Here is a 115,343-nt window from a genome sequence, read left to right on the forward strand (position 1 = left end):
GCACGTATGCGCACGATGATCCCGCTACACTGGACGAAGTGCGCCGCGATGGCGATTGCTACGTCATCGGCGGCACGGTCGAGGCAATCGAACTCGATTAGCCGGCAAATACGGCCGTTTTATCTTCCAGGCGCGCATGGTAGACGGCGATGGCCGGATAGTCGGGACGCTGCATGGGCGCCATCAGCCAGCGCTTGACGGACAGGCCCAGCACGATATCGGCCAGGGTGAATGCTTCGCCGCAGACGAAGGCGCCCGTGCGCTGCAGCTGCTGTTCCAGCACGCCCATCATCTTGTTCCATCCGGAAATACCGGTCGCCAGTTGCGCCGCATCCTGGTGGGCCGGGCTGTGGCGCACCAGCGACATGAAGGCGTAGCGCCAGCTGTTGTTCAAATCACCCATTTGCCAGTCCATCCATTTTTCCACTTCCGCGCGGGCACGCGGATTACTCGGCAGCAAGTCGTCGCGGCCCGCCTGGGCGCACAGGTAGCGGCAAATCGTGTTTGATTCCCACAGCACCAGGTCGCCATCGAGCAGCACGGGCACCATGGCGTTCGGGTTCAAGGCCAGAAAGGCCGGGTCGTCCGTGCTGCGAAAGCCGCTGCCCCAGTCTTCGCGTTCATACGGCAGGTCGAGTTCCTCGCACGTCCACAGGACTTTGCGGACATTGATCGAAGCGGCTTTTCCAAGAATTTTCAGCATGCGGGACTCCATAGGCAGGTGGGCGATCCAGAACTGTAGCCGAATTGGCCGCGCCGCGCATGTGAAAGTGCCTTGCATAGTTGGGGTTTTCTTGGCATCGTAGCCACCCATGAAACCTATGCGCCACCACATGTCCAAAATCCTCGCGTTCAGCCGCTTTTCCGTGCGCGACTTCCTCGCCACCGCCGGTCCCACCTTGCTGCTGGTCGGCGCGTTTTGCGCGCTCGCTTATTGGCTGGTCGACCCCGCGCCGCCACGCCAGGTGAGCCTGTCGACGGGGCAGGACAATAGCGCCTACGAAGAGTTCGGCAAGAAATATGCGGCCACCCTGGCCAAGCACGGCATCAAGGTGACCTTGCAACCGTCGCTGGGTTCGCAGGAAAACCTGCAGCGTTTGAACGCGGGCAAGACCGATATCGCCTTCGTGCAAAGTGGCTCGACGGAACACGACGATGCCGAGCGCCACGGCCTCATTTCCCTGGGCAGCCTGTTTACGGAACCCGTCTGGCTGTTCTTGCGCGAAGACAAGGCCGTGACGGAGCTGACGCAACTGAAGGGCATGAAGATCAACCTGGGGCCGGAAGGCACGGGCGTGCCCGGCCTGTTCCGGCAATTGCTGTCCGTAAATGGCGTCGAAGCCAAGGACTTGACGGTGAGCGACTTGCAGAACACGCCTGCCACGGTGGAGCTGCTGGAAGGGCGCATCGACGGTCTCGTATTCAGTTCGGCGCCGGAAGCGCCGCTGATCCAGATGCTGCTGCAAACGCCGGGCATCAAGCTGTTTGACTTTTCACAGGCGGAAGCGTACACGCGGCGCCTGCCTTTCCTCACGCACGTCGTCTTGCCGCGCGGCATCGTCGACCTGGGGCAGAACATTCCCGCGCAGGATTATCACCTGATTGCGCCGACCGCCACTTTGGTCGCGCGCGAAGACTTGCATCCTGCCCTGGTCGACCTGTTCGTGCAGGCGGCGGCCGGCATCCATGGCGGCACGGGCTGGTTCCAGCAGCAGGGGCAGTTCCCATCCGCGCGCTACACGGAGATTCCCGTCGCGCCGGAAGCGCTGAAATTCTACAAGGATGGCGCGCCTGTGCTGCAGCGCTACATGAGTTTCTGGCTGGCCAATTTCTTTGACCGCATGTGGGTGCTGGTGGTGGCGCTGGGCGCCTTGATCCTGCCCCTGTCGCGCGTGGTGCCGCCCCTGTACGTGTGGCGCATACGCTCGCGTGTGTACCGCTGGTACGGCCAGCTGCGCACGGTCGAGCAGGCGCTGGAAGACGTGCCGGAAGCGCAGCGCGCACAAGTCTATGCGGCGCAATTGCAACGGCTGGACCAGATCGAGGAAATGGTCAACCAGATATCGATACCGCTGTCGTTTGCGGACGGCCTGTATGGCTTGCGCAGCCACATCAATTTCGTGCGCAAGCGCATCTTGACCCTGATGGGCGAGCATCCTGCCGCGGAGGCGGGCGAGCCGGCCTGAAGCATCAAGCCAGGGCGGGACTTGCCTCCGGACGACGCGTGGCCGTCATCGGCAGCGGTTCCTTTACTCCTGCTTTCAAGCGCCCAGCCACGGTAACCCCGCCTTGCACCAGCCGCCGATCTGCTTGCGGTGGCCATCGGCGTCCTTGTCACCCTCAAAACCTTCGAGGATGTCGAAGCAGTTCATGTAGCCGTGTTCCGTCGCCAGCTTGGCGGCATGGCGCGAACGCACGCCGGAGCGGCACAGGAACAGCAGCACCTCATCCTTGCCGGCCTGGGCGGCCAGTTGCGCAAGGAAATCGGGATTCGGCACGCCACCCGGGTAGGTGGCCCACTGCACCGCACCATGCTGGGTATCGGCGATGTCGACCCGGCCGACCCAGTCGCGCTCGGCATTCGTGCGCACATCGATGAGCTTGGCGGCAGCGTCGAGTTGCAATAGGTCGTACGCTTCCTGCGGCGTGACGGCGCCGGCATACGGCGTACCTTCATTGGCCCGGCTGCGGGCGTTGGTCAGGATGTCGGCGGCGGTAGTCATGGCGTCCTCGATGAAAGTGGGCAGGTGTGTACGATTATAGTGCGCCGTTCGCGCCCCGCAAACGGGAAACCATGGTGCACAGTCTTTGCACCACAACGAGGCATTTTCCAGAAATTCATACAAAATGCACGATAATGGTGCGTTATTCGTTTTTTGCACTTGCATAGTGCATTCTTGATTTGACGCAAACGCAGCAGGAAAATCGCGGGCATGAAACTTTCACTGGGATGGCAGTAATTTTGTTGCCGGCACCAGGGGGCTCCTGGAGCTGGCATGGAATCTGCTATGATCCTTATGAGTTTTGGTGGCACGCAATGTTTGCTTCGCTTCATCAGCCCAGACGCACTAAGGTCGGCTCACCCCACATTCATTTAGGAGATACGCATGGCAATGACAGCCGCAGAAGTCTTGAAGATGGTAGAAGAAAACGAAGTCAAATTCGTTGATTTCCGCTTTGCTGATACCCGTGGTAAAGAGCAGCACGTGACGGTTCCCGTGTCGCACTTCGACATGGACAAATTCGAGTCGGGCCACGCCTTTGACGGTTCTTCGATCGCTGGCTGGAAAGGCATTGAAGCGTCCGACATGATCTTGCTGCCGGATCCAAACACGGCCAATATCGACCCGTTCATGGAAGAAACGACCCTGTTCATGCAGTGCGACGTGATCGAACCGTCGGACGGCAAGGGCTATGACCGCGACCCGCGCTCGATCGCGAAACGCGCCGAAGCCTACCTGAAATCGTCGGGCATGGGCGACACCGCCTACTTCGGCCCTGAGCCGGAATTCTTCATCTTCGACAGCGTGCGCTGGAAGATCGACATGTCGGGCTGCTTCGTCAAGATCGGTTCGGACGAAGGTTCGTGGTCGACCGGCAAGGACATCGAAGGCGGCAACAGCGGCCACCGTCCTACCGTCAAGGGCGGCTACTTCCCCGTGCCACCAGTGGACAGCTTCCAGGACATGCGTTCGGAAATGTGCCTGATCCTGGAATCGCTGGGCATCCCGGTTGAGGTACATCATCACGAAGTGGCCGGCGCCGGCCAGAATGAAATCGGCACCAAGTTCTCGACCCTGGTCGAGCGCGCCGACTGGACGCAAAACCTGAAATACGTGGTGTGGAACGTGGCGCACAGCTATGGCAAGACCGCCACCTTCATGCCGAAACCTATCGTTGGCGACAACGGTTCGGGCATGCACGTGCATCAATCCGTATGGAAAGATGGCAAAAACCTGTTCGCTGGCGACGGCTATGCCGGCCTGTCCGATTTCGCCCTGTACTACATCGGCGGCATCATCAAGCACGCCAAGGCACTGAACGCGATCACCAATCCGGGCACCAACTCGTACAAGCGCCTGGTACCAGGCTACGAAGCCCCAGTGAAACTGGCGTACTCGGCGAAAAACCGTTCCGCCTCGATCCGCATCCCGCACGTGGCCAATCCAAAAGGCCGCCGCGTCGAAGCGCGCTTCCCGGACCCACTGGCGAACCCGTACCTGTGCTTCGCCGCACTGCTGATGGCTGGCCTGGACGGCGTTGCCAACAAGATCCATCCAGGCGAAGCCGCCTCGAAAGATCTGTACCATCTGCCGCCGGAAGAAGACGCACTGATCCCGACCGTGTGCGCTTCGCTGGAAGAAGCTTTGGACGCACTGGACAAGGACCGCGAGTTCCTGACCCGTGGCGGCGTGTTCAGCGATTCGATGATCGACGCTTACCTGGAACTGAAAATGCAGGACGTACAGCGCATGCGCATGACCACGCATCCTGCCGAGTTCGACATGTACTACTCGCTGTAATGGCGCCATGCCGGCAATGTGCCGGTAGTGAATAAAAAACGCGGGTGAGGCGATGGTCTTGCCCGCGTTTTTTTATGCAGTACGCCAAGGCGGTGATCGTGCGGTGTTGTATAGTCGGCCCAGGAACGATGCGGCATGTGCCGACAGGAGTGAAGATTGACCAAGCATTACAGAATGGCGCTGATGGCAGGATTGCTGGGCGCGGCGGCACAGGCGCACGGGCAGCTGTATGTGTGCGCCGATGCGCAAGGACACAAGACGTACACGGACAAGCGGGCTGGCGCGCATTGCCAGCTGCTCGATTTACCGGGCGCCATGACGGAGCCGCCACGCAAGACGGTGCCGCTGGCCGGCGCGCCTGCCCGGCCCGCCATGCAGGCGGCGGCCACCGCGGCGCCTGCCGCCGGCGCGTTTCCCAAGGTCGATGGCGCCGAGCAGCGCGCGCGCGACCTGGACCGGCGCCAGATCCTGCAGGATGAATTGCGCAGCGAAGAGCAGAAACTGGCGGCACAGCGCCTGGAGTTCAACGCCGGCCAGCCCGAGCGCCAGGGCAATGAGCGCAACTATGCGAAATACCAGGAACGGGTGGCGCAATTGAAGGACAACATTAGCCGAACACAGCAGAACGTCGAGGCCCTGAAACGCGAGATCGCGAATATTCGGTAAAGCACATGACACCAGACAACCATTCCAGCCGTCCCGCCCACCTGGCCGGCCTTGATTTGCTCGCTTCAGCCGTGATCCTGATCGATGGCGACGGCCGCATCAGCTATGCCAACGCGGCGGCGGAAAACCTGCTGGAAAGCTCATTGAAAGCCCTGTCGCGGCAAAAGCTGACGGCGCTGTTCCTCAATCCCGACGAGCTGTCCGGTATTTGCACGCAGGCGCTCGAACATAAATTTTCCGACTTGCGGCAGGACCTGAGCCTGGAACGCCTGGGGCGCGAACCGCTGCGCGTGCACAGCATCATCAGCGCGCTCGACGCGCCGCGCGACGGCGTGCTGATCGAGCTGCGCGAAAACGTGCAGCAGCTAAAGCTCGACCGCGAGGAGCGCATCCTCGACCAGAGCCAGGTCAACAAGGAGTTGATCCGCAACCTGGCGCATGAAATCAAGAACCCGCTGGGCGGCATCCGCGGCGCGGCCCAGTTGCTGGAGCTGGAATTGCCGGCTCTGCACCTGAGCGAGCTGCGCGAATACACGCAAGTCATTATCAAGGAAGCGGACCGCCTGCAAACCCTGGTCGACCGCCTGCTGGCGCCGCACCGCCGCCCGCATATCGTGGGCGACGTGAATATCCACGAAGTGTGCGAGCGCGTGCGCAGCCTGATCCTGGCCGAATTTCCCAGTGGCTTGACTATTTCGCGCGATTACGATGCCTCGATCCCCGAGTTTCGCGGCGACAAGGAACAATTGATACAAACCGTGCTCAACATCGCGCACAACGCGGCGCAAGCCCTGGCCGAGCGCATCGAGGCGGGCGATGCGGAGCTGATTTTCAAGACGCGCGTGGCGCGCCAGGTGACCTTGGCCAAGGTCCGTTACGGCCTGGCATTAGACTTGCATATCATTGACAATGGACCGGGCATCGCACCCCAGATCCGCGACCGGATTTTCTACCCGCTGGTGTCGGGCAGGGAAGGCGGCAGCGGGTTGGGACTGACCTTGGCGCAAACCTTCGTGCAACAGCACCTGGGCGTGATCGAGTGCGAAAGCCGGCCTGGATACACCGATTTCAGGATCGTTCTACCCTTGCCATAAGCGAGGAGGTATCCCACCCATGAAATCCATTGCGGGACGCACACACTAATGAAGCCAATCTGGATAGTTGACGACGACGAATCAATCCGCTGGGTGCTGGAAAAAGCCCTGGCGCGGGAAAATCTCGCCACCAAGAGTTTTGCCAATGCGCGCGACGCCATCGCCGCACTGGAATTTGACACGCCGCAAGTGCTCGTGTCCGATATCCGCATGCCGGGCGCATCCGGCCTGGAATTGCTGCAGACGGTCAAGTCGCGTTTTCCCGGCTTGCCGGTCATCATCATCACGGCCTTCTCCGACCTCGATTCGGCCGTCGCAGCCTTCCAGGGCGGCGCCTTCGAATACCTGGCGAAACCCTTCGATATCGACAAGGCCGTCGAGCTGATCCGCCGCGCGCTGGAAGAAAGCCTGCGCGAGACCAGCGTCGAATCGGGCCCGTCGGAAACGCCGGAAATCCTCGGCCAGGCGCCGGCCATGCAGGAAGTCTTCCGCGCCATCGGCCGCCTGTCGCAATCGAATGTGACCGTGCTGATCACGGGCGAATCCGGTTCCGGCAAGGAACTCGTGGCGCGCGCGCTGCACAAGCACAGCCCGCGCGCGGCGCAGCCTTTCATTGCCCTGAACACGGCGGCGATCCCGAAGGATTTGCTGGAGTCCGAACTGTTTGGCCACGAACGCGGTGCATTTACGGGCGCGCAAACGACGCGCCGGGGCCGCTTCGAGCAAGCCGAGAACGGCACTTTGTTCCTCGATGAAATCGGCGACATGCCGTTCGACCTGCAGACGCGCTTGCTGCGCGTGCTGTCCGACGGCCATTTCTACCGCGTCGGCGGCCATCAGCCCATGAAGGCGAACGTGCGCGTCATTACCGCCACGCACCAGAATCTCGAGCAGCGCGTGCGCGACGGCCTGTTCCGCGAAGACTTGTATCACCGCCTGAACGTGATCCGCCTGCGCCTGCCCAGTTTGAGGGAGCGGCGCGAGGATATCCCCATCCTGGTGCGCCACTTCCTGGTGCAAAGCGCGCGCCAGCTGGGCGTGGAAGCCAAGCGCATGAGCGAGCCGACGATGCAGTTCCTCAGCAGCCTCGATTTGCCCGGCAATGTGCGCCAGCTGGAAAACCTGTGCAACTGGATCACCGTCATGGCGCCGGGCCAGACGGTGGAAATCAAGGACTTGCCGCTGGAATTGACGCAGGGGCAGGGCGATGGCGCGGCCACCGCGGCGGCGGGCGAAGCTGCGCCGGCGGCCGTGGCTCATCCGCATGGCGGCCAGGTCTTCGAGGCGGCCGCACCCGCCAACGGCGCGCCGCCGGGCTGGATCGGTTTACTGGAATTGCAGGCGGCCGGCATGCTGGGGGCAGGGCAGCAGGAAGTCATGGCCGTGCTGGGACGCCAGTTCGAGTCGGCCCTGATCAAGACGGCGCTCAAGCATACGCACGGGCGCAAGAACGATGCCGCCGTGCGCCTGGGCATCGGCCGCAACACCATCACCCGCAAGATATCCGAATTGGGTATCGACGGCGCCAAGGACGATTGACGTCTTGCCGGACGGGGGCTCCCCCGTCCGCTTTTTCTTGCGGTGTTCCTTGCACGCTACAACACCCACAGCAGGCGATAAGGTAAGCTGGCGCCTGCCGGACTGTTTCGTCCGGTGTTAACTTGAACTGTGGAATAGCATGCTCATAAACTGCGTGGCCTACCAGGATGGCAAAAAACTGGCCGACTTGCCGATCGACGACATCAGCGACTACGTCGAGCGCCCCGATTGCTTCGTCTGGGTAGCCCTGCTCGACGCTACGCCGGACGAGCTGAAACAGATGCAGCACGAGTTTTGCCTGCACGAACTGGCGGTGGAAGACGCGCAACGGGGTCACCAGCGCCCGAAGATCGAGGAATATGGCGATTCCCTGTTTGCCGTCGTGAAAACCGTAGAAATGGTCGAGAACGAACTGGTGTTGGGCGAAGTCGACATTTTCGTGGGCGCCAATTACGTGCTTTCGTCGCGCAGCAACAGCTCGCAAGGGTTCCTTGGCGTCCGTGCGCGCGCCGAGCGTGAACCGCACTTGCTGCGTCAGGGCTCCGCCTTTGTGCTGTATGCGCTGATGGACGCCGTCGTCGACCGTTACTTTCCCGTGCTCGACGCGCTGGAATCGGAACTGGAACTGATCGAGGACCGCATCTTCGACCGTGGCACCGAGCGCGACAATATCGAACGCCTGTATCAATTGAAGCGCAAGGTCATGGTCTTGCGCCACGTGGTGGCGCCCCTGATGGAAGCCGTGGGCAAGCTGCATGGCGGCCGCGTGCCGCCCCTGTGCCACGATACCCAGGAGTATTTCCGTGACGTGCATGACCATCTGGCACGCATCAACGGCACGCTCGACACCATCCGCGACACGATCAGCACGGCGATCCAGGTGAATCTGTCGATGGTGGCCATCGACGAGAGCGAAGTGAACAAGCAATTGGCGGCCTGGGCCGCTATTTTCGCCGTGTTCACGGCGTTTGCCGGCATCTGGGGCATGAACTTCAAGTTCATGCCGGAGCTGGACTGGCATTATGGCTACCCGGCCGCCGTGGCAGTGATGAGCTGTGTCTGCGGTTATATGTATTACTTGTTCAAGCGTTCCGGCTGGCTATAAAAAATTCCTGTGTATCTGTATTATTAAACAATAGCCAGGGGTACAATCGCGGCAGGTCCGCTGGGGCGGGCCATGGCTGAGAGTCGCCGCGCCGGCAAGTGTGCCTGCGCTTCCGGTGCTGCGCAGGAGCATTCATGAGTATTCCGTTGTTTGATGTGAATTCGCAAGAACCCCTGTTCGATGCCGAGCAGCGGCGCACCCTGGCGGAAGCGGCGCTGCGCTCGATTACCGCCTCGACGGCGCATGCCCGTGGCGACGACTTCCTGCGCATCCTCGTCAAGGACCTGGCCGAAGCGCTCGACGTGCACTATGTGATCGCCGGGCGGCTGGTGCGCCTGGACGACGGCAGCGAAGGCATCCGCACCCTCGCCCTGTGGGGCGGCGACGGCTACCAGCCGAATATCGAATACAGCCTGCAGCACACGCCTTGCCAGGACGTGACTTGCCAGAGCATGTGTTTTCATGGCAGCGACATCCAGCGTCGCTTTCCATACGATAGCCTCCTCGTCGACATGCGGGCGGAAAGCTATGTCGGCATGCCGCTGATCGATACCGATGGCAAGACCCTGGGCATCCTGTCGGCCATCGACACGCGGCCCATCGATGAAAACAAGCGCTTGCTGGCGCTGCTGCTGCTGTCGATCTTCTCGGCGCGCGGCGCGGCCGAGCTGCAGCACCAGGAGCGCACCCAGCAGCTGGAAGAAATCGTGCGCGTGCGCACCGAGTCGCTGCTGGCGGCGCAAGCGAACCTGATCGAGCAGGAACAGATGGCGGCGCTCGGTTCGCTGGTGGCCGGTGTCTCGCATGAAGTCAACACGCCCATCGGCGTGGCGCTGACGGCGGCGTCGAGCATGGGCAGCTATGCCGACCAGCTGGTGCAGCTGCTGGGCGGCGCCAAGGTCAGCCGCGCCGAACTGATCGACATTGCCGAATCCTTGAAAGGCGCGGCCGCCCTCGTCGAGCGCAACCTGGCGCGCGCTGCCGACCTGATCGGCAATTTCAAGCAGCTGGCGGTGGACCAGGTCAGCGAATACGTGGCCGACCTGGCCCTGCACGACTATGTGCACGGCCTGGTATCGGCGCACAGTCCGGAATTGCGCAAGGCGGCGCTCGGCGTGGAACTCGATATCGCCCCCGATTGCCAGGTGCGCCTGGCGGCCGGCAAGCTGTCGCAAATCCTCTCGAACCTGCTGATGAACAGCGCCCGCCATGGCTATCCGCAGGGCGGGCCGGGGCGCATCACGATACGCGCGCGCATCGAGGCGGATGACACTGACGCGGCTGCGCGCTGGCTGCTGCTGGATTTTTCCGACGACGGCATCGGCCTGGCGCCTGCCGTGCGCGAGCATATGTTTGAACCGTTTTTTACCACCAAGCGGGGCCAGGGCGGCTCCGGCCTGGGCATGCACATCGTCTACACCATCGTGCAGCAACTGGGCGGCCAGGTGTGCGCCATCGACAGCAGTCCCGGCTGTCATATACAGATCAGGCTGCCGCTGGCCGGCTGACGCCGCGCGGCTTCCCGGGCTCCCGGGAAAGGCCGCCCTATCCCTTTTCATCCCTGCTTTTCACATGTTGTATGTACGCCATACGCATGCTGAGTTCTGTTGACACTCATATTGTTGCTGTGATTCTATGTAGTTGTCTAGTTGACTTTTAGTCGTCTGGAGTCGCTCTGTACAACTGTCCCAGCGAAATTCGCGGCACCCGATCGCAGTGCCGTGCGAGGCGTTTCCTTTAGATGAACGAGTGCAATCCGGGTCGCAAATCCGGAGTCATATATAACCGTACAAATGAAAAAGGGTTCACCATGCTTAAAGAAACCGTCATCTCTCGTGCCGTTCGCATCGTCTGCGCCGGCGGTGTAGCTGCCGCCATGTCCGTTGTTTCGCAGTCCGCGATTGCACAAGATGCACAGGCTGCCGATACGCAGATCCAGCGCGTGGAAGTCACGGGCTCGTCGATCAAGCGCATCGCCGCCGAAGGCGCCTTGCCAGTCACCGTCCTGACCGCTGAAGCCATCCGCACCTCGGGCGCCACCTCGGTCACCGATCTGGTCAAGAAACTCTCTTCCGCCCAGGGCGCCACCAGCGAAAGTTCCTCGGTGGGCGGCAGCACCTTTGGTTTCTCCGGTATTTCCGTGCATAACGTGGGTGAGACGCGTACCCTCGTCTTGCTGAACGGCAAGCGCCTGGCCCAGTTCGGCGGCCAGACGCTGACCGGTTTTGCCGCCGGTTTCGATTTGAATTCGATTCCCATTTCAGCCATTCAGCGCGTCGAACTGCTGACCGACGGCGCCTCCGCGCTGTACGGCGCCGACGCCATTGCCGGCGTGGTCAACTTCATTACCAAGCACGACACGACTGAAGGCGATGTGTCCATCGGCTACTCCGCACCAAAAAACGGTGCGCGCGAGAAACGCATCAGCGCCACCAAGGGCTTTGGCAACCTGGAAGACGATGGCTACAACGTGGTGCTGACTTTTGGCCACGACGAGCGCGACAAGCTCGCTTCCGTCGACCGCAAGTTCGCCAGCACGGGCAAGGTGCAATTTTCGGCCAACGGCAAGCGCTATCAGAAGCAGCAATTCTCGGCCAGCCCGATTCCGGCCAACGCCACCGATGACAATGGCCAGTTGATCAGTCCTTTCCAGAAGAGCAACGGATCCTGTCCCGAGAAGACGTTCCGCGTGATCGAACCGTATAACGATGGCAGCGGCCTGGTCGATGACTACTGCGGCTACGATTTCACGAAGGATCTGGAAATCTATCCGGAGCGCAAGCGTGACAACTTCATGGCCTCGGGCACGTTCAAGATTGCCGGCCACGAAGTGTTTGCGGACGTGCTGCTGTCGCGCACCAAGCAAACCTCGCGTATCGCGCCCGTCCCTGGCGCCATCGCCGTGGATGCCGGCACGCCCCTGCATGACAAGTATTTATTGCCAATCGGTATTACCGGCGACAGCACGGCTTTTTACCGGCTGTTCGACATGGGCCAGCGTACCTCGAAGGATACGGCTGACTTCGCCAGCGTGGTGGTCGGTACGCGCGGCGTCGCTGCCGGCTGGGATTACAACGCCTCGTACAACTTCTCGGAAAGCCGCGTAAAAGGAAGTATTTCCGGCTATCCTGGCGCCATCGCCGTCAATAATCTCACGTCAAGCGGCTTGCTCGATCCCTTCGTCGGCCCGGGCAAGCAGTCCACTGCGGCGCAGGAAGCCATCAAAAGCGCCACCTTCTCCGGTTACTGGGATGGCGGCACCTCGCGCCTGCAAACCATCAATTTGAATGGATCGACGGAAGTGCGGCGTCTGGCTGGCGGCGCCATGATGTTGGGCGTGGGCGCCAACATCAACCGCGAGGAATTCTCGGCCAAGCCGAGCCCGTTTGCGCAAGGCATCCTGGCCGATCCCGTAAAAGGCACCTTGTGCGGCGGCACGACGGGCCTGGAATGCGACCAGCGTTTCGGCGACGCGGCCAGCAGCCAGCCATACAGCGCCAGCCGCACCTCGAAGGGCATCTTTGGCGAAGTTATCGCACCTGTGCTGAAAGAACTGGAACTGGGCGCGGCCTTGCGTTTCGATGACTTCTCGGACTTCGGCGGCGCCACCACGGCCAAGGCCAGCTTCAAGTGGACGCCGGCGCCCACCTTGCTGATCCGCGGTTCGGTCGGTAATGGCTTCCATGCGCCGACCGTGCCGCAAGTGAATGCCTTGCAGCGCGGCTATGGTGTCACCAGCGAAAAGTACACGTGCTCGCCAGCCTTGCAAGCCATCGCCACGCGTCTGAATGCACAATGCCAGCCAGGCAATCGCCAGTACGACCAGCTGGCCGGCGGCAACCGCGACTTGCAGCCCGAGAAATCGAAGCAGGCGACCATCGGTTTCCGTTACGAGCCGATCAGCGCCATCACCCTGGGCGCCGACCTGTGGCATGTGCAGATCCGCGATTCCTTCGGCCAGCTGACGGAACAGCTGGTATTCGCCAATCCGGCCAACTTCCCGAAATCCTGGGGCGTCAACAAGGACGTGGGCACGGGGACGACCTACCTGGCCTTCCTGGCGGATAACCAGAACCTCGGTAAATCGTTTGCCACCGGCGTCGATATCGACGTCAGCGCCCGTTACCGCTCCGGCATCGGCCTGTTCACGTCGCAGCTGAACGCGACGCAGATGCTGCGCGAGGATGTGCAGCTGGAACGCGATGGCCAATATTATTCGGCGCTGGGCAACTTTGCCGATCTGGGTACGGTGACTTTCCGCACGCGCGGCCAGTGGACGAATACCCTGAAAACGGGCAACTGGGCCAATTCGCTGACGGTCAATTTCCTGTCCGGCTACAAGGACCAGGAAACGTCGGTCGACGTGCTTGACGCTTCGGGCGCAGTGACGGGCCAGGAAAAGATCCGCATGAAAGTGGGCTTCTATTCGACGCTCGACTGGCAAACGGTATGGACGCCCAGCAAGAGCTGGGTCCTCACCGCAGGCGTGCTGAACTTGACCGACAAGAGCCCGCCATTCGTGCCATCGACGTCCGGCGCGAACCGCGGCCAGCAATTCGGCTATGACGACCGCTACTACGATCCGCGCGGCCGCACTGGCTACCTGAATGCCTCGTACAAGTTTTAAGCAGCGCGCAGGCGTAAAAAAACCGGCACATGGTGCCGGTTTTTTTTCGTCACGCTGCAGGGCGGGGACAGCGTGCTTAGCCGCGCGCCGCCATCGACAGCGCCACCGCTTCAGCCACCTTGATGCCGTCGACGGCCGCCGACAGGATGCCGCCCGCATAGCCGGCGCCTTCGCCCGCGGGGAACAGTCCCCGTGTATTCAGGCTTTGCAGGTCGTCGTCGCGGCGCTTGATGCGGATCGGCGAAGAGGTGCGCGTTTCCACGCCCGTCAGCACGGCGTCGGCCTTGTAATAGCCCTTGATCTGCTTGTTGAACGCCGGAAACGCTTCGCGCAAGGCCGTGATCGCGTATTCGGGCAGCGATGGGGCCAGGTCCGTCAAGTGTACGGCCGGCTTGTACGATGGCACCACGCTGCCAAATTCGGTCGAGGCGCGGCCTGCGACGAAGTCGCCGACCAATTGCCCTGGCGCATCGTAGTTGCCGCCTCCCAGGGCAAACGCGCGCTCTTCCAGTTCGCGTTGCAGGGCGATGCCGGCCAGCGGGTCGCCCGGGTAGTCGGCCGGCGTGATGCCGACCACGATGGCGCTGTTGGCGTTGCGTTCGTTGCGCGAATACTGGCTCATGCCGTTCGTCACCAGGCGCCCCGGTTCCGACGCGGCCGCCACCACCGTGCCGCCCGGGCACATGCAGAAGCTGTAGACGGAACGGCCATTGCTGGCGTGGTGCACCAGCTTGTAGTCGGCCGCGCCCAGGATCGGGTGGCCCGCGCTGGGGCCGAAGCGGCAGCTGTCGATCAGGGATTGCGGGTGTTCCACGCGGAAGCCGATCGAAAACGGTTTCGCTTCGATGTACACGCCGCGGCGGTGCAGCATCTCGAAGGTGTCGCGCGCGCTGTGACCGATGGCCAGCACGACGTGGTTGCTGGCGATGGTTTCGCCATTGTCCAGCACCACGCCACGCACCTGGCCGCCATCGCTGCCTGGCACGATGTCGAGATCGACCACTTTGCTGCTGAAGCGGTATTCGCCGCCCAGCCGTTCGATATTGGCGCGCATTTCTTCCACCATCTTGACCAGGCGGAAGGTGCCGATGTGCGGTTTGCTCACGTACATGATTTCTTCAGGCGCGCCCGCCTTCACGAATTCCGTCAAGACCTTGCGGCCGTAGTGCTTGGGGTCCTTGATCTGGCTGTACAGCTTGCCGTCCGAGAAGGTGCCGGCGCCGCCTTCGCCGAACTGCACGTTCGATTCCGGGTTCAGTTCGCGCTTGCGCCAGAAGCCGAAGGTGTCGACCGTGCGTTCGCGCACCTGCTTGCCCCGCTCCAGGATGAGGGGGCGCAAGCCCATCTGCGCCAGGATCAGCGCCACGAACAGGCCGCACGGGCCCGTGCCGATGACGATGGGGCGCGGTTCATTGGTGTGGCCGGCCAGCTGTTCGCCGCCGGCGACGAATTTGTAGTCGGTGTCGGGCGCGGGCATCAGGTGCACGTCGTGCTGCAGGCGCGCCAGCACGGCGGCTTCGTTCCTGACTTCGACGTGCAGCGAGTAAATCAACACCACGGCGCTGCGCTTGCGCGCGTCATAGCTGCGTTTGAAGACGGTAAAGCCGAGCAAATCGGCGGCGGCTATGCCCAGGCGCGCCAGGATGGCGGCGGGCAGGGCCGCTTCGTCGTGTTCAAGGGGGAGTTTTACTTCGTTGAGTCGCAGCATGGTGAATATCCGAAAAATGCAGGGCTCCGTATCTAGCGGAGAGTGTGTGGTGCCGCGTGAGGGCATCCGGGCGCTATTTTACCTCCACAGCGCTCACTGCTTCGTTTACAGGAGCTTTTTTTGGGGTGCAAAGGCACGTGTGCCGTCTGTGCGCATTGTCGCCACAATGCCATGGCGGGACCTGGAGCTGTTTTCTGGCTGCTACAAACTGGTGCAAATCGGTGCGTTGCTGGTGCGTCCGCTGCTCCTTGTTGGGGCGCGCAAATCCGAGCCTTATTTTTCAGGTAAATTTGTGTTGCTTTTTTGTTGTGGCAAGCTGATTTTGTTGACGCCTTGCCATTGCGTGTGATTTGATAGTGTTTTGTTTCTTGTCGGCGCAATTCTGTATCTTTGTTTCGCCCTCATTCCAGGAAGTGAGCAGCGTTGTCTTTTGCCGCTGCGGTTTCCTCAATTGGGGCGGGATTCTATTTTGAGACTATGACAAGGAATTTATTCTATATAGATCCATTCCTGAGAAAATATGTTTGTTTATTGCGAGGTGGATATGCAATATATTCTGCCTCATCTCGTAAAATGATTTCGTCTTGCGCCTCATCTATTTTGCGGGCTCTTTGTATTCATCTTTTTTAAAGCGAGCTCTTCCAGAGGTTTTCTAATTCCATTGGCGCAAAGCCACTGTTTGCAGTCATTCCAAGTAAGTTTGATTATCGTCCGCGAATGTTTTCATTCAGCCAGGGCGCTTTTTCCGTGTCTATTTATTGGGTAAATTGAAGTGTTGCGTCAATATAACAGTTTCTCTAATTTTATTGACCAGTTCGATTCAATATGTTCCGATGTGCCATTCTGTTTTATTTTGCGTATGCAAAGTGGAGACCGAGAGGATGTCTTGTGTGGCGGGATGGCAAGGCGATGAGAGTAGAAAGCGTTTAAAAACGCATAAGCGTGAGTGAAAAACTCCTTTACCAAAGCAGTATTACTGCGCTCATATAAATAATAGGGAATGACATGTTGAGAAAAACTGTAATAGCACGTGCATTAACGATCGCTTTCAGCGCATCGGTATTGAGCGTTGCGATTGTTCCAGCGGTAATGGCACAGTCGAATGCCACGGGCAATATCATCGGCAAGATCGCGCCGGATGCCAGCGCGTCGGTGCAGATCGTCGGTTCTGACAATGGTTTCAAACGGACCATTTCGCCCGATGCAAGTGGTACTTTCCGCATCACCTCCCTGCCAGTTGGCAACTACAAGGTGACCTTGCTGAAAGGCTCTTCCGTCGTCAGCACGCAGGATGTGGAAGTGCGCATCGGCCAGGAAAGCGAAGTGGCGCTGCAGCAGGTGCAAACCGTGAACGTGACGAGCCGCCGTCGTTCGATCGATGTCACCAGTTCCAACTCCGGCTCCTCCTTCAATTCGCGCGAACTGGCTACCCTGCCACTGGCGCCTACGGTTGCCAACATCGTGCAACTGGCAGGCGGCACCACGCGCGCCGACTCGCGCTACGGCAACAACGCCGCCAGCTTCGGCGGTTCGAGCGCGTCGGAAAATGCGGCATACATCAACGGTTTCCCTGTCACCAACAGCCTGTATCAGGTTGGCTACTCTTCCCTGCCTTTCGGCTCGATTGCTGAAGCACAAATCATTACCGGCGGCTACGGCGCCGAATTCGGTCGTTCGACAGGTGGCGTGGTCAATATCACCACCAAGAGCGGCACGAATAACTGGGAATTCGGTGCCGGCTTTACCTACGCGCCGGATTCGCTGCGCGGCAAGGCCAAGAACATCATGTTCCCGAATACGGGCGCCAATCCCAAGACGGATGGCAAGATCTACAACTACCGCGAAGGCGACAAGCTGACCGAGAAGGTCTACAACGCCTATGTCAGCGGCCCGCTGATCAAGGACAAGCTGTTCATCTATCTGGGTGGTGAATTTACCAAGATGGACCGCGAAACGGCGCGTCTGGCATCGACCAGCACGGTGAATAACCAGACTGGCTGGCTGGTACAGAAATCCGACGTACCGCGCTATATCGCCAAGATCGACTGGAATATCACCGACAACAACCGTCTCGAATACACGCATATTTCGGACGAGTCGAATGTCAACGATCAATACTACGGCTTCAACTACGACACCAAGCAGCGCGGCTATGTGCAGAACGGCGGCGCCAGATTCAAGAACTATTCGGCAGGTGTGCTGTTCCTCAACGCCACCGGCGCCGCGCTGGCGGCAGCCCAGGGTTCCAATATCGACATCCTCAAGCTGACCAGCTATGTGACCGACGATTTTACCGTGCAGGCCCTGATCGGCCAGGCCAAGACGCAACGCGAGCAAAATCCGTTCGGCTACATTCCAGGCTTGCGTCCTGTCGTTGCCTCCCCGGACAACCAGGTGCCAGGCGTGAATTACCAGCCTAGCCAGGTGCAGGGTTTCAGCTCGGCCCTGTTGCGCGACGGTGCGCAAGACACCAACCGCGGTTATCGCCTGGACCTGGAATACAAACTGGCCAAGCAGCATACGATACGCGGCGGTCTTGACCACAACAAGATCAATGCCCTGAACGGTACGGAAGCGGCCGGCGGCGGTACCTGGACTTACCTGAAAACCAATCCGAACACGGTATTGTCTGGCCACAATATGTCGCCGGCAGCTGGTGGCGGTTATGGCGCTCAAGGTTACTATGTGCGTGAAAACCTGCAGCGCGGCGGCTCCACCCCGACCGTCGAGCAGTCGGCGCAATACATCGAGGACCGCTATCAAGCCACCGAAAACCTGGTCGTGACCCTGGGCTTGCGCAATGAGTCGTTCAAGAATATGAACGGTATCGGTGAAACCTTCGTGGAACAGAAAAACATGCTGGCGCCGCGCTTGAATGCGGCCTGGAATGTGTATGGCGACGGTTCCCTGAAAGTCTTCGGTACGGCTGGCCGCTACTTCATGCAATTGCCGGCCAACATGGCCGTACGTTTTGCAGGCGCTTCGCTGAACACCGACCGCTTCTACACCTATACCGGCGTCAATCCAACCACCGGTGCACCGCTGGGCTTGAACCCGATCAGCAATGTCGTGTCGGCTAACAATGAATTTGGCCAGGAAAAACGCGCCAATGAATTGGCTGCAACCAACTTGAAGGCCCACTTCCAGGACGAGATCAACCTGGGCTTCGAGAAGGCGCTGACGCCTGATTTCAACGGCGGCATCAAGTTTACCTATCGTAAGCTGAAAAACACGATCGATGACTACTCGGATCCGCGCGCCATTTCGGCCAAGCTGACGGGTGCTGAGAAAGAGTACTTCGACGACCATGGCTGGAACGGCGCCCTGTTCAATCCAGGCAAGGACAACACCTTCATGATCCCGGTGGGACCAAACGGTGCGCAACGCGCGGTGACGATTACGGCTGCCGATGCAGGCTTCCCGGAAAAAGCCAAGCGTACCTACACGGCGCTGGAATTCATGCTGGAACATCCGATGCGCAATGGCTGGTATGGCAAGATGAACTACACGTGGTCGCGCAGCGAAGGCAATCAGGAAGGCCAGACCAAATCGGATAACGGCCAGGCCGACGTGGGCTTCAGCTCGGGATGGGACTTCCCGGAAACGATGGTCAACGGCAGCGGCTTGTTGCCGAACAACCGTACGCACCAGTTGAAAACCTACGGCTACTATGAGTTCACGAGCCAGTTCGGCGTCGGTGGCAACTTGCTGGTGGCAACGGGCCGTCCAATGTCGCGTACTTGCAATATCCCTGCGTCCATGGATCAACAAGGCTTGGGCTTGTCGCAATACGGCTCGATCTTCTTCCTGTGCCCAACGGGTCCGAACGGCCGTGGCGCATACGGCACACTGCCAACGGAAATGCGCCTGGACTTGAACTTCATCTACAAGCCAGAGCAAATCAAAGGCATCGTGTTAAAAGTCGACGTGCTGAACGCAACCAACCGTCAAGTGGCGCAATCCATTGACGAGGCCTACAACACCAGCGCCGCCGGCACTGCCGTCAGCCCTACGGCTGGCATGGTCAACGCGTATTCGAACCCGCGCACCGTGCGTTTGTCGGCTCAGTACAGCCACAAGTTCTGATGTGACTTCGCCTTCGCCGCTTGACAGTTGTCAACTGGTGGAGGCTGGTGTACACAGGCGGATATGGTAAAACATAGCAGGCTATGCCAGTCTGGCGCCCCGCAAGCTGAGAAGCTTGCGGGGCGTTTTCTTTGGCGGCGCGCTTTTGTAGGGCGTCGTGACGGTGTCTTACATCCCGCCCCACAATGCGCCCAAGGTGGCCAATGCCGTCAGGCCCGCCGTTTCCGTGCGCAGGATGCGCGGGCCCATGGCCAGGCCGATGGCGCCGGCGGCCAGGGCCGCCTTTTCTTCCGCTTCCGAAAACCCGCCTTCCGGTCCTACCATCACGGTGATGGCTTGCGGCGGCTGGTGGCGGGCCCAGTCGGCCAGCGACTGCTCCGCGCGCGGCGTCAAAATGATGCGTTTATGTAAATCTTGCTGGCTGCTCCAGCTATTGAAATCCTGCAGCGGTGCCAGCTGCGCCAGGCGGTTGCGCCCGCATTGTTCCGAAGCGGAAACGATAATGCCTTGCCAATGCGCGAGTTTTTTCTCGGCCCGTTCGCTTGACAGGCGCACGACGCAGCGCTGGGCCGACAGCGGCACGATGCCGGCCGCGCCCAGTTCGATGGCTTTTTCGATGATCCAGTCCATTTTGGATGCTTCCGGCAGCGCCTGCGCCAGGGTCACGGCATACGGCAGCTCCGCTTCACGCGCTATGTGCGTCTGGATTTCAGCCGTCACGCTGCGCTTGGCAACCGTCACCAGGCTCGCTTGCACTTCGCCGCCTTCGCCATTGAACAGTGTGATGACATCGCCCGGCGCCAGGCGCACGACTTGGATATGGTGGGCGACAGCCTCCGGCAGGGCGATGGTGGTGCCGGCAACGAGCGGCTGGGGGCAGAAAAAACGCGGCATGCAAATCCTCAACGGGGGTATATGTGGGGTGGAAAGACGTCAAAGTATAGCCATTTGGCTGGCCAGTACGCCGCAATTCTAATTTGCGGCCCCCCAGTCTGGTAAAATACTTGACCACAGAAAGCAGCCGGCTTCCCTGTCCGTGCTGTTGCAAACGAATCCCAAACTCGCGACTGACCCACACCATCATGACAACTACGCTCCCAACTACCAAAATGGCCAATGCGATCCGCGCACTGGCAATGGACGCTGTACAAAAGGCCAACTCCGGCCATCCAGGCATGCCAATGGGCATGGCCGAGATCGCAGTTGCTCTGTGGAGTGGTCACTATCGCCACAATCCCGCGAATCCAAAATGGCAGAACCGCGACCGTTTCCTGTTGTCGAACGGCCACGGCTCGATGCTGCATTACGCGCTGCTGCACCTGACCGGTTACGACCTGTCGATGGATGACATCAAGGCTTTCCGCCAGATGCATTCGAAAACCCCGGGCCACCCGGAAGTCGATATCACGCCAGGCATCGAGACGACTACCGGCCCGCTGGGCCAGGGCATCGCCAACGCCGTCGGCATGGCCCTGTCGGAGCAATTGCTGGCTGCTGAATTCAACAAGCCTGGCTACGATATCGTCAACCACTACACTTATGCTTTCGTTGGCGACGGTTGCCTGATGGAAGGTATTTCGCACGAAGTGTGCGCGCTGGCCGGCACCCTGGGCTTGAACAAACTGATCGCCCTGTACGATGACAACGGCATTTCCATCGACGGCAAAGTCGAAGGCTGGTTCACGGACGACACCCCGGCCCGCTTCGAAGCGTACGGCTGGAACGTCATCCGCGCCGTCGATGGCCACGATGTTGCCGCCGTGGCTGCCGCCATCGCCGCCGCCAAGACCGCATCGAAGCCAACCCTGATCTGCTGCAAGACCATCATCGGCAAGGGTTCGCCGAACCTGCAAGGCGGCGACAAGGTCCACGGCGCCGCGCTGGGCGACAAGGAAATCGCTGCCGTACGCGAATACATCGGCTGGGATGCCGCGCCATTTGAGATGCCGGCCGACGTGTACGCGGCCTGGGATGCCAAGAAACAAGGTGCCTTGCTGGAAGCGGACTGGAACGAGCGCTTTGCCGCCTACAGCCGTGAATTCCCGCAGCAAGCCGCAGAATTGTCGCGTCGCATGCAGGGCGAGTTGCCAGCCGCGTTTGAAACGGCGCTGTCGGCCGCCATCGCTTCCTGCGTCGAGAAAAAAGAAAACATCGCCACCCGCAAGGCCAGCCAGAACGCCATCCAGGCCCTGGCTTCGTCCCTGCCGGAATTCCTCGGCGGTTCGGCTGACCTGACCGGTTCGAACCTGACCAACTGGAAAGAGTGCGTAGCCGTGCGTTCGGGCCAGCCGGGCAACCATATCAACTACGGCGTGCGCGAATTCGGCATGAGCGCCATCATGAACGGCATCACCTTGCACGGCGGCTACATTCCGTTCGGCGCCACGTTCCTGACGTTCTCCGACTATAGCCGCAATGCCCTGCGCATGGCCGCGCTGATGAAACTGCGTTCGATCTTCGTGTTCACCCACGATTCGATCGGCCTGGGCGAAGACGGCCCGACGCACCAATCGGTCGAGCACGTTTCGTCGATGCGTTTGATCCCGAACCTGGACAACTGGCGTCCATGCGACACCGTCGAGTCGGCCGCTGCCTGGGGCGCCGCCGTGCGCCGCAAGGATGGCCCGTCGACCCTGATCTTCTCGCGCCAGAACCTGCCGTACCAGGAGCGTAGCGCCGAACAGATCGAGAACATCTACCGCGGCGGCTATGTGCTGAACGACGTGGCCGATGCCAAGGCGATCCTGATCGCCACCGGTTCCGAAGTGGAACTGGCTGTCGCCGCCGCCAGCGCGCTGGCCGCCGAAGGCATCAACGTGCGCGTGGTGTCGATGCCGTCGACCGACGTGTATGACCGCCAGGACGCCGCCTACAAGGCCAGCGTGCTGACGAAAGGCGTGCCGCGCGTGGCTATCGAAGCGGGTGTGACCAGTTTCTGGTACAAATACGTGGGCCTGGAAGGCGCCGTGGTTGGTATCGACACGTTTGGCGAATCGGCTCCGGCTGGCGTGCTGTTCAAGCACTTCGGCTTCACGGTCGAGAACGTCGTGGCCAAGGTCAAAGCCGTTATCGCTGGCTAATATTGATTTCTAACGGCCCTGGCGATGCATTTGCCAGGGCCGTGCATGTACCTTCTTTTTTAATCAGGAGCAGAGTATGACGATCAAAGTTGCAATCAATGGCTACGGCCGCATCGGCCGTAATGTGTTGCGCGCTTTCTACGAAGGCGGCAAGAAACAGGATATCCAGATCGTTGCCATCAACGACCTGGGCGATGCCAAATCGAACGCCCACCTGACCCGCTATGACACCGCGCACGGCAAGTTCCCGGGCACGGTCACCGTCGAAGGCGACAACATGATCGTCAATGGCGATCCGATCCGCGTATTCGCACAGCGCAATCCGGCTGAAATCCCATGGGGCGAGCTGGGCGTGGACGTCGTGCTGGAATGCACGGGCTTCTTCACCACCAAAGAGAAAGCTTCGGCTCACTTGAAGGGCGGCGCGAAAAAAGTCATCATTTCGGCACCAGGCGGCAAGGATGTCGACGCAACCGTCGTGTTCGGCGTCAACCACTCGGTACTGAAATCGACCGACACCGTCATCTCGAACGCTTCGTGCACCACCAACTGCCTGGCACCGCTGGTCAAGCCGCTCAACGACGCCATCGGCATCGAAACGGGCCTGATGACCACCGTGCACGCCTACACCAACGACCAGGTGCTGTCCGACGTGATGCATGAAGACCTGCGCCGCGCCCGTTCGGCCACCATGAGCATGATCCCGACCAAGACGGGCGCCGCTGCCGCCGTGGGCCTGGTCTTGCCTGAGCTGAATGGCAAACTGGACGGCTTCGCCATCCGCGTGCCGACCATCAACGTGTCGCTGGTCGACCTGTCCTTCATCGCCAAGCGCGACACCACCGTGGAAGAAGTCAACGCCCTGATGAAGGCCGCTTCGGAAGGCGCGCTGGAAGGCATCCTGACGTACCAGACCGAACCGCTGGTCTCGATCGACTTCAACCACAACCCGGCTTCGTCGAACTTCGATTCGACCCTGACCAAAGTGTCGGGCCGTCTGGTGAAAGTATCGTCGTGGTACGACAACGAGTGGGGTTTCTCGAACCGCATGCTCGACACCACCGTCGCACTGATGTCGGCCAAGTAATTCCTGGCTAGCATACAAAAAACGCCCTTCGGGGCGTTTTTTTCGTCTGTTGCCAGCTTATTCCTTGGGTTCGCACTGGTTGCGCCACTGCTCGCACGACGCCTCGACGCCCTGGTAGCACATGTTGAGGATGTAGTCGCAGTTTTCCGACGGAATCCACGCGCGCACGGCGGCCGTGCTGGAGAACGAAGCTGCGGCGCCGACGGCGATGGCAAAGATAAACAGGGCTTTTTTAATGGAAATCATTTTTCTCGCTTTCACAATTGGACAACGGTAGGGTGTCAAATCAAAAGGCCGCCACGGCAGGCATGGTGAACCGGCCAGACGCAGAAAAATATTAGCATTAAAATCAGTAATTTATTGCTATAAAGAAAAATATTCCTGCTAACTAACGCCATGCGTGCAGGCGGCGCCGGTAAAAGCGCCACAGCAGGCGCAAGTCGCGCAGCACGGGCACGCCGGAGAGCAGGGTCAGCACGCCGGCGAGCAGGATGGTGGCGGCTGGAAAACCGATGTGCTTGAAGGCCAGGGCGCCGCTGACGCCGCCGATGAAGAAGCAGGCGATCAGCAGGCTGTGCGTTCTCAGCTTGCCGCGGTTGACCTTCACCATCCGGTCCGGCAGGTGGCGCCGGTTGTAATATGCCATCTTGCCCAGTTCGATGCCGATATCGGTGGACAGGCCCGTCACGTGCGTGGTGCGGATGACGGCGCCCGAAATCTTGGTGATGATGGCGTTTTGCAATCCCATCACAAAGCACAGCAGCAAGATGGTGACGGGGCCCAGCACGTCGGGCATGGCGGCTAGGTAATTACCCGTCAAGCCGAACAGCAACAGCAAGGCTGCTTCCAGCAGCAGGCTGGCGGCAAACTGGCTGTGCAGCCGGCGCCGCTTGCCCCAGTTCACCATGATGGCCGTGACGGCCGCACCGCTGACAAAGGCCAGCCATGCGCCCAGCGCTGCCAGGGCCACGGTGATATTGCCCAGCGCCAGGTCATCCGCCATGCCCGAGACGATGCCCGTCATGTGCGAGGTATAGCCGCCGATGGCGAGAAAACCGCCCGCATTCACGGCGCCCGCCACCAGCGCCAGCACGCAGCCCAGCTGCAGGTTGGCTTGCGTATCGCGCGCCGAGCCGCTCAGGCGCGACAGGTAATGGAGCGGCATGCCCGGGCCGGCCTCAGGCTGCGGCGCCGAAGATGGCTTGCCACAGGCGCACGACGTTATCCGCATGCACGCGCACGCGCTCCGGTTCCACGCGGGCCAGGTCCTGCCCCTGCAGGCGCAACTGGTGCTGCAGCTTGCGCAGCGCGCGGTAGGCGTCGGCGACCAGGGCGGCCAGCTGGGCGTCGATCAGTCCCAGTTCGCCGCACAGGCGCAGCAGGGCGATATTGCCCGAGTTGGCCGTCAGTTGCGGATACTGCGCCGCATGCTGGAGCACCAGGTACTGCACCATGAACTCGATGTCGATCATGCCGCCCGGATCCTGCTTCAAGTCAAAGCTGCCCGGACGGGGCGGATGCGCATCCAGCATCTTCTTGCGCATGGCCACCACTTCGCCCTTGAGCGGACCGTTTTCCGGGCGCTCCTTGCGCAAGATCGTGTCGCGGATGCGCTCAAAATGCTTGCCGATGGTGGTATCTCCGGCGCAAAAGCGCGCGCGCGTGAGCGCCTGGTGTTCCCACACCCAGGCCGCGCTGCTCTGGTAGCGCTCGAATGCCTGCACGCTGGAAACCAGCATGCCCGAGGCGCCGTCGGGACGCAGGGCGATGTCGATATCGAACAGAATGCCGGCCGACGTGTGCGAGGTCATCCAGGTAATGAAACGTTGCGCCAGCTTGGCGTACAGGCCGGGCGCTTCCTGGTCGTCGTCGTCGAAGAGGAAAATGACATCCAGGTCGGACACATAGCCCAGTTCCTTGCCGCCCAGCTTGCCGTACGCGATGACGGCGAATTTCGGCACGTCGCGGTGGCGCGTCGGCAAGGTTTGCCAGACGGCTTGCACGGTGGCGGCGACGATGATGTCGGCCAGCTGCGACAGGTAGTCGGCCAGTTTTTCCACGCTGAGGTCGCCCGCCAGGTCTTGCGCCAGGCACTGGAACAGCTGCGCGTGGTGCATTTCGCGCAGGATATCCATCTGCCGCTCCGTGTCGCCGGGCGCGTCGTCGAGCTGGCGCTGCAGGTCGAGCGCCAGGGCGGCCGGGTCCGGCACCGTGTTGCGGATGCGCTCATCGAGCAACTCGTCGAGCAGGATCGGGTGCTGCGTGAGGAAGGTGGCGGCCCAGCCGCTGGCGCACACCATGCGCACGACGCGCTCGAGCGTATGCGGGTATTCCGTCAGCAGCGACAGATAGGCCGAGCGGCGCGCAATCGCTTCCAGGAAATCGAGCAGCCGGCCCAGGGTGGCCAGCTGGCTGGCATTGCCGTTGGAAACGGAGCAATCTGTGATCAGGGGCAGGGCGGAATTGACGAGGGCGACGAGGCGCGTGCGGCTCGCCTCGGGCAACGATTGCAAACGGGGCGCCTGCCACGTGGCCAGCAGGCGGCGCGCGCAGGCGGCGGGCTCATGGAAACCCAGGGCGGCAAAGCGCGCTTCGATGGCTTCCTGCTGGTCGGATGCGGCGCAGTCGTTCGAGGTTTGCGGGTCGATGCCCGTGTCGGCCGGCGGCGTGCCGCTGCTCTTGTCGCTGAACATCTCGTCGAACTGGCCGGCGACAAATACGCGGTGTGCTTCCAGCTGGGCCAGCAGGGTGGGCGTGTCGGGCAAGCCCATCATCTGCGCCACGGTCAGGCGGTCGGCGTCATTCGCGGGCAGGGTGTGGGTTTGCGCATCGTCCAGGTATTGCAGCCGGTGTTCGAGGTTGCGCAGGAAGGTGTAGGAACCCAGCAACTGTTCCACGATGGCCGGCTCCAGCAAGCCCTTGTCTGCCACCGTGCGCAGGGTGGCGCGCGTGGAACGTTCGCGCAGCTCGGCGTCGCGCCCGCCCCGTATCAACTGAAACACTTGCGCGAGGAATTCGATTTCGCGGATGCCGCCACGGCCCAGCTTGACGTTGTTGCTGCGGTCCGGGTGCAGCCGTTCCTGGCGGTTGACCTCGGCGCGGATCTGGCCGTGCATGGTGCGGATGGCATCGATGACGCCGAAATCGAGGTAGCGGCGGAAGACAAACGGGCGCACGATGGCGTCGAGCGAGGCGATATCCTCGGCCTTGCCCGTTACGGCGCGCGCCTTGACCCAGGCGTAGCGCTCCCATTCGCGCCCTTGCACGATCAGGTACTGTTCCACCATGCTGAGGCTGGCGGCCAGCGGACCCGAGTTGCCGTTCGGACGCAAGGCCATGTCCACGCGGAAAGTAAAACCATCTTGCGTGATCTCGGCCAGGGCGGCGATCAGTTTCTTGCCCATGCGAATGAAAAACTCGTGGTTGGACAGACTGCGCTGGCCCGCCATGGTGACTTGCGTGTCGCCATCTTCCGGGTAGACAAAGATCAGGTCGATATCCGACGAGACATTCAGTTCGCCGCCGCCTTGCTTGCCCATCGCCAATACCATCAAGGCCTGCTCCTCGCCCGACTCCTCGCCGACAGGCATGCCGTGCAGGGCCACCATTTCGGCCATGATGGCGTCCACATGCGTGCGGATGGCGAAATCGGCAAAGCCCGTCATGGCCGTGACGACTTCGTTCAAGTCGGCCTGGCCGCCAAGATCGCGCGCGATCAGGCCGCAGACGAGCAGGTTGCGCAGGCGGCGCATGGCCCGCTCGGGCGGCAGCGGCGGCGTGGCGGCGTTCGCCTGGGCGGCCAACTCGGCGGCAAAGTCGAGCCCGTCCAGCGGCGCGCGCACCAGTTGCGCCACCTGCGCGGCGCGCTCGGGGGCGGCGTCCAGCCAGCGCTGGTAGAAACGGGAGGCGGAGATCAAAGGCTGTGTGCTCATGGTATCGGTAAGTGTCTCGTGGATGCTGCGTGCATGTTCTTGCTTAACTTGGCTGCGAACGGCGGGGGATGCGGTAAAATTGTGCCGCCGGCCCAATACCGCCGGCAGTGCGTGCTCTTCCGGACGATGGTAAGGGAGGCTTTGCTCAGACGCAAGCGCAAGGATGCAGGCGCGCACCACGAATGCAGACGATTTTTGCCATTATTTGACGCCGGGCCAGTTTATTAGCTTATTGATGCAAAAACCGCCAGAAGCAAGCGTGACAGAACATGTGCCATTGGCCCTGCGCTGGCAGCGGCTGCGTGCCGCCTATCGCATGGCCAACCTGGCCACCCACCATGTGTTGGGTTTTACCATCAAACTGGTATTGCTGGCGTACTTCGCCTTCGCCGTGCTGTTTTTATTCCTGCGCTACGCGATCTTGCCGAATATCGATTACTACAAAGGCGATATCGAGCGGGCGGCCAGCCGCGCGCTGGGCAACCCTGTCAGCATTGCGCGCATTTATGCCTCCTGGCATGGCGTACGTCCGAATCTTTTCCTTGGCGACGTGACCCTGCGCGACCAGGCGGGCCGCCAGGCGTTGAGCCTGCCGAGCATATCGGCCACCGTGTCGTGGTGGAGCGTGCTTGGCTCCGTGCGCTTTACTACCCTGGAAATCACGCGGCCCGACCTGGACGTGCGGCGCAGCAAGGATGGCAAGCTGTACGTAGCCGGGGTATTGATCGACAGCACGCAAGGCAGCGATGGCAAGGGCGCCGACTGGCTGCTGTCGCAGCATGACATCATCATTCGCGACGGCAAGGTGCGCTGGACGGATGAAGCGCGCGGCACACCCGAGCTGGCTTTATCGCAGGTCAATGTGCTGTTGCGCAACCGCTGGCGCAGCCACCGGCTGGGCTTGCAGGCCACGCCGCCCCCTAGCCTGGCCGCGCCCATCGATGTGCGCGCCCACTTCACGCATCCGCCTTTCAGCACGCGCATCTCGGATGTGTCGATGTGGAAGGGGGAACTGTACGCCGACCTGAAAAATGCCGACCTGGCCGCCTGGCGCCGCTATCTCGACTATCCGTTTGAATTGAGCCAGGGCAAGGGCGCCCTGCGCGCCTGGTTGAGCCTGGATCACGCGCGCCTGGCCGGCTTCACGGCCGACGTGGGCTTGACGGATGTGCAGGCGCAGCTGGGCGAACATATCGCGCCGCTCGACTTGCTGTCGGTCAGCGGGCGCATTTCGGCAAAGGAAGAGTTGTCGGCGCAGGTGCCGGACGGCAAGCCCACCTTTGGCGCGAATGGGCACCAGGTCGAGTTGACGAATTTTGCGGTGGAAACCCGCGATGGCCTCAGCCTGCCGCCCACGACCCTGTCCGAACGCTTTGTTGCCGCCACGAAGCGCAAGCCGGCGCGTACGGAAATCACGGCCAAGTCGCTCGATTTGCAGACCCTGGCCGCATTGGCCGACAAGCTGCCGCTGGGCGAACAGCAGCGCCAGCGCCTCGACGCCCTGGCGCCGCGCGGGCGTTTGCAGGATTTTTCTGCGCAATGGGAAGGCGAGATGGCGACGCCGGCCAGCTACCGCTTGCGTGGCAAGCTCATCGATCTGGGCCTGAATGCGCAGCCGGCGCGCCTGGCCGTGGCGAAGACGGCGACCAGCCTTGCGCAGGCGGCCGCACCGGCTATCCCCGGTTTCGATCATTTGACGGGCAGTATCGACGCCAGCGACAAGGGCGGCAAGATCGATATCGATGCACAGGGATTGGTATTGCAACTGGCCTCCTACTTGAGTGAGCCGGCCTTGCCGTTCGAACAATTCGAAATGGAGGCGCGCTGGGCTTTCCAAGCAGACAATATGCTGCAAGTTGACCTGGACAGGCTTGATTTTAATCAACAAGGCATGCGGGTCGCCTTGCATGGTTCGCAGCGTTTGCCGCTCGACGGCAGCAAATTGGGTCAGGTGGATGTGACGGGTACGATCGACAACTTCCAGATCAACACCATCGGCCGCTATCTGCCGCTGCAAACGCCCGAACACCTGCGCCACTGGCTGACGGGCGCATTGGAGGGCGGCGTGGCGCGCGATGTCAGCCTGCGCCTGCGCGGCGAACTCGAACATTTCCCTTTCAAGGCCGACACCCCGGCCCAGCGCAATCGCGGTGACTTCCGCGTGGCCGGCAAGATCGAGAATGGCACGCTGAACTACGCGCCCGGCGAATTTGCGGAAAGCGGCCCCCTGGCCGGCAAGGCACCGCTGTGGCCGCAGGCGGAAAAGATCAAGGGCAGTTTCGTGTTCGAGCGGGCACGCATGGAAATCCGCGGCGACACGGCCACCACGGGCGGCGTGGCCTTGACGAATGTCAAAGCCGTGATCCCCGACCTGACTGTCTTCGACACCTTGCTCGATATCGAGGGCAATGCGGCCGGCCCGATGCAGGAATTCCTCAAGTACGTGACGGCCAGCCCCGTGCTCGGCTGGATCGAGCATTTCACGGATGAAACGACGGCAACGGGCAATGCCAAGCTGGCCCTCAAATTGCACTTGCCGACGGAGCGCATGCTCGAGTCGACCGTGCAGGGCAGCTTGCAGCTGGCGGGCAACGACGTGGTGCTGTTCCACGACATGCCGCCCGTGCTTGGCACGCAGGGCAAGATCGAATTCAACGAAAAAGGCGTCAACCTGAATGGCTTGAATGGCAGCCTGCTGGGCGGGCCGCTGGCCATTTCGGGCGGCACGCAGCCGGACAGTTCCATCCAGGTGAAACTGGCCGGCAACATGACGATCGACGGCTTGCGCAAGACCTATCCGGCGCCCGTGCTGCAGCGCCTGGCGAAACATTTGAATGGCGGCGCCCGTTACAGCGGCCTGATCACTGCGCGCGACCACCAGGTGGTGGTCAATGTCGAGTCGCCGCTGACGGGCCTGGGTCTGGATTTCCCCGCCCCCCTGAAAAAGCCGGCCGGCGACAGCCTGCCCGTGAAATTCACCCTGACGGGCAATGCGGCCAACGGCGCGGGCTTGCGCACGGACGATATCCGCATCGCGCTGGGTTCCGGCATCGCTGCCCGCTACCAGCGCCAGAAGCAGGGCAAGGATGCCTGGCGCCTGGTGCGCGGCGGCATCGGCGTGAATGTGCCGGCGCCGGAACCGGACAGCGGCATGATGTTCAACGTCAACATGAAAACCCTGGACGTGGACAGCTGGATTGCCGCCGGCAGTGAAATCGCCGGCAGCGGCACGGCCCCCGCCGACAGCGGCGCCGCCGACGATGCGCCCGATATTGCGCAATACGTGGTGCCTGACATGATGGCGGCCCGTGCCAGCGAACTGATGCTGGGCGAGCGCAAGCTGGAAAACGTGGTCGTGGGCGCCACCCATCAAAAGGATGTGTGGCAAGCCAATATTGACGCGAAGCAGGTGTCCGGCTATGTAACGTGGCTGGAAACGCCGTCCGGCCTGGGCAAGATGACGGCGCGCCTGTCGTCGCTGATTATTCCCGAGTCGGCCGCCAACGACGTGAAGAATCTGTTGGAAGGAAAAAGTGGCGCCCAGTCGATCCCTTCGCTCGATATCGTCGCCGAGCAGTTTGAACTGTTCAACAAGAAGATCGGCCGGCTGGAGTTGCAAGCCTATAACACCATGGCGGCGGGCGGGAGAGAGTGGCGCGTGGGCAAGCTGCAGCTGTCGAACCCCGATGGCGCGCTGAGCGGCAATGGCAAATGGGTCATCAAGGATGGGCAAAGCACGACCAGCCTGCGTTTTGGCCTCGATATCGTCGATGCGGGCAAGTTGCTCGACCGCTTCGGCTTTGCCGATACGGTGCGTCGCGGCAAGGGCCGCCTGAGCGGTGACATCGCCTGGAATGGCTTGCCGTATTCGCTCGACATTCCCACCTTGTCGGGGCAGATCGAGATGAACGTGGAATCGGGCCAGTTCCTCAAGCAGGATCCGGGCGCGGCCAAGCTGTTGGGCGTGCTGAGCCTGCAAGCCTTGCCCCGCTTGCTGAAACTCGATTTCCACGACGTGTTTTCCGAAGGCCTGGCCTTCGACGGCATCACGGCCAACGTCAGCATCAAGCGCGGCGTCGTGACCACGGACAACCTCAAGATGCATGGCGTGGCGGCCACCGTGCTGATGGATGGCACGGCCGATATCGCCAATGAAACGACGAATTTGCACGTGGTGGTGATCCCCGAATTTAACCTGGGCACGGGGCCGCTCGTGTACGCGCTGGCCGTCAACCCCGTCATCGGCCTGGGCAGTTTCCTGGCGCAATTGTTCTTGCGCGCTCCCGTGATGAAGGCGCTCACTTACCACATGCAGATCGCCGGCCCGTGGAAATCGCCCGTCGTGACCAAGCTCGATGGTGGTAAATTGGAACCTGTCGCCGTGCCTGCCGCTGCAGCCGTGGAGGCCGTGGCGAAATAGGCGAGGCGTTCGAATGGATAAGAGGTGGCAATGATGCATACAGTCGCAGCAGTACAAATGATTTCCTCGCCCTCCGTGGAAGACAACCTGGCCACGGCGCGCCGGCTCGTGGCGCAGGCCGCCGCCGGTGGCGCGCAGCTGGTGGTGCTGCCCGAATACTGGGCCATCATGGGCAAGCAGGAAACGGACAAGCTGGCCCATGCGGAACAGCCCGGCAGCGGACCGATCCAGGATGGCATGGCGCAGATGGCGCGCCAGCACGGCATCTGGCTGATCGGCGGCACCTTGCCCCTGATTTCCGGTGAGGAGGGCAAGGTACTCAATACGACGCTGGTGTACGACCCGCAAGGCGCGCCGGCCGGGCGCTACGACAAGATCCACCTGTTCGGCTTTACGCGCGGCACCGAGTCGTACAATGAATCGCGCACCATCGTGCCGGGCGCGCAGGTGCGCTCGATCGAGACGCCGTTCGGCCGGGTCGGCCTGTCCATCTGCTATGACCTGCGCTTTCCCGAGCTGTACCGCGCCATGGGCGATTGCGCGCTGATCGTCGTGCCGGCCGCGTTTACCCATACGACGGGCAGCGCCCACTGGGAAGTGCTGCTGCGCGCGCGCGCCATCGAAAACCAGTGCTATGTGCTGGCCTCGGCGCAAGGCGGCTTGCATCCGAACGGCCGCCGCACGTGGGGCCACAGCATGCTGATCGACCCGTGGGGCGAAGTGAAAGCCGTGCTGCCCGAAGGCGAGGGCGTGGTCAGCGGCGAGATCGACCTGGTGTTCCTGGCCGGCGTGCGCGAGTCGCTGCCTGCCCTGGCGCACCGCACTATGTGAGGATACCTGACATAAGCTACTGCGCGTCGCGCTTTGCGGCCTGCGATGCTCACCGTGCTCAAGCACGGCTGCGCTTCTCGGCCACAAATCACTGCCGCTCGCTACGCTTCTGTCAGGTACTGAGAATGAGTTGAATATAATTAGCGAGTGCAAAGCTATGAATCCATTTGAACCCAATCTGTCCAGCCTGGCCGTGGCGCGCGATATCCTGCTCACGCCGTTCGGCCTGGATGAAGACAAGCTGTTGAAAGCCCTGGGCACGATGTTTACGCACAAGGTCGACTATGCCGACCTGTACTTCCAGTCGACCAAGAGCGAAGGCTGGAGCCTGGAAGAGGGCATCGTCAAGACGGGCAGTTTTTCCATCGACCAGGGTGTGGGCGTGCGTGCCGTGTCTGGCGACAAGACGGCCTTTGCGTACTCCGACGATATTTCCGAGCGGGCCCTGCTGGAAGCGGCGGCGGCCACGCGTACCATCGCGCGCGCAGGTAGCGGCAAAATCAGGATCGCGGGCCAGATGCTTGCGCAGGGCGGCCGTTCCTTGTACCTGCCCAACGATCCGCTCGCCTCGCTAGATGCCACGGCCAAGGTGCAATTGCTGGAACGCGTGGAAAAGATGGCGCGGGCGAAAGATCCCAGAGTGGTGCAAGTGATGGCGGGCCTGGCCGGCGAATACGACGTGGTGCTGGTGCTGCGCAGCGATGGCGTGCTGGCGGCCGACATCCGCCCGCTGGTGCGCGTCTCGCTGACGGTGATCGCGGAACAGAATGGCCGCCGCGAAACGGGCTCGGCCGGCGGCGGCGGGCGTTTCAGCTATGACTATTTCAGCGATGCCGTGCTGGAACAATACGCAACGGACGCCGTCAATTCGGCCCTGGTGAACCTGGAAGCGCGCCCGGCGCCCGCCGGTCCCATGACCATCGTGCTGGGACCGGGCTGGCCCGGCATCCTGCTGCACGAAGCGATCGGCCACGGCCTGGAAGGCGATTTCAACCGCAAGGGTTCGTCCGCGTTTTCGGGCCGCATCGGCGAACGCGTGGCCGCCAAGGGCGTCACCGTGGTCGATGACGGCACCCTGGCGGGGCGGCGCGGCTCGCTGAATATCGATGACGAGGGCAACCCGACGCAGTGCACGACCCTGATCGAGGACGGCATCCTGAAGGGTTACATCCAGGACACCATGAATGCGCGCCTGATGAAGATGCCCGTGACGGGCAATGCGCGCCGCGAATCGTTCGCCCACCTGCCCATGCCGCGCATGACGAATACATATATGCTGGGCGGCGACAAGGACCCGGGCGAAATCCTCGCGTCCGTCAAGAACGGTTTGTACGCCGTCAACTTCGGCGGCGGCCAGGTCGACATCACGAACGGCAAGTTCGTCTTCTCGGCCAGCGAAGCGTACATGATTGAAAACGGCAAGCTCAGCTACCCGGTGAAGGGCGCCACCCTGATCGGCAACGGCCCGGACGTGCTCAACCGCGTTTCCATGATCGGCAACGACATGCGCCTCGATTCGGGCGTGGGCGTGTGCGGCAAGGAGGGGCAAAGCGTGCCCGTGGGCGTGGGGCAGCCGACCTTGCGCCTGGATGGCATCACGGTCGGCGGGACGGCTTAGATCGCCATTTCAGGAACCTACTGCGCAGCCCACTCTTGAGTTTGCGTTGCTCGCTGTACCTGAAGTACAGCTGCGCTACTCAACCCAATATTGTGCTTGCTCGCTACGGTTCCTGAAACGCCTGATACGTTGAAAATATGACGAAATTCAGAACTTGTACTTCACCCCCGCGCTGATGAAGCGTCCTGCCGCGCCCGCGTAGTCGAGCGGGTTGTAGCCCGTGGCGCCATATGTGAGCGGATCGAGCGGGGCGATCTTGTCGAACAGGTTTTGCACCGTTGCAAACACTTCCAGCTTGGGCGTGGCCAGCCAGCGGGCCGTCAGGTCCACCGTGGTGAACGAGGCGATGCGGCAGCCGCGAGGGGCATCCGTGCCGTCGGCGAAATGCGTGGCGCAGCCGTCCGGGTCATTCTTGAACAGCACGTTGTCGAGCGGCGCGCGGTAGTTGACGTTGGCCGTGACCCGCCAGTCCTGGCGCTCCCAGGTGGCACCCAGGTTGATGCGGTCGTCCGGCGTGCCCATGCAGTTGGACACATCGCAATTGCCATGCGTGCCGGCAAAATCGCGCTGCGTGCCATCCTGCTCCGTGCGCAGCCATTTGTACAGATGCGTCCATTTCAGGTCGAATACCAGGCTGCCATAGTCGCTGCCCAGGCTGAAGCGCTGGCGCGCGTCGATATCGATGCCGCGCACCGTCGTTTGCGCCGAATTCACATAATTGGCCAGCACGGCCGTGATGGCACCCGGATCGCCGGCGATGCCCGTGGCCGTCGACGGGTCGCGCGCCACATGGCCTTCGGCGATGGCGGTGTCCGTTTGCTCCTGATTGATTTCATTCTTGCGGCGGATTTGCCACAGATCCACGGAAATACTGGTGCGCGGCAGCGGGTCCCACACGGCGCCCACGGAATAGCTGCGCGAACGTTCGGGCGACAGCTTGGGATTGGGCGACGTGATGACGGCGATGGAGGCTGGATCGCAAGCCGCTTCCACGCCGAGCCCGCAGCGCAGCGGATCGCTGGCGGTGGAGAACGCGGCCAGGCCGCCGATGCCGTTTTCCGCCGCGCTGGGGGCGCGGAAACCCTTGGCGAAGGTGCCGCGCAGGGCCAGTTCGCGCAGGGGCGTCCATTTCACGCCCGCTTTCGGGGTATAGGAATTGCCCACGTCGGTGAAATGGTCGGCGCGCAGGGCGCCCGACAGTTCCACGGTTTTCAGCACGGGCGCCAGCACCTCGGCATAGATGGCCGAAGCATTGCGGCTGCCCTTGTATGCGGAATAGCCGAGGCCAATGATATTGCCCCGCTCCGTGCCCGTGGTGGGCTTCAGTTCCGTCGATTCGTGGCGGAATTCGGCACCCACGGCCACGCCCAGGCCGCCGCCGTCCAGCTTGGCCACCTCGCGGCTGGCCTTGAAGTCGATCTGCGCGATATGCGTCTTGGCATCGTTGGAAATGCGTGGCGACAGGGCCGCGTACAGCTCGGCTGAATTGAGGCCCGCGTTTTCCGCGATGCGCCACAGGCTGCCGGCCGGCAGGGCCGCATACGCGGGGTTCAGGCTGGCCGCCGCCACATTCGCGGTAGTCGGGTTGAGCAGGGCGAAGGCGACGTCGCGCTGCAGGTAGCCGTTCAAGTCGTTCGACACCTTGTTCTGCGAGTACAGCAAGGCGCTGTCGATATCCCAGCCCGCCACCGCGCCCTTGATGCCGGCGACGAAGCGCGTGAAGGTGGAATTGACTTCCGACAGGCGCGGCCCCACGTCGGCCGCCAGGTAGCGCAGCCGCGCCGCCGTGCCGAAATACGGATTGTCCGGGTGGGCGGCACCCAGCGACACGCCCGCATTGCTGACAGGGCCGCCCGGGTAGCCGACCGAGCCGCTGACCGTGGATAGCGTGGTGGCCGAGTGCGATTCGCTGTGATATACGTTCAATTCGGTATACGTCTGCAACGCTGGCGTCAGTTGCCAGGCGGCGCGGCCAAAGAAATTGATGTTCTTCTGTTTCGGCTGGATCTGGCCGTATTGTTGCGCAGCATCGGTCAGGCAGCCGCCGCCCGGGTCGCCTTGCGGATGCGTGGTGAAGTTGCCGCAGGCGGCGCCGGGGAAGGCGCGCGTAAAACCCGCGCCGGCGAGATTGCCGCGGTTGTAGTAGTCGAGCGTGTCGGGATTGCGCACATTGCCGTTGACGGCGCTGCCGGCCGCATTGTTGGTGGTGATGGCACCCGCGCCGCTGAGCGACTCCTGCGCGCTGAAGCCCAGGTCGCGCAAGTCGCTGCGGCCGACGGCTCCCCGCCCGGCCCGGTCGCGGTTCCAGATGGCGGCCTTTTCGCTGTATTCGAGATTCAGCAGCACGTTGTAGCGGTCGCTGTCGATGTCGCCGAAGCCGTGCGTGATGGCGGCGCGCGCGTCGCGCCCGTCCCATTCCTTGGTCTTGCCGTAATTGCCCTTGATGGCCGTGCCCTGGTAGTCGCGCCGCAGGATCACGTTGACCACGCCGGCGATGGCGTCCGAACCGTAGATGGCCGAGGCGCCATCCTTGAGGATTTCCACCCGTTCCACCGCTTCCAGGGGAATGATGTTCAGGTCGGCAAACACTTTCTGGCCATCGTCGGCCAGGCCATACGGCGCCACCCTGCGGCCATTCAGCAAGACCAGGGTCGAGGCCGTGCCCAGGCCCCGCAGCGACACGCCGGAAGCGCCGGCGGCAAAGCCGTTGCCGAAGGACGTGGGCACGGAACCCTGGTTGTCGACGGCCAGGGTCTGCAGCAGTTCGGCCACGCTGGACTTGCCCGACTTTTCAATGTCGGCCGCGTTCAGGGTTTGTACGGCCGAAGCCGTTTCCGCCTGCGCGCGGCGGATGTTCGAGCCGGTGATTTCCACGCGGGCAATCGGCGCGGCATCCTGCGCCAGGACGGGTAGACTCAGCAGCGCACTGGCCAGTGCCAGGCCCAGTCTGGGTGGTGAAAAGGTGGTGGACTGTAAGGATGGTGTCGGGATCATGCGGTTCTCCGGAAAGGTCAGGCAGTCAAAGGTCATCGATACGTCCTTGAGTTTTCTCCGTCCCGCGACGCTGGAATTGATCTAGATCAAGTAGTGCCCCGCTTCTAGTCGATAGAATGGCTGGCGTGGCGTGGTTGCCACGACGGACACAGCGGTGGCGTCCGGTATGCAGAGTCACAGCGCAGATGCACAGCGAGAGTCATAGCGCGCAACTTTTTATGCTTTTTTGCGTGTTGTGCAGTGTAAAAGGACGGTGGTATGCGGCTTTGCCGACAAATATGCTTGCCAACCCTTGCAATTTAGGTTTATAGTCGTTCATCACTTACGGATGACTCGCATGTTCGCTCGCCACTTTTTTACCGCTTATTTTTACTTTAGCAATTCCAACCCAAAGGCGGTGGAGTAGCGGTCGGTTCACGTAGCAGCAAAACGAGATCCCAGCAAATTCTAAAAAACCGCCACTCATGGCGGTTTTTTTTTACCCAGATGTTTTACCCATCCTTAAATTTTGGAGAAAATGATGCCCCGCACCGATGATTTGCGTATTCGCGAAATGAAGGAATTGACCCCGCCGTCCCACCTGATCCGCGAATTTGCCTGCTCGGAGCAAGCCGAACAGACCGCTGCCAGCGCCCGCATTGCCCTGCACCGTATCCTGCATGGCCAGGACGACCGCCTGATGGTGGTGATCGGGCCTTGCTCCATTCACGATACCAAGGCGGCCATGGAATATGCGCGTCTGCTGGTCAAGGAGCGCGCGCGTTTCGCGGGCGAACTGGAAATCGTCATGCGCGTCTACTTCGAGAAGCCGCGCACCACGGTGGGATGGAAGGGCCTGATCAACGATCCGTACATGGACAACAGCTTCCGCATCAACGACGGCTTGCGCATGGCGCGCGAACTGTTGCGCGATATCAATGAGCTGGGTTTGCCGGCTGGCACCGAGTTCCTCGACGTGATCAGCCCGCAATACATCGCCGACCTGATCAGCTGGGGCGCCATCGGCGCGCGCACGACGGAATCGCAGGTGCACCGCGAGCTGGCGTCGGGGCTGTCCTGTCCGGTCGGCTTCAAGAATGGCACGGACGGCAATGTGAAGATCGCCGTGGAAGCCATCAAGGCCGCCTCGCAGCCGCACCATTTTCTTTCCGTCACGAAGGGCGGCCACTCGGCCATCGTCTCGACCAACGGCAACGAGGATTGCCACATCATCTTGCGCGGCGGGAAAACCCCGAACTATGACGCAGCCAGCGTGGACGAGGCGTGCAAGGCGATCGCGGCACAAGGCCTGGCGGCGCGCCTGATGATCGACGCCTCGCATGCGAACAGCTCGAAAAAACCGGAAAACCAGATCCCCGTGTGCGCCGACATCGCCAGCCAGGTGGCGGCGGGCGATGGCCGCATCGTTGGCGTGATGGTGGAATCGCACCTGGTGGCGGGACGCCAGGATTTGATCCCGGGCAAGGAATTGATCTATGGCCAGTCTGTCACGGATGGCTGCATCGACTGGAGCGCCAGCGTGGCCGTGCTGGAAAACCTGGCGGCGGCCGTCAGGCAGCGCCGCTTGCAGGGCGACGCGGAATAACGTGGCGCGCAGCATGAAAAAAAGCCCGGAAAGCTAAGCTTTCCGGGCTTTTTTAATGCATTCAAGACGCCTGACAGAAGCGTAGCGAGCGGCAGCAAGTTGCGGCCGAGACGCGGAACTGTGCTTGAGCACAGTGAGCATCGCAGGCCGCAAATCGCGACGCGCAGTAGCTTATGTCAGGTGTACTTAGAACTTGTAGGTAGCGCGCACGTAGAAAGTACGGCCCAGCGGATCAGCGTAACGCGGATCGTAGCCGGACTGGAATGTGCCGATCTGGTTACTGAACGGTGGATCTTCGTTCAGCAGGTTTTTCACGCCCACGGTGACTTCGGTGTTCTTGAAGCCCGAGTACGCGCCCGACAGCGACCACACCGAGTAAGCCTTGACGCTTTGCTCGAATTGCGGATCGACATAATTCTGGTCGCGGTAGCCGCTCATGTACTTGTTCGACAGCGTGGCATTCCACTTGTCCATATTCCATTGCAGGGAGGCATTGTGTCTCCAGCGGAATACCGGTGCATTGTCGCCATACACACCCACGTTTTGCACGAATTCGCCGCCGCGCTCATTCTGGTACTCATACTTCTGTACCCAGGTGCCATCGAAGTTGAAGGTGAAGTTGCCGTACTGGCTGCGTGGCAATTTCCAGTTCAGGCCCAGGTCGATGCCCGAAGTGTGCATTTCGCCAAGGTTGCCCAGGGTGGCCAGCACGTAATCGAGCTTGCCGTCAGCCGTGTAGATGAAGTTGCTTTGATATTTATCGTAGTTGTCGAACAGGGTCTGTTCGGCCACGGTGCCGATCTTGTCGCGCAGCTTGATTTTGAAGTAATCGAGCGAGACGGTCAGCGATTTCGTCGGTTCGATGACGATACCGGCGCTGAAGGTTTTCGATTTTTCCGGGCCGACGTCCGGATTGCCGCCCGAACGGATGTATTGCTGCGCGCCGCAGGCGACGTTGCTGTTGGCGCCAGGGATCGGTACGCCGCCTGGGCACAGGCGTGGATCGTCATACTTGTTGGCCGTGAAGGTCTTGGTTTGCGGACCATGCAGGTCATACAGCGTTGGCGCGCGGAAACCTGTGTTGTAGGAGCCGCGCAGCAGCACCTGGCTCGTTGGCTGCCAGCGCACGCCGACTTTCGGGTTGAAGCTGCCGCCGACGTCGTTGTAGTGGTCATAACGGGCTGCCAGAGACAGTTCCAGGTCTTTCACGACAGGAATGCTCAGTTCCGAGAAGATGGCGGCGATGTTGCGGCTGCCCGACTGGTTCTGCGCTTCGGCGTAGCCGGAGCTCGACGCCTGGCCAGCCAGGTCGCGGTTCACATTGTATTCCGCCTTGTCGTTGCGGAATTCCGTACCGACGGCGAAACCGACGGCGCCTGCCGGCAGGGTGAACAGCTCACGGCTGACTTTGGCGTCGACCGCAGTGCTGGTCATCTTGGCGCTCAGGTACTCGCCTTTCAGGACGGAGTCATTCAGGTAGGCCTGGCCGGCGGCGCTTTGCTCGCCGAACGGGTTCAGGATACCATTGCCGATGCCGTCGATGATGCGCTGGTCATTCAGGTAGCCGCCCGTGAAGGCGCTGGTGGCCTTGCTGACGGAGTAGCTCAGGCCGACGTTGTAGTCCCATGCGCCCAGGACGCCTTCGGAAGCCAGTACCAGGCGATCCGAGGTGCTGGTGTCGAAGCCGCTGCGCTGGCCCGACGCCACTGGACGCCAGCTGATGTCCAGCGGCTCGCCCGACAGGCCTGCCATGGCTGGCACACCGCCGCTGCCGCCCGGGTAGTACGGCGAGCTCGACGACATGAGGATGCCGATGTTCGACATCGGCGGCGGCGAGATGCGCGCTTCGTTGGTGCTGCGCGAGTGCAGGTATTCGATGGTGGCCAGGTGATCCTGGTTCAGCTTGAAGCTGGCCTTGCCCAGGAAGGATTCCTGCTGGGTTTTCGGAATGGCCTGGATGAATGGCGTGACATCCATGGCGCACGTGCTCTTGCCCGAGGTATTCTTGTACAGGTTTTCACCCACGCAACCGCCGGCAAAGGCTGGGTTGCCGATCAGGCCATTGCCCGTATCGTAGAAGTTGGCAGGGAAGGTGGTGCCGCTCAGGTTATCCACGCCCTTGCTCGGGATGTAGCCGCTCTTCGAGAAGGAACGGTCGGCCGTGCTCAGCGCCGACTGGCGATGTACGTCGACAACACCGAAGACGTTGAAGCCATCTTTGTTCAGGTCGCCATAGCCGCCGGACAGGTTCAGGCGCGACTCGTCGCCGCCGCCCGATTTCTGTGGCTCGTAATGTTCGACCGTGACGGAGCCGCCTTTGACGGAACGCTTGGTGATGAAGTTGATCACGCCGCCGATGGCGTCGGTGCCGTAGATGGCGGAAGCGCCGTCACGCAGCACTTCGACGCGCTCCAGGGCGGAAATCGGGATGATGTTCAGGTCGACAGACGAACCGTTGAACGGGTGGCTGGCGATACGGCGGCCGTTCAGCAGGACCAGGGTCTTGTCGCCGCCGATGCCGCGCAGGTCGGCGACGGACTGGCCGCCAGTACCGGAACCAACGGATTGCGAGCTGCTTTGCGAGCTCTGGTTCATGGAAATGGTGGACAGGACTTCTTGCGCCGTCGTCAAGCCTTGCTTGGCGAAATCGTCGGCCTTGATCGAGGTGATCGGCAGCGCTGTCTCCGATGCCAGACGCTTGATGCTCGAACCGGTGACTTCCACGCGTTGCATGGGGCTATCTGTTGTTTCTTGTGCATACGCGGCGTGCATGCTCAGGGCCATGCCGCCTGCAAACATCAGGCGCAGCGATCGCGATATTACATTTTCTATCATCATCTGAAATTCCTTGTTATTGTGATAAAGGCGGCAATTATTTTGAAATAACTTGTTGCTAACCAACAATTTATTTGCCTTTTTGAAAATCCACCAATGAAAATTCTGTAAATTTTCAGGGCCCTCATCAAAACATTCACGATTCAGATTGTCAATTTCGTGCGGACTTTTTGGACGAAATGCAACATTTCCCTGTTTTTTTCATAATCCTTCAGCAATAAAGTATCGCGAACCCTTGTCAGACTGGCTCAGATGCGTAAAATAAAACGGCGCACATCATCGCTGATGGCGCCGCTTTTCTGTTGCTGGTACGCTGTTGCCAGCGCTGCCTGTTTTATTTGCCGATCTGAATTTCTCCCCTTAAAACGTATAGCTGCCGCGCAGGTACCAGGCGCGCCCGATCGGGTCCGTGTAGCGCGGGTCATAGCCTTTCTGGAACAAGGTGCCCTGGTTCGAAAACGGCGGCTCCCTGTCCAGCAGGTTCTTCACGCCGGCCGTCAGCAGCAAGCCTTTCCACGCATAGCTGCCCGACAGTCCAAGCAGGCTGTACGAGGGCACATCGTGCCGGTATGGCGGCGCGACCAGATTCTGGTCCGTGTAGCCGGACTTGAACGATTGCGACAAGGTAGCGCCCCAGTTACCCTTGCGCCAGTTCAGCGCCGCCATATGCTTCCAGCGAAACACGGGATTGTTGTCCGCATAGCGGCCCACGTTGGCGATGAAGGCGCCGCCGCGCTCGTTCTGGTAGTCGTACTTGCGGGTCCACGTGCCGTCGACCGATACGCTGACATCGCCATACGCGCCGCGTCCCAGCCGCGCATTCAGGCTGACATCGATGCCGTCCGTTTTCACTTCACCGAGGTTGTCGTTCAGGTCGAGAATGGCGTAGGGCGAACCGTCGGGATTGCGCAGGAACAAGGCCTTGTATTTTTCGTAGTTGCCGAAGATCGATTGCTCGGGCAAGGATGCAATCTTGTCCTTCAGATGGATGTTCCAGTAATCGATGGCCACCGTCACTTCCTTCACCGGTTCGAGCACCAGGCCGAAGGCGAAGGTGGTGGATTTTTCCGGTTTCAGGTTTTCATTGCCGCCTTGTAGCTTGAACTGCTGCAAGTCGCAATCGCGCAAGGGATTGGCACCGGGTTGCGGCACGCCACCGGGGCACAAGATCGGGTCGTCATAGCTATCGTTGGTATCGTTCTTCGACGGCGGCGCATTCTTTTCAAACAGGGTTGGGGCACGGAAACCCGTGCTGGCCGAGCCGCGCAGCACCAGCGCGCTGCTGGCCTGGTAGCGCAGGGCCAGCTTGGGATTGGTGGTGCTGCCCACGTCGCTGTAATGGTCGAAACGGGCGGCCAGCTGCACTTCCAGGTCCTTGATCAGCGGCAAGTTGATTTCGCCGAAGACGGCCTGGATCGTGCGCGCACCGCGCTTCGACAGCGAGCCGGACAAGCCGGAACTGGCGGCCTGGCCGGCGATATCGCGGTTCACGTTGAAGTCGGCCTTTTCGCGCCGCATTTCGCCGCCGAGCGCGATGGCCAGCGGGCCGCCAGCCAGCTGCATCAGATCGCGGCTGCCCTTGAGGTCGACACCCGTGGTAGTGACCTTGGCGTTCTGCACTTCGCCGCGCAGGGCCGTGCTGGCCAGGTAAGCCTTGCCGGCGGCATCCTGCACGCCAAACGGGTTCAGGATGCCGTTCAGCACGCCAGAGGCAAAGCCCGCATCCTGCACATAGCCGTTCGTGAACTTTTCCGACGACTTGCTGATCGCATGGCTGAGCGCCGTCTTGTAATCCCAGCCCGCCAGTTCGCCTTCCAGCGCCAGCACCAGGCGGTCGGCCTTGCCGGTGGAATCGATTTGCCGCTGGCCTGCCTCGACGGGGCGCCAGTTGACGCTTAGCGGCTGGCCCGACAAGCCTGGCTGGGCTGGCACGCCACCCGCATTGCCCGGATAATATTTGCTGCTAATTGGCAAGATCAAGCCCGTTTGCGGCGGCGGCGCCGTGCGTGCTTTCACCTTGTTTTCCGAATGCAGATATTCCAGCGTGGCCAGGTGGCCGCCACCGAGCTTGAAGGCGCCCTTGCCGAAGAAGGCCAGTTGTTGCTGGGCCGGCAAGTTGTCAATCTGGCGCGTGTAATCCTGGCGGCAAGTGCCATTCGCCGGCACGGCCGGCACCGACAGCGGCGGCAGGCAGCCGCTGGCCGCGTAGGGATTGCCAGCCAGGCCGTCGCCGCCGTTGGCCGCCGCATCGAAGTAATTGCCGGGGAAAGTCGTGCCACTGGTAATGGACAGGCCGCGCGAGGGAACGATGCCGGTGGCCGAGAAGGCGCGGTCTTGCGAGGTCAGCACTTTTTGCTTGTGATAGTCGAGCACGCCAAAAATATTGTAGCCATCCGTGTCGAGCTCGCCATAGCCCGTCGACAGGTTGATGCGGTGCTCGCCGCCGCCCTTGTGCTGTGGGGCAACGATCTCGGCGGTGATATTCGTGACGTTGACGGAGCGCTTCGTGATGAAATTGATGACGCCGCCGATGGCGTCCGTGCCGTAGATGGCCGAGGCGCCGTCGCGCAGCACTTCGACCCGTTCCAGGGCGGCGATGGGAATGATGTTCAGGTCGACACTGGCGCCGTCATACGGATGGTTGGCGATGCGCCGGCCATTGAGCAGCACCAGGGTCTTGTCGCCGCCCAGGCCACGCAAGTCGGCGCTGGCCTGGCCGCCCGTGGGCAAGCCGCTGGTATTGCCGCCGACGGCATTGCCGCTGCCCATGCTCGACGCATTCGAGGGAATCCTGCCCAGCACCTCCTGGGCCGTCGTCAAGCCCTGCTTGGCGAAATCCTCGGCCTTGAAGATGGACAGGGGCGTCGCCGTTTCCGAGACGAGGCGCTTGATGGAGGAACCGGTGACTTCGACTCTTTGCATGGCGGGCGTGCCGGCGGCGTCGGTTTCCTGCGCCATGGCCGCATGGCCAAACGCGCCGAGCAAGGCTGCGCACAGCAGGCGCAAGGTAGGGGAGGGACTGCGGGTTTGCGTCATCTGACACTCCTGTGGCATGGTCATGGGCCAAGTGGCTTGCAAGGGAGTTTTACAGGCGCGCAGGAGATAAGGTTTGCGCTGGCGCAATAGGCGTGTGGATGAGTGAACTGGCGCCACAGTCGCCGACGAAAAAAAGGCGGTGATTGCTCACCGCCTCGCGTCAGGATGCCTGTGCCAGCTTAGAAGAACTTGTAGCTGGCGCCCAGTTTGAAGTAGCGGCCGATGGCGCCGCTGGCATCCATCGGGTTGTAGCTCATGCCGCCGTAGGTCAGCGGGTCAAGCGGCGCGATCTTGTCGGTCACGTTGTTGATCGAGGCAAACAGTTGCAACTGTTTGTTGACGTTCCAACGGGAGGACAGGTCGAGCGTGGTGAACGAGGCGAGCTTGCAACCGTTCGGCGCCGGTGTGCCGTTCGCCAGTTTGGAAGCGCAAGGGTCGCCTTCAAACTTGATATTTTTCATGTCCGAACGGTAGTTCAGCACGCCGCTGACGTTCCAGTTACCCAGGTCCCACGAACCGGTGAGATTGATCTTGTCCTTCGGCGTGCCGGCGCAGTTGGAGGTATCGCAATTGCCGTGCGTGCCGGCGAACTGGTAGCGCACAGTGGACGACTCGGCCCGCACCCATGAGGCGATGTGGGTCCAGGTCAGGCCGAACGTGGCGCGGCCGTAGTCGCCCAGGCGCACGCGCTGCTTGACGTCCAGGTCGATACCCTTGATCTCCGTAAAGCTGGAGTTGCGGTACGGTGCCTTGGTGATCAGCAAAGTGCCCGTGTTCGGCGTGACGACGCCATTGATGGTCAGGTTGTTGTCGGAACGGATGGCGGTCGGCAGGGCGGCCGCTTCGTTGTACGGCAGCGGATTGATCTCGTTTTCACGCTTGATTTTCCAGGCATCGAGCGACAGGCTGGTATCGTTGAACGGATCCCACACCAGGCCCAGGGTGTAGCCCTTGGATTTTTCCGGCTTGAGGCTGGGGTCGCCGACCTTGACGGCCGCCACTTGCAGTTCGCAGTCGCTGGCATTGGCGCCCGGCAGGCGGTTGCCGCCAGGGCAGCGCACGGGATCGGTCACGGTCGAGGTACCCGTGGATTGCGAATCGGCATTGCTTTCGGCGGGGCCTGGGGCGCGGAAGCCTTCCGAATACGTGCCGCGCACGGCGAAGGTTTTCAGCGGCGTCCACTTGGCGCCCAGTTTTGGCGTGGTCGACGAGAAACGGTCGTATTTGTCGTAACGCAAGGCCCCCGATAGTTCCACCGTCTTGATCACGGGTGCCAGCACTTCGAGGAACACGGCCGAGACCTTGCTGTCGCCCTTGGCCGCCACGTAACTGGCGTTGATGGAGCCGTCTTCCGTGCCCGTCAGGGAGGGATTGTCGAGCTTGTCGCGACGGTGTTCCGCGCCCACGGCCAGACCCAGGGCGCCGCCCGGCAACTGCATCAGTTCGCGTGTGGCCTTGACGTCGATGATGTCGAGCTTGGTCGTGGAATCGGAGGTGGCGTTCGTTACCATGGCCGCGTACAGCGAGGCGGGATTCTTGTTTGCCTGCGCACCGATGTAGTATGGGAAATACGGGTTTTTTGGGCTGGAATCGCCCAGGGCCGCCTTGACGACGGCCATGTTCAGCATGTTGCTGTAATCGAGGTGCAGCTTCGATTCCGAATGCGTATAGCCGGCATCGTAGTCCCAGCCCATGGCATTGCCCTTGACGCCGAGCACGATGCGGTTGAACTCGTTGTTGGCCTTGCGCGTGCTGGGGCCGACGTCGAAAGCCTGGTAGCGCACGCGCACCGGCACGCCATACGGATTTTGCGGGTGGTTGGCCGCCAGCACGATGCTGGTGCCGCTGCCGCTAGCGTAGTTGATGACGCCCGCCTTGTTGCCGGCATTCGGCGGGAAGGCGACGGTGGGCGTGACCGATGGCGGGATCATGGTGAACGCCGTATCGCGTTTCGAGTAGCCCGCTTCCGCATATACCTGGGTGTTGGCATTGACTTGCCAGGTACCGCGCGTGTACAGGTTGACCGATTCGATCTTCGGCTGCATCGAACGGAACTGGTCGTGGTGCCACACGCAGCCGCCTTTCGGATCTTGCGGCGAAGACACGGACAAGGTGGAGCAACCGGGCAGGGAGACATAGTTGTTGGTGACGGGGTCGCGGATCAGGCCAGTCGGCGCGGCATTCGCATCGTTGTTGCTATTGATGTAGCCGCCGGCGAACTGGGTGTTGATCGCATAGCCATACGGGCGCAGGTCGCCCTTGCCTATCCATTTTCGACCGGCGCGGTCGCTGTTCATCAGCATGTCCGATTTGCTGTATTCGGCATTGACGACGACATTGAATTTATCCGTGTCCAGGTTGCCTTTGCCGAAGGTCAGCGAGGCGCGGTGCTGTTTGGCGTCGCTGTCGCCGGAGATGCCCGTGTCGCCCTTCAGGGTCAGGCCTTCGAAGTCCTTGCGCAGGATGATGTTGACGACGCCGGCGATGGCGTCCGCGCCGTAGGTGGACGAAGCGCCATCCTTGAGGATTTCGATGCGTTCGACGATCTGCATCGGCACGGTGGACAGGTCGGTAAAGCTCTTCTGGCCATCGTCCGCGCGCGCGAACGGGGCCATGCGGCGGCCATTGAGCAAGACCAGGGTCGAGGTGGCGCCCAGGCCGCGCAGCGAGATGGCCGTGGAGCCGGCGGCAAAGCCGTTGCCGAAACCCGTCGGCAGGGAGCCGGCGCCATCGGCGGTGAGGGTTTGCAGGTATTCAGCGACGGTGGCCTTGCCCGATTTCATCAAGTCGTCGCGGGTGATCAGCTGTACCGGCGATGCGGTCTCGGCCGTGGCCCGTTTGATGCTCGAGCCGGTAATTTCCACACGTTGCACATTGGCGTCTTGCGCCATTGCCGGCGCAGCCATCATGCCAAGGCTGAGCGCTGCTACGCTACCCGAAAAAATCAGGCGTACGGAGCGGGATATCACTGTTTCCATCATCATTCTCTGAACTCCGAAAGTAAGCTCGGCTGGCCTTCGTGCGGCACAGCTTTGCCAGGGTGATAAAGATTGCTGCGTCGGCAATCGCTGTGGATAAGGCGGCATTTTTATAAGTGCCGTCATCGATAAGACCACTTGCCGAGAAACCTTGTCAACGCGCACACATGCTCTTTCAGCATGGAAACAACAGTGTTTTTTATAATGTTGATGTGTTTCAATATGTGCAATTATTTTAATGTTGCACTGCGCCGCATATTTTCCGTACTGCCATAAAAACCGTTGTCATTCTGGGCCGTAAGGGTTTCTACCAAGTCGGTTTTTCATGGTGGTGAGCCGCCTTTGTTGCACTGCAGAAGATTTCCTCCACGAGGCAGGCGGGCGTGGCTGCGTGCCACGCCCTTGCTGCGGCTTTTCGCCCGGCGAACAAAATATGCGTTATCGTTACGCCTTTTTCCAGCTCGCCCGCATGCGGACGGGGCGGACGATGAACAAGGCATAGATCTTGCGAGGATGGACTGGTTTTGGCGGTGGAATCCTGTATCCCAGGGGGAAGCCAGTACAAGCGCACCAATACGGTGCGACAGATAATCGAGATGAAGGGTATTACATGAAGTCACCATGGATGCGGCGCGTGGCGCTGCTCGCCTGCCTGGCCACCCTGCCGCTGGCGGCCGTTGCCGCCGATGCCCCAAGCGCCGCGGCCGCGCCGGTCAAAACCTTGCGCTATATCCTGCCGGCCGCCGAGACGGGCTTCGATCCGGCCACCGCGCGCGACCTGTATTCGAACCACATCACGCAGGCCGTCTTCGACACCCTGTACACCTATGATTATCTGGCGCGCCCCGTCAAGGTGGTGCCCGGCGCGGCCGCGGCCATGCCGGAAGTGTCGGCCGACGGCAAGACCTACACCATCCGCCTGAAAAAAGGCATCCTGTTCACGCCCGACGCCGCGTTTGGCGGCAAGCGCCGCGAACTGACGATGGCCGACTACGTGTATTCGTGGAAACGACTGTTCGACCCGCGCCTGGCCTCGCCGCACAGCTGGCTGTTCGAAGGCAAGGTGGTGGGGCTGGACGACCTGGCCAAGGAAGCGGCCAAGGCGAACAAGCTGGACTTCAGCAAGAAGGTGGCCGGCCTGGAAATTCTCGATCCGTACACCTTGCGCATCACGCTGACCAAGACCGATTTCAACTTCCCCATGATCCTCGCCTACGTGCCGACGGCCGCCGTGGCGCGCGAAGTGGTGGACAAATACGGCGACGTGAAGGGCGAAGTGGGCTCGAATCCCGTCGGCACCGGCTACTACACGCTCGGTGAATGGACGCGCGGCAACCGCATCGTCCTGAACCGCAACCCGCAGCACTTGCCGGAAACGTGGAATTTCATGGCCGGCGACGACCCGGACGACCAGCGCATCGTGCGCCAGATGCAGGGCAAGCGCATTCCTGCCATCGACCGCATCGAAATTTCCGTGATGATCGAAGACCAGTCGCGCTGGCTGTCCTTCCAGAGCGGCGGCACGGACGTGTTCTGGCTCGACGGTCCGCTGGCGCCGAAAGCATTGCTGAACGGCAAGCTGCGTCCCGAGCTGGCGGAAAAGGGCGTGCAACTGTCGCGCTTGCTGGATCCCGAGATCAGCTATTACTACTGGAATATGGAAGACCCGACCCTCGGCGGCTTCAGCAAGGAAAAGATCGCCCTGCGCCGCGCCATTGCCATGGCGCACAATATCGATGAAGAAATCCGCATCATCTGGAATGGCCAGGCCAAGCGCCTCGACTATCCGATCCCGCCTGGCGTCGTCGGCTACGATCCGCACTACAAATCCCTGCTGCAATACGATCCCGTGCTGGCGAACAAACTGCTGGATAAATTCGGCTACAAGAAGGGCGCCGATGGCTGGCGTACTTTGCCTGACGGCAAACCGCTGCTGATCCGCTACGCTTCGCGCAATGAAGCCAATGGCGTGCTGCAGGCGGAAATGTGGCGCAAGACCTACAACTCGCTGGGCATCCGCATGGAAAACGACCGCATGATCTTTTCCGACATTTTAAAGACGGAAAAGCAGTGCAAGATGCAGACGCGCACGGCGCCGTGGCTGGCCGATTATCCGGACGGCGACAACTTCATGCAGCTGTTCTACGGTCCGAACACGCACCAGAACAACAATGGCTGCTACCAGGATCCCGAGTACGATAAATGGTACGCGGCCAGCCAGGCCATGCCTGCCAGCCCCGAGCGCGACGAGCTGTTCCACAAGATGGCGCGCCGCCTGGAAGTCAATGCGGGCGCGCTGATCGGCTATGCGCGCTACCGCAATATGCTGGCGCAAAAGTCGGTGCAGGGCTACAAGAAGCACCCGATCCTGTTCCAGGAATGGGCGTACATGGATATCGACAGCACGGGTACGCCGGTTGTTACTCCGGCTCCCGCCAGCAAATAAGCGCGGCTTATAACGACAAGGAATCATTATGTTTGCTTATATCCTGCGCCGCTTGTGGCAGATGCTGCCCACCATGCTGGGCGTCGTCCTGCTGGTGTTTATCCTGTTCAACTGGGTGGGCGGCGATCCCGCCTACATCCTGGCCGGCAAGATGTCTAGTGCGGAAAGCATCGCCAACATCCGCCGCCAGCTCGGTGTCGACCAGCCCTATTATGTGCAGCTGTGGATCTTCATCAAGCAGATCGTCACGTTCGATTTCGGCCAGAGCTGGGCCACGGGGGAATCCGTGTCGCACATCATCACGTCGCGCCTGGGGCCGTCGATGATGGTCTTGATCCCGCTGACCGTGCTGGAAACGTTTTTTGGCGTGGCGCTGGCGCTGGCCATCGCTTTCGTGCGCGGCTCGCTGACGGACCGCGCCGTCATGATCGCCTGCACGGTGGGCATGTCGATTTCCATCCTCGTCTACATCATCGTCTTCCAGTACGGCTTCGCCTATAAACTGGGCCTGTTCCCCGTGCAGGGCTGGGGCGACAGCTTCTGGGAAAACCTGCTGCGCTATTCCACCTTGCCTATCCTGATCGGCCTGGCCGTGTCGATTGCGCCGACCCTGCGCCTGTTCCGCACCTTCGTGCTGGACGAGGCCAACCAGGATTACGTGCGCACGGCGCGCGCCAAGGGCCTCAAGGAAGGCCGCATCATGTGGGTGCACGTGCTGCGCAACGCCGGCATTCCCATCATTACCTATGTGATGTCGAACTTGCCGGCCCTGCTGATCGGCGCCTTCCTGTTGGAACGCTTCTTCGGCATCCCCGGCATCGGGCGTGAAGTGATCCTGGCCGTCGAGCGCAGCGACTTTCCGGTGATCAAGGCGATCACTGTGTACGTTGCCGCCGCCACCATGCTCTTCAACCTGCTCACCGACCTGCTGTACCAGGCGGTCGATCCTCGCGTACAACTGAAGTAGAAAGAGACGATGTCGAAACCTCATACATCGCCCGGCCTGTGGGCCCTGGCGTGGCGCCGTTTGCGCGGCGACAAGATTGCAATGGTATCGCTGGCCGTGGTCGGCGCCTTTTTCCTGCTGGTGCTGGCGTCCGCCAGCGGCCTGGTCGCCTCGAACTGGGAAGACGAAGTGGCCGTCAGCTATGCGCCGCCCACGTTTGTGGGTGCCGACAGGGATGTCGCCGCCGATGGCGCGATGCCCGTGACGGACGAGCGCAGCGCACCCACCCCCGTCAACGTGCTCGATCCGCTGGCCGACGATATCGCCGAACTGCGCGCCCAGATGGGCAGTAACCCATCGGCTGGCGTCGAGATGTACGGCGTCACCGACCCGCTGGCCGACGACTTGACGGCCTTGCGCGCCGGCATGGGCAAGGCCAAGAAGCTCGTCACGCACAAGGCGGCAACACTGCCGTTCGGCGCCGACAAGTGGGGCCATGACATCCTGCAGAAAACCGTCAAGGGCGGCGAGACATCGATCGTCGTGGGCCTGGTGGCCGCCTTGCTGGCCGTCGTGCTGGGCACGATTTTTGGCGCCGTGTCCGGCTACTTCGGCGGCATCGTCGATGATTTCTTCAACTGGTTCTACAGCATCTTCACGTCGATTCCGTCCATCCTGATGATTTTGACGGTGGCGGCCGTGCTGCAGCAGAAGGGCGTGCTGACCATCGTGCTGATCCTGGGCTTGACGGGTTGGACGGGGCCGTACCGCTTGATCCGCGCCGAATACATCAAGCACAAGGCGCGCGAATACGTGATGGCGGCCGACGCCATCGGCGCTTCGCACTGGCGCAAGATGTTCTCGCACATCTTCCCGAACGTCAGCCACGTGGCGCTGGTGCAAATGTCGATTCTGGTCGTGGGTTTCATCAAGGCGGAAGTGATTCTGAGCTTCCTCGGCTTTGGCGTGCCGGTGGGTACCGTCTCTTGGGGCAGCATGCTCAACGAGGCACAAAATGAACTGATCCTGGGCAAATGGTGGCAGCTGACAGCCGCCGCCACGGCGATGGCCGTGCTGGTGACGGCGTTCTCGCTGTTTACCGATGCCTTGCGCGATGCGCTCGACCCCAAAGTGAAATAGGAGTTGCTCATGGACCAGAATAACCTGTTGGAAGTGCGCGACCTGCGCGTCACCTTCCGCCTGGACAAGAAGACCACGTTCGAAGCCGTCAAGGGCATCTCGTTCAACGTGCCGCGCAACAGCACCGTCGCGCTGGTGGGGGAATCGGGCAGCGGCAAGTCCGTCAGTTCGCTGGCCGTGATGGGCTTGTTGCCTCCGGATAACACCATCATCGATCCTGCCTCGAGCATCCATTTCGGCGGGCGCGATCTGCTCAAACTGTCGATCGCCGAGCGGCGCACCATGTGCGGCAAGGATATCTCGATGATCTTCCAGGAGCCGATGTCGTCGCTGAACCCCGTGTTCACGGTCGGGTTCCAGATCGCCGAAGTGTTGCGCCAGCATATGGGCATGAACCGCAAGCAGGCGCGCGCGCGCACACTGGCGCTGCTCGAGGAAGTGGGCATACCCGATCCTGCCACCAAGATCGACGCCTACCCGAGCCAGATGTCGGGCGGCCAGCAGCAGCGCGTGATGATCGCCATGGCGATCGCCTGCGAACCGAAGCTCTTGATCGCGGACGAGCCGACAACGGCGCTCGACGTGACGATCCAGAAGCAGATCATGGACTTGATCGCGGCGCTGCAAAAGAAGCATCAGATGTCCGTGCTGTTCATTACCCACGACCTGGGTCTGGTGGGCGAGATCGCCGACCAGGTGATCGTCATGCGCCACGGCGAAGTGCGCGAGACGGGGGAAGTGCGGCAAGTGTTTGAAGCGCCGCAAGACAGTTATACCAAGGCCCTGCTGCATTGCCGCCCATCGCTGGACGAGCGCCCATGGCGCCTGCCCGTTATCGCCGATTATATGGACGGCAAGGCGGGCCCCGGCATCGAGGTGAAACAGCGCACGCGCGGCTACACGCCCGGTGACGAACCCGTGCTGGTGGTGAATAACTTGAGTAAAAGTTTTTACACGCGCGAGGGACTGTTCGGCAAGCGCGAGTTCCAGGCCGTCAAGGATGTGTCGTTCACTTTGCCGCGCGGCAAGACGCTGGGCGTGGTGGGCGAGTCCGGCTCCGGCAAGACGACGGTGGGCTTGACCCTGCTGCGCCTGCACCAGGCAACGGGCGGCACGGCCATGTTCCACGGCAAGGATCTGATTGCCATGCCGAACAGGGAATATTTGCCGTACAAGCGCCGCATCCAGATCATCTTCCAGAATCCGTATGCATCGCTGAACCCGCGCTTTACGGTGGGACAGATCCTCCTGGAACCCATGCGCATCCACAAGATCGGCGCGAACGACCAGGAACGCATCGCCAAGGCTTACTGGCTGCTCGATAAGGTTGGCTTGCCGGAACAGGCCTTCCACCGCTATCCGCACGAGTTTTCCGGTGGACAACGCCAGCGCATCGCCATTGCCCGCTGCCTGACCATGCAGCCGGAAATCCTCGTCTGCGACGAATCCGTGTCCGCGCTGGACGTGTCGGTGCAGGCGCAGGTGCTCAATCTGCTGCAGGACTTGCAGGATGAATTCGGCCTGTCCTACATCTTCATTTCGCACGATTTGTCCGTGGTGAAATATATCGCCGACCAGGTGATGGTGATGCACAAGGGGCAAGTGGTGGAACTGGCCGATTCGGATGAGCTGTACCGCAATCCCGTGCATCCATACACGCGCACTTTGCTCAGCGCCATACCGAAGGGCGTGCAGTTGTAAGGGGCTTTTTACGGTAAGATAGCGGCCATGCCCAACCTCATTTACCTGCTCGAACATTACGGTGTCCTGATTGTCTTTGGCATCGTGCTGGTGGAGCAGCTCGGCCTGCCGATTCCCGCCTTTCCCATCCTTGTGGTGGCGGGCGCGCTGGCCGTCGATGGCGACATGAATGGGGGCCTGGTGCTGGCCGCCGCGCTCAGCGCTTGCCTGATCAGCGACTTCACGTGGTTCCGCGCGGGCCGCCATTTCGGCAAGCGCATCCTGCGGCTGCTGTGCCGCATCTCGCTGTCGCCCGATTACTGCGTCAGCCAGACGGAAGACAAATTCAAGCGCTGGGGCCCGAAAGCCCTGATCGTTTCCAAATTCGTGCCGGGTTTCAATACCGTGGCCGCGCCCATGTCGGGCGCGCTGGGCACGCCACCGGGACTGTTCTTCCTGTACGCGGGCCTGGGCGCCCTGCTGTGGAGCGGCACGGGCATCGTCGTCGGCGTGATTTTCCATGCCAGCGTGCAGCAGGTGCTCGACTTGCTCAGCACCATGGGCAGCACGGCCTTGCTGATGCTGGCCACCTTGCTGGGCTTGTTCCTGCTGTACAAATTCCTCGAACGCCGGCGTTTCCGCCAGGCCTTGCAGATCGAACGCATTGGCATCGATGAATTGCTCGAACTCATAGAGCAGGGCGCAGAGCCGCTGATGGTCGACGCGCGCAGCGCCACGGCGCAGGCGCTGGAACCGGCCGTGCCGGGCGCCTTGTTCTTCAATGGCAAGGAACCCGTGCCAGCCATGATCGCCATGGACAAGGACCGCCACATCATCGTGTATTGCAGCTGTCCCAACGACGTGACGGCCGCGCAAGTGGCCAAGCTGCTGCACCAGCACGGCTTTCACCGCGCCAAGCCCCTGCATGGCGGCCTCGATGCGTGGAATGCCGCCTACCGTTCGGATCAGCCGGCGCCCGCCAGCCTGCTGGGCGAAGGCTTGCCGTCCTGAGCCGGGCTGCCGCCGGCACGCCAGGCTGGCAGCAAGACCCGCAATAAAAAACGGTAGTAATAATACGAAAACACCTTTGCGGCGCCGCCGGGACGGGAGCGCCGCACCGCCGCCGCCGCGTACAAAGCGCCTTTGCGCAAACTCCGGCATACTCTGCTTTCAAGGTGATTCCTGCTGCTGTGCAGCATGCTTTTCGCGTGCCTCGCGAGTGCAAGTACTTACTATAAATCATTGTTTCTAAGCAATTTTGACGCTGCCTGTTGCATTTGGAGTGGAACTACCAATAAAGGCTTGTTTTGATGTACTTAAACTACAAACTTTGCTTGCCTCCGGGCGCATTCATCCTTTAAGCTTGGCGTCCCATGCGTCCCACTTCATCATTTAAAATCATGAGCGCTTCGTCTTCTCCCGTACTGCCGACTTCCGCCTTCGCCGATGGACCGCGCCTGCTGGCCGACGTGGGCGGCACCAATGCCCGTTTCGCCCTGGAAGTGGCCGCTGGCCACATCACCCTGGTGGAAGTGTTGCCCTGTGCCGATTACCCGAGCCTGTCCGCCGCCCTGCAAGCCTACCTCGCCCTGCCGCACATCGCTGCCGCCGGCGGGCAAGCCGTGCGCCATGCCGTGATCGCCATCGCCAATCCGGTCGACGGCGATTTCCTCAGCATGACGAACCACCACTGGTCGTTCTCGATCCGCGCCATGCGCGACGAGTGCGGTTTCACGACCCTGGACGTGGTCAACGATTTCACGGCCCTGGCGCGCGCCTTGCCCCAGCTGTCGAACGAGCAAAAGCACCAGGTGGGCGCCGGCACGGCCCGTCCGAACACGGCCATCGGCCTGATCGGCGCCGGCACGGGCCTGGGCGTGTCGGGCCTGATCCCGTCGCACGGCGGCTGGATCGCCCTGCAAAGCGAGGGCGGCCACGTCAGCTTCGCGCCGTTCAATGAAGTGGAAGTGAGCATTCTGCAATTTGCCTGGCGCGAATACGAGCACGTTTCGGCCGAGCGCCTGATTTCCGGCGATGGCCTGGAACTGATCTACCGCGCCCTGGCCGACCGCGCCGGCGTGCCGGCGGAAGACTTGCCGGCGGCGGAAATCACGCGCCGCGCGCTGGCTGGCGAATCCCAGCTGTGCGACGACGTCATCGAGGCATTCTGCTGCATGCTGGGCACGGTGGCGGGCAACGTCGCCGTCACCCTGGGCGCGCTGGGCGGCATCTATATCGGCGGCGGCATCGTGCCGCGCCTGGGCGCGCGTTTCGACCGCTCCGGCTTCCGCGCCCGCTTCGAGCGCAAGGGCCGTTTCGCCAATTATGTCTCGCAAGTGCCGACCTTCGTCATCACGGCGCAATACCCAGCTTTCCTGGGTGCATCGGCCATTCTCTCGGAGAAACTCGCCTCCCTGTGATATACAGGGTGCGGGCGATGTGTCGCGCCAGGGCCGGGTAAAACGCGTGTTTTACCCGGTTTTGCGCTTTTCCGCTTTTTATCAGGTACAATTGGCATCGTTGGATGAAACGACGACTGTAGCTCTCCCGTCTGGCTGGTTCGCCGCCACGGGAAAAGCAGCTGCTCCGGAGTTCGTTTCATTGCTGGTTATTTAAGGCCAGCACCATGGATGGCAGGACTTTCACTGCATCCGCTTTAGTCCCGCTTTGCGCGCATCGGCCAAGGCGTCGGAAAAACAGCCTCAACTAGTAACCCAGCACGGCGTCATCATGATGTCTGCCATCTGTTACGTTGAAATGAACGTTTTTGATTTCTTTCTCTGCATACGAATTGCAATACACATCCGCACAGAATTGCTATGAATACAATTGAGGCTAAAAAAGTCCTCGAAACCGCGTTGCTGTGCGCTCGTGAATCGCTGACGATCCACAGCTTGAAGAAGCTGTTCGTCGATGCGGACGAGAATGGTCGCGTGCGTGGTGTCGGCGTTGGCGCCGATACGATCAAGCAATTGCTGGAAGAGTTGCGGCAGGAGTGGGAAGGGCGCGGCATCGAGATCGTCAGTCTCGCTTCGGGCTGGCGCTTTCAAAGCCGCCCGGAAATGAAGATGTATCTCGATCGCATGACGCCCGAGCGGCCGCCCAAGTATTCGCGGGCGACCCTGGAAACCCTGGCCATCATCGCCTATCGCCAGCCGGTGACGCGCGGCGATATCGAGGAGATTCGCGGCGTTGCCGTCAATTCGCAGACGATCAAGATGCTGGAAGACCGTGGCTGGGTCGATGCCATCGGCTACCGCGACGTGGTGGGACGGCCGGCCTTGCTGGCCACCACCAAGCAGTTTTTGGATGACCTGGGTTTGCATTCGCTGTCCCAGCTGCCGCCTTTGCAGCAAATCAGTGAAATGCAGGGCAATGGGCTCGAAGCCCTGGAAGCGGCCCTGCAAGAAAATTTTGACAAGGCAAGCAATGAGCTTGTCCCCCAGCTTGGTGCAGGTAGCAATACGGCTGTGACAGATGTAGATGTGACAGCAAGCCTTGATGCCGGCCCCGATGCTTCGCCCACGGACGAAGCCTACACTCACGACCCTGCGCCAGAACTAACGGTTGACGCTGCGCCAGGTCAGCACAGCCAAGAAACGAAGAATGAATAATCCGAACACACCCGAGACAGTAATCGCCAGCGACGAAGCCATCGTTGCCAAGCCCAAGCGCCGCACCAAGGCCCAGATCGAAGCCGATACGGCTGCTGCTGCAGTTGCCGGCGATACCGCCGCTGCCAAGCCGAAGCGCCGCACGAAAGCCGACGTGGCTGCCGACGCGCCCGTTGCCGCTGCTGCGGTAGAAGAAGCTGCGCCTGCCGTCAAGAAAACCCGCGCCAAGCCAGCCCTGAAGGCGGTGGCCGACGCCGCCGAAGCGGCTGCCGAAGCCGTCGCCGCACCTGCGCCGCGTCCACCGCGCGCCCGCGCCGCCGCGAAGGCCGCTGCCGCCGTCGCTGAAACGGCGCCGGAAGCCGTCGCCGACAAGCCGGCCGAAGCGCGCCCGACCCGCGGTCCGCGCCAGATGCGTGGCGTGCAGGCGGAACGCGCGCTGCGCCAGCCGCCGCGCGCGGAAGCGCCGCAGGCAGCCGATGCCGTTGCCGCAGCGCCTGCCGCGGAGCAAGCTGCGGCGCCTGTCGCCGACGTGTTCGATGCCGAAGGCAATCTCGTGTCCGGCCCGCGCCTGCCGCGCGGTCCGCGCAACGATGTACCGGGCGCTGGCAAGAATGCCGGCAAGAGCCGCAAGAAGGGCAAGGGCCGCCAGGCTGCGCCAGGCAAGCTCAGCGACGCTGATGCCGTGTTCTCGTTTGTCACCTCCGACGCTTTCGACAGCGAAGAGGGCGGCACGGGCCGCGTGCAGAAAGCGGCCGTGCGCCGCGACCTGACGTCCGACGATGACGCGCCGAAGCTGCACAAGGTGCTGGCCGAAGCCGGTCTCGGTTCGCGCCGCGACATGGAAGACCTGATCATTTCGGGCCGCGTGTCCGTGAATGGCGAGCCGGCCCACATCGGCCAGCGCATCCTGCCGAGCGACCACGTGCGCATCAACGGCAAGTTGATCCAGCGCCGCGTCAGCAAGAAGCCGCCACGCGTACTGGTCTACCACAAGCCGGCCGGCGAAATCGTCAGCCACAACGACCCGGACGGCCGTCCATCCGTGTTCGACCGCCTGCCGACCATGAAAGCGGGCAAGTGGCTGGCCGTTGGCCGCCTCGACTTCAACACGGAAGGCTTGCTGCTGTTTACCACGTCCGGTGACCTGGCCAACCGCCTGATGCACCCGCGCTACGGCATCGACCGCGAGTACGCCGTGCGTACCCTGGGCGAGCTGGAAGAGGGCATGCGCCAGAAACTGCTGGCCGGCGTCGAGCTGGAAGACGGCCTGGCGCAGTTCTCGAAGATCGCCGATGGCGGCGGCGAAGGCATCAACAAGTGGTACCGCGTGGTGATCGGCGAAGGCCGTAACCGCGAAGTGCGCCGCATGTTCGAAGCGATCGGTCTGACCGTTTCGCGCCTGATCCGTACCCGCTACGGCGCCATGACCCTGCCGAGCGGCCTGAAACGCGGCCGTTGGGAAGAGATGGATGAAAACACCGTGCGCGACCTGCTGACCGCCTACGGCATCGAAAAGAAAATGCCGGCATCGGGCGACCCTCGTGCCGCTGGCGCCGCCAAGGGCCGCGAAGCGCGCAAGGCCAGCCGTGATGACGAGCCGAATGGCAACCGCATCGATGTGAGCAACCGCAACGCCGATCCTTTCCCGGTCGCGCCGCGCCGTGGCCAGCCGCAAGGCCAGTTTGCCCGTCCGCAAGGTCAGGGTCGCCCGGGCGGCGCAGGCCGTCCAGGCGAAGCGCGTGGTCCTGGCCGCGGCCAGCCGCAAGGTCCGTTCCAGGGCGGCCAGCCCCGCTCGTCGGCATCGTTCGAAGGTTCGCCACAAGGCCAGGGTCGTCCGCCGCGTGCGGCAGGCCAGGGCCGTCCGGCCGGTGGTGGCGAAGGCCGCGCGCCGCAGCGCGGTCCGCGCCAGCCCGATCCGCTGCAGACGGCATTCGGCTTCGCCAACACGGGTCCGCGCCGCAATACGGGCGGTGGTGCCGGTGGGCAAGCGCGTTCCGGTGGCCAGCCGCGTGGCGGCATGGACCGTGGCGGCATGGATGGCATGCCGCGCCGCCGCAGCAAAGGTTAATCGGGAAGAGTTTCTTCTTGCGCGCCCGCTGATCTGCTGCGGGTGCGCGCTCTTGTAACTGTTGTAAGCCGGGCCGCTCCTTGCGTGCGGCATTGCGGCGAAGTTAATAAGAGGTTATAATCTGCAGCCTAATAAAAGTTCTCCGCAGGGTTGTTTGGTGGGGAGTGCTTTCATCTGGTTGGGAAAATACAAGAAGATGGGCAGATGCCCATTTTTTTTTTGTTGAACCGTTTGTAATGGCTCCGCAAGGGGCCATATATGACTTGAATGCGTGTTTTTGCATGTTGTCGGCGCTCAATGCGGCGCTCTCATGCTGAAAACGGGCCTTATTTCTGGAGAATTTCTTGCAGCAGTTGGGATTAATTGAAAAGACAGTGATTGGTCTGGGCTATGAGCTCGTTGATGTCGAACGTGCCGAGCGCGGACTGCTGCGCGTCTTTATTGATTTCAGCGCCGCCGATGCCGCTGAAAAAGGTCCGATCACGGTCGAAGACTGTGCCACGGTGAGTCACCAGTTATCGCATGTGTTGACGGTAGAGAACGTTCCTTACGAGCGTCTCGAAATTTCTTCCCCGGGTCTGGATCGTCCGGTGCGCAAGCTGGAAGACTTTGTCCGTTTCGCAGGCCAGGAAATCATCGTCAAGCTGATGGTGGCGATGCCGGGTACGAACAACCGGAAATCGTTCCAGGGGATCTTGCAAGAACCCGTGGGCGATAAATTGTCGTTGGAATTTGAAGGTAAGGATGGTCCGGCGATGTTGGAGTTTACGCTCGCGGATGTGGATAAGGCACGCTTGGTGCCGCAGGTGGTTTTTAAGGGACGCAAAGCATGAGCCGCGAAGTTTTATTATTGGTTGACGCGCTGGCGCGCGAAAAAAACGTCGATAAAGATGTCGTCTTCGGCGCCCTCGAATTCGCGTTGGCGCAAGCCACGAAGAAACGGTATGAGGGTGAGGTAGACATCCGCGTTTCGATCGACCGCGAAACGGGCGAATTCGAATCGTTCCGCCGCTGGCACGTGGTGCCCGATGAAGCGGGCCTGCAATTGCCGGATCAGGAGATCCTGCATTTCGAGGCAAAAGAACAGATTTCCGATATCGAAGTCGATGACCATATCGAAGAACCGATCGAATCAGTTGAATTCGGCCGCCGTTTCGCCCAGGATACCAAACAGGTCGTCCTGCAGCGCGTGCGTGATGCCGAACGCGAACAGATCCTGGTCGACTTCCTGGAACGCGGCGATTCGCTCGTCACCGGCACCATCAAGCGCATGGAACGCGGCGACGCCATCGTCGAATCGGGCAAGATCGAAGCGCGTCTGCCACGCGACCAGATGATCCCGAAAGAGAATCTGCGTATCGGCGACCGTGTGCGTGCTTTCATCTTGCGCATCGACCGCAACATGCGCGGCCCGCAAGTGATTCTGTCGCGCACCGCGCCGGAATTCATCATGAAGCTGTTCGAACTGGAAGTGCCGGAAATCGAGCAAGGCATGCTGGAGATCAAATCCGCTGCCCGCGATGCCGGCGTGCGCGCCAAGATCGCCGTCTACACGGCCGACAAGCGCATCGACCCGATCGGTACTTGCGTCGGCATGCGCGGTTCGCGCGTGCAGGCCGTGACTGGCGAACTCGGTGGCGAACGCGTCGACATCGTGCTGTGGTCGGAAGATCCGGCGCAGTTCGTCATCGGCGCCCTGGCGCCGGCGAACGTGTCGTCGATCATGGTCGATGAAGAAAAACACGCGATGGATGTCGTCGTGGACGAAGAAAACCTGGCAATCGCGATCGGCCGCTCCGGCCAGAACGTGCGCCTGGCCTCGGACCTGACCGGCTGGAAGATCAACATCATGACGGCCGAAGAATCGGCTGACAAAGCTGCCCAGGAAACGGCTGCCGTGCGCATCCTGTTCATGGAAAAGCTCGATGTCGACCAGGAAGTGGCCGATATTCTGGTGGAAGAAGGTTTCGCCAGTCTGGAAGAAATCGCTTACGTGCCAATTTCCGAAATGCTGGAAATCGAATCGTTTGACGAAGATACCGTCAATGAACTCCGTACCCGTGCGCGTGATGCGCTGGTTACCGAAGCGATTGCTTCGGAAGAGGGTCTGGAAGGCATGGACGAGGCGTTGGTGGGTCTGGAAGGCATGGACCGCATTACCGCCGGCAAGCTGGGTCTGGCTGGTATCAAGACCGTTGAAGCATTTGCAGCACTGGCATACGACGAATTTGGCGCAATCCTGGCCTTGTCTGCGGACCGTGCGCGTGAACTGATTACAAGTGAATTTAAAGATGTGACCGACGATGAGATGAAGTTGGTTGACTCGAAATACGACGATCGTGCCAAGGCGTTGCAAGCCAAGGCATGGAGTCTGGCCGAATCCGCAAAGGCTTAATTTGAGTATCTTTATCATCTCCGCGACACATAGAAAAGAGGACTGAATGGCGAGTAACAACGTAGCCCAATTTGCCACCGAACTGAAGATGCCTGCAGATTTGCTGCTGACGCAGCTGCGTTCTGCCGGCGTCGAGAAAAGTTCGACGTCAGATCCATTGTCGAAAGATGATAAGGACAAGCTTTTGGATCATCTGCGCCGCACACACGGCGCAGCGGCTGACACAGAAAAGAAAAAAATCACCGTGACCCGCAAGGAAACGACTGAAATCAAGCAAGCTGACGCAACCGGCAAATCGCGCACCATCCAGGTGGAAGTGCGCAAGAAACGCACTTTCGTCCAGCGTGACGAAGCTGCGCCGGTCGCAGCAGAACCGGTCGCGCCTGCCGCACCGGTGATCGATCCCGCCGACGTGGCGCGCCGTGAAGAAGAAGCCCGTAAACAGGCTGAACTGATCGCCCGCCAGGAAGCCGATCTGCGCGAAAAGCAAGAACGTCTGGCCAAGCTCGACGCGGAAAAAGAAGCCCAGGCGAAAGCCACGCAACAGGCTGAACTGGCTGCGAAGAAAGAAGCGGAAGCGGAAGCGAAGAAAGCCGCTGCCAAGGCTGCTGCCGCGCCTGCCGCCAGCGCTGCTGCGCCTGTCGTTGACGACGCCGCCGCCGAAGCGAAAAAAGCTGCTGCCGCCGAAGAAGCGAAGAAGAAAGCGGCTGCCGCTGCTGTTGCCGCCAAGGAAGCCGCTGACAAAGCGGAAGCCACCGAGCGTGCACGCAAGGCCGTTGCCGACGAAGTTGCCCAGATCAAGGCCATGATGAACGCGCCACGCCGCGCCATCAAGGCACCTGAACCCGTACCGGTTCCGGTCAAGCCGAAGGCGCCGGAAGGCACCCTGCACAAGCCTGCTGACAAGAAACCTGGCGACAAGCCGGGCGACAAGAAGCCTGCTGTTGCAGACAAGAAATCCATCAAGTCGGCCAATGTGTCGTCCACCTGGTCCGATGACGCGAAAAAACGCGGCACCACCGGTGGTCCCAAGCCACGCGGCAATAGCGGCCCAGGCGGCCGTGACAGCTGGCGCGGTGGCGCGAAGGGCCGTCGCCCGACGCACCATGACGACCGTGAATCGAACTTCCAGGCTCCTACGGAAGCCGTCGTCAAAGACGTGCACGTACCGGAAACGATCACCGTGGCCGAACTGGCGCACAAAATGTCCGTCAAGGCATCCGAAGTCATCAAGCATTTGATGAAATTGGGCCAGATGTGCACGATCAACCAGGTGCTGGACCAGGAAACCGCCATGATTCTGGTGGAAGAAATGGGCCACAAGGCGTTCGCCGCCGAACTGGACGATCCGGAAGCGTTGCTGGCCGATGTGGGCGAACACGCGCACTTCGAAACCAAGCCACGCGCACCGGTGGTCACCGTCATGGGTCACGTCGACCACGGCAAGACCTCGCTGCTGGACTATATTCGTCGCGCCAAGGTTGCCTCCGGCGAAGCGGGCGGGATTACGCAGCATATCGGCGCTTACCACGTCGATACGCCACGCGGCATGATCACCTTCCTCGACACCCCGGGCCACGAAGCGTTTACCGCCATGCGTGCCCGTGGCGCCAAGGCAACCGACATCGTGATTCTGGTGGTTGCCGCCGACGATGGCGTGATGCCGCAAACGAAAGAAGCGATTGCCCATGCGAAAGCAGCCGGCGTACCGCTGGTCGTGGCGATCAACAAGGTCGACAAACCGGGTGGCAACGTGGACCGCGTGACGCAGGAACTGGTCGCAGAACAAGTGGTACCGGAAGAATACGGTGGCGAGTCGCCATTCGTGCCGGTCTCGGCCAAAACGGGTCAAGGTATCGACGACCTGCTGGAACAAGTGCTGTTGCAAGCCGAAGTGCTGGAACTGACGGCACCGGTCGATGCGCCTGCACGCGGCCTGGTAGTCGAGGCACGTCTGGACAAGGGCCGTGGTCCTGTCGCGACGATCCTGGTGCAGTCCGGTACCCTGAAGCGCGGCGACGTGATTCTGGCGGGCTCTTCGTATGGCCGTGTTCGCGCCATGCTGGACGAGAACGGCAAGTCCATCGCTGAAGCGGGTCCTTCGATTCCGGTCGAAATCCAGGGCTTGACGGAAGTGCCGGTTGCCGGTGAAGAAGTCGTCGTCATGGCTGACGAGCGCAAGGCGCGTGAAATCGGTCTGTTCCGTCAAGGTAAGTTCCGCGACGTGAAACTGGCCAAGCAGCAAGCTGCGAAACTGGAAAACATGTTCGACCAGATGGCCGAAGGCGAAGTGAAAAACTTGCCGTTGATCATCAAAACCGACGTGCAAGGTTCGCAAGAAGCGCTGGTCGGTTCGCTGCAGAAACTGTCGACCTCCGAAGTGCGCGTACAAGTCGTTCACGCAGCCGTCGGCGGCATCACGGAATCGGACGTCAACCTGGCAGTCGCCTCGAAAGCGGTCATCATCGGCTTTAACGCCCGTGCTGATGCCCAGGCACGCAAGCTGGCCGAGTCGAATGGCGTGGACATTCGCTACTACAACATCATTTACGATGCGATCGACGAGATCAAATCGGCGTTGTCGGGCATGTTGGCACCAGAGAAACGCGAAACCGTCATCGGCCAGGTCGAGATCCGCCAGGTTATCCTGGTCTCGAAAGTGGGCGCGATTGCCGGTTGCCTGGTCACCGATGGCGTGGTCAAGCGTGCTTCTTCCGTCCGCCTGTTGCGCAACAACATCGTGGTGTGGAGCGGCGAGATCGACTCCCTGAAACGCTTCAAGGACGATGCGAAAGAAGTTCGCGCCGGTCTGGAGTGTGGCCTGTCGCTGAAGAACTACAACGACATTCAGGTTGGCGACACGCTGGAAGTGTTCGAAGTCCAGGAAATCGCTCGTACCCTGTAATCACAGAAGTAATGGCGCGGACATATCGTTGTCCGCGCAAACACGTGGGGCGCATTGGTCAACGGGCAACCGTTTGACCCATGCGCCCTGCGGCACTTAGGACAGCATAATAATCATGGCTAAACATAGCAAAACCATGCCAGCGCGCGGCTTGCGCGTGGCCGACCAGATCCAGCGCGATCTGGCTGAAATCGTCGCCTACGAATTGAAGGACCCACGCGTCGGCACGATGATCACCATCACCGAAGTGCAGATCACCCCCGATTACGCGCACGCCAAGGTGTTTTTCACGATGTTGAAAGACAGCAAGGAAGCCATCAAGAACACCACCGAAGGCCTGATGGCCGCGTCTGGCTTCATCCGTGGCTTGCTGGGCAAGCGCCTGCACATCCACACCCTGCCGATGCTGCATTTCGTGCATGACAGCTCGACTTCGCGCGGCATGGAAATGTCCTTGCTGATCGACAAGGCCAACGCCACGCGCGCGGCCGACGCCGAGCCGGACGAAAAGCCTGCAGACAAAGCGGACGAGCAATAAGCGTGGCGGGTCCGAAGAAACCGCCCGGCATCAAGCGGGTGCGCGACCTGGTCGATGGTGTCCTGCTGCTGGATAAGCCTGTCGGCTGGTCCAGCAACGACGCCCTGATCAAGGCCAAGCGCGTCTTGAACGCGAAGAAGGCGGGCCATACGGGCACGCTGGATCCGTTCGCCACGGGTTTGCTGCCGCTGTGCTTTGGCGAAGCAACCAAGTTCTCGCAGGACTTGCTGGAAGCCGATAAAACCTACGAAACCCTGGTGCACCTGGGGCAGACGACGGATACGGGCGACACGGAAGGCGAAGTGCTGGAAACGCGCGACGTCAACGTCACCGACGAGCAGATTGAAGCCGTGCTGGCGCAGTTCCGCGGGCCTATCCTGCAGACGCCGCCCATGTACTCGGCCTTGAAAAGGGACGGCAAGCCCCTATATGAGTATGCAAGGGCAGGCATCACCCTGGAGCGCGAAGCGCGCCCGGTGACCATCCACAAGCTCGAGTTCCTCGGCTATGACGCCCCGTTCCTGAAATTGTCCGTGATGTGCAGCAAAGGCACGTATATCCGCGTGCTGGGCGAAGACATCGGCCATGCCCTCGGTTGCGGCGGCCATTTGAACGCCTTGCGCCGCACGCAGGTGGGCAGCCTGACGCTGGACGGCGTCGTCACGCTCGACGAATTGACGGCGCATGCCGAACCGTTGAGCCTGCTGGCGCCCGTCGATGCATTATTGTCGAGTTTCCCTGCCGTCCAGCTGACGGAAGAATTGGCCAAGCGTTTCCTGCATGGCCAGCGCATCGCGCTGGGCAAGGAAGACGTCGCCGTACCGGCCGAACCGGGCCGTGTGCGCGTGTATCACGACAGCAAGTTGCTGGGCACGGGCCAGTTGCAGGAGTACAGCATCCTGGCCCCGGAGCGTCTGATCGCGACAGCACATCAATAAGTCACAGCAACGTCATATTACCCAGCGACACTCGTTAAACAGTGTCGCTTTTTTAAACAAATCGTCCCCGACTGCGGGAGCCGCCAGCATTTTTAGATAGCGTTGCAACGCAACATGCTATACTACGCGGTTCCGGAAATAGATTAGCATTCGGGTATCTCGTACACCTTGTACGCACTCCGCAGTTTTTCAGTAACTACTACGACCATGTCAAATACAAAACGCGCAATTCGTAATATCGCCATTATCGCCCACGTTGACCACGGCAAAACCACGCTGGTGGATCAGCTGCTGCGCCAGTCCGGCACCTTCCGTGAAAACCAAGCGGTCGACACCCGAGTCATGGACTCGAACGACCTGGAAAAGGAGCGCGGCATTACGATTCTGTCGAAGAACTGCGCCGTTGAGTACGAAGGCACCCACATCAACATCGTCGACACCCCAGGCCACGCCGACTTCGGCGGCGAAGTGGAACGTGTTCTGTCGATGGTGGACTCGGTTCTGCTGCTGATCGATGCACAAGAAGGCCCGATGCCGCAAACCCGTTTCGTCACGCGCAAGGCGCTGGCACTGGGTCTGAAGCCTATCGTTATCGTCAACAAGATCGACCGTCCAGGCGCACGTCCGGACTGGGCCATCAACCAGACGTTCGAACTGTTCGACAAGCTGGGCGCTACCGACGAACAACTGGACTTCCCTATCATTTACGCTTCGGGCCTGAACGGCTATGCCGGCCTGACCGAAGACGTGCGCGGCGGCGACATGAAGCCGATGTTCGACGCCATCCTGGAACACGTTCCAGTACGCGACGACAATCCTGAAGGCCCGCTGCAAATGCAGATCACCTCGCTGGACTACTCGTCGTACGTCGGCAAGATCGGCATTGGCCGCGTCAACCGCGGTACCGTCAAGGTCGGCCAGGACGTGCTGGTCATCAATGGCCCAGGCGCCACGCCAATCAAAGGCCGCATCAACCAGGTGCTGAACTTCAAGGGCCTGGAGCGCGTGCTGGTGGACGAAGCCGTCGCCGGCGACATCTGCCTGATCAACGGTATCGACGAAATCGGCATCGGTTCGACCCTGTGCGCAGTGGACACTCCGGAAGCGCTGCCTATGCTGACCGTCGACGAGCCGACCCTGACCATGAACTTCATGGTCAACAACTCGCCACTGGCTGGCCGCGAAGGCAAGTTTGTTACCTCGCGTCAACTGCGTGACCGTCTGGAAAAAGAATTGAAAGCCAACGTTGCTCTGCGCGTGGCACCAACCGACGACGACACGATCTTTGAAGTATCGGGCCGCGGCGAGCTGCACCTGACGATTCTGATCGAAAACATGCGTCGCGAAGGCTTCGAGCTGGCCGTTTCGCGTCCACGTGTGGTCTTCAAAATGGTCGATGGCGTGCGCCACGAGCCGTTTGAAAACCTGTCGGTTGACGTGGAAGAAGTCAACCAGGGCGGCGTCATGGAAGAACTGGGCCGTCGTCGTGGCGACCTGCAAAACATGGAATCGGATGGCAAGGGCCGCGTGCGTCTCGAGTACCTGATCCCGGCGCGTGGCCTGATCGGCTTCCAGGGCGAATTCATGACCCTGACCCGCGGCACCGGCCTGATGAGCCACGTATTCCATGAATACGCGCCAGTCGACAACACCCGTGGCGAAATGGCCGGCCGTCGTAACGGCGTGCTGATCTCGCAAGATGACGGCGCTGCTGTTGCCTACGCTATCTGGAAACTGCAAGACCGCGGCCGCATGTTCGTGTCGCACAATGACCCAGTCTACGAAGGCATGGTCATCGGTATCCACTCGCGCGACAACGACCTGGTCGTCAACCCGATCAAGGGCAAGCAGCTGACCAACGTGCGTTCGTCGGGTACCGACGAAGCGGTGCGCCTGGTGCCGCCAATTCAGATGTCGCTGGAATACGCAGTCGAATTCATCGAGGACGACGAACTGGTGGAAATCACGCCTAAATCGATCCGTCTGCGCAAGCGCTTCCTGAAAGAGCACGAGCGTAAAAAAGCGTCGCGTGATTCGTAATCTGTTGTAGAGCATGGCCTGCGGGCCATGCCGCTCCCGGCCCGCTGCGCCGCGTCACCATCACTGGTGAGGCGCGCAGCGGGTTTGTCATTTGCAGCTCCTGTTTTTTTGTAGACACCATGACTTCCTCTTCTTTGCCTTCCCGCCGCCTGTCCGTCGCCCCGATGATGGACTGGACCGACCGCCATTGCCGCAAGTTCCACCGCGAAATCACACGCCATACCTGGCTCTATACCGAGATGGTGACGACGGGCGCGCTGGTATACGGCGACGTGGAGCGCCATTTGCGCTTCAACGAGGAAGAGCATCCGGTGGCGCTGCAGCTGGGCGGCAGCGATCCGAAGGATCTGGCCACCAGCGCCAAGCTGGGCCAGCAGTGGGGCTACGACGAAGTCAACCTGAACTGCGGCTGCCCGTCCGAGCGCGTGCAAAAGGGCGCGTTCGGTGCCTGCCTGATGGCCGAGCCGCAACTGGTGGCCGACTGCGTGAAAGCCATGCGCGACGTGGTCGATATCGACGTCACGGTGAAACACCGCATCGGCATCGATGACAGCGAATCGTACGACTTCGTGCGCGACTTCGTCGGCACCGTGGCCGACGCCGGCTGCAAGACGTTTATCGTGCATGCGCGCAACGCCATCCTGAAAGGCCTGAGCCCGAAGGAGAACCGCGAAGTGCCGCCACTCAAGTATGACTATGCCTACCGCTTGAAGCGTGATTTTCCCCAGTTCGAGTTCATCATCAATGGCGGCATCAAGACCCTCGACGAGATCGACCTGCACCTGCAGCACCTGGACGGCGTCATGCTGGGCCGCGAGGCGTACCACAACCCGTATGTGATGGCGCAGTTCGACCAGCGCTACTATGGCGACGACGCTCCCGTCAAAACGCGCGAACAGGTGCTCGAAGCGATGATTCCCTACATCAGCGCGCAGCTGGAAAAAGAGGCGGGGCGCTTGAAGCTGAACAGCGTCACGCGCCACATGCTGGGCCTGATGCAGAACCTGCCCGGCGCGCGCGGCTTCCGCCAGACCTTGTCGGATTCGAAGAAGCTGGCCTCGGGCGACCCGCGTTTGCTGCTGGAAGCGGCGGCGCGCTTGTCCTTGCCTGCCTGATGCGCGGCGACTGCCACGCCCATGCACAGCAGTTGCATGGCTACCTGCAAGCCGTCACCGCGCTGAAGGATGATGGCAGTCTGTTTCTTTGCGAGTATCTGGGGCCCATCGCGCCGCAGGCGTCGCTCGACGCGCTGTGCCGCACGCTGAAGCTGCCGCCGGACGGCATGCGCCTGCAGCCGATCGAAAGCATGGTATGTAGCGGTGCCTTGTGCACGCCGCGCCAGTGGCTGCTCGAGCGCTTGCTTCCGACGAGCGAGGCCGACCGCGAGCCGCTCGACACCCGTTTATATGACGGTTTCGAGGGCGAACTGTCCGAGCTGCTGGGCAGCGAGCCGTACTGGTATCAATTGGTATCATCGGGCCAGGGCATCGCGGCTGGTCGATTGGGTGCCATCTGGAGCATCTTTGTCTTCGGTACGGACGGCCACGCCTATATGATGTATTGCAGCTGGGACCGCTGATCCAAGTTGTCTATACCGCTGCCCCGGCGCAGTGGTATTGTCCGCACCACCCCTTCCTCTGAGTACCTTTCCCAAAACGATGTCATATGGCTATGCCATGTGTTGTAAATGCGCTGTTTCGGCGCACGCCCGCACTGTCGTGGGGCATTTCTAAGGGGCAAGAAACGGCATTGTTGCCATTTCCCCGAAGAAAGTTAATCAGCTATTTATTCAGGTACTTATTGCTTGCTTTGAGGCAAAATTTACACCTATAATTGATTATAGACAAATATTTCTCATATGAATGTTTGATGTTGATCTCACATCAACGGTGTCAAAAATTCAGTGTGTGGAACAAATTTGCATTCGCAGTCACTGGCGTTTTCAGGGCTGTTGTAGACCAGGAAGTACCCCAGGCTGCGTGCGGCCGGAGACCGCCAGCATACCAATGGGTAAGGGCGGATACCGGTGTTACGCAGCCTTCGTCTTGTCGTGCCGGGCAAAATTCTTATCAATAGTTTCATTTACGAAGAGCCGAAATGAATTTAGCAAAAATGAAGGTTGGTACCCGCCTGGGTCTGGGTTTCGCCCTTGTACTGGTTCTGCTGGTGGCCGTGACCGTCCTCGGCATCGCGCGCATGGCGCAAATCCAGGAACGTCTCGATCACGTGATCAATGTCAACAACGTCGTCACCCGCCTCGTGATCGACATGCGTGGCAACGTCAGCGACCGCATCACTTCGCTGCGCATCCTGACCCTGATGACCGATGCGGGCGATATGGAACCTGAAATGGCGCGTATCAAGACGCAGACCAGCACCTATCAGGAAACGCAGAAGAAGCTCGAAGAGAAATTCGCCGTCGAGTCGACTTCTGAAGAAAAAGCCCTGCTGGCCTCGATCAAGGAATATGAAGCCGCCGCCATGCCGGCCATCGCCAAGGCATCCGCGCTGTGGATGGCCAACGATGCGGAAGGCGCCACGCGCGTGATGATCAAGGAAATCCGTCCGGTACAGAAAAAATGGATGGAAGCGCTGGAGCAGCTGGCCGTGCTGGAAGACAAGCTCAATGAGCAGATGCAATCGGACGCTCGCAAGGCCTTCGACAGCGCGCGCCTGTTCATGATCATCCTCGGCGTACTGGCCGTGGCGATGGGCGTGGCAGCGGCACTGGTGATTACCCGCGGCCTGCTGAAACAGCTGGGCGGCGAACCGGACTACACGGCATCGATCGCCGGCAGCATCGCCAATGGCGACCTGTCGATCGGCATCCACACGCAGCCTTCCGATACCTCCAGCCTGCTGGCGGAAATGAAGGAAATGCGCAACAGCCTGGTGGGCATCGTCGGCCAGGTGCGCGTCGGTACGGAAACCATCGGCACGGCCTCGCGTGAAATTGCCGACGGCAATATCGACCTGTCGTCGCGTACGGAAATGCAGGCCAGCGCGCTGGAAAAAACCGCGTCGGCAATGGAAGAGCTGACCTCGACCGTGAAACAGAATGCGGACAATGCGCGGGAAGCCAACAAGCTGGCCGCCACCGCTTCGGATGTTGCCATCAAGGGCGGCTCCGTGGTGTCGCAAGTGGTTGACACCATGAGCTCGATCAATGAGTCGGCGAAGAAGATTGTCGACATCATCGGCGTGATCGATGGCATCGCCTTCCAGACCAACATCCTGGCGCTGAACGCGGCCGTGGAAGCGGCACGTGCCGGCGAGCAAGGCCGCGGCTTTGCCGTGGTGGCGTCGGAAGTGCGCAACCTGGCCCAGCGCTCCGCTGGCGCGGCGAAAGAAATCAAGATCCTCATCGACGATTCGGCCGAGAAAACGGAACGGGGCACGCGCCTGGTCGGCCAGGCTGGCGTGACGATGGGTGAAGTGGTCGACAGCGTGCGCCGCGTGACCGACATCATGAGCGAGATCGCCAGTGCCAGCCAGGAACAAAGCGCCGGCATCGAACAGGTCAACCTGTCGATCATCGAGATGGATGGTATGACGCAGCAAAATGCCGCCCTGGTGGAGCAGGCAGCCGCCGCGGCGCAAAGTTTGCAAGACCAGGCGGCCGAACTGGCCCACGTGGTCAGCATCTTCAAACTGGTCGAAGGCGAAGAGAAGCCGGCAGCGTATGTGCCGGCTCCCGTGGCCGCCGCACCAGTGGCCGTGCGCAAGCCGGCAGCGGCATTGCGCCCGGTGAAGTCGCTGACCCGCAAGGCGGAAGCGGCCGCTCCCGTGGCCGCCGCGGCGCCACGCAAGGCGGCAGGCGCCGGCAGCAATGACGAGTGGGAAGAGTTTTAAGCGCGGTCAACAGCGCACCGGAAATTGTAATTACCGTATCTGATAATCATGGGGAAGCACATGTTTGAGAATAAGCGTTTTATGAGTGTTGCAGCAGCCTTGCTGGTGTCCGTTTCTTCCGCGGCCTTTGCTGCCGAGGTGCCGGCGTCGTTCGATGCCAAGAACTGCAAGGCCGACTATCCGAAAGCCTCGCTGATGAACGAAGAGCAGGGCACCGTGTCGATGTCTTTCCTGGTCAATGCCGATGGTACTGTTGCCGATTCGAAAGTCGACAAGAGCAGCGGCTTCAAGAACCTGGACAAGGCTGCCATCAAGGCCCTGTCCGCGTGCAAGTTCAAGCCGGGCACCAAGGATGGCGCCGCAGCGCAAACCTGGACCAAGGTTGACTACGCCTGGAAGCTGGACTGATCCACGTATTGCCGGGAGCGAGGCTCCCGGCATGGCATATCCGCTACGGGCGGCGCCTGCAAGGGTGCCGCCCGTACTGTTATGTGCGCCAGCCAACGGCACTGTCGCCGCCGATTCTGTTACCCTCGAAACATACCTTCGGGATCTCCCATTACAAGAGGCCTACCATGCAGCGCATCCTGACACTTTTTTCCCTGGCCGCCAGCGGCTTGCTGCTTTCCGCCTGCGCCTCGCTGGGCAAGCCCGTGGGCTTGCAGGCGGGGCAGACCGTGGCCGTCGTCAATAGCCTGAGCTGGGATAATCCCCTGACGGGCAAGCGCGACGGCGTGCGCACCAGCTGGCCCATCAAGGATGGCAAGATTGCCCCTGAATATTTCCCACTGGCGCAATTGAAGCAATGCGAGGCCGGCGGCAAGCCTTGCGCCTGGGGCGTGATGCGGGCGCAGCGCAGCGCGCCCACGCTGAGCTATGTGGACGGCGGCGTGGACCTGGCCGTGAGCGTATCGACCGACGTGGCGCGGCGCCAGGATGCGCGCCAGGGCGAGACGCAAACGGCGATGGCGATTCCGCAGGATGTGGCCGCGTTGGCTGGCCGGCAACAGGTGCAGCCCAGCTGGAAATTGAAGTATGGCAAGGTCGAGCAGGTCGAGCTCGATTACGGCGTGCGCTACCAGGTGTGCGTGCAGCGCTACGATGCGGCCGGCAAGGCCATCGATACGTGCGCGATTCCGTTTATTTGAGGAAACATGCCGCACGAGTGGCTTGTGGCGGCTTTGCCACATTTCATGTTGCGGCGTGCGTCGGCGTGTAACAATCGGTAAAAGCGCAGCAAAGCTCGACGTAATTTCTTATAGTACTTAATTAAGGTAGTACATGGAATTGGTACTCGAGGAGAATTGCAATGAAAACCCTGTTGGCAGTAATTTCGCTGGCCGCCCTGGGTGGCTGCGCCGTGGCACCCCCCGGTCCCGCATATTACGGTTCGCGCGCGCCGCAGGGGGCCTACAATCCCTATGAATGGCATACGGTCTCGTCCGAGCCGGTGCAGTCGGGCCGCGTGATGAGCGCACCGCGCGTGGAGTACACGAATGAACCCGTGTACGTGCAGCAGCAGCCGGTGTACGTGCAGCAACCCGTGTATGTGCCGGCGCCCGTGTACGCGCCGCAACCGTATTATTACAATCCGCCCGTGACGATCGGGCTGGACTTCATGTTCGGCTTTGGGCGCTACGGTGGACACCGCGGTGGCTGGGGCGGGCATGGACGCTACCACGGCCGCCGCTAGACTATTGCGCTTGCATGCAGGACAAAGCCGGACAAGCGTTGCTTGCCCGGCTTTGTCATTTTATTAGTGGAAATAAACCGAACCCTGGTGCAGCACGTCCGCCGAACACAGGATGTACATCGCCGCCGCTGCCAGACCTATTTGCAAGGCGCCAAAGCTGATCGGGATGAGGCGGGACATGTCGTACTCCTGAGTGGTGTGAGGTGTGGTCAGGTTTTCATCATAGGATGAGTTGATGCCTTTGGGCATCGGATGAATGTCCGCCGCCATGTAGGACAACACCTCGTGCCTGGCGGCCCGCCTCGCTCTCCGGTTACTTAGCGGTTTTTCCAGCGCACCACCGGCTCTTCCGGCGCCGTGTCCGGCACGTTCGAGATCGCCAGCCAGTGCGTCAGGCGTTCCGGGTGCTTGAGATTGATGCCCATGCCATCGATGATGCCGACCTGTTCCAGCATGCGCGCATCGATTTTCGCTTTCGACACCGTGGGCGCGCCCATGACCATGCGGTCATACGCCTTGCGCGCCTTGTGTTCCCACTTGTGCAGATTGCTTTCGTCGAAGCGGTTCGCTTCGAAATATACGGTCAGGGTGCCATCGAGGTTGCCGAAGCCGACAATGCCCGCGCCCTTGCGGATGGTGGTGGTGTTGTTGATGTCAAATTCCGCCGTGGGCACGAAAATGCCGGCGCGGCCATCGATGTCAGGACGCCCTACGGGCGTTTCCTTGCCGTAGGAACTCGTTTCGGTAATGGTTTTTTCTGCGGACATGGTGCGTGTGTGGTGGCCGTGCCGGGAGCGCAATCGGGCCCGGCAGCGCCAGTCATCCTGTTCAAAAAATGCGTGCTGATGATCAGGGCGGGGTAGGGGCCCTGGCGGAGCGATGCTTGGCATTGCTTGATACCCCGCTATTGTAGCGTCAATTTAATTCTTCTTGGCAACATTTACTGATGTGATGCTGCCGTTTTCCCATGAAAAAAGCCGCCCGGCCAGGCGGCGGAGCGGCTGTTGCGCGACGGCTTTTCAGATTCAGGCAGCTGCCTTGCGGCGCGCCATGAAACCCAGCAAGCCCAGGCCCAGCAGCATCATGGCGTAGGTTTCCGGTTCCGGCACGGCAGCCGTCACCGAGACGTTGTCCAGGTAGGAGCCGTAGGTTGGCGCGGAGACAGGGCCGATCGATTCAAAGCGCAGCAGGCTCGACGAGCCGAGCGCCGTGACGTTCTGGCTGTAGGTTTGCCACACGCCGCTCGTGGTGCCGACCAGCGCCGTTGGCGTCAGGAGGGTCGAACCCCAGTAGACATTCATCAGGCTGTTGGCGCCGCCCGGGGTATCGGGACGGCCCGAGTAGGCGAATGACAGCGCGTAGGTGCCGCCGGCCGTGGTGGCGATCGTCTGGTAGGTGGACGACATACTTTCCGTGTTCAGTTCCAGGTATTGCGTGCCGTCTGCCGCGACGGGATTGAAGCCGCTCAGGCCGCCTTGCGTGGCGCCTTTCTGAATTTCAAAGGCCGTGTTGCCGCTGACAGACGAAGTCCAGCCTGTAATGGCGCTCAACTGGGCATAAGGCGAGGAGATGGCATTGCTTTCAAAACTGCCGTTGACCACCAATTCGGTCGCGGCGTTGGCGGTGCCGGCGGTGACCAGGGTGGCCAGTGCGGCGATCTTCAGCAAGGTGGCAGGCGTGTTCATGTGAGCTCTCGTTTTAGTTGATTAAAAGATCATTCAATTTCCTAAATGACATTTAAAGAATATCACCAAAAATCACATAAAGAACGCCCGCTCGCTGAAAATATTTGCAATTGTGAAATCATTTGTATCTGCACTGCAAGTAATTTCTATGGTGAACTAATTGCAATTTTGCTCCACAGTGAACGCGGCCTGCAGCGTGCTTGCAGCAAAGAATTTTTGTGACATCGGGGACGTAAAAAAAACCTGCACCATTACAACAATGGTGCAGGTTTTTGCGTGCAGCAAGCGTGCGCCCCCCGCCTATCGATTCGATAGGCGGGGGCGGCGGATCAGCTCAGAACGCCAGGCGGCCCTGCAGGTAGACCATGCGCGGCGCACCCACCATCTTGCCCAGGTTGCCGTCCGATGTGCGCGTGAAGTAGCGCTTGTCGCTCAGGTTGTTGACGCCGGCGACCAGCTCCAGGTCCGCCTGGCCCGGCACTTTCCATTTCACTTGCGTGTTCCAGGTGCGGAAGCCGGGAATGACGCCCAGGTTGCCGGCCGGGTTTTCCGCCACGGTGTTGGCTTCGTCCGCGAACTGGCGGCTCTGATGGTTGCTCGACAGGTCGAAGCCCCAGGCGCCCAGCTGGTAGTGGGCGCCGACGGTGTCCGTGTTGCGCGAATAGAAGGGCACGTCATTGCCCGCATTCACGCCATCCTGCAAGGTCGCCTTGGTGTAGGTGTAGGTGGCGTAGGCATTCAAGCCGGCCAGCGGGCCGGACTTGTCGAAATGGTAGTCGATGGCCGTTTCCAGGCCCCGGTGATGCGTGGCGCCCACGTTGTAGAAGACGGCGCTTTCGCCGCTGCCGACGGACTGGATCTGGTTGTCGAACTTGATGTTGAACAAGGTCGCTTCGGCCGACAGCTGACCGCTCTTCCAGCGCGCGCCCAGTTCGGCCGTCTTGGCCAGTTCCGGCTGCAGTGGATTCTTGTCCGATTGCGAGTTCAGCTGCGTGTTTTGCACGGCGCCAAACGAGCTGTTGTAGTTGCTGAACAGGGTCACGTTGTTGTTGAGCAAGTACGCCACGTTCAGCGAAGGCAGGGCCTTGTTGTTGAGCAACTCGATCTTCTGGTCGGTCGGCAAGTGGTTGAAGCGTTCCGTCTTGATGTGTTCGTAGCGCACGCCGGGCGTGATGCGCCAGGCATCGATGGCGATCTTGTCGTCGATATACACGGCTTGCGCATCGGTGGAATTGTTGGCGAAGCGCGTCGGCTTTTGCTTTACACCGCTGGCGATGACGATGTTGTAGATGGTCTCGTCGGCCCGTTCGGCCAGGTAGCGATAGCCGACGGTGATGTCCTGCGATACCTTGCCGGTCGTGAAGCGCTGCGTGTAGCGCGGCTCGATGGCCGTCGTTTCATAGTTGCGCGGCTGGCGGCCCAGGCCCGTGCGGCCAGTGTTGATCAGGGTGCTTTCGCGCGAGCTCTTGTTGTAATAGGCGCGCACTTCGAATTCCTGCGTGCTGGAAATGGCGTTCAGGTAGCCGATGTCGAAGGCCTTGCGCTCGCCGCTCCAGTAATCGGTAGGGCGCGTGTTCTGGAACGGGTCGGCCTTGTACTGGGCGGCGGTCAGGCCGCCCGGCGTGCGCGACGTCACGTCGTAGTAGGACAGCTTGGCGTACACCTCGGCCGTCGGGCTCAGATCGTAGCGGAATTTGAGGGCGAAGTCGTTGACCTTTTCATCGCTGCCCACGCGCCAGTCGCTGCCACGGATGCCGGAATACAGCACGGCAAGGCCCAGGCCGCTGTCGAGCTGGGTGCCGGCAAAGACGCTGGCCTGCGTATTGTGGCCCACTTCGCTGTACGAGTTGTAGCGGACGGTAGCGTCGCCCGTGATGCCTGGCGTGGTGGGCACGCGGCGTGTCTTGAAGTTGATGATGCCGCCCACGTTTTGCGGGCCGAAGCGCACGGCGCCGCCGCCGCGCACGACGTCGACCGTCTCGACATTGGCCAGGCTGACGGGCGCGAACGACAGTTGCGGCTGGCCATACGGCGCCACCGACATCGGGATGCCGTCCAGCAAGACCGTGCTGCGCGGCGAATAGCGTCCGGCCAGGCCGCGCACGCCGATGTTCAGTGAAATGGCGCTGCCGGCGCTGCCCGAGTTGTCGCTGATCTGCACGCCGGGAATGCGGCGCATCACATCGCTGAGGCTGGTCGCGCCCGAGTTCTCGATGTCATCCTTTTGCACCACCGTGCGGGCACCCGCGAAATTCTTCGTGCTGGCAGCCATGCTCGTGCCCAGCAAGTTGCTGCTGACCTGGATGGATTCCAGGATGGGGCCGGCGTCATCTGCGGTATTGGCCTCCTGTGCCTGCGCGGAAAAAGAAACGCCCAGGCAGGCGAGGGCGATGGCCAGCGCGCACGGGCGCAGCGAAAAGGGCAGTGTGAAAGGTGTGGCAGCCATGCATGGATCTCCGTAATGACAATGTTTGCGCGGGCAATCGGGCGGCGCGACAACATCGTGGCGTGGACATCCGGCGCAAGGGGATGATAATGATAATGATTCTCATTTTATCCGTCAATTGCGAATATTGCGTATTGGCCATATGGCTGCCTGCGGGCGGAGAAGTGTTGCTGGCCCGGTACAGCGGGCGGCTTGGATTGCCGCCTGGCACCATTGCTCGGGTGCGGCGGCATTGCGCGCGCTTCTTGTATACTCCCGCTTTTGCAGCCGTCAGACGTAAACGTACAATGAGCCAGACAACTGAAACGACACCAGGCAATCCCCCCGTGGAACGCCGTCAGGGCGACCAGCCGGCAAGTGCTGCGCGCAAATTGAATCTGCTGGTGGTCGATGACAACCAGGAAGTGGGCGAATCGCTGGCCATGCTGCTTGAAGCGCTGGGCCACCACGCGGTGGTGGTGCGCAACTGGCAGATGGCGGTCGAGCAAGTCAAGCTGTGCGTGCCCGATGCCGTCTACCTCGACATCGAAATGCCCGGCATCAGCGGCATCGAAATCGGCCGCCGCCTGCACCACAATCCCGAGACGGCCAACGCCGTGCTGATCGCCGTCACGGGCCACAGCCTGCCCATGTACATGGACGATGCGCTGGCCGTGGGCTTCCGCCACTTCCTCGTCAAACCCGTGCGGCTGGACGACCTGGCGACGACGGTGCAGTCGGTGCTGGCGGGCTAGTTCCCGATCCTATGGCCGGCTCAGTGACCACTGCTGGTTGTTCGCGTTGGTCAGATTCCACTGGATGATCTGCGCGTTTTCCGCCGTGCTCAGGTTGAGTACGTCCAGGGTCAGGTTGCTGTAGCGGTTGCTGATCGTCTGGTAGCCGGCAGCGGGACTGGCGAAGCGCCATTGCTGGCCCAGTCCGCCCCAGTAGCTCCATTGGGCGATATTCGTGCCGGCCGTGGTCGAATTGTTGTAGTCGTCCAGGCCCAGCAGGCTGTTCGCATTGATCAGGCTATAGTAGCCATCGCCGTGTCCCACCACATACCATTGCTGGTGTTTTGCTCCCGTATAAGTTTGCTGCTGCACCAGTGCGCCATTCGCCGTGCCGGCGCCCGCCACGGCGAGCGCCTTGCCGCTCAGGCGCGAGCGTAGCACCGTGGGGCCGTCCGAGATGCCGCCACAGCTGGCGACCGTGAAATTGCGCGTCAGGCTGGGCCAGCCGCTGTCATACATCATCTTCAAAATGTCGAGCTTGGCCGTGCCATTGTCGTTGACGTCGTAGTAGTGGACCGACGTGTAGTTGCAGCCATCCTGCTTGAGTACGCCGATATGGCCCGGTCCCTTGTATTTGCCATCGAGGTTAGGCAGCAGCGTGCGCGTGCCGCTGTACGGCCCCGTCACGCTGCTGGCGCGCTGCACTTCCACGTAATACGTGCTGGCCGCGCCCTGGCAGCATTTGCCGCGGTTGACGAACAGATAGTAATACTCGCCGTCGTGCGTGATGTAGGGCGCTTCGATATCCTTGCCGCCGCCACCTAGGATGGTGGTGACGTTGCCGCTCGTCTTGCCCGTGGCCTGGTTGATTTCCGTCACGCCGATGCCGCCAAAGAACGAGCCGTACGACATATAGACCTTGCCGTCATGATCGCGGAACAGGGCCGGGTCGATGGCATTAATTTCCGCACCGCCCCCATACGATTGCACGACGATACCCAGGTCCGTCCAGCTGGGATTTTTCAGCGAGGCGGAGCGGGCCACGCCGATGGCCGACACGGAGGTGCCGAAAGTGGAGACCGAGTAGTACAGGTAATAGTAGCCGTTCATGTGGATCACGTCGGGCGCCCAGTACGAGCCGCTGAAGTTGGGCATTTTATTGGCGATCCAGGCCGGCGGCGTGCTGAACACGGGCGCGGGGCCGGCCGACCATTTCAGCAGGTCCGTCGAGGTGGAATACCAGATGCCGTCGCCTGTCGTGAAATTGAAATACGTATCGCCGTCGCGCGTGAGGGTGCCGGGGTCGTGCGCGTTCGGCACGCCCGTCAGGGTGATCGCTTGCGCATGGGCGCAGAACATCAGGCACAGTGCTGCCAGGATTTGCTTCATCGTTGTCTCCGTACTGTTTTTATGGGGCGGTCCAGGCCGCACCCCAGAGTAGGGCGATGGTCAAATTTGCACTAATGAATTTTTTGCAGGAAGCGATACCGGGGCCGGTATCGGTGAAGATAGAAAAGCGGCGCCGGAATAGAAAAAGCCCGGTTCGAAAACCGGGCTCTTCTTTATTCTGTGGGGTGGCTGATGGGGCTCGAACCCACGACAACAGGAATCACAATCCTGGACTCTACCAACTGAGCTACAGCCACCACTGTCTTACTTACCTGTTTAGCTGTTTTGCTGAACAGGTGCCGAATTATACAAAGAACTCGGCAAAGTGGCAAATCTAAATGCAGTCTTTTTTAAAGAATCGAAAGATTGCATGAAAACGGTCGCTTTTGCTCCCACCGCTCACACGGACAGGTGCGCGACAGGCGGCTGCAAGTCCAGCAAACCGGCGAAGGCTTGCGCCAGGGATTCGACCTTGGCCGTCGTGTAGCCCTGCAGCCGTGGCGCGTCGTTGTTGATGCGGCGCAAGCTTGCCGCATCGAGCAGACGGGCCAGCTGGCGCGCCACGGCGTCGCCCGTGTCCACCAGGGTGATCTGTTCCTGCGTGTGGGCGCGCACCGTGCGTTCGATGGCGTCCTGCACGAAGGGGTAGTGGGTGCAGCCGAGCACCAGCGTGTCGGCGCCTTGTTCCAGCATGGGGGCGATGTAGCGTTCCAGCATGGCGCTGGTGGCGTCCAGCGGATCTGTGCCCAGCTCGCATTGCTCGATGCGGTCGGCCAGGCCGATGCAGGGCTGCAAGATGAACGTGGCGCCCGTGGTGGCGCTCACCTGTTCGCGCAGGGCCAGCAGTTTGTCGCCGCGCAAGGCGCGTTCCGTGGCCAGCACGGCGATCTTGCCATTGCGGCTGATGGCGGCTGCCGGTTTCAGGCCCGGTTCGACGCCGACGATGGGCAGGTCGGGATAGCGCGCGCGCAGCGCCTTGATGGCGGCGATGGTGGCCGTGTTGCACGCCACGACCAGCGCCTTCGCGCCTTGCTGCAATAAAAAGGCGGTGATCGCCAGCGAACGGTCGACCACTTGCTGTTCCGTCTTGTCGCCATACGGCGCATAGCCGGAATCGGCAAAGTAAATCAGGTCTTCCTGCGGCAGCTGCGCGCGGATATGGCGCAGCACCGACAGGCCGCCCACGCCGGAGTCAAAAATACCGATGGGCGCGTCTGGGTGGACATTGCTTGCAATAGAAGTCATGGGGAACCGGAGTAGATAAGAAAACGCCGCGCTGATGTTGCCGCGCGGCGTCTATGGTAGTGCTTGTTTAAGCGACCGTCACGGGAATCTTGCTGACGCTATTGAGTTGCTCGATCTTTGCCTGCCACTCTTTCGGGCCCGTGTTGTGCACCGAAGTGCCTTTCGCATCCACGGCCACCGTCACCGGCATGTCGACCACGTCGAATTCGTAGATCGCTTCCATGCCCATGTCGGCAAAGCCCAGCACCTTGGCGTGCTTGATGGCTTTCGACACCAGATAGGCGGCGCCGCCCACGGCCATCAGGTAGGCCGACTGGTGCTTCTGGATCGATTCGATGGCCACTGGTCCCCGTTCGGCCTTGCCGATCATGGCGATCAGGCCCGTTTTTTCCAGCATCATGTCGGTGAACTTGTCCATGCGCGTGGCGGTCGTCGGACCGGCCGGACCGACGGCTTCGTCGCGCACCGGGTCGACGGGGCCGACGTAGTAAATGACGCGGTTCTTGAAATCGACCGGCAATTCTTCGCCCTTGGCCAGCATGTCCTGGATGCGCTTGTGCGCGGCGTCGCGGCCCGTCAGCATCTTGCCGTTCAACAGCAAGGTCTGGCCCGGCGTCCACGAAGCGACTTCTTCTTTCGTCAGGGTGTTCAGGTCGACGCGCTTGGATTTTTCCGTATCCGGCGTCCAGTGCACTTCCGGCCACGACGACAGCGATGGCGGTTCCATGTAGGCCGGGCCCGAGCCGTCGAGCACGAAGTGGCCGTGGCGCGTGGCGGCGCAGTTCGGGATCATGGCGACAGGCTTCGACGCGGCGTGCGTCGGGTGCATCATGATCTTGACGTCGAGCACGGTCGTCAGGCCGCCCAGACCTTGCGCGCCGATGCCCAGCGAGTTGATCTTGTCGCACAGCTCGATACGCAGTTCTTCCAGCTTGTTTTGCGGGCCGCGTTGTTTCAGCTCAAACATGTCGATGTCTTCCATCAACACTTCTTTTGCCATCAGCATGGCTTTTTCGGCCGTGCCGCCGATGCCGATGCCCAGCATGCCAGGTGGGCACCAGCCGGCGCCCATGGTCGGCACGGTCTTCATGACCCAGTCCACCAGCGAATCGGACGGGTTCATCATGATCATCTTGGATTTGTTTTCCGAGCCGCCGCCCTTGGCAGCGACTTTCACGTCGACGGTATTGCCTTCGACCAGTTCCATGTGCACGACGGCTGGCGTGTTGTCCTTGGTGTTCTTGCGGTCGAAGTGCGGGTCGGCCACGATGGAGGCGCGCAGCTTGTTGTCGTCGAAGTTGTACGCGCGGCGCACGCCTTCGTTGACGGCGTCGGTAACCGTGCCGCTGAAACCTTCGAAGCGCACGCCCATGCCGATTTTCAGGAAGACGTTGACGATACCCGTGTCCTGGCAGATAGGACGCTTGCCTTCCGCGCACATGCGCGAGTTGGTCAGGATTTGCGCGATCGCATCTTTTGCCGCCGGGCTTTGCTCGGCCGCGTAGGCGCGCGCCAGGTGCTCGATGTAATCAGCAGGGTGGTAGTAGCTAATGTACTGCAACGCTGCGGCGACGGATTCGATCAGGTCTTCTTGCTTTATGACAGTCATGGTGTTCTCGCGGTGGATAAGAAGGGTAAGACTTTGATGCTAGTTACTTGATGCTTGGTGCTGCTTGCTAATTAGTACGGTAGTGCAGGAGCGCTCCTTAATGCGGTCGTGCCTGGTTCTGGGTTACCGTCATGATGCGGTCGGTGTACGCAATGGCCATGGCCGAAATGATGAAGACCATGTGGATCACCGTTTGCGCGATGATCACTTCCATCTTGTAGGAATTGGCATTGATAAATGTCTTCAGCAGGTGGATGGACGAGATGCCGATGATGGCCATCGCCAATTTCGTCTTCAGCACGGAAGCATTGACATGTGACAACCATTCCGGCTGGTCTGGGTGGTCATCGAGGTGCATGCGCGAAACGAAGGTTTCGTAGCCGCCAATAATGACCATGATCAACAGGTTCGAAATCATGACCACGTCGATCAGGCCTAATACCACCAGCATGATGGTCGCTTCATTGAGCTTGGTCGGCAGGGCGCTGCCCGGCACGGCAACGGCCGTCAGCACGTGCTGCAGGGCTGCATCATTGCCGAACACGGCGCCGATCAGGTCGGACAATTCTACCCAGAAATGGAAGACATACACGCATTGTGCGAGGATCAGGCCCAGGTACAGCGGCAACTGCAGCCAGCGCGACATGAAGATGAAGGAGGACAGCGGGTGCAGCTTGGTATGTTTGGATGACGGTGGTAGGTGGTCGATCATGTGGGGTTTCCTGGGGGAGTAAATACCAATTTTTGGTATGCCCGACATTTTACACTTGCTGCTGATTACTGCGCATGGCCTTGCTCCTGATTATTAAGTTTGATGAAACACGAAGTGGTATTGAACCTTCGGTGCCGCATGCATTTTCCCAGTGAAAATACTGTACGGCGTCCCCTTGACTCCCATTGCCGAAGGCGCTTATGGTTAGCCTTGATAGGGGTAAAACGCTGCATAAACGCGACATGTAAGGCGTCCGTAAGACACGGGGTCTATCGTGTTAGCAAACAATTACTACACTGGAGACAAGCATGAGCGCTACAGAAAACCAAGGGCAGGGCACGGAACAGCAGGGACCGGAAGAGTCGCGCGTATTTGACCCGTCGGCGGCGTTTGCCGCACAGGCCACCATTTCCGGCATGGACGCCTACCGCGCCATGGTGAAAGAGGCGGAAACCGACTATGAAGGCTTCTGGGCCAAGCTGGCGCGCGAGAACCTGAGCTGGAAAAAGCCGTTCACCCGCACCCTGAACGAAGACAACGCCCCGTTCTACAAATGGTTCGAAGACGGCCAGCTGAACGTGTCGTACAACTGCCTGGACCGCAATATCGAAAATGGCCTGGGCGACAAGACGGCCATCATCTTCGAAGCGGACGATGGCACCGTCACCAGGGCAACATATAAAGAGCTGCACGAAAAAGTCTGCAAGTTCGCCAACGGCCTGAAAGCCAAGGGCATCGCCAAGGGCGACCGCGTGATCATCTATATGTCGATGTCCGTCGAAGGCGTTGCCGCAATGCAAGCCTGCGCGCGTATCGGCGCCACCCACTCGGTGGTCTTCGGCGGCTTCTCGGCGAAATCCCTGCAGGAGCGCATCATCGACGCGGGCGCCGTGGCCGTCATCACGGGCGACGAGCAATTGCGCGGTGGCAAGAAGCTGCCATTGAAATCCATCGTCGACGAAGCGCTGGCGCTGGGCGGCTGCGACTCCGTGAAAAACGTCATCGTGTATAAACGTACGGGCAGCGACTTGCCGATGGTGGCCGGCCGCGACACGTGGCTGCACGACCTGGTCGAAGGCCAGTCGGCGCAATGCGAGCCGGAATGGGTCGATGCCGAGCATCCACTGTTTATCTTGTACACCTCCGGTTCGACGGGCACGCCGAAGGGCGTGCAGCACTCGAGCGGCGGCTACCTGCTGTGGGCCGCGCTGACGATGAAGTGGAGCTTCGATATCAAGCCGGACGACGTGTTCTGGTGCACGGCCGACATCGGCTGGGTGACGGGCCACAGCTACATCGCGTATGGCCCAATGGCCGTGGGCGCCACGCAAGTGGTGTTCGAAGGCATCCCTACCTACCCGAATGCGGGCCGTTTCTGGGAAACCATCAAGAAGCACAACGTCAGCATTTTCTACACGGCGCCAACGGCCATCCGTTCGCTGATCAAGGCGGCCGACGTGGACCCGAAAGTCCATCCAGGCAACTACGACCTGACCAGCCTGCGCCTGCTGGGCACGGTCGGCGAGCCGATCAATCCGGAAGCGTGGATGTGGTACTACAAGCATATCGGCGGCGAGAAATGCCCGATCGTCGATACCTTCTGGCAAACGGAAACGGGTGGCCACATGATCACCCCGCTGCCGGGCGCGACGCCAATGGTGCCCGGTTCCTGCACCCTGCCATTGCCGGGCATCATGGCCGCCATCGTCGACGAAGCGGGCCAGGACGTGCCGAATGGCCAGGGCGGCATCTTGGTCGTGAAGCGTCCATGGCCATCGATGATCCGCACGATCTGGAACAACCCCGAGCGTTTCAAATCCAGCTACTTCCCGGAAGAGCTGGGCGGCAAGATGTACCTGGCGGGCGACGGCGCCATCCGCAACAAGGACACGGGCTACTTCACCATCACGGGCCGCATCGATGACGTGCTGAACGTGTCGGGCCACCGCATGGGCACGATGGAAATCGAATCGGCCCTGGTCGCCAACCCGCTGGTGGCCGAGGCCGCCGTGGTGGGTCGTCCGGACGACACGACCGGTGAATCGATCTGCGCCTTCGTGGTGCTGAAACAGGCGCGTCCGACCGGCGAGGAAGCCAAGAAGCTGGCCCTGGAGCTGCGCAACTGGGTCGGCAAGGAAATCGGCCCGATCGCGAAACCGAAGGAAATCCGTTTCGGCGACAACCTGCCGAAAACCCGCTCCGGCAAAATCATGCGCCGCCTGCTGCGCGTACTGGCCAAGGGCGAGACGATCACGCAAGACGTCTCGACCCTGGAAAACCCGGCCATCCTGGAGCAGCTGAAGGAAACGTCTTAACAGACAGGCCAGTGCCTCGGGAGGGGCTGTGCGCACCACCAGGGCGCATCCTTCCTGCAGGCCTGGCCAAACTTTTACCCCTGGGTAAATAACTTTGGCAGTCCGTAGAATCTTTGCTATAATCTGCGGCTTCGCGACAAGCGATATGCAGTACACAATGTGAGCAAGCAAGACGCGCGCATTGCCTTCAGGAGAGATGGCTGAGCGGCTGAAGGCGCACGCCTGGAAAGCGTGTATAGGGTAATACTCTATCGGGGGTTCGAATCCCCCTCTCTCCGCCACGGATAGTAATTAAGTAAGATCAGGACGTCTCAGGAAGTCCCTCAAAAACCGCTTAGAGCCTTGATTCTAAGCGGTTTTTTCGTTTCTGGACGTTGCACAGCGTCCCGGGACATCAACCTCAAGTAGGCGCAAGTTTGGGGGCTTCTCGTACTCAGCCATTGCCGCTTGCCCCAAAAATTCAAAAAAACGACTATATTGATTTTTACAGCATGCCGCGCAGGAGGTTTGCCATGCCAAAGATCATTGCTCCGTTGACAGATTTACTCATCCGCAACGCCAAGCCACGCGAGCGGCCGTACAAAATGTTCGATGGTGACGGCATGTACCTCGTCGTCGCGCCAACCGGCTCCCGTATCTGGCGGTTCAAGTTCCGGCAGGCCAACGGCAAAGAGAATACGCTGACGTTCGGTCCTTACCCGGAAATCACCTTGCAGGACGCACGAGAAAAGCGCCTGGCGACACGCCGCCTGCTGCTGCAAGGAATCGACCCCGCCAAGCATCGCGACGATGCCAAACGCTTGGCAAAGGATAAGGCGTCCAACACGTTCGAAAAAATCGCGCGCGAGTGGCATGGCAACAAAGTGCCCACGTGGAGCGAACGCACCGCCAAGAACACCATCCAGCGCCTGCAAGCGGACATCTTTCCAGCCATTGGCCGCATGCCGATCGATGAGATAAAGCACCGCGATCTGATTGCCGCGCTGCGTAAGATCGAGGAGCGTGGCGCAAGTGAAGTCGCCCATCGCCTGAGAGCGGTATGTGCGTCAATTTTCAGCTACGCGATTCAGTGCGGATTCACAGAGCGCAATCTGGTCACCGATATGAAGGATGTGCTGAAGACCGTCCGCGCCGGACACTTCGCCGCCATCAACGCCGACGAACTACCTCAGTTTCTGGCCATTCTGGACCGCAACGAAGCACGTATGTTCGCGCCGACCCGCATTGCGCTGCGGCTGATGCTGCTGTGCTTTGTGCGTACCAGCGAGTTGATCGAGACGCCCTGGAGTGAAATTGACCTGGAGCGCGGCGAGTGGATCATTCCATGGCAGCGCATGAAGCGCGGCAAGCTGACCGTCAATCCGGATATGACCAACCATCACGTATGCCTGGCGCGCCAGGCGCTGGAGCTGCTGCGCGAACTGCACGCGATCACGGGCCGCAGCAAGTACCTGTTCCCGAATCAGCGCGACCACGAAAAGCCGATCAGCAATAACACGATACTGGTGGCGCTTGGACGCATGGGATACAAGGGCAAGATGACCGGCCATGGCTTCCGGGCGCTGGCCATGAGCACCATCAAGGAGCGCCTGGGCTACCGGCATGAAGTCGTGGACCGGCAACTGGCACATGCACCAAAGGACAAGGTGGCCAGCGCCTATGACCGGGCGCAGTTCCTGGCGGAACGGCGCAAGATGATGCAGGATTGGGCCGACTACATCGATGCCGTCAGCGGCAAGGGAGAGCCGCCGCAGACGCCCAGATTAACGCTGGTCAGTGGCGAATTCAGCCGGGATGGTGGAACAGGAGGGCACCATGTCTAAGTATGTATTGCGCCTCACGGATGCGCTTATCAAGCAGACCGCTTCCAAGGAAAAATTACATAAACTGGCTATCGGAGCCTTTGTCCGGGCTGCAACGCTGCCGGTCAATGCCAGTGGCATCAGTCCAGCCCGCGTCGGTTCCAATTCTGCGTACTACGAAAAGCGCACTTGACGAAACGAACCGCTTGCAAACGTCGTTAACCGGCATAGAATGAAGCTCTCTTATGTGGGAATCGCTCCTACGAGGGCATGCTTCGAGCATGTCCCTGTGCTTAGCGGCATAGGCGTTGCGGTCGTTACCCGCCACCATGATACCTAGCAGTTTCTGCTAGAGATATATATCGCCGGGCCATGCAGAAGCATGCACATCTCGGCACGATAAAGCGCTGCCTTTAGCGCCTACATATCCCACAGTCCGCAAGACGGATTGCCTGGATGATTGCGCCCGGTGGGCGCTTCTTCAAACAGGAGCAAGACTCCTGTCCTGATTGGTTCGCATGCCCCCCGAGGTAGCGCACCCTATAAAGCACAGCATGGCTTTGCCGCAAGCCGCACCGTCAGCAGAAATGCCAGCGATGCGATGCCATCGTGGCCGCCGCCAGCGCATGTGCTTCAGAGCCGCCAGTATCGTCACCGCGAGTGCGATGCTGGCATGTATGCCGTCACATGCCATGGCTACGTGCGCGCGTCGTTACTGGCGGCGTGCTGCCAGTGACGACGCGCCGCCGACGGCATAGGCCAAGGCGGCAAGCACAGAGCGTCCGCGTGACGGTGCTCAGTGACGAGGCCAGATGCCTCTTCATCGCAGGCTAGCCTTGCGATTTCCTTCGCCCGCTACGGGCTGATTAGTAGAAGTTGAACCGTGCACGAGGTGCACTCCATGGACCCTGGGTGATTGGTCCCTGCTGCGGCGGCTCCCTCCGGGAGCGCGCAGCGGTGCCACACGCGCATGCGGCGCGGGCAGGCAGTAACAGCCACCGCATACACGGGAGTGGTGTCCCGAGGCCCTTGATTCAACCTTTTCTGCCGAGGCAGTGAGGGTGGCCAGAAACACTTACCAGACAGGATTACACCACGCAGCATCGATGTAAAAACCAAGGATCGAAAGGATGACTTTGCCATGCGCGACCTGAACTACCAGCTCAAGCAACTGTGTCACCGCAACCGGGATGGCAGCTTTGCGACGCAGGCCGACCGCGAGCGCCTATTAAACTTGTGCGCCAACGACCTGGTGGAACGGGGCTTCCAGCATATGAGCGTGGACAGTCTGAAACCAAAGCACGTGGCGGCGCTGCTCGACAAGTGGAAGCAGGATGGCGTCAGTACCGGAACGATCAAGAATCGCATGAGCGCTTTGCGCTGGTGGGCCGAGAAGATCGGCAAGGAGAACATCATCGCGCGCACCAACGGCGAATATGGCATCGCGGAGCGGGTGTTTGTCACCAATGTCTCGAAGGCGAAGGTGCTCGACGCCGACACGCTGGCCCGCGTGAACGATCCGTATACGCGCATGTCCTTGCAGTTGCAGGCGGCGTTTGGATTGCGGCGCGAGGAAAGCATCAAGATCAAGCCGGGATGGGCTGATGGCGGGAATGTCCTGCGGCTGCAGGATAGCTGGACCAAAGGCGGCAAATATCGGGAGGTACCAATTGCCACCATGCAGCAGCGCGCCGCGCTGGACGCTGCCAAGGCGCTGGCGGGAAAAGGCAGCTTGATTCCGGCGCAGTTGCGGTATCGGGACCAATTGAACCGCTTTCGGGCGCAGTGCGACAAGGCTGGCATCCATGGCGTGCATGGGCTACGCCATGAGTACGCGCAGCGGCGCTATGCGGAGTTGACGGGCCGAGCTAGTCCAGCCAGCGGCGGCCTGACGTCGAGGCAGCTGGATGCTTCACAAAAGGTGGAGGATAACGCTGCAAGGTTAAAGATTTCGACGGAGATGGGACATGGCCGTGAACAGGTCACTTCCATCTATCTGGGCAGATGACCGCCCACTTGTATCTAGGGCGCAGCGCATGGAACAGAAGAGATGCAAAGGAGTGCAGCCCTGGCGCTGCCGGAATGATCGCGGAGAGTCGGCATGACTCTCTATTGTTTGCTGTTCATTAATCGAAGGAGAATCTTATGACCACGACTAAAAAATTCCTCCGCTTGCCTGCGGTAATCGAAGCCACGGGCTGGTCCCGCGCCACAATCTGGCGCAAGGTGAAGGCAGGCGTGTTGCCAGCACCTATTCCTATCGGTCCCAAGTCTGTCGCCTGGGACGCTGAGGAAATTGCTCAGTGGCAGCAGCGTTGTATAGATGCTAGCCGTGGATCGCTTGGCAGAATCGAACCACCGACAGAAGTATTTTCTAGATGCGATTCTAGCTCGACGGTTTTGGTGATGAAGACGCCTCGCTGATCTTGTATAGCCAAACCAGATCATAATAGTTTGTTACCGATCGAAAGTTGCAGTGTGCGTTCGCTTATCCCATCGAGATATCTTCACGACATCACAGATCTTGAATTTTATTGGAGGCGGGTTTCAACGGTTTACCGGGGACGGACCAGGCATTTATGCAACTTTTCCTTACCAAGTTCGGAAAGGAATTTTTGTTGGAGTCAATAAGTGCTGAGAAAGTAGAAGAGCCCAAGTTTGGTCTGGAAATTTGGGATGTCGAAAAAATAAAACGTTGATGGTGAAACCGTTGTCGACGGTGCGAGGGTCGAGTGATTTTTTACTGCCTAAAAGTAATCCGGCTAATGCCAAGGCTAAAGTAGCCGAGATTTTGCCAATCTAATATTATCGTTTAACGATAAGTTGGAGTATTTCTGACTGACATAATATATTACGTTAGACGACCGGCCGCGATCTAACGCGGCAGGTAGGATTTCTCGAAGTAGTCAATCAACCTATTTTCCTAGTATTTCACAACAAGTCTGGTGGAAGTGAAATACTAGAAGGTAAGATGGTTAGATTCATCTACAAACCAATGAACTCCTCAAGGATTGTGTGTCTGGAAAGACGGTTGGATTTTTTTTGTACGCCCTCTTGGCTTAAACGTCGATACTCAACGATGCCATCTACCCATTTCGGATCGGGTACAATTGTCTCCTCGTACCAAGCAAACCAAGATGCCAAAGAATCTGATAAAGCGGAGATATCTAGGTTCGGTTTTTCTTTAGCAACGAAGCATAATGTAAAGATGCTATAAAGATGAGTCTTTTTCTGAAGAGTTAAGGCTAGTGAAGGATTTTTTTGAAGTACCTCATTCAGTAAATGCAATGTGTCAGAAATTTTCTTGATGTCGACATCTTTGTCAACGTAAGACTCATTCAATAAGTCGTACATCTTGTTGATTGCTGCTTGAGTCGTTTCATCCTCGAAGCCGCTCCGAACAAAAATTAAAAGCGTGCTTGCGAACTGGATATCAGTCATTCTTCTGATCTCGCCTTCGCTAAAAATATTCCAGATCTTCCAGAATGGAAGCGAGGCCACCGTTTCAGATGCTTTAAGAAATTCGCCGTCGAACTCAGCATTACGCAGCTCCTGTGGGTTCAACGCGTTGGATGTTCGATTAAGACGCAAGAACATCTTAACTATATCATCTCTCAAAACTCCCTCCTTAACAAAGCGGATAGATATTTTGTAGGACCAAAGAGCGGTACGAAGCTCAGGACTTAACTCGTCGAATATCTTTCCACGGTAATCTGTATTTTTAAACTCTAATCCAGCGTCCGTAAGTTTTAGCTTGCTATCGATGAATTGACCGATTGTCCGAATTCTCTGCTGCCCGTCTACTATGCTATATTTGGTTTCGCCAGTATTTGGATCAGTTCCGGTTGCCCATAGATAAATTTCAGGGATAGGATATCCTAGAAGAATGGTCTCCATCAATGAGATCCTATCTTTTCGAATCCAAATGTAATTTCTCTGGAATGATTCATCGACAAATAGGTTACCTTTCTTGAATTCGTCAAATACCCATTTCACCGGCCGAGACTCTGTATCCATGTTTGAAATAATACTCATTTTTCTCCAATCAATGCATTTAAACCTGCTACGTGGTACTGTTCGACATACTTCCAAGCGTCATAGACTCGATAATTTATTTCAGAAGGAAGTTTAAATTGCAGCTGGAAAGTTTGCCGCAATTTATCAACTCGACTAATCCAGTGTGAAAAATATTCTAGTTGATCCCCTTGAATATCCTCAGATTTTATGGAAATAAAATGACGAAAAACATTTTTTGCCACGGGAGCATAGGCTTGGCCGGTGGAACTGTTCAAAAAATCTAGATAGCTTTCCCAAAGTTCGCGAAAAAGAACTTCTGAAACGATAACTAAATCAAGATCCGACTTATCATTGAAAGGTGAAAAATTACGTCCAGGCGTAAGGCTATAACCCGTCTTTGCACTTCCAACTATTGCAACATTTTTGACTGGTATGTCAAGTGCATCTGATGCTGCAACTTTAATATCATGATACGTTTTAATCGCACTTTCCTTATAGCGCTCTTGTAACACGTATACATCTTCATTCATCAAAAAACGATTAAATACAAACTTGCTGCCATGGGACCTTAAAGCTGCTTCTAGTTCGGTACATTTCATGTAAGTGATCCTACGCTCTGACTTATAAGTACGGACTACGTGGGATTCAAAGATTTTTGCTGGATATTGAAACTCCCTTACGTAAAGATGAAAAATTTTAATCGACATATCATGTGATTTATATTTGTTATCGACGCTGGATGTAAGAGAGTTCTAACTCATCTGACAGCGTGTGTCGTTTCGATAGTATGGCATTGATCGAAACCGCTGATCATATTTTTTGTAAAACTATGCGCCTACTAGAGGAAGAGTGCAGGCCACGAAAGCAATTTTGGGATGGGGAGGGCTGTACAGTTCCAGTTTGAGTGACGTAGGTTTATGTTTCGATGAAAAGTCAAACTCGGAAGTCTTGGACAGTTGCGATAAGTACTGGTCCGATACGGCGCTTGAGGAGATTAAACATCTCTTTCAATTACGAAAAATTTTGCTCAAAAAAATTAGAGCTAGCATCCCGAGCGACCCGTTTTGGTACTAAGTAGGTCGTAATAAATTATTGTGATTTCTGACTTCCATAAGCGGCGCTCTGCGGTGTTGCCCGCTGCTAGCAGTGCTCGCACTGCGTCGCAGCGGGCGCCTTGCAGAGCATCTGGTTCTGTTCGTCATAACTTCACAATAATTTCCCACGACCTACTTAGCCGAAGGCGTTGTATGCATATTGGCTTGTCCAGAAAGATAGCAGGAGTGCGTTTGACGTGTGTCCATTCGCAAGTACACACGATGCGATGCTAATAGTTTATAGAGATTTAGGCATATCGCTGCGCTTCCAGTAGGCTTTCTACAAGCTGGGTTGAGCGCCTGCTGGCATCAGTTGATGCTTGGTCGCATGATAGTGTGAACTTAATGACATGCCGAGAGTGGAGGAGCGCAAACAACGCCGATTTGAGTGGATCTGCGTTCTGTTTGACATAGTTCCTTGGTGGCCGGAAGCGGAATCGAACCACCGACAAAAGGATTTTCAATCTTCATATCGAATAGATATGCACTAATTTGTGGTGCAGGTGTGCATTTTTTTTGTAAAGACACGATTTGGGGGGGCTTCAATTCACCATCGTTCGAATTTGGCTACCCATGCGCTTTTCCAATAATGATTCGAATCCCTCCCTCACGATTGAGAAAATCGTTTGTGGGGCTTCTACCCCTCAAACGACCCCTCAAAAAAATGAGGTTGCGTAAGACAGCACTTCCCTCAAAGCCCGCCCTGTGCGGGCTTTGCTGTTTCTGCCTCTGCTTCTCTTTTGCTTTCTACAGGGAGAGCAACCGCTTCCCTATACATAGTCGGCCACTCAACCCTTGGTGCACGTAACCAGTAACGGCAGCATAACATCGGTCTCCTGTGTCAATTGCCCCTCTTCTCAATCGCAGGCGCGTCCAAACGTCGATGCCGTGCCACTGGCGGCTACAGCGTCAGCGTCCGACGCGATGGCGGTAGTGACGGCGGTGGCGACGGTTGGGGCGAATGCTTCGGCCACCGACTGCATGATCAGCCACCAAGGGAAAGTTGCTAGGATAAAATTTCCTTGCAGACTACACCATGTTAGACTGTCTTGTACTGCCTTACACTTGAAACCACACTTAGAGATAACCTACACGTCCATGGATACCCCAGCTAATAGCGTCATGACCGTCAAAGAAGTGGCCGACTATTTGCGGGTTAATCAGCGAACTGTGTATCGGCTTGCGGCTGAGAACCGCTTGCCGGGCTTCAAGGTCGGTACGAACTGGCGCTTCAAGAGGGGCGACATCGACGGATGGATAGCGGCGCAGTCTTCGAGCGCAATACTGGCCGACGAACCAGGTACCCAGCAGGTAGACGAGTAAGATGAAGCTCATCAACAACAGCGGCTCGGACCGCGTCATTGACCTAATGCGCCCACATTTGATGCCGGGGCATCAACTCGGTTGTGTCACCCCATCGTTCTCGCTGTTCGCCTTCGCAGAACTGCGCGACGTGCTGACCAAGCTGGAACGAGTGCAGCTCATCCTGCCCCCGGCCGACGACGGACTCGACTTTCTCGGAGGCGAGAGTGACCGCGCCGCACGCAACCGGCTGCAATCCAGATGGTTAGCCAACCAGTGCGCCAAGTGGCTTGGTGGCACGGTCGAATTGCGCCGGGCGCATGGTCGCGTGCCCCAGGGGGCCGCAGTCATGCGCGCGCCGGACGGCACGACCGACCAGGCGGTGTTGGGTTCCTTTGCATTCAGCACGGATGGCCTGGGCCTGACGCCCGGCAACCCCTTGAGCCTGATCCAGGCATCCGAGTCGGCTGAAGAAGCCGCGCAGCTCGCCCGATGGCTTGACCAGCAGTGGGCCACGCTGCAAGCGCAGCCCGATAGCCGGCCAGCCCTGATTGAATCCATGCAGGGCATGGGCCAGCACCGCGCGCCATTCACGCTCTACGCCCTGATCCTGAACCACCTGTTCGGAAACAGGGGCGACGAGATGGACGAGGAACGTATCGTCAAGTCGGCCACCGGCATCCGTAATACAGTGGTCTGGAACAAGTTGTTCAAGTTTCAGCGCGATGGTGTCGTAGGCGCCATCGACAAGCTGGCCCGCTTCGGCGGCTGCATCATCGCGGACAGCGTGGGCCTGGGCAAAACCTTCGAGGCCCTGGCCGTCATCAAATACCACGAGCTACGCAACGACCGTGTGCTTGTACTGGTGCCCAAGCGCTTGCGCGATAACTGGACGCTCTATAAGGCCAACGACAAGCGCAACATACTGGCGGCCGATCGGTTCAATTACGATGTACTGAACCATACCGACCTGTCGCGTGATGGGGGCAACTCCGGTGACATCGACCTGACCAATGTGAACTGGGGCAACTACGATCTCGTGGTCATCGACGAGAGTCACAACTTTCGCAACAAGGCGAGTAATAAAGGCAAAGAGACCCGCTACGACCGGCTCATGCGAAAAATCATTAAGGAGGGCGTCAAGACGCGCGTGTTGATGTTGTCGGCTACGCCCGTGAACAACCGCTTGGCGGACCTGAAGAACCAAATCGCCTTTGTTACCGAAGGGGACGACACAGCGCTGGTGGAGCATGGAATAACCAGCATCGAGCAGACTACCCGCAAGGCCCAAACCCAGTTCAACCGCTGGCTGGAAATGGACGAGGCCGAGCGCACGCCTGGCCATTTGATCGAAATGCTCGGCTTCGACTACTTCACCCTGCTAGATCATCTGACCATCGCGCGTTCGCGCCGCCATATCGAGAAGTACTACGGCACGGCCGAGACGGGAAAATTTCCGGCCCGCCTGCCGCCAATCAACATCAAGGCCGATGTGGACCTGGCGGGCCAGTTCCGAGCCATCAAGGACATCAATCTTGAAATCCGACGTCTGAACCTGGCCAGCTATGCGCCGCTGCGCTACGTGCTGAAGCATAAGCAGGCTGCCTACGATGCCAAATACAGCACCGAAATTCGGGGTGGCGAGAGTTTCTTCCGCCAGGCTGATCGTGAAGAGAGCTTGATTCACCTGTTGAGGGTCAACGTGCTCAAGCGCATGGAGAGCGCCGTGTCCTCATTCTCGCTGACCATTCAGCGTCAGCTAAAGGACGTTGAAGCCGTGCTGGCCCACATCGAGAACCACGACGAAAGCATCGAGGAAATTGACATCGCCGACGTGGACATCGCCGATCCGGCCTTCGAGTCCTTACTGGTCGGGCGCAAGGTTAAGGTGTTGCTCACTGATGTCGACCTCATCCGGTGGAAGCAAGACCTCATTGAAGACCGCAACCGCCTTGCCACGCTGCTGGCCGCTGCCCAGCAGGTTAATGCCGCGCGCGATGCCAAGCTGGCCAAGCTACGCGACATGATCGAGCAGAAGTGCCGCAAGCCCATCAACGATGCCAATCGCAAGATCATTGTATTCACCGCATTCTCGGACACCGCGCAATACTTGTACGCCAACCTCGCGCCCTGGGCCAAGAGCGCGTTGGGCATCGACGCGGGTTTGATTACTGGCAGCGCGGGCATCCAGACTACCTTGCCTGGCCTGCGCAAGAGCATGAGCAGCGTGCTGTCGGCCTTCGCGCCGCGTGCGAAGGAGCGCCCGGCTGATCTGGCGGACGAAGGCGAAATCGACTTGCTCATCGCCACCGACTGCATTTCTGAAGGTCAGAACCTGCAGGACTGTGACTGGCTGATCAACTACGACATTCACTGGAACCCGGTTCGCATTATTCAGCGCTTCGGCCGGATCGACCGCATCGGCTCGCCGAACCAAAATATTCAACTGGTCAATTTCTGGCCCAATATGGAGCTAGAGGAATACATCGGCCTGGAGCAGCGCGTCAGTGGGCGTATGGTGCTGCTGGACGTGTCAGCCACGGGCGAGGAAAACCTTATCGAGCAACAGTCGGGCAACCCGATGAACGACCTGGAGTATCGGCGCAAGCAGTTGCTCAAGCTGCAGGACACGGTCATCGACATGGAAGACTTGAGCAATGGCGTTTCCATCACTGACCTGACGCTGACGGACTTCCGCATCGACTTGGCGCAATACATCAAAGAGCATCCTGGCCAGCTCGATACCCTGCCGTTAGGCACCTATGCAGTCACGACCAGCATTGACGCTGATATCGCTCCCGGCGTCATCTTCTGCCTACGGGCCGAAGGCGCCGTCGCGGCCAAGGGCCAGCAATCCGACTATCCACTCGCGCCGATCTACTTGGCCCATGTTGGCGATGATGGTGCCGTGCTGTTGCCGTTCCCCCAGGCCAAGCGTATTCTGGATCGACTCAAGCGCCTGGCCCTCGGGCGCGAGCTGCCCGATGATGGCGCCTGCGCCAAGTTCGATAAGGACACGCGCCAGGGCGAGGACATGCGCCACGCCCAGAAACTGCTTGCCGCCGCAGTGGCGTCGGTGGTGGGCAAGAACGAAGAACGTGCCGTGGCCAGCCTGTTTTCGCCGGGCGGCACCCATGCCATGAAGGGTGAGTTCGCCGGCAGCAATGACTTCGAGGTGGCCGCTTTCTTGGTGGTATTGCCAGGGAACTGCGCGTGATGGCGTTCGAGGTAATTGCGGCGCTGGCGTTGCCAGCCAGTTGCCGTGTGGACCAGCGTGTCCCGAAGAGGATGCTGATCGAGAACGGCGCCCCCACCGCTGCCGATAAACGGCTTCTGACCGACACCATCGAGGAAATCCAATGGATCGCCGCGCTCAAGCCCAACACGGTGGGCATTCCCAACTATCGGGACGGGCAACGCGAATACCTGGAAGTGGCGGTGCTGAGCATCACGACGCGCGGTGCGAATTCCATTTCCGCAGACGACGAGGCGGCAGCCCCAGCCCGCATGCCCGCCACTAAAATGGTCAACACAGCACGGCTGGCCGAGCTGGTACACCGGGCAGTGCCCTACCCCGTACTGCTACTGCTGACGACACCGCAGGGACTGTTTCTGTCTGCTGCCCACAAACGTTGGGCACAGAATGAGGCCGCAAAAATTGTGCTGGATGGCGAGGTGACCATCGTCGAAGTCGCCGTTGATCTAACTCCAGCGCATCCATTCATGCAAAGCGTTGCCTTGACGCGCCAACCCCAAACCACGCTGATGGCCCTATACCAAGGCTGGTTGGACTGTCTGACGGCGTTGCAAGTGTCACGTTACACAGGCACTTATAAGGTTATGGATGATCCGGCGCACGCCGATGCGCGCAGAGCGGCCCTGCGCGAATGCCTGCGACTGGAACAGGAGGCTACCCGCCTAAGCGTGCAGGCCGCTAAGGAAAAACAGATGGCCAAGCAGGTGGACCTAAACCTGGCGATTAAAGGCATTCAGGCTGACCTGTCAGCCGCCCGCGAACAACTTTGAAGATGAACCCGATGACACCAAACAAAATGAAAATGATCGACGCCACAAGTGCGGAAGCGCAATCAGCCGACCTGACGGCGGCCAACATCATGCAGATCAAGGCGCTGTTTCCTGAGCTGATCACCGAAGGGGCGAACGGCGTTGCCGTGAACGTTGACGTGCTCAAAGCGCTGGTGGGCGATAAGACCGCGACCGATGCCGAAGAGAAGTACGGCCTCAACTGGCATGGCAAGCGACAGGCACGTAAGCTGGCCCTCACGCCGAGCGCAGGTACGCTCCGACCATGCCCTGAGGACAGCGTTGATTGGGATACGACGCAGAACGTGATGGTTGAGGGCGACAATCTGGAGGTGCTCAAACTTCTGCAAAAGAGTTACGCGGGTAAGGTCAAGCTAATCTATATCGACCCGCCATATAACACCGGTAAAGACTTCGTTTACCCGGACAACTTTCAAGATAGCATAAAGAACTATTTGGAACTGACTGGGCAGGCTGAAGGGGGACGAAGGATCAGCAGCAACACCGATGCCAGTGGACGTTTCCACACCGACTGGCTGAACATGATCTATCCGCGCCTTCGTCTGGCGCGAGAGCTTCTCTCTCAGGAGGGGGCGATCTTCATCTCTATTGACGACAACGAAGCCCCCGCTCTACGGAAGGTCGCCGATGAAATCTTTGGTGAAGAAAACTTTGTAGCTTGCTGTGTTTGGCAAAAAAGGTACTCGCGGGAGAACCGGGGAGCTATCGGGGACGCGCACGAGTATTTAATTGTTTACGCACGAGATTTTGACTACTTTCAGCGCGTTCGGGGACTGATTGCCCCCACGGAAGAGCAGACAGCTGTGTATCGAAACTCTAACAACGACCCAAAGGGAAGGTGGCGGCCAGTTCCGATGACCGCACAAGGATACCGACCAAACCAGATGTACGAGGTCGTGACGCCTTCCGGTGCGCGCCATCGTCCACCAGAGGGACGATGCTGGGGAATGATTGAGCGCGAATACTTTAAGCTCGTCGAGCAAGGTCGCATTTACTACGGCAAGGACGGTAGTGCGCAACCGAACGTCATTCGATACCTCACAGAACTCGAAGGATTGGTTCCTTGGACTTGGTGGCCGGCGAGTGAAGTCGGCCACACGGACGAGGCTCGAAAAGAGATTCAGACCATCTTTGGTAGTCAGTCTGTCTTTGACACTCCTAAGCCAACAAGGCTATTGCAGCGTGTACTTGAAATTGGAACTGATCCATCAAGTGATGATGTCGTCTTAGATTTTTTCGCTGGGTCAGGAACGATGGGCGAAGCAGTATTTCGACAGAATCTGAAGGATGGCGGACGCAGGAGATTTATTGCGGTTCAGCTACCCGAGCCGATTGCGGAAGGTGATTACGCGACAGTTGCAGACATCACCAAAGGGCGTTTGCGGCAGGCCGCTAAGGCGCTTAAGCCATCTGCTCCTGCCGGAGCAGACTTGGGATTTAGGGTTTTCAGCCTGGATACCTCGAATATTCGCGCCTGGGTTCCCAATTCTAGCGACCTTGTTCAATCGCTGCTCGACAGTCAGGATCATCTTCTCGAGGATCGAAGCGAGTCAGACCTGCTTTATGAACTGCTCCTCAAGTTTGGCCTCGATTTATGCGTGCCAATCAGCCACCAAGCCATAGCCGGGAAAGATGTCTACGCTGTGGGCAACGGTATATTGATGGCTTGTCTGACACCTGGGATCGGAGCGGCCGAAGTGGAGGCATTGGCCCAAGGAATCGTTAGCTGGCATAAGGAGTTAGCACCTTCCGGCGACACAACCTGCGTATTCTGCGACAGTTCCTTCGCCGATGACGTGGCTAAAACCAACATGGCTGCCATCCTCGTACAGAACGGCATTCAGAACGTGCGCAGTCTGTGAGGCCAGGACGATGAAACTTCACTTTGAGCCGAACCTCGACTACCAACTCCAAGCCATTGAGGCCATCTGCGAACTGTTTCGAGGTCAAGAATCCTGCCGCACCGAATTCACGGTGACAATGAAGCTGCCCGACCAGCAGTTGACGCTGGGCGTGGCCGATACCGACCTCGGCGTGGGCAATCGACTGACATTGCTGGACGATCAACTGCTTCGGAACCTGCGGGACGTTCAATTGCGCGGTGGCCTGGCGCCGTCTGGCGTGCTGGCCTCTGGTGACTTCACTGTCGAAATGGAGACGGGCACTGGCAAGACCTACGTCTACCTGCGCACGATCTTCGAGCTGAACAAGCGGTACGGATTTACTAAGTTCGTCATCGTGGTGCCCTCGGTTGCGATTAAGGAAGGAGTCTACAAGTCGCTCCAGATCACCGAAGACCACTTCAAGGGGATTTATGCCGGAGTGCCGGTGGACTTCTTCCTCTACGACTCCAGCAAGCTGGGACAGGTGCGCAACTTCGCCACCAGTTCTACCATCCAAGTGATGGTTGTTACGGTTGGCGCCATCAACAAAAAGGACGTGAACAATCTCTACAAGGACAACGAGAGGACGGGCGGTGAGAAGCCCATTGACCTAATTAAAGCTACGTGCCCCATCGTCATCGTGGACGAACCGCAGAGTGTGGACGGTGGCCTTACGGGCGCCGGCAAGACCGCGCTGGACGCGATGAACCCTCTGTGCACGCTGCGCTATTCCGCCACGCACGCCAACAAGCACCACATGGTGTTCCGCCTCGATGCGCTGGACGCCTACGAACGCAAGCTGGTAAAGCAAATCGAGGTGGCAGCGGCCACCATTGAAGACGCGCACAACAAGGCCTTTGTGCGACTGGTATCGGTCAGCAACAAGCGTGGCAGCATCAGCGCGAAGGTCGAGCTAGATGTAAAGACCGCGACGGGCGTGAAGCGGCAGGAGATGCCGGTCAGCGACGGGGACGATCTGCAGCAGACCGCCAAGCGCGACATCTATGCCGACTTCCGCGTGGGCGAGATCAGCACGGCCAAGGGCGAAGAGTTCCTGGAGCTTCGCTACCCCGGTGGCGAAACTTTCCTGGCTCTCGGGCAGGCCTATGGCGACGTCGATGCCATGGCGGTGAAGCGCCAGATGATCCGCCGCACCATCCGCGAACATTTGGATAAGGAGAAGGTGCTCCGGCCAAAGGGCATCAAGGTGTTGTCGCTATTTTTCATCGACGCCGTGGAGCGTTACCGCCAGTACGACGCCAAGGGTAACCCGGTGAAAGGCGACTATGCCCGCATCTTCGAGGAAGAATACAGGAATGCGGCCAAGTTGCCGGCCTACCAGAGCCTGTTCGCCGAAGTGGATTTGATCCACGCCGTCGAAGAAGTGCACAACGGTTACTTCTCCATTGACAAGAAGGGCGGCTGGTCAGACACGGCCGAGAACAACGCCGGCAACCGCGACAACGCCGAGCGGGCCTACAACCTGATCATGAAGGACAAGGAGAAATTGCTTGCCTTTGAAACGCCGCTGAAATTCATCTTTTCACACTCTGCACTGAAGGAGGGGTGGGACAACCCCAACGTCTTCCAGATTTGCACGCTACGGGAAATGGGCACCGAGCGCGAGCGCCGACAGACCATTGGCCGGGGTCTGCGGCTGTGCGTGAATCAACATGGCGAGCGGGTGCGCGGCTTCGAGGTTAATCGGTTGACCGTCATCGCCACCGAGTCCTACGAGCAGTTCGCCGAGAACCTGCAAAAGGAGATCGAGGCCGACACGGGAATCCGATTCGGCATTCTGGAACAGCACCAATTTGCAGGCATCGCCATCAAGGGGGACGATGGCACGCTCTCCCCGCTGGGCGTGGACCAGTCCAAAACCCTGTGGGAGCACCTGAAGGCGGCTGGACACGTCGATGCCAAGGGCAAGGTGCAGGACTCGCTGAGGCTGGCCCTGAAGGACGGTACCTTGGCACTGCCCGCGGTCTTCGACGCGCATCGCGGCCAGATTTCCGAAGTGCTACGCAAGGTTTTGGGTCGGCTCGAAGTCAAGAACGCCGACGAGCGCAGGGCCGCGCCGCTGCGCAAGGACAAAGACGGCAAGGCCGTCTATCTGTCTGATGATTTCAAGGCGCTGTGGAACCGCATCAAGCACAAGACCACCTACCGGGTGCAGTTCGACAATGCCAAGTTGCTGCAGGACTGCATAGCCGAACTGAAGAAGGCCCCGGCCATCGCTAAGGCGCGACTGCAGTGGCGCAAGGCCGACATTTCCATCGGCCAGGCTGGTGTACTGGCCACCGAGAAGGAAGGCGCTGCGACCGTGGTGCTGGAGGAGGGCGACATTGAGTTGCCAGATTTGCTGACCGATTTGCAGGATCGCACCCAGCTCACGCGGCGCAGCATCATCGCCATCCTGACCGGCAGCGGTCGGTTGGACGACTTTAAGCGCAACCCGCAGCAGTTCATCGAGCAGACGGCCGAGGTCATCATCCGCTGCAAGCGCTTGGCACTGGTAGATGGAATCAAGTACCAGAGGATTGGCGACGAACACTTCTACGCTCAGGAGCTGTTCGCCAAGGACGAGTTGACCGGCTACCTGCGCAATATGTTACTGGATACCAAGCGGTCAATCTACGAGCACGTCATCTACGACTCGAACACAGAGCGCGACTTCGCTGATGCCTTGGAGAAGAACCACGGCGTGGTGCTGTATGCGAAGTTGCCTAGCTGGTTCAAGGTGCCCACGCCACTGGGGCCTTATAACCCAGACTGGGCTATCCTGTTCGACGAAGACGGCACGCAGCGTTTGTACTTCGTCGTGGAGACCAAGAGCAGCCTGTTCACCGACGACTTGCGGCGCAAGGAAGATGCCAAGATCGCGTGTGGCAAGGCGCACTTCGCGGCGCTTGGAGTTGGTGAGAATCCGGTCCACTACCTTGTAGCGACCTCTTTCGGCGACGTGCTCAAGACGATGGAATAAGTCGGCTTATGCAATCGAAGCAGTGCTGTTTAATGCTGAGGTGTTTAATTCGCTGCGCGGCACGCCTGGAAGGGCGGCTCGCGCAGTTGTTTTATCCGACGCGATAATAGGCGGCGGCCGTTCCTGTAGTGGTTTAATGTACCCGGACATTGATTTAGGCGAGAATGTTCGCCATGGAGAGGTGTTTGATGAGCAAGCAAAGACGTACGTTTTCCCCTGAGTTCAAACAGCAGGCGGCATGCCTGATACTGGATCAAGGATATAGCCATACGGAGGCAAGCCGGTCGGTCGGCATCGGCGAATCAGTTTAATCACGGATTGGCACCGGCCATCGCCGAAGAAAAACTTAACGTAGTCTCCGGGATGGGTTGACCACTACACGGTGCAATTAAGCAACTTATCAGTAAGGGCATAATTGAGGGTAATCCTCAATTTACAACCCGTTAAAATTAACCGTCCATAAGCATTGCCAACTAGGATTCGAATCCCCCTCTCGGGTAGCTTTTTCTTTTTCGTCTGTACGCGGAGAGAAGCACTTCGTTCCGCAGGCGTATGGCAGTGCCCTGCGGATTCCGTGCTTCTCCCTGCACGGGGGGATTCGAAGGAGCGGGCTTACGGACCCGGCCCTCTCCGAATCGACCAACTGCCGCCGCTGCGCGGCAGTCCCGCGCGTTCGTGGTTCTAATCAGCTTTGTGAATGAGCATGCTTTTACGGCGCCTAGCGCAACAGTTCTTGTCCAAATGGCGGACCTGCCCCCGCGTCTATGCCGGCATACCGCCTGATGCTTTCATACTAAAGCAGCCAACTTCTGCCACTGTAATCCGCGAAGGTGACCTAACCTGCCAAAACCGCCGAAAGAATCGACCGGCGAAGCACAGTCCTTTCGGCATCGATGCCACGCTGTGAAAACGCCGGCGGCAACGCGACATCATCCGTTGCAGTGTTGCCTGGCGAAGCCGTTTCCTTTACCAGCATGCTGGCGCTATTCTCGACCTCGAAGTACTCGTCCCAATGCACTGGAACCTGATGGGAGCGGCCATCTCCGCCTCTGACCGAGACGTAGTGGGTGCGCGCGACGCTGCGGAAGCCGCTGGCCGTTACATGCACTTTCTGCGATCCGTCGGCCTCCTGGTGCATGGTTGTCTTCAGGATACTTCGCGTGACGCATTCGGGATGCTTGAACATCGCCTCGCCGTGGTAATTGGCAATCGCTTCATGCTCCCAGAAGCAGGGTTTGTGCGAATACGTGTCTTGATAGATGTCCGAGTGCGGCCGATGCTGTTGGTACAATGGGATGGCTAGCAGCGGGGCGATCCCAAAGTAGAACGACTTGAAGAAATCGTTGTGATAGGCGTTGAAAAACATGCGCGCCTGGGCCAGTTCGTAGGCGAAAAATTTCTCCGGGGCGCCGCTGATATCGGTAGCGCGCATATGTCCCGATTCCAGCACGTTGATCATGCGGGTTTTTTCGAATACGAATGTGTCGCCAAAACCTGTTTGACTATCCTTGAGCAGCTTGAGCATTTCCTGTTGCGCCAACGGCGTGAACAACAGCCGGAACTGTACTTCATGGTTGCGGTCCGTGGCATCGAACAAGGCGTCGAATTCGCGGTTGGCCATTACCGTAAAATTATGCCCCTCGTCGACATCGCGGGATTTTTCCTCCAGCTTCTTGATGGCGCGATTCTTCCGCCATTTGTCGAAGAAGCCGTCCTCCAGGCGGGAAAGTTTTGACGGGTGACGGCTGAACACGAGATCCGGCGCCGCTTCGTTGCCGTAGACGATAAACGTCTGGTTTTCGTACTCGGGCAGCGGACGCTCGATCGATGCCCGCAGAGTTTCGTGGCGGGTTCTGGTTTCCGATTTGCCTTGCGAATTGCGGTACTGTTCCGTCCAGCTGATGGCCAGCGAGCCATGGTATGTCTTGCTGCCTATCGAGTGTGACAAGGTGCGTGCAAGAATGAACGGGTTGCCGTTCAGTACGCCGCTGTGCGAGAACTCGATCGAGTGGTTGTCACCAAGATTGCCATACCAGCCAAAGCTGTTGCGCAGCTCTTCCATGCGGCCGTTGCTGAAATACGGGTCGAATGCGATGCGAGGCACTGTTTGTTGCATCAGCTTCGCCACGATATCCCAGTCGTACAGGCTGTTCAGCGGCACCATCTGGCCCCAGGCCACGGCACGCTTTTCGTCGCAGGCTTTCTGCAGCCGCTTTAACTGCGCGTCGGAATCGTTGATGATGCGGTTGAGCGTAGGAATCGCAACGGCAAGCGCAATCGCCGGGACCATGAGCCATGGCCATGCGTGATAGGCGTAAATATAGATTGCCGCCAGCAGCGCGGCCACGATGCTGGCGCCGCGCAGGATACGCCACCATTTGTTGCTGGACCCGGCGCCCGCGGCCTGCTTTTCGAGCACGCGTAGTTCCTGCACCGTCGTGATGTTGGCATTCTCATCCACGCCGGAACGGCGCACGAGGTCTTCGAAAAAGTCCGACGTATTGCTGGCGTGAGCATTTTTGAAATGGAAAGAATACTGCTCCAATGGTTCATGGACGTCGTTGATCAAAAGAAGACGCTCCGGGCGGCAGCCTTGGTTTCGGCGGAGGCAGTGAAAGGAATGCGCGTGGTATAACCTTGGCGCGCCGCAACGATCTGCTTGGTCGGCCAGGCAAAGACGTCCTGGTTCCACATGCCGACGGTATCGTTATACAGCGTGCGCGCGGCGGTCACTTCCTTTTGCAGATAACTGTTCTGGCGCATGGCATCGGCGATGACGGCTTGTGCCTTCAGATCCGGGTAGGCTTCGCACGCCAGGCTGATGCGGGAAAAAATCCCGTCGATTTTCTGGGATGCCTGATTGCGTTCGGCATCGGCGTTGTGTCCGCTCCGGTAAGCCGCTACCGACTTCATCACGTCCTTGTCGAGGTCGATCGCTTTTGCGACCAGGCCAACCACGTTGTTCAGGACGACGACGCGCTGTTCCAGGTAATTGTCGATCTGTGAAGCATCGGCCTGGATTTTCTGCTGCAGCTTGCGCAGATACGCCAGGGCGGAGATCTTCATGAACAGGAAGACCAGGCCCGGCAGTGCCCCCAGCACCAGGAGTGCCAAGCCGTACGTTTGCGGCAGCGCACCGGTCAGCAGCGCCAAGCCTCCGATCAGCGGAAGGACCGCCCACAGGGCGATTTCAAATATGAGCGACCCGGTGCCGACTTGGACGGAAATCTGCTTGCTGATGACGTTGATGTCGCGCCCCTGTTCATTTATCGGGCCAGTTACTTCGTCCAAATCATTTGCCATGCTTGAAAATCCTTTGTAGTGAGTGTTTTTGATTGAGCGTATCTCGCTCGGTTGCAAAATATGTCGCTTCAGCTTTTGACGTGCGGGAGCGGAATGTCGATGTATCGTGTAAGTTTCCTAAAATTAATTTTTTTGTCATCATATCTTGAAGGATGAAATCCAATCAAGGGCGGTCAAGCTGATATTGCATGTGAAGTTTCGGGAAATTCCTGGACACTTTCCGGTGCGGCCAATTTTCAGTCAGCCATTTGCATAAACCCGGCGGCAGAAAGGCGGGGCACTGGGTAACGGAAGCCGGCTCCCAGCCGGCCATAGCCGCCCAATAGATTCATTCCAGGCCTGCAGGCAATTCCCGCCCTCCACCGTATCTTCGGCTGCGCCAGACCAGACTTTGCGGAGAAATAAATGATCAAGAATTTTCTAAGGCTCTGCCATCGGCAGATAGAGGAAATACAGGAAGTGACTGCAATGCAGCGGTGAAGTAACGCTGTCGGGCAGGATGAACGACGGTGTTATCTTTTGCGAATTTATTTACAGGAATGCCAGCACGGCCGGGCAGAACGATATCGATTGCCGTTGACATTGGCGCTATCGCTTCGCGGTATGCCTATAAAGCATTAACATCCTTAGCAAGCGGGATTGCCGTTCGGTTAACGAAAAAAGCCCGCCAAAGCGGGCCTTCTTACTCTACAACCAAACCAAAAGCTCAGAACTGGTTCATCGTATTGTCTTTACCAGCCGCCTTCAGCGCCGCTTCGCCGCTGAAGTAATCCTTGTGATCGTCGCCGATGTCCGAGCCGGACATGTTTTGATGTTTCACGCAGGCGATGCCCTGGCGGATTTCCTTGCGCTGCACGCCGGCCACGTAGCCCAGCATGCCCTGGTCGCCGAAGTATTCCTTGGCCAGGTTGTCGGTCGACAAGGCTGCCGTGTGGTAGGTCGGCAGGGTGATCAGGTGGTGGAAGATGCCGGCTTCGCGGGCCGAGTCGGCCTGGAAGGTGCGGATTTTCTCGTCGGCGGCGATCGCCAGTTCCGTCTGGTCATATTCCACGCTCATCAGCTGGGCGCGGTCGTAGGCGGACACGTCCTTGCCTGCCGCTTTCATGCCGTCGAAGATTTGCTGGCGGAAGTTCAGGGTCCAGTTGAACGACGGGCTGTTGTTGTACACCAGCTTGGCATTCGGGATGACCTTGCGGATTTCGCTGACCATGCCGCCGATTTGCGCGATATGCGGTTTTTCCGTTTCGATCCACAGCAGGTCGGCGCCGTTTTGCAGCGAGGTGATGCAGTCGAGCACGCAACGCTCTTCGCCGGAACCGGCACGGAACTGGAACAGGTTGCTCGGCAGGCGTTTCGGACGCAGCAGCTTGCCTTCGCGCTTGATGATGACGTCGCCATTGCCCAGCGCGTCGGCCGACACTTCTTCGCAGTCGAGGAAGGAGTTGTATTGGTCGCCCAGGTCGCCTGGCTCGTTGGTGACGGCGATCTGCTTGGTCAGGCCGGCGCCCAGCGAATCGGTACGGGCAACGATGATGCCGTCGTCCACGCCCAGTTCCAGGAAGGCGTAGCGGATGGCGCGGATCTTGGCCAGGAAGTCTTCGTGCGGCACCGTGACTTTACCGTCCTGGTGGCCGCATTGTTTCTCGTCGGACACCTGGTTTTCGATCTGGATGCAGCAGGCGCCCGCTTCGATGAACTGTTTCGCCAGCAAATAGGTGGCTTCGGCATTGCCGAAACCGGCGTCGATGTCGGCGATGATGGGCACGACGTGGGTGACGTGGCCGTCGATCTTGGCCTGGATGGCTTGCTTGGCATCACCTTGGGCCGCGTCCAGCTGGCGGAACAGGCCGCCCAGTTCGCGGGCATCGGCCTGGCGCAGGAAGGTGTACAGCTCCTTGATCAAGGCGGAAACGGCGGTTTTCTCGTGCATCGACTGGTCCGGCAGCGGGCCGAACTCGGAGCGCAGGGCGGCAACCATCCAGCCTGACAGGTAGAGGTAGCGGCGGTCGGTGCTGTTGAAGTGCTTCTTGATCGAGATCATCTTCTGTTGACCGATGAAACCATGCCAGCAACCGAGCGACTGGGTGTACTTGGATGGGTCCGCATCATAGGCGGCCATGTCGTTGCGCATGATCTTTGCCGTGTACTTGGCGATGTCCAGGCCGGTCTTGAACTTGTTCTGTGCGCGCATGCGGGCGGCGGACTCGGGATTGATGGCGTTCCAGGCGCTACCTTGTTGGTCTTTCAAACCAGCAACAGTCTTGATGTCGTCTTGATATTGGGACATGTGAATCTCCTAAAAAGAAAAGCTATGTTTGAGAAAATCGCCGAGTGCGCCACAACGTCTTGTCGAAGCAAACTGCATGACTAAATAGTAGGCCGATTCGCGCCGATCTTCAAGTCTTATATAAGACATATAACTTAAATTTAATCGTTCTTTTTCAACGACTTAATTATAATTTTTCAGGATGTGAAATGAATTTTCAAAAAGTGAGAGCATTAATGGATGAGTCTGCCGTTTGAAATCCCGCGATGTGAAACGCCTTTTCAGATTTTGGTGCAGCGCGACAAATCAGGGCGAAAAAAAAGCCACCCGAAGGTGGCTTGGCTCGCTGGCGGCTGATTTAACGTCCCACCGTCTGCCGCTGGTCCTTGATGAACAGTGCCGTGAGCATGCCCACCACGCACACGCCGATCACGTAATAGGCGGGGCCCAGCACGTTGTTCTTCAGCATGAGGGTGACGACCACGGGTGTCAGGCCGCCGAAAATCGCGTACGACAAGTTGTAGGAAAACGACAGTCCCGAGAAGCGCACCTGGGCCGGGAACGCTTGCACCAGCACGTAGGGCACGGCGCCGACGACGCCGACGAACAGGCCCGTCATCGCGTACAGGGGCAGCAGCAGGTCGGGGCGGCTGCCGACGGTGGTGTAGAAGAGGTACGTGGAAATGGCCAGCAGCACGGAACCGACGAAGATCACGCGCTTGCCGCCCAGGCGGTCGGCCAGCATGCCGGCGATGATGCAACCGAAAGCCAGGCACAGGGTGGCAACGGTATTGGCCACCAGGGTGGTGCGCGGCGCGATGTGGTGGATCTTTTGCAGCAGGGCAGGCGTCATCAAAATGACGACGACGATGCCGGCCGACAGCATCCAGGTCAGCAGCATCGACACGACGACGGCGCCGCGGTGGCTGCGCAGCACGGATTTCAAGGGCATTTCCGTGGCCAGGGCCTTGCGCTGCTGCATTTCCGCAAACACCGGCGTTTCATGCAGCCAGCGGCGCAGATACATGGCGCCAAAGCCGAAGATGCCGCCCAGCAGGAATGGATAGCGCCAGGCGCCATCGGTGATTTCTTGCGGCGTGTACACGGTGTTCAAGCCCGTCGCCACGAGCGAACCGAGCAGGATGCCGACGGTCAGGCCGGCCGTCAGCACGCCGCAGGCAAAACCCGTGAAACGGCTGGGCACGTGTTCGGAGACAAACACCCAGGCGCCCGGCACTTCGCCGCCCACGGCCGCACCCTGGAAGATGCGCATCAACAGCAGCAGCAGCGGGGCGGCCAGGCCGATGGTGGCGTAGGTGGGCAGCAGGCCGATCAGCAGTGTCGGCACGGCCATCATCAGGATGGAGAGCGTGAACATGCGTTTGCGGCCCAGCAAGTCGCCGAAGTGGGCCATGACGATGCCGCCCAGGGGACGCACGACGTAGCCGGCGGCGAAGATGCCGAAGGTTTGCAGCAAACGCAGCCATTCCGGCATTTCCGGCGGGAAGAACAACTGGCCGATGGCGTTGGCAAAGAAAACGAAGATGATGAAATCGTAGAATTCCAGCGCGCCACCGAGGGCGGCCAGCGACAGGGTTTTATAGTCTTGCTGGGTGAGGGGACGCGTTGCGGCGTTGCTTGCGGCGGTGTCGGAAGTAGGCATGTGTCTCGTTCTTGTGTGTTATCGGAGATTGCCGGATCTAGCATACGCATTTCCGCCGCGTGAGTAAATGCTGTGGCAGGCGCGCGCGTAGGGGGAGCCGCCTCAGCTGTGCTTAATACAACGCCGCTATCATCGGCGTTGACTTCATTGGAAAGGACACAGTATGCATATCATGATCGTGGGCGCCAGCCGGGGCCTGGGACGCGCGCTGGTGGACGGTATGCTCGCTGACGGACATGCCGTCATCGGCGTATCGCGCCAGCAACCTGCCGACTTGCCCGCAGGCCAGGGGACGCAACTGCAATGGATCGCGGCGAACCTGGCGGCGCCGGCGGAGGCCGTCGAACGCATCGCGCGTGCAGCGCCCGCCGCGCTGGACGCGGTTATCTATAACCTGGGCGTGTGGGAAGAAAAAGCGTTCAGCGACGAGTATGCTTTTCTCGGCGATGCGGACGATGCCATCGTCGACATGGTCAATACCAACATTACGGCGACGATATTACTGCTCAAGCGCCTGGTGCCGAGATTGCTGGCCAGCAGCAAGCCGCAGCTGATACTCACGGGCTCGACGTCCGGCCTGCGCCAGAGCGGCCGCCCGGAAGTGACGTTCAGCGCGTCGAAATTCGCCTTGAACGGCATCGCCGACGCCTTGCGCGAAGGTTTCCGCGAACAGGGACTGGCCGTGACGGCGCTGCAACTCGGCTACCTGAATACCTACGATGGCTTGTCCGTGCCGCTGGCGGACGCTAGCGCGCGCGGCGAAGGCGAGCTGATACCCGTGCATGACGTCGTTGCCGTCGTGCGCACCTTGCTGAGCTTGTCGAACGCCTCGTTCGTGCGCGAACTGGTGATGCCGGCGCTGCGCGACGAGCGTTTCTGACTCTTAAGCGTCCTTGCCGTAGACCTCGGACCAGCCGAGATGCTCTTCCAGCCACTCGTCCACTTCCGAGCTATCCATGTGCATCAGGGCGGCGCCCAGCCGCAGCTTGCCCTTGGCCAGGGCCAGCACGGCGAACACGGATTCCAGCATGACGGGGTCGAGCTGGCCCTGCAAGTCGCGCGCGGCGATGGCGGGCAGTTGCGCCCAGGCATCGCGATAGCTGTCGGCCAGCCAGTCCGGCAGAGGCGGATTGTGCTGGCGGTGGCGCTCGATTTCAATCAGGGCGATGAGCGCATAGAAATCTTCCTCGCGCGACTCGGCGCCGCCCAACATGTGCACGAGCTGGGGCACGGCAGCATACGAGGCGACGCCCACGTCGCCCTGGTGGTGCAACTCTTCCCATAGCTCATGCCACACGTCTTCGCCCGCCTGCATGGCCTTGAGCGCCTCGGCCACGTCGTAAGGTACGCGGTAGCCGCCTTCCAGGGTGGGCCAGAGGGGATCGTCGAGTGATAACAGCATGGTTTTCCTTGATGGGGCATCGCTCGCTTGAGCAAACGCGTACTATACAAGCACCCGGCGCACGCAGCGCGCATAGCCGTCAAACTCGCGCGCGTTCTGATAGGCGACGCCCGTGTCAAAATCCTTGCACCACGCTTCGTCCTTGATGTCGCCCCATTCGCTCGACCAGTGCCAGTTTGGCCGGAATGCATCTTTCAGCGTTGCATACAGCAAGGTCTGCTCGCGTCGATCCGGCAAGCTGTGGCCCAGACTGGCGGCCCAGTCTGATGCGGCTTGCCACGAGTTGTACTCCGACTCGAACTTGTCCGGCTGCAATACCAGATGGTAATCGGGCGCGTCATCCGTGCCGAGGATCAGGCCGGCATAGCGTTCGCCCTGCTGCAAAGGGACGGGCGCGGCGGCCGATGGCGGCAGCGCGACCCGGCGCACGGCGCAGGCGCGGCCCGAGTAGGTTTTGCGAAAGTTGTACTGGGTGCCGTTATCGAAATCGTGGCTCCAGGCCATGCGGGGCAGGATGGCGTCCGCTTCCGACGACCAGTACCAGGCGTCCGGGAAGACATGGCGCAAGTTGGCGTGCAGCAGGGCCAATTCGCTGCGCGTCGGCAGGCAGGCATCGCGTGCCGCGGCCCAGTCGAGCGCGGCTTGCCAGGGCAGGGCATCGGCTTCGCCGGGCAGCAGGAACAGCCGGTAGCCGGCACCGCCAGCGTGGCCAGGCATGATGCCCGCGTAGCGCTCGCCGTCAATGGCGCCCTGGTGGTTATGGCTGGCGCGCATACGCAAACATATGTTGTACATACTCGGCCTTGCCAAGCGGCACGCCGTTATGGCGCAGGATGTTATACGCCGTCACCAGGTGAAAATAGAACTGCGGCGTGGCCCAGTTGAGCGCGTATTCCTGGCCCGTCATGTCGAAGGTCAGTCCACCGGCCAGGGCGATCGACACTGGCTGCTGCGCGCCAGCGTCGATGGCTGCGCGGTCCGCCGAAGCGAGCATGGCCAAGGTGTCGTCGATCAGCACCTTGGCTTGCGGCATGTTGGCGGGCGTGGCGAGCAGGGGCAGAGCTTGCTGTGTCAGCCGGCACACGGCTTCCTGCGCCTGGGTACACGTGAATTCCACCTGGCGCGCCAGGGTGTGCATGTCGGGCGCCAGTCGCGCGTCGAGCAGATTTTGGGGATCGAAACCCAGCGTCTGGGCGCGTTCCTCGCCTTTATTTAACAGCGTCGTCAGGGAGCGCAGCATCTGTGCAAAGCAGGGTATGGTAATGGCGTAGACCGACATGCATATTCCTCAAGTAGTGATGTTGACAGGGAGTGGAAAGGCGCCCGGCCTTGACGGATGCCCCAGTACGCCAGGGCAATGGTCGAACCAGCCGTCGTCTTCTTCCTGTGCAATAAAGGCTGCGATCAGCGCTTGATGCGCTGGTGGCGCGGTGGCCAGCACGGTGTTGAAGCAGGTGATGGTCGAGGCGCTGGGCGTGCCGGCGCCGTTGGCGATACCGACAAGAAATTCTCCAGCCCAGTCGGGCAGGCTGGCGATCAGGCGCGGCAGTTCCTGTAGTAGTGCCGTGCAATACACTGTTTCACCGAAGCGCCAGGCGGCGCGGTTGGCGGTCTGATAGGCGCCGTAGTCGTGCTCGGCTTGCACGGATTGAAAAATGGCCAGTGCGAATTGCGCGCCTTCCGTGCCCGTCAGCGCATCGAGCATGGCGCAGTAGCGCTGGAAGCGCCGATGGGCCTCATCGGGCGGCGTGGAGGTATCGTCATCCTGGACGATGTTACCCACAATTAGAAGTTCGGCTTTCCAACGTTCGAATGATGATGGCATGGAGTGAATGAAATGATCGCGACGGGGCTGCCATTATGACTTATGCTGCCTTTGTCTGTAATTCTATTGATGGTGGCATATTTCCTTTCGATGAAAATGAATCATCCTTGTTTTCGTGTTTATCAATTGGATTGTCCATGGTGACTCATCGTTACAAATAAGGGTTGGTCGATGGTTTCGATACGATTATTTTTCTTTATTTGAAATGGATAATACGAAGACGGCGCTGGAATTAAGATATTTTTATGCCGTTCAATTCAGCGCTTGCCTATCATATTTTTTATTTATCATGAATAATTCGGGTCGAGTGAAATATCATTAACCTGATCGGAATATTACGTGAATAGTAGAATTTTATTTTATGCGCTGGCTTTTGCTGCCTTGTCGGCCTGTGGCGGCGGGAGCAATGACGCTGCGGACAATGGCGGCGTCGTGGCGCCACCCGTAACGCCCCCCGTCACCGTGGTCAATACGCAGCCAGTCGCGCAAGCCGGGCCCACCCAAAGCGTGGTGGTTGGTAGCGTCGTGACCCTGGATGCGAGTACCAGCTCCGACGCCAATGGCGATGCCTTGACCTATAAATGGGTGATGAGTTCCAAACCCGTCACCAGTGCCGCCGCCCTCGATTCCTTATCCGCGGTGAAACCGACCTTTACCGCCGATGTGGCTGGTACTTACATGGCCACTTTGCAGGTCAACGATGGCAAGATCAGCAGCGAGCTGTCTTCGGTCACGATCACCGCATCGGTAGCCAATGCACCGCCGGTCGCCAACGCGGGGCATGCAATGACCATCGTTGCGGGTATGGGCATCATGTTGGACGGTAGCGCAAGCAGCGATGCGAATGGCGATATCCTCACCTATAAATGGAGCCTGGTATCGAAGCCGGCCGGCAGTACTGCACGGATCGTGGATGCAAACTCCGTGCGTCCGTATGTCGACGTGGATTTGCCGGGTGCCTATGAACTGAGCCTAGTTGTCAATGATGGCAAGGTGGATAGTGCGCCGGCTTTCGTGACGACGACGGCGGTTGTCGGCAATGTCCGACCATTGGCCAATGCGGGCGTGGCGCAAAACGTGCTCAAAGGTAGCACCGTCATTCTCGACGGCAGCGCAAGTTCCGATGCGAATGGCGATGCCCTGACGTATTACTGGACCCTGACTTACCGTCCTGTGGGGAGTACTGCCACGTTGTCGTCCGCAACGCTGGTGAACCCCTCTTTTATCGCCGACAAGGCTGGCACGTATGTCGCCACGTTGCGTGTGTGGGACGCAGCGAGAATGAGCGATTCAATGAGCGTCACGATTACGGCGACGTCCACGAATGCCGCCCCGGTGGCGAATGCCGGGGTGGATCAGCGTGTGCAGGCAAGTGCGTATGGTGTGACCCTCGATGGCAGGGGTAGTTCGGATGCGGACGGCGACAATCTCAGTTATAAATGGACGTTCATCTCCGTGCCTGCAAATAGTATGCTGCAGCCATTTCCCGGCGAATGGGACCGCAGCCAGACAGTCAGCAGATTTTGGGCGAATGTGCCGGGAACCTATGTCGTCAGCCTTGTCGTCAATGACGGTACGGTCGACAGTGCCCCATCGACCGCCACCATTATTGCCACTGCAAGCTC

Annotated in this window: 79 protein-coding genes, 2 tRNA genes and 1 pseudogene (2 of these 82 only partly in view); 52 read left to right on the top strand and 30 right to left on the bottom strand. The window is 59.9% G+C overall.

The window, feature by feature from the left end; translation table 11 throughout:
* Positions 1-101 carry the 3' end of a hypothetical protein gene (locus LSO07_RS06480; RefSeq protein ID WP_151092904.1) on the top strand. It extends 280 nt beyond the left edge of the window, so 101 of the gene's 381 nt are visible here — the last part of the coding sequence; the start codon falls outside the window, past its left edge; its stop codon occupies positions 99-101.
* Here LSO07_RS06480 and LSO07_RS06485 read toward each other — a convergent pair.
* The gene (locus tag LSO07_RS06485; protein WP_151092906.1) at positions 98-703 is read right to left on the bottom strand and encodes a glutathione S-transferase family protein; all 606 of its coding nucleotides are present in this window, start codon (positions 701-703) and stop codon (positions 98-100) included. The genes LSO07_RS06480 and LSO07_RS06485 overlap by 4 nt on opposite strands.
* A 130-nt stretch (positions 704-833) precedes the next feature.
* Between LSO07_RS06485 and LSO07_RS06490 the strand changes: the two genes are divergently transcribed.
* On the top strand, positions 834-2,186 hold the full coding sequence (locus tag LSO07_RS06490; protein ID WP_070281075.1) for a TAXI family TRAP transporter solute-binding subunit: 1,353 nt from the start codon (positions 834-836) through the stop codon (positions 2,184-2,186).
* Between the two features lie 75 nt (positions 2,187-2,261).
* Here LSO07_RS06490 and LSO07_RS06495 read toward each other — a convergent pair whose 3' ends face one another.
* Positions 2,262-2,723, bottom strand: coding sequence for a rhodanese-like domain-containing protein (locus tag LSO07_RS06495; protein WP_151092908.1), 462 nt, complete (start codon positions 2,721-2,723; stop codon positions 2,262-2,264).
* 384 nt (positions 2,724-3,107) lie between these two features.
* On the opposite strand from LSO07_RS06495, the gene glnA reads away from it, so the two are divergent.
* The 7 genes from glnA to LSO07_RS06530 all read left to right on the top strand — a co-directional run bounded on the left by glnA (position 3,108) and on the right by LSO07_RS06530 (position 13,554).
* Positions 3,108-4,523 carry a type I glutamate--ammonia ligase gene (gene glnA, locus LSO07_RS06500; RefSeq protein WP_029496182.1) on the top strand — a complete coding sequence of 472 codons (1,416 nt, stop codon included), beginning with the start codon at positions 3,108-3,110 and terminating at the stop codon, positions 4,521-4,523.
* A gap of 156 nt (positions 4,524-4,679) precedes the next feature.
* Entirely contained in the window at positions 4,680-5,189 is a 510-nt protein-coding gene (locus tag LSO07_RS06505) for a DUF4124 domain-containing protein (RefSeq protein ID WP_318526553.1), read from the top strand.
* Between the two features lie 5 nt (positions 5,190-5,194).
* The gene (glnL, locus tag LSO07_RS06510; RefSeq protein WP_151092910.1) at positions 5,195-6,283 is read left to right on the top strand and encodes a nitrogen regulation protein NR(II); all 1,089 of its coding nucleotides are present in this window, start codon (positions 5,195-5,197) and stop codon (positions 6,281-6,283) included.
* 48 nt (positions 6,284-6,331) lie between these two features.
* The gene (gene ntrC, locus LSO07_RS06515; protein ID WP_034782485.1) at positions 6,332-7,822 is read left to right on the top strand and encodes a nitrogen regulation protein NR(I); all 1,491 of its coding nucleotides are present in this window, start codon (positions 6,332-6,334) and stop codon (positions 7,820-7,822) included.
* Between the two features lie 139 nt (positions 7,823-7,961).
* Positions 7,962-8,927, top strand: a complete 966-nt coding sequence (gene corA, locus LSO07_RS06520; RefSeq protein WP_034760218.1) for a magnesium/cobalt transporter CorA — start codon at positions 7,962-7,964, stop codon at positions 8,925-8,927.
* Positions 8,928-9,061: 134 nt separating this feature from the next.
* Positions 9,062-10,435, top strand: a complete 1,374-nt coding sequence (locus LSO07_RS06525; protein WP_151092912.1) for a GAF domain-containing sensor histidine kinase — start codon at positions 9,062-9,064, stop codon at positions 10,433-10,435.
* 302 nt (positions 10,436-10,737) lie between these two features.
* Positions 10,738-13,554: a TonB-dependent receptor plug domain-containing protein gene (locus tag LSO07_RS06530; RefSeq protein ID WP_225317197.1), complete on the top strand. Its 2,817-nt coding sequence runs from the start codon at positions 10,738-10,740 to the stop codon at positions 13,552-13,554.
* A gap of 76 nt (positions 13,555-13,630) precedes the next feature.
* On the opposite strand, the gene LSO07_RS06535 is transcribed toward LSO07_RS06530, so the two are convergent.
* Positions 13,631-15,262 carry an NAD(P)/FAD-dependent oxidoreductase gene (locus LSO07_RS06535; RefSeq protein WP_070260040.1) on the bottom strand — a complete coding sequence of 544 codons (1,632 nt, stop codon included), beginning with the start codon at positions 15,260-15,262 and terminating at the stop codon, positions 13,631-13,633.
* Between LSO07_RS06535 and LSO07_RS06540 the strand changes: the two genes are divergently transcribed.
* The gene (locus LSO07_RS06540) at positions 15,261-15,611 is read left to right on the top strand and encodes a hypothetical protein (protein WP_151092914.1); all 351 of its coding nucleotides are present in this window, start codon (positions 15,261-15,263) and stop codon (positions 15,609-15,611) included. The two genes, LSO07_RS06535 and LSO07_RS06540, sit on opposite strands and share 2 nt — an antisense overlap.
* Positions 15,612-16,351: 740 nt before the next feature.
* Positions 16,352-19,348 (top strand): TonB-dependent receptor, encoded by a 2,997-nt coding sequence (locus LSO07_RS06545; RefSeq protein WP_191909593.1) that lies wholly within the window; start codon positions 16,352-16,354, stop codon positions 19,346-19,348.
* Between the two features lie 168 nt (positions 19,349-19,516).
* Here the strand turns inward: LSO07_RS06545 and LSO07_RS06550 are convergent, their stop codons facing one another.
* Positions 19,517-20,242 (bottom strand): 16S rRNA (uracil(1498)-N(3))-methyltransferase, encoded by a 726-nt coding sequence (locus LSO07_RS06550; protein ID WP_151092918.1) that lies wholly within the window; start codon positions 20,240-20,242, stop codon positions 19,517-19,519.
* A gap of 188 nt (positions 20,243-20,430) precedes the next feature.
* On the opposite strand from LSO07_RS06550, the gene tkt reads away from it, so the two are divergent.
* Positions 20,431-22,428: a transketolase gene (gene tkt / locus LSO07_RS06555; RefSeq protein WP_034782495.1), complete on the top strand. Its 1,998-nt coding sequence runs from the start codon at positions 20,431-20,433 to the stop codon at positions 22,426-22,428.
* 76 nt (positions 22,429-22,504) lie between these two features.
* Complete coding sequence (gene gap / locus LSO07_RS06560) at positions 22,505-23,515, top strand: type I glyceraldehyde-3-phosphate dehydrogenase (protein WP_010395244.1); 1,011 nt, start codon at positions 22,505-22,507, stop codon at positions 23,513-23,515.
* A gap of 57 nt (positions 23,516-23,572) precedes the next feature.
* On the opposite strand, the gene LSO07_RS06565 is transcribed toward gap, so the two are convergent.
* The 3 genes from LSO07_RS06565 to glnE all read right to left on the bottom strand — a co-directional run bounded on the left by LSO07_RS06565 (position 23,573) and on the right by glnE (position 27,447).
* Entirely contained in the window at positions 23,573-23,761 is a 189-nt protein-coding gene (locus LSO07_RS06565; RefSeq protein ID WP_070260030.1) for a hypothetical protein, read from the bottom strand.
* A 142-nt stretch (positions 23,762-23,903) separates the two neighbouring features.
* Complete coding sequence (locus tag LSO07_RS06570) at positions 23,904-24,680, bottom strand: YoaK family protein (RefSeq protein ID WP_070280971.1); 777 nt, start codon at positions 24,678-24,680, stop codon at positions 23,904-23,906.
* A 13-nt stretch (positions 24,681-24,693) separates the two neighbouring features.
* On the bottom strand, positions 24,694-27,447 hold the full coding sequence (glnE, locus tag LSO07_RS06575; protein WP_231773000.1) for a bifunctional [glutamate--ammonia ligase]-adenylyl-L-tyrosine phosphorylase/[glutamate--ammonia-ligase] adenylyltransferase: 2,754 nt from the start codon (positions 27,445-27,447) through the stop codon (positions 24,694-24,696).
* 235 nt (positions 27,448-27,682) lie between these two features.
* On the opposite strand from glnE, the gene LSO07_RS06580 reads away from it, so the two are divergent.
* The 3 genes from LSO07_RS06580 (at position 27,683) to tldD (ending at position 34,316) form a co-directional block, all read left to right on the top strand.
* Complete coding sequence (locus tag LSO07_RS06580; protein ID WP_191909594.1) at positions 27,683-31,867, top strand: YhdP family protein; 4,185 nt, start codon at positions 27,683-27,685, stop codon at positions 31,865-31,867.
* A 30-nt stretch (positions 31,868-31,897) separates the two neighbouring features.
* Positions 31,898-32,698: a carbon-nitrogen hydrolase family protein gene (locus LSO07_RS06585; RefSeq protein ID WP_034782501.1), complete on the top strand. Its 801-nt coding sequence runs from the start codon at positions 31,898-31,900 to the stop codon at positions 32,696-32,698.
* Positions 32,699-32,855: 157 nt separating this feature from the next.
* Positions 32,856-34,316, top strand: coding sequence for a metalloprotease TldD (gene tldD, locus LSO07_RS06590; RefSeq protein WP_151092922.1), 1,461 nt, complete (start codon positions 32,856-32,858; stop codon positions 34,314-34,316).
* Positions 34,317-34,463: 147 nt separating this feature from the next.
* Here the strand turns inward: tldD and LSO07_RS06595 are convergent, their stop codons facing one another.
* Entirely contained in the window at positions 34,464-37,346 is a 2,883-nt protein-coding gene (locus LSO07_RS06595) for a TonB-dependent receptor (protein ID WP_225317198.1), read from the bottom strand.
* 484 nt (positions 37,347-37,830) lie between these two features.
* Between LSO07_RS06595 and aroG the strand changes: the two genes are divergently transcribed.
* Positions 37,831-38,895, top strand: coding sequence for a 3-deoxy-7-phosphoheptulonate synthase AroG (aroG, locus tag LSO07_RS06600; protein WP_034782506.1), 1,065 nt, complete (start codon positions 37,831-37,833; stop codon positions 38,893-38,895).
* A 186-nt stretch (positions 38,896-39,081) separates the two neighbouring features.
* Here aroG and LSO07_RS06605 read toward each other — a convergent pair whose 3' ends face one another.
* The 3 genes from LSO07_RS06605 to LSO07_RS06615 all read right to left on the bottom strand — a co-directional run bounded on the left by LSO07_RS06605 (position 39,082) and on the right by LSO07_RS06615 (position 47,675).
* Entirely contained in the window at positions 39,082-41,733 is a 2,652-nt protein-coding gene (locus LSO07_RS06605) for a TonB-dependent receptor (RefSeq protein ID WP_070280979.1), read from the bottom strand.
* A gap of 357 nt (positions 41,734-42,090) precedes the next feature.
* On the bottom strand, positions 42,091-44,766 hold the full coding sequence (locus LSO07_RS06610) for a TonB-dependent receptor (protein WP_151092926.1): 2,676 nt from the start codon (positions 44,764-44,766) through the stop codon (positions 42,091-42,093).
* Positions 44,767-44,945: 179 nt separating this feature from the next.
* Positions 44,946-47,675 carry a TonB-dependent receptor gene (locus LSO07_RS06615; protein WP_225317199.1) on the bottom strand — a complete coding sequence of 910 codons (2,730 nt, stop codon included), beginning with the start codon at positions 47,673-47,675 and terminating at the stop codon, positions 44,946-44,948.
* 679 nt (positions 47,676-48,354) lie between these two features.
* Between LSO07_RS06615 and LSO07_RS06620 the strand changes: the two genes are divergently transcribed.
* From LSO07_RS06620 to LSO07_RS06715, 20 genes are all read left to right on the top strand, one after another.
* Positions 48,355-50,190, top strand: coding sequence for an ABC transporter substrate-binding protein (locus tag LSO07_RS06620; protein WP_225317200.1), 1,836 nt, complete (start codon positions 48,355-48,357; stop codon positions 50,188-50,190).
* A gap of 28 nt (positions 50,191-50,218) precedes the next feature.
* A complete protein-coding gene (locus LSO07_RS06625; protein WP_034782513.1) occupies positions 50,219-51,157 on the top strand; it encodes an ABC transporter permease in 939 nt (312 codons plus the stop codon).
* A gap of 9 nt (positions 51,158-51,166) precedes the next feature.
* A complete protein-coding gene (locus LSO07_RS06630) occupies positions 51,167-52,276 on the top strand; it encodes an ABC transporter permease (RefSeq protein WP_151092928.1) in 1,110 nt (369 codons plus the stop codon).
* A gap of 9 nt (positions 52,277-52,285) precedes the next feature.
* Complete coding sequence (locus LSO07_RS06635; RefSeq protein ID WP_099389532.1) at positions 52,286-53,977, top strand: ABC transporter ATP-binding protein; 1,692 nt, start codon at positions 52,286-52,288, stop codon at positions 53,975-53,977.
* 27 nt (positions 53,978-54,004) lie between these two features.
* Positions 54,005-54,967 (top strand): VTT domain-containing protein, encoded by a 963-nt coding sequence (locus LSO07_RS06640; protein ID WP_099389531.1) that lies wholly within the window; start codon positions 54,005-54,007, stop codon positions 54,965-54,967.
* 389 nt (positions 54,968-55,356) lie between these two features.
* Positions 55,357-56,376: a glucokinase gene (locus tag LSO07_RS06645; RefSeq protein WP_034782520.1), complete on the top strand. Its 1,020-nt coding sequence runs from the start codon at positions 55,357-55,359 to the stop codon at positions 56,374-56,376.
* A gap of 399 nt (positions 56,377-56,775) precedes the next feature.
* Positions 56,776-57,570 carry an SMC-Scp complex subunit ScpB gene (gene scpB / locus LSO07_RS06650; RefSeq protein WP_034782524.1) on the top strand — a complete coding sequence of 265 codons (795 nt, stop codon included), beginning with the start codon at positions 56,776-56,778 and terminating at the stop codon, positions 57,568-57,570.
* Positions 57,563-59,638, top strand: coding sequence for a 23S rRNA pseudouridine(2605) synthase RluB (rluB, locus tag LSO07_RS06655; protein WP_151092930.1), 2,076 nt, complete (start codon positions 57,563-57,565; stop codon positions 59,636-59,638). Before scpB ends, rluB begins: the two co-directional genes overlap by 8 nt.
* 344 nt (positions 59,639-59,982) lie before the next feature.
* Positions 59,983-60,471, top strand: coding sequence for a ribosome maturation factor RimP (gene rimP / locus LSO07_RS06660; protein WP_034782527.1), 489 nt, complete (start codon positions 59,983-59,985; stop codon positions 60,469-60,471).
* The gene (nusA, locus tag LSO07_RS06665) at positions 60,468-62,033 is read left to right on the top strand and encodes a transcription termination factor NusA (protein WP_034782529.1); all 1,566 of its coding nucleotides are present in this window, start codon (positions 60,468-60,470) and stop codon (positions 62,031-62,033) included. Before rimP ends, nusA begins: the two co-directional genes overlap by 4 nt.
* A 46-nt stretch (positions 62,034-62,079) precedes the next feature.
* Positions 62,080-64,938 carry a translation initiation factor IF-2 gene (infB, locus tag LSO07_RS06670; protein WP_034760145.1) on the top strand — a complete coding sequence of 953 codons (2,859 nt, stop codon included), beginning with the start codon at positions 62,080-62,082 and terminating at the stop codon, positions 64,936-64,938.
* A gap of 115 nt (positions 64,939-65,053) precedes the next feature.
* Entirely contained in the window at positions 65,054-65,476 is a 423-nt protein-coding gene (gene rbfA / locus LSO07_RS06675) for a 30S ribosome-binding factor RbfA (RefSeq protein WP_034782531.1), read from the top strand.
* Positions 65,477-65,478: 2 nt separating this feature from the next.
* Positions 65,479-66,414 (top strand): tRNA pseudouridine(55) synthase TruB, encoded by a 936-nt coding sequence (truB, locus tag LSO07_RS06680; protein ID WP_052140133.1) that lies wholly within the window; start codon positions 65,479-65,481, stop codon positions 66,412-66,414.
* A gap of 207 nt (positions 66,415-66,621) precedes the next feature.
* A complete protein-coding gene (gene typA, locus LSO07_RS06685) occupies positions 66,622-68,454 on the top strand; it encodes a translational GTPase TypA (RefSeq protein ID WP_034782534.1) in 1,833 nt (610 codons plus the stop codon).
* A 164-nt stretch (positions 68,455-68,618) separates the two neighbouring features.
* Positions 68,619-69,569, top strand: a complete 951-nt coding sequence (gene dusA, locus LSO07_RS06690) for a tRNA dihydrouridine(20/20a) synthase DusA (RefSeq protein ID WP_430750578.1) — start codon at positions 68,619-68,621, stop codon at positions 69,567-69,569.
* Positions 69,569-70,033, top strand: a complete 465-nt coding sequence (locus LSO07_RS06695) for a hypothetical protein (protein WP_151092932.1) — start codon at positions 69,569-69,571, stop codon at positions 70,031-70,033. Before dusA ends, LSO07_RS06695 begins: the two co-directional genes overlap by 1 nt.
* A 533-nt stretch (positions 70,034-70,566) precedes the next feature.
* Positions 70,567-72,306 carry a methyl-accepting chemotaxis protein gene (locus tag LSO07_RS06700; protein ID WP_151094067.1) on the top strand — a complete coding sequence of 580 codons (1,740 nt, stop codon included), beginning with the start codon at positions 70,567-70,569 and terminating at the stop codon, positions 72,304-72,306.
* 81 nt (positions 72,307-72,387) lie between these two features.
* Positions 72,388-72,714: an energy transducer TonB gene (locus LSO07_RS06705; protein ID WP_092611776.1), complete on the top strand. Its 327-nt coding sequence runs from the start codon at positions 72,388-72,390 to the stop codon at positions 72,712-72,714.
* 167 nt (positions 72,715-72,881) lie between these two features.
* Entirely contained in the window at positions 72,882-73,454 is a 573-nt protein-coding gene (locus LSO07_RS06710; protein ID WP_151092933.1) for a hypothetical protein, read from the top strand.
* 161 nt (positions 73,455-73,615) lie between these two features.
* Positions 73,616-73,999, top strand: a complete 384-nt coding sequence (locus LSO07_RS06715; protein ID WP_034782540.1) for a hypothetical protein — start codon at positions 73,616-73,618, stop codon at positions 73,997-73,999.
* 63 nt (positions 74,000-74,062) lie between these two features.
* Here the strand turns inward: LSO07_RS06715 and LSO07_RS06720 are convergent, their stop codons facing one another.
* From LSO07_RS06720 to LSO07_RS06735, 4 genes are all read right to left on the bottom strand, one after another.
* Entirely contained in the window at positions 74,063-74,269 is a 207-nt protein-coding gene (locus tag LSO07_RS06720; protein ID WP_151092935.1) for a hypothetical protein, read from the bottom strand.
* A gap of 47 nt (positions 74,270-74,316) precedes the next feature.
* Entirely contained in the window at positions 74,317-74,766 is a 450-nt protein-coding gene (locus LSO07_RS06725; protein ID WP_034782544.1) for a hypothetical protein, read from the bottom strand.
* A gap of 258 nt (positions 74,767-75,024) precedes the next feature.
* Positions 75,025-75,684: an FxDxF family PEP-CTERM protein gene (locus LSO07_RS06730; RefSeq protein ID WP_151094069.1), complete on the bottom strand. Its 660-nt coding sequence runs from the start codon at positions 75,682-75,684 to the stop codon at positions 75,025-75,027.
* 334 nt (positions 75,685-76,018) lie between these two features.
* Positions 76,019-78,130, bottom strand: a complete 2,112-nt coding sequence (locus LSO07_RS06735; RefSeq protein WP_151092937.1) for a TonB-dependent receptor family protein — start codon at positions 78,128-78,130, stop codon at positions 76,019-76,021.
* Between the two features lie 287 nt (positions 78,131-78,417).
* Here LSO07_RS06735 and LSO07_RS06740 point away from each other — a divergent pair, with 287 nt between their 5' ends.
* The gene (locus tag LSO07_RS06740) at positions 78,418-78,864 is read left to right on the top strand and encodes a response regulator (RefSeq protein WP_161789566.1); all 447 of its coding nucleotides are present in this window, start codon (positions 78,418-78,420) and stop codon (positions 78,862-78,864) included.
* Between the two features lie 9 nt (positions 78,865-78,873).
* Here the strand turns inward: LSO07_RS06740 and LSO07_RS06745 are convergent, their stop codons facing one another.
* From LSO07_RS06745 to LSO07_RS06765, 5 genes are all read right to left on the bottom strand, one after another.
* Entirely contained in the window at positions 78,874-80,232 is a 1,359-nt protein-coding gene (locus LSO07_RS06745; protein ID WP_151092941.1) for a family 43 glycosylhydrolase, read from the bottom strand.
* 181 nt (positions 80,233-80,413) lie between these two features.
* Positions 80,414-80,489, bottom strand: a tRNA-His gene (locus LSO07_RS06750).
* Positions 80,490-80,631: 142 nt separating this feature from the next.
* The gene (murI, locus tag LSO07_RS06755) at positions 80,632-81,477 is read right to left on the bottom strand and encodes a glutamate racemase (protein WP_151092943.1); all 846 of its coding nucleotides are present in this window, start codon (positions 81,475-81,477) and stop codon (positions 80,632-80,634) included.
* A gap of 67 nt (positions 81,478-81,544) precedes the next feature.
* Positions 81,545-83,086: a fumarate hydratase gene (locus tag LSO07_RS06760; RefSeq protein ID WP_034784516.1), complete on the bottom strand. Its 1,542-nt coding sequence runs from the start codon at positions 83,084-83,086 to the stop codon at positions 81,545-81,547.
* A 97-nt stretch (positions 83,087-83,183) separates the two neighbouring features.
* Positions 83,184-83,798, bottom strand: a complete 615-nt coding sequence (locus LSO07_RS06765) for a YqhA family protein (RefSeq protein WP_034784515.1) — start codon at positions 83,796-83,798, stop codon at positions 83,184-83,186.
* 308 nt (positions 83,799-84,106) lie between these two features.
* On the opposite strand from LSO07_RS06765, the gene acs reads away from it, so the two are divergent.
* The 6 genes from acs (at position 84,107) to LSO07_RS06795 (ending at position 90,339) form a co-directional block, all read left to right on the top strand.
* Positions 84,107-86,113 (top strand): acetate--CoA ligase, encoded by a 2,007-nt coding sequence (acs, locus tag LSO07_RS06770; RefSeq protein WP_034784514.1) that lies wholly within the window; start codon positions 84,107-84,109, stop codon positions 86,111-86,113.
* A 190-nt stretch (positions 86,114-86,303) separates the two neighbouring features.
* A tRNA-Ser gene (locus LSO07_RS06775) sits at positions 86,304-86,394 on the top strand.
* A gap of 231 nt (positions 86,395-86,625) precedes the next feature.
* Positions 86,626-87,936: a tyrosine-type recombinase/integrase gene (locus LSO07_RS06780; RefSeq protein WP_151092945.1), complete on the top strand. Its 1,311-nt coding sequence runs from the start codon at positions 86,626-86,628 to the stop codon at positions 87,934-87,936.
* Positions 87,929-88,108: a hypothetical protein gene (locus LSO07_RS06785; RefSeq protein WP_151092947.1), complete on the top strand. Its 180-nt coding sequence runs from the start codon at positions 87,929-87,931 to the stop codon at positions 88,106-88,108. Before LSO07_RS06780 ends, LSO07_RS06785 begins: the two co-directional genes overlap by 8 nt.
* A gap of 948 nt (positions 88,109-89,056) precedes the next feature.
* The gene (locus LSO07_RS06790) at positions 89,057-89,923 is read left to right on the top strand and encodes a phage integrase N-terminal domain-containing protein (RefSeq protein ID WP_151092949.1); all 867 of its coding nucleotides are present in this window, start codon (positions 89,057-89,059) and stop codon (positions 89,921-89,923) included.
* A 137-nt stretch (positions 89,924-90,060) separates the two neighbouring features.
* Entirely contained in the window at positions 90,061-90,339 is a 279-nt protein-coding gene (locus LSO07_RS06795; RefSeq protein WP_151092951.1) for a helix-turn-helix transcriptional regulator, read from the top strand.
* A gap of 561 nt (positions 90,340-90,900) precedes the next feature.
* Here LSO07_RS06795 and LSO07_RS06800 read toward each other — a convergent pair.
* Positions 90,901-91,950, bottom strand: a complete 1,050-nt coding sequence (locus LSO07_RS06800) for a DUF262 domain-containing protein (protein ID WP_151092953.1) — start codon at positions 91,948-91,950, stop codon at positions 90,901-90,903.
* Positions 91,947-92,531 carry a hypothetical protein gene (locus tag LSO07_RS06805; RefSeq protein WP_151092955.1) on the bottom strand — a complete coding sequence of 195 codons (585 nt, stop codon included), beginning with the start codon at positions 92,529-92,531 and terminating at the stop codon, positions 91,947-91,949. Before LSO07_RS06805 ends, LSO07_RS06800 begins: the two co-directional genes overlap by 4 nt.
* 1,617 nt (positions 92,532-94,148) lie before the next feature.
* Here LSO07_RS06805 and LSO07_RS06810 point away from each other — a divergent pair.
* From LSO07_RS06810 to LSO07_RS06835, 6 genes and pseudogenes are all read left to right on the top strand, one after another.
* Complete coding sequence (locus LSO07_RS06810) at positions 94,149-94,349, top strand: helix-turn-helix domain-containing protein (RefSeq protein ID WP_318526558.1); 201 nt, start codon at positions 94,149-94,151, stop codon at positions 94,347-94,349.
* A gap of 1 nt (position 94,350) precedes the next feature.
* Positions 94,351-97,545, top strand: a complete 3,195-nt coding sequence (locus LSO07_RS06815) for a helicase-related protein (protein ID WP_151092959.1) — start codon at positions 94,351-94,353, stop codon at positions 97,543-97,545.
* On the top strand, positions 97,545-98,354 hold the full coding sequence (locus LSO07_RS06820; RefSeq protein WP_151094071.1) for a DUF4391 domain-containing protein: 810 nt from the start codon (positions 97,545-97,547) through the stop codon (positions 98,352-98,354). The genes LSO07_RS06815 and LSO07_RS06820 overlap by 1 nt, the downstream gene beginning before the upstream one ends.
* Before the next feature lie 26 nt (positions 98,355-98,380).
* Positions 98,381-100,255 carry a site-specific DNA-methyltransferase gene (locus LSO07_RS06825; protein ID WP_151092961.1) on the top strand — a complete coding sequence of 625 codons (1,875 nt, stop codon included), beginning with the start codon at positions 98,381-98,383 and terminating at the stop codon, positions 100,253-100,255.
* Between the two features lie 10 nt (positions 100,256-100,265).
* A complete protein-coding gene (locus tag LSO07_RS06830) occupies positions 100,266-103,259 on the top strand; it encodes a type III restriction-modification system endonuclease (protein WP_151092963.1) in 2,994 nt (997 codons plus the stop codon).
* A gap of 188 nt (positions 103,260-103,447) precedes the next feature.
* Positions 103,448-103,564, top strand: a pseudogene (locus LSO07_RS06835) (transposase); the annotation flags it as partial.
* A gap of 530 nt (positions 103,565-104,094) precedes the next feature.
* Here the strand turns inward: LSO07_RS06835 and LSO07_RS06840 are convergent.
* From LSO07_RS06840 to LSO07_RS06855, 4 genes are all read right to left on the bottom strand, one after another.
* Positions 104,095-105,828: an MAG1210 family protein gene (locus tag LSO07_RS06840; protein ID WP_151092965.1), complete on the bottom strand. Its 1,734-nt coding sequence runs from the start codon at positions 105,826-105,828 to the stop codon at positions 104,095-104,097.
* Positions 105,825-106,562, bottom strand: coding sequence for a LemA family protein (locus LSO07_RS06845; RefSeq protein WP_034784509.1), 738 nt, complete (start codon positions 106,560-106,562; stop codon positions 105,825-105,827). Before LSO07_RS06845 ends, LSO07_RS06840 begins: the two co-directional genes overlap by 4 nt.
* 706 nt (positions 106,563-107,268) lie before the next feature.
* Entirely contained in the window at positions 107,269-108,849 is a 1,581-nt protein-coding gene (locus LSO07_RS06850) for an isocitrate lyase (protein WP_151092967.1), read from the bottom strand.
* A gap of 337 nt (positions 108,850-109,186) precedes the next feature.
* Positions 109,187-110,491, bottom strand: a complete 1,305-nt coding sequence (locus tag LSO07_RS06855; protein WP_092611746.1) for an MFS transporter — start codon at positions 110,489-110,491, stop codon at positions 109,187-109,189.
* Between the two features lie 163 nt (positions 110,492-110,654).
* On the opposite strand from LSO07_RS06855, the gene LSO07_RS06860 reads away from it, so the two are divergent.
* Entirely contained in the window at positions 110,655-111,371 is a 717-nt protein-coding gene (locus LSO07_RS06860) for an SDR family NAD(P)-dependent oxidoreductase (protein WP_151092969.1), read from the top strand.
* 3 nt (positions 111,372-111,374) lie between these two features.
* On the opposite strand, the gene LSO07_RS06865 is transcribed toward LSO07_RS06860, so the two are convergent.
* Genes LSO07_RS06865 through LSO07_RS06880 form a run of 4 tightly spaced genes read right to left on the bottom strand, consistent with a single transcriptional unit; the run spans position 111,375 to position 113,676 of the window.
* Positions 111,375-111,893: a hypothetical protein gene (locus tag LSO07_RS06865; RefSeq protein ID WP_052140322.1), complete on the bottom strand. Its 519-nt coding sequence runs from the start codon at positions 111,891-111,893 to the stop codon at positions 111,375-111,377.
* A gap of 42 nt (positions 111,894-111,935) precedes the next feature.
* Positions 111,936-112,667, bottom strand: coding sequence for a DUF1566 domain-containing protein (locus tag LSO07_RS06870; RefSeq protein WP_151092971.1), 732 nt, complete (start codon positions 112,665-112,667; stop codon positions 111,936-111,938).
* On the bottom strand, positions 112,651-113,172 hold the full coding sequence (locus LSO07_RS06875; protein ID WP_151092973.1) for a DUF1993 domain-containing protein: 522 nt from the start codon (positions 113,170-113,172) through the stop codon (positions 112,651-112,653). The genes LSO07_RS06870 and LSO07_RS06875 overlap by 17 nt, the downstream gene beginning before the upstream one ends.
* A gap of 9 nt (positions 113,173-113,181) precedes the next feature.
* Positions 113,182-113,676 (bottom strand): hypothetical protein, encoded by a 495-nt coding sequence (locus LSO07_RS06880; protein WP_151092975.1) that lies wholly within the window; start codon positions 113,674-113,676, stop codon positions 113,182-113,184.
* Positions 113,677-114,057: 381 nt separating this feature from the next.
* On the opposite strand from LSO07_RS06880, the gene LSO07_RS06885 reads away from it, so the two are divergent.
* Positions 114,058-115,343, top strand: partial view of a PKD domain-containing protein gene (locus tag LSO07_RS06885; protein WP_151092977.1) — the 5' portion only. It continues 670 nt past the right edge of the window; 1,286 of the gene's 1,956 nt are visible here — the first part of the coding sequence; its start codon is at positions 114,058-114,060; its stop codon lies beyond the right edge, outside the window.

The sequence above is a fragment of the Janthinobacterium sp. PLB04 genome (assembly GCF_021165895.1).
GTDB classification, from domain to species: domain Bacteria; phylum Pseudomonadota; class Gammaproteobacteria; order Burkholderiales; family Burkholderiaceae_D; genus Janthinobacterium; species Janthinobacterium lividum.

Excerpts from the sequence above, each read along its gene's own strand:
- LSO07_RS06485 (WP_151092906.1), bottom strand. The coding sequence starts at position 703 with ATGCTGAAAATTCTTGGAAAAGCCGCTTCGATCAATGTCCGCAAAGTC.
- LSO07_RS06490 (WP_070281075.1), top strand. The coding sequence starts at position 834 with ATGTCCAAAATCCTCGCGTTCAGCCGCTTTTCCGTGCGCGACTTCCTC.
- LSO07_RS06495 (WP_151092908.1), bottom strand. The coding sequence starts at position 2,723 with ATGACTACCGCCGCCGACATCCTGACCAACGCCCGCAGCCGGGCCAAT.
- glnA (WP_029496182.1), top strand. The coding sequence starts at position 3,108 with ATGGCAATGACAGCCGCAGAAGTCTTGAAGATGGTAGAAGAAAACGAA.
- glnL (WP_151092910.1), top strand. The coding sequence starts at position 5,195 with ATGACACCAGACAACCATTCCAGCCGTCCCGCCCACCTGGCCGGCCTT.
- ntrC (WP_034782485.1), top strand. The coding sequence starts at position 6,332 with ATGAAGCCAATCTGGATAGTTGACGACGACGAATCAATCCGCTGGGTG.
- corA (WP_034760218.1), top strand. The coding sequence starts at position 7,962 with ATGCTCATAAACTGCGTGGCCTACCAGGATGGCAAAAAACTGGCCGAC.
- LSO07_RS06525 (WP_151092912.1), top strand. The coding sequence starts at position 9,062 with ATGAGTATTCCGTTGTTTGATGTGAATTCGCAAGAACCCCTGTTCGAT.
- LSO07_RS06530 (WP_225317197.1), top strand. The coding sequence starts at position 10,738 with ATGCTTAAAGAAACCGTCATCTCTCGTGCCGTTCGCATCGTCTGCGCC.
- LSO07_RS06540 (WP_151092914.1), top strand. The coding sequence starts at position 15,261 with ATGGTGAATATCCGAAAAATGCAGGGCTCCGTATCTAGCGGAGAGTGT.
- LSO07_RS06535 (WP_070260040.1), bottom strand. The coding sequence starts at position 15,262 with ATGCTGCGACTCAACGAAGTAAAACTCCCCCTTGAACACGACGAAGCG.
- LSO07_RS06545 (WP_191909593.1), top strand. The coding sequence starts at position 16,352 with ATGGCACAGTCGAATGCCACGGGCAATATCATCGGCAAGATCGCGCCG.
- LSO07_RS06550 (WP_151092918.1), bottom strand. The coding sequence starts at position 20,242 with ATGCCGCGTTTTTTCTGCCCCCAGCCGCTCGTTGCCGGCACCACCATC.
- tkt (WP_034782495.1), top strand. The coding sequence starts at position 20,431 with ATGACAACTACGCTCCCAACTACCAAAATGGCCAATGCGATCCGCGCA.
- gap (WP_010395244.1), top strand. The coding sequence starts at position 22,505 with ATGACGATCAAAGTTGCAATCAATGGCTACGGCCGCATCGGCCGTAAT.
- LSO07_RS06565 (WP_070260030.1), bottom strand. The coding sequence starts at position 23,761 with ATGATTTCCATTAAAAAAGCCCTGTTTATCTTTGCCATCGCCGTCGGC.
- LSO07_RS06570 (WP_070280971.1), bottom strand. The coding sequence starts at position 24,680 with ATGCCGCTCCATTACCTGTCGCGCCTGAGCGGCTCGGCGCGCGATACG.
- glnE (WP_231773000.1), bottom strand. The coding sequence starts at position 27,447 with ATGAGCACACAGCCTTTGATCTCCGCCTCCCGTTTCTACCAGCGCTGG.
- LSO07_RS06580 (WP_191909594.1), top strand. The coding sequence starts at position 27,683 with ATGCAAAAACCGCCAGAAGCAAGCGTGACAGAACATGTGCCATTGGCC.
- LSO07_RS06585 (WP_034782501.1), top strand. The coding sequence starts at position 31,898 with ATGATGCATACAGTCGCAGCAGTACAAATGATTTCCTCGCCCTCCGTG.
- tldD (WP_151092922.1), top strand. The coding sequence starts at position 32,856 with ATGAATCCATTTGAACCCAATCTGTCCAGCCTGGCCGTGGCGCGCGAT.
- LSO07_RS06595 (WP_225317198.1), bottom strand. The coding sequence starts at position 37,346 with ATGACCTTTGACTGCCTGACCTTTCCGGAGAACCGCATGATCCCGACA.
- aroG (WP_034782506.1), top strand. The coding sequence starts at position 37,831 with ATGCCCCGCACCGATGATTTGCGTATTCGCGAAATGAAGGAATTGACC.
- LSO07_RS06605 (WP_070280979.1), bottom strand. The coding sequence starts at position 41,733 with ATGATGATAGAAAATGTAATATCGCGATCGCTGCGCCTGATGTTTGCA.
- LSO07_RS06610 (WP_151092926.1), bottom strand. The coding sequence starts at position 44,766 with ATGACGCAAACCCGCAGTCCCTCCCCTACCTTGCGCCTGCTGTGCGCA.
- LSO07_RS06615 (WP_225317199.1), bottom strand. The coding sequence starts at position 47,675 with ATGATGGCTGCGCCGGCAATGGCGCAAGACGCCAATGTGCAACGTGTG.
- LSO07_RS06620 (WP_225317200.1), top strand. The coding sequence starts at position 48,355 with ATGAAGTCACCATGGATGCGGCGCGTGGCGCTGCTCGCCTGCCTGGCC.
- LSO07_RS06625 (WP_034782513.1), top strand. The coding sequence starts at position 50,219 with ATGTTTGCTTATATCCTGCGCCGCTTGTGGCAGATGCTGCCCACCATG.
- LSO07_RS06630 (WP_151092928.1), top strand. The coding sequence starts at position 51,167 with ATGTCGAAACCTCATACATCGCCCGGCCTGTGGGCCCTGGCGTGGCGC.
- LSO07_RS06635 (WP_099389532.1), top strand. The coding sequence starts at position 52,286 with ATGGACCAGAATAACCTGTTGGAAGTGCGCGACCTGCGCGTCACCTTC.
- LSO07_RS06640 (WP_099389531.1), top strand. The coding sequence starts at position 54,005 with ATGCCCAACCTCATTTACCTGCTCGAACATTACGGTGTCCTGATTGTC.
- LSO07_RS06645 (WP_034782520.1), top strand. The coding sequence starts at position 55,357 with ATGAGCGCTTCGTCTTCTCCCGTACTGCCGACTTCCGCCTTCGCCGAT.
- scpB (WP_034782524.1), top strand. The coding sequence starts at position 56,776 with ATGAATACAATTGAGGCTAAAAAAGTCCTCGAAACCGCGTTGCTGTGC.
- rluB (WP_151092930.1), top strand. The coding sequence starts at position 57,563 with ATGAATAATCCGAACACACCCGAGACAGTAATCGCCAGCGACGAAGCC.
- nusA (WP_034782529.1), top strand. The coding sequence starts at position 60,468 with ATGAGCCGCGAAGTTTTATTATTGGTTGACGCGCTGGCGCGCGAAAAA.
- infB (WP_034760145.1), top strand. The coding sequence starts at position 62,080 with ATGGCGAGTAACAACGTAGCCCAATTTGCCACCGAACTGAAGATGCCT.
- rbfA (WP_034782531.1), top strand. The coding sequence starts at position 65,054 with ATGGCTAAACATAGCAAAACCATGCCAGCGCGCGGCTTGCGCGTGGCC.
- typA (WP_034782534.1), top strand. The coding sequence starts at position 66,622 with ATGTCAAATACAAAACGCGCAATTCGTAATATCGCCATTATCGCCCAC.
- dusA (WP_430750578.1), top strand. The coding sequence starts at position 68,619 with ATGATGGACTGGACCGACCGCCATTGCCGCAAGTTCCACCGCGAAATC.
- LSO07_RS06695 (WP_151092932.1), top strand. The coding sequence starts at position 69,569 with ATGCGCGGCGACTGCCACGCCCATGCACAGCAGTTGCATGGCTACCTG.
- LSO07_RS06700 (WP_151094067.1), top strand. The coding sequence starts at position 70,567 with ATGAAGGTTGGTACCCGCCTGGGTCTGGGTTTCGCCCTTGTACTGGTT.
- LSO07_RS06705 (WP_092611776.1), top strand. The coding sequence starts at position 72,388 with ATGAGTGTTGCAGCAGCCTTGCTGGTGTCCGTTTCTTCCGCGGCCTTT.
- LSO07_RS06710 (WP_151092933.1), top strand. The coding sequence starts at position 72,882 with ATGCAGCGCATCCTGACACTTTTTTCCCTGGCCGCCAGCGGCTTGCTG.
- LSO07_RS06715 (WP_034782540.1), top strand. The coding sequence starts at position 73,616 with ATGAAAACCCTGTTGGCAGTAATTTCGCTGGCCGCCCTGGGTGGCTGC.
- LSO07_RS06720 (WP_151092935.1), bottom strand. The coding sequence starts at position 74,269 with ATGGCGGCGGACATTCATCCGATGCCCAAAGGCATCAACTCATCCTAT.
- LSO07_RS06725 (WP_034782544.1), bottom strand. The coding sequence starts at position 74,766 with ATGTCCGCAGAAAAAACCATTACCGAAACGAGTTCCTACGGCAAGGAA.
- LSO07_RS06730 (WP_151094069.1), bottom strand. The coding sequence starts at position 75,684 with ATGAACACGCCTGCCACCTTGCTGAAGATCGCCGCACTGGCCACCCTG.
- LSO07_RS06735 (WP_151092937.1), bottom strand. The coding sequence starts at position 78,130 with ATGGCTGCCACACCTTTCACACTGCCCTTTTCGCTGCGCCCGTGCGCG.
- LSO07_RS06740 (WP_161789566.1), top strand. The coding sequence starts at position 78,418 with ATGAGCCAGACAACTGAAACGACACCAGGCAATCCCCCCGTGGAACGC.
- LSO07_RS06745 (WP_151092941.1), bottom strand. The coding sequence starts at position 80,232 with ATGAAGCAAATCCTGGCAGCACTGTGCCTGATGTTCTGCGCCCATGCG.
- murI (WP_151092943.1), bottom strand. The coding sequence starts at position 81,477 with ATGACTTCTATTGCAAGCAATGTCCACCCAGACGCGCCCATCGGTATT.
- LSO07_RS06760 (WP_034784516.1), bottom strand. The coding sequence starts at position 83,086 with ATGACTGTCATAAAGCAAGAAGACCTGATCGAATCCGTCGCCGCAGCG.
- LSO07_RS06765 (WP_034784515.1), bottom strand. The coding sequence starts at position 83,798 with ATGATCGACCACCTACCACCGTCATCCAAACATACCAAGCTGCACCCG.
- acs (WP_034784514.1), top strand. The coding sequence starts at position 84,107 with ATGAGCGCTACAGAAAACCAAGGGCAGGGCACGGAACAGCAGGGACCG.
- LSO07_RS06780 (WP_151092945.1), top strand. The coding sequence starts at position 86,626 with ATGCCAAAGATCATTGCTCCGTTGACAGATTTACTCATCCGCAACGCC.
- LSO07_RS06785 (WP_151092947.1), top strand. The coding sequence starts at position 87,929 with ATGTCTAAGTATGTATTGCGCCTCACGGATGCGCTTATCAAGCAGACC.
- LSO07_RS06790 (WP_151092949.1), top strand. The coding sequence starts at position 89,057 with ATGCGCGACCTGAACTACCAGCTCAAGCAACTGTGTCACCGCAACCGG.
- LSO07_RS06795 (WP_151092951.1), top strand. The coding sequence starts at position 90,061 with ATGACCACGACTAAAAAATTCCTCCGCTTGCCTGCGGTAATCGAAGCC.
- LSO07_RS06800 (WP_151092953.1), bottom strand. The coding sequence starts at position 91,950 with ATGAGTATTATTTCAAACATGGATACAGAGTCTCGGCCGGTGAAATGG.
- LSO07_RS06805 (WP_151092955.1), bottom strand. The coding sequence starts at position 92,531 with ATGAAATGTACCGAACTAGAAGCAGCTTTAAGGTCCCATGGCAGCAAG.
- LSO07_RS06810 (WP_318526558.1), top strand. The coding sequence starts at position 94,149 with ATGACCGTCAAAGAAGTGGCCGACTATTTGCGGGTTAATCAGCGAACT.
- LSO07_RS06815 (WP_151092959.1), top strand. The coding sequence starts at position 94,351 with ATGAAGCTCATCAACAACAGCGGCTCGGACCGCGTCATTGACCTAATG.
- LSO07_RS06820 (WP_151094071.1), top strand. The coding sequence starts at position 97,545 with ATGGCGTTCGAGGTAATTGCGGCGCTGGCGTTGCCAGCCAGTTGCCGT.
- LSO07_RS06825 (WP_151092961.1), top strand. The coding sequence starts at position 98,381 with ATGAAAATGATCGACGCCACAAGTGCGGAAGCGCAATCAGCCGACCTG.
- LSO07_RS06830 (WP_151092963.1), top strand. The coding sequence starts at position 100,266 with ATGAAACTTCACTTTGAGCCGAACCTCGACTACCAACTCCAAGCCATT.
- LSO07_RS06845 (WP_034784509.1), bottom strand. The coding sequence starts at position 106,562 with ATGGCAAATGATTTGGACGAAGTAACTGGCCCGATAAATGAACAGGGG.
- LSO07_RS06850 (WP_151092967.1), bottom strand. The coding sequence starts at position 108,849 with ATGTCCCAATATCAAGACGACATCAAGACTGTTGCTGGTTTGAAAGAC.
- LSO07_RS06855 (WP_092611746.1), bottom strand. The coding sequence starts at position 110,491 with ATGCCTACTTCCGACACCGCCGCAAGCAACGCCGCAACGCGTCCCCTC.
- LSO07_RS06860 (WP_151092969.1), top strand. The coding sequence starts at position 110,655 with ATGCATATCATGATCGTGGGCGCCAGCCGGGGCCTGGGACGCGCGCTG.
- LSO07_RS06865 (WP_052140322.1), bottom strand. The coding sequence starts at position 111,893 with ATGCTGTTATCACTCGACGATCCCCTCTGGCCCACCCTGGAAGGCGGC.
- LSO07_RS06870 (WP_151092971.1), bottom strand. The coding sequence starts at position 112,667 with ATGCGCGCCAGCCATAACCACCAGGGCGCCATTGACGGCGAGCGCTAC.
- LSO07_RS06875 (WP_151092973.1), bottom strand. The coding sequence starts at position 113,172 with ATGTCGGTCTACGCCATTACCATACCCTGCTTTGCACAGATGCTGCGC.